The sequence below is a fragment of the Marinobacterium zhoushanense genome (assembly GCF_014641945.1).
GTDB classification, from domain to species: Bacteria; Pseudomonadota; Gammaproteobacteria; order Pseudomonadales; family Balneatricaceae; genus Marinobacterium_D; species Marinobacterium_D zhoushanense.
Genome location: NZ_BMIJ01000002.1, coordinates 57,456 through 172,798 on the forward strand (window position 1 = coordinate 57,456; position 115,343 = coordinate 172,798).

Annotated in this window: 98 protein-coding genes, 1 tRNA gene, 1 other RNA gene and 1 pseudogene (2 of these 101 cut by a window edge); 58 read left to right on the plus strand and 43 right to left on the minus strand. The window is 58.5% G+C overall.

Translation table 11 applies throughout. The annotated features are described in order from the left end of the window. From IEX40_RS04500 to IEX40_RS04510, 3 genes are all read left to right on the plus strand, one after another. Positions 1 to 698: the 3' portion of a PAS domain-containing protein gene (locus IEX40_RS04500; protein WP_188745923.1), read on the plus strand. Its footprint begins 85 nt before the window's first position; only the last 698 of its 783 coding nucleotides appear in the window; its start codon lies off the left edge, out of view; it ends in the stop codon at positions 696 to 698. Between the two features lie 204 nt (positions 699 to 902). Continuing rightward, positions 903 to 2,270 carry a trimethylamine monooxygenase gene (locus IEX40_RS04505; protein ID WP_188745924.1) on the plus strand — a complete coding sequence of 456 codons (1,368 nt, stop codon included), beginning with the start codon at positions 903 to 905 and terminating at the stop codon, positions 2,268 to 2,270. Positions 2,271 to 2,281: 11 nt separating this feature from the next. Then, the gene (locus tag IEX40_RS04510) at positions 2,282 to 2,632 is read left to right on the plus strand and encodes a cupin domain-containing protein (RefSeq protein WP_188745925.1); all 351 of its coding nucleotides are present in this window, start codon (positions 2,282 to 2,284) and stop codon (positions 2,630 to 2,632) included. Positions 2,633 to 3,032: 400 nt separating this feature from the next. On the opposite strand, the gene IEX40_RS04515 is transcribed toward IEX40_RS04510, so the two are convergent. From IEX40_RS04515 to IEX40_RS04530, 4 genes are read right to left on the minus strand one after another with little or no spacing between them, the layout of a single operon-like run. After that, positions 3,033 to 3,371: a DMT family transporter gene (locus IEX40_RS04515; RefSeq protein ID WP_188745926.1), complete on the minus strand. Its 339-nt coding sequence runs from the start codon at positions 3,369 to 3,371 to the stop codon at positions 3,033 to 3,035. A 13-nt stretch (positions 3,372 to 3,384) separates the two neighbouring features. Beyond that, entirely contained in the window at positions 3,385 to 4,404 is a 1,020-nt protein-coding gene (locus tag IEX40_RS04520; RefSeq protein WP_188745927.1) for a heme-dependent oxidative N-demethylase family protein, read from the minus strand. Between the two features lie 11 nt (positions 4,405 to 4,415). After that, complete coding sequence (locus IEX40_RS04525) at positions 4,416 to 5,366, minus strand: PDR/VanB family oxidoreductase (RefSeq protein WP_188745928.1); 951 nt, start codon at positions 5,364 to 5,366, stop codon at positions 4,416 to 4,418. Continuing rightward, a complete protein-coding gene (locus IEX40_RS04530; RefSeq protein ID WP_188745929.1) occupies positions 5,366 to 5,923 on the minus strand; it encodes a dimethylamine monooxygenase subunit DmmA family protein in 558 nt (185 codons plus the stop codon). The genes IEX40_RS04525 and IEX40_RS04530 overlap by 1 nt, the downstream gene beginning before the upstream one ends. 461 nt (positions 5,924 to 6,384) lie before the next feature. Here IEX40_RS04530 and IEX40_RS04535 point away from each other — a divergent pair, with 461 nt between their 5' ends. Continuing rightward, the gene (locus tag IEX40_RS04535; protein WP_188745930.1) at positions 6,385 to 7,029 is read left to right on the plus strand and encodes a helix-turn-helix domain-containing protein; all 645 of its coding nucleotides are present in this window, start codon (positions 6,385 to 6,387) and stop codon (positions 7,027 to 7,029) included. A gap of 47 nt (positions 7,030 to 7,076) precedes the next feature. Here the strand turns inward: IEX40_RS04535 and IEX40_RS04540 are convergent, their stop codons facing one another. Further along, positions 7,077 to 7,961 (minus strand): LysR family transcriptional regulator, encoded by an 885-nt coding sequence (locus tag IEX40_RS04540; protein ID WP_188745931.1) that lies wholly within the window; start codon positions 7,959 to 7,961, stop codon positions 7,077 to 7,079. A gap of 127 nt (positions 7,962 to 8,088) precedes the next feature. On the opposite strand from IEX40_RS04540, the gene IEX40_RS04545 reads away from it, so the two are divergent. After that, positions 8,089 to 8,790, plus strand: coding sequence for a CoA transferase subunit A (locus IEX40_RS04545; RefSeq protein WP_188745932.1), 702 nt, complete (start codon positions 8,089 to 8,091; stop codon positions 8,788 to 8,790). Positions 8,791 to 8,856: 66 nt separating this feature from the next. Further along, positions 8,857 to 9,513 (plus strand): CoA transferase subunit B, encoded by a 657-nt coding sequence (locus IEX40_RS04550; protein ID WP_188745933.1) that lies wholly within the window; start codon positions 8,857 to 8,859, stop codon positions 9,511 to 9,513. Between the two features lie 201 nt (positions 9,514 to 9,714). On the opposite strand, the gene IEX40_RS04555 is transcribed toward IEX40_RS04550, so the two are convergent. Continuing rightward, entirely contained in the window at positions 9,715 to 10,626 is a 912-nt protein-coding gene (locus IEX40_RS04555; RefSeq protein ID WP_188745934.1) for a LysR family transcriptional regulator, read from the minus strand. A 107-nt stretch (positions 10,627 to 10,733) separates the two neighbouring features. Here IEX40_RS04555 and mdlC point away from each other — a divergent pair, with 107 nt between their 5' ends. The 4 genes from mdlC (at position 10,734) to IEX40_RS04575 (ending at position 15,993) form a co-directional block, all read left to right on the plus strand. Next, the gene (gene mdlC / locus IEX40_RS04560; protein WP_188745935.1) at positions 10,734 to 12,323 is read left to right on the plus strand and encodes a benzoylformate decarboxylase; all 1,590 of its coding nucleotides are present in this window, start codon (positions 10,734 to 10,736) and stop codon (positions 12,321 to 12,323) included. 43 nt (positions 12,324 to 12,366) lie between these two features. After that, positions 12,367 to 13,386, plus strand: a complete 1,020-nt coding sequence (locus tag IEX40_RS04565) for a TRAP transporter substrate-binding protein (RefSeq protein ID WP_188745936.1) — start codon at positions 12,367 to 12,369, stop codon at positions 13,384 to 13,386. Between the two features lie 20 nt (positions 13,387 to 13,406). After that, the gene (locus IEX40_RS04570; protein WP_188745937.1) at positions 13,407 to 14,858 is read left to right on the plus strand and encodes an aldehyde dehydrogenase; all 1,452 of its coding nucleotides are present in this window, start codon (positions 13,407 to 13,409) and stop codon (positions 14,856 to 14,858) included. 157 nt (positions 14,859 to 15,015) lie between these two features. Further along, positions 15,016 to 15,993, plus strand: a complete 978-nt coding sequence (locus IEX40_RS04575) for a ketopantoate reductase family protein (RefSeq protein WP_188745938.1) — start codon at positions 15,016 to 15,018, stop codon at positions 15,991 to 15,993. 68 nt (positions 15,994 to 16,061) lie between these two features. Here IEX40_RS04575 and IEX40_RS22250 read toward each other — a convergent pair. After that, positions 16,062 to 16,259: pseudogene (locus IEX40_RS22250) on the minus strand (hypothetical protein); the annotation flags it as partial. Between the two features lie 200 nt (positions 16,260 to 16,459). Further along, positions 16,460 to 16,942: an HPP family protein gene (locus tag IEX40_RS04585; protein ID WP_229680583.1), complete on the minus strand. Its 483-nt coding sequence runs from the start codon at positions 16,940 to 16,942 to the stop codon at positions 16,460 to 16,462. Positions 16,943 to 17,037: 95 nt separating this feature from the next. On the opposite strand from IEX40_RS04585, the gene IEX40_RS04590 reads away from it, so the two are divergent. After that, complete coding sequence (locus tag IEX40_RS04590; protein ID WP_188745939.1) at positions 17,038 to 17,628, plus strand: TetR/AcrR family transcriptional regulator; 591 nt, start codon at positions 17,038 to 17,040, stop codon at positions 17,626 to 17,628. Positions 17,629 to 17,666: 38 nt separating this feature from the next. Here the strand turns inward: IEX40_RS04590 and IEX40_RS04595 are convergent, their stop codons facing one another. The 4 genes from IEX40_RS04595 to IEX40_RS04610 form a co-directional block, all read right to left on the minus strand. Next, a complete protein-coding gene (locus tag IEX40_RS04595) occupies positions 17,667 to 19,196 on the minus strand; it encodes an MFS transporter (protein ID WP_188745940.1) in 1,530 nt (509 codons plus the stop codon). 19 nt (positions 19,197 to 19,215) lie between these two features. Beyond that, positions 19,216 to 19,728 (minus strand): DUF934 domain-containing protein, encoded by a 513-nt coding sequence (locus IEX40_RS04600; RefSeq protein WP_188745941.1) that lies wholly within the window; start codon positions 19,726 to 19,728, stop codon positions 19,216 to 19,218. Next, positions 19,725 to 21,407 (minus strand): nitrite reductase NirA, encoded by a 1,683-nt coding sequence (gene nirA / locus IEX40_RS04605; protein ID WP_188745942.1) that lies wholly within the window; start codon positions 21,405 to 21,407, stop codon positions 19,725 to 19,727. Before nirA ends, IEX40_RS04600 begins: the two co-directional genes overlap by 4 nt. A gap of 94 nt (positions 21,408 to 21,501) precedes the next feature. Continuing rightward, the gene (locus tag IEX40_RS04610) at positions 21,502 to 22,908 is read right to left on the minus strand and encodes an aminotransferase-like domain-containing protein (protein WP_188745943.1); all 1,407 of its coding nucleotides are present in this window, start codon (positions 22,906 to 22,908) and stop codon (positions 21,502 to 21,504) included. Positions 22,909 to 23,017: 109 nt separating this feature from the next. On the opposite strand from IEX40_RS04610, the gene ccoG reads away from it, so the two are divergent. From ccoG to iaaH, 6 genes are all read left to right on the plus strand, one after another. Further along, positions 23,018 to 24,376, plus strand: a complete 1,359-nt coding sequence (gene ccoG, locus IEX40_RS04615; protein ID WP_188745944.1) for a cytochrome c oxidase accessory protein CcoG — start codon at positions 23,018 to 23,020, stop codon at positions 24,374 to 24,376. A gap of 17 nt (positions 24,377 to 24,393) precedes the next feature. Then, a complete protein-coding gene (locus tag IEX40_RS04620; protein ID WP_188745945.1) occupies positions 24,394 to 25,776 on the plus strand; it encodes a cytochrome ubiquinol oxidase subunit I in 1,383 nt (460 codons plus the stop codon). Position 25,777: 1 nt separating this feature from the next. After that, complete coding sequence (gene cydB / locus IEX40_RS04625; RefSeq protein ID WP_188745946.1) at positions 25,778 to 26,782, plus strand: cytochrome d ubiquinol oxidase subunit II; 1,005 nt, start codon at positions 25,778 to 25,780, stop codon at positions 26,780 to 26,782. 4 nt (positions 26,783 to 26,786) lie between these two features. Then, complete coding sequence (locus IEX40_RS22255) at positions 26,787 to 26,894, plus strand: DUF2474 family protein (RefSeq protein WP_373286476.1); 108 nt, start codon at positions 26,787 to 26,789, stop codon at positions 26,892 to 26,894. 471 nt (positions 26,895 to 27,365) lie between these two features. After that, complete coding sequence (locus IEX40_RS04635; RefSeq protein ID WP_229680584.1) at positions 27,366 to 28,049, plus strand: helix-turn-helix transcriptional regulator; 684 nt, start codon at positions 27,366 to 27,368, stop codon at positions 28,047 to 28,049. A 97-nt stretch (positions 28,050 to 28,146) separates the two neighbouring features. Then, positions 28,147 to 29,658 (plus strand): indoleacetamide hydrolase, encoded by a 1,512-nt coding sequence (gene iaaH / locus IEX40_RS04640; RefSeq protein ID WP_188745949.1) that lies wholly within the window; start codon positions 28,147 to 28,149, stop codon positions 29,656 to 29,658. Between the two features lie 210 nt (positions 29,659 to 29,868). Here the strand turns inward: iaaH and IEX40_RS04645 are convergent, their stop codons facing one another. Beyond that, positions 29,869 to 30,720 carry a thymidylate synthase gene (locus IEX40_RS04645; RefSeq protein WP_188745950.1) on the minus strand — a complete coding sequence of 284 codons (852 nt, stop codon included), beginning with the start codon at positions 30,718 to 30,720 and terminating at the stop codon, positions 29,869 to 29,871. An 11-nt stretch (positions 30,721 to 30,731) separates the two neighbouring features. Further along, the gene (locus tag IEX40_RS04650) at positions 30,732 to 32,132 is read right to left on the minus strand and encodes an aminotransferase-like domain-containing protein (RefSeq protein WP_188745951.1); all 1,401 of its coding nucleotides are present in this window, start codon (positions 32,130 to 32,132) and stop codon (positions 30,732 to 30,734) included. Positions 32,133 to 32,499: 367 nt separating this feature from the next. Here IEX40_RS04650 and IEX40_RS04655 point away from each other — a divergent pair, with 367 nt between their 5' ends. The 9 genes from IEX40_RS04655 to scpA are packed head-to-tail and all read left to right on the plus strand — an operon-like array spanning position 32,500 to position 41,317. Next, positions 32,500 to 32,982 carry an MSMEG_0572/Sll0783 family nitrogen starvation response protein gene (locus IEX40_RS04655; RefSeq protein ID WP_188745952.1) on the plus strand — a complete coding sequence of 161 codons (483 nt, stop codon included), beginning with the start codon at positions 32,500 to 32,502 and terminating at the stop codon, positions 32,980 to 32,982. A gap of 14 nt (positions 32,983 to 32,996) precedes the next feature. Further along, on the plus strand, positions 32,997 to 34,010 hold the full coding sequence (locus IEX40_RS04660) for a Nit6803 family nitrilase (RefSeq protein WP_188745953.1): 1,014 nt from the start codon (positions 32,997 to 32,999) through the stop codon (positions 34,008 to 34,010). Then, positions 33,967 to 35,067 (plus strand): MSMEG_0568 family radical SAM protein, encoded by a 1,101-nt coding sequence (locus IEX40_RS04665; protein WP_188745954.1) that lies wholly within the window; start codon positions 33,967 to 33,969, stop codon positions 35,065 to 35,067. Before IEX40_RS04660 ends, IEX40_RS04665 begins: the two co-directional genes overlap by 44 nt. Positions 35,068 to 35,082: 15 nt before the next feature. Continuing rightward, positions 35,083 to 35,724, plus strand: coding sequence for an MSMEG_0567/Sll0786 family nitrogen starvation N-acetyltransferase (locus IEX40_RS04670; protein WP_188745955.1), 642 nt, complete (start codon positions 35,083 to 35,085; stop codon positions 35,722 to 35,724). A 2-nt stretch (positions 35,725 to 35,726) separates the two neighbouring features. After that, the gene (locus tag IEX40_RS04675; protein ID WP_188745956.1) at positions 35,727 to 36,725 is read left to right on the plus strand and encodes a sll0787 family AIR synthase-like protein; all 999 of its coding nucleotides are present in this window, start codon (positions 35,727 to 35,729) and stop codon (positions 36,723 to 36,725) included. 2 nt (positions 36,726 to 36,727) lie between these two features. Next, positions 36,728 to 37,012, plus strand: a complete 285-nt coding sequence (locus IEX40_RS04680; protein WP_188745957.1) for an MSMEG_0570 family nitrogen starvation response protein — start codon at positions 36,728 to 36,730, stop codon at positions 37,010 to 37,012. A 37-nt stretch (positions 37,013 to 37,049) separates the two neighbouring features. Continuing rightward, entirely contained in the window at positions 37,050 to 38,336 is a 1,287-nt protein-coding gene (locus tag IEX40_RS04685; protein WP_188745958.1) for an MSMEG_0569 family flavin-dependent oxidoreductase, read from the plus strand. An 18-nt stretch (positions 38,337 to 38,354) separates the two neighbouring features. Next, positions 38,355 to 39,233: a Pnap_2097 family protein gene (locus IEX40_RS04690; protein ID WP_188745959.1), complete on the plus strand. Its 879-nt coding sequence runs from the start codon at positions 38,355 to 38,357 to the stop codon at positions 39,231 to 39,233. Between the two features lie 2 nt (positions 39,234 to 39,235). Continuing rightward, entirely contained in the window at positions 39,236 to 41,317 is a 2,082-nt protein-coding gene (gene scpA, locus IEX40_RS04695; protein WP_188745960.1) for a methylmalonyl-CoA mutase, read from the plus strand. 76 nt (positions 41,318 to 41,393) lie between these two features. Here scpA and IEX40_RS04700 read toward each other — a convergent pair whose 3' ends face one another. From IEX40_RS04700 to IEX40_RS04715, 4 genes are read right to left on the minus strand one after another with little or no spacing between them, the layout of a single operon-like run. Continuing rightward, positions 41,394 to 42,653, minus strand: coding sequence for a TRAP transporter large permease (locus tag IEX40_RS04700; protein WP_188745961.1), 1,260 nt, complete (start codon positions 42,651 to 42,653; stop codon positions 41,394 to 41,396). Further along, positions 42,653 to 43,183 (minus strand): TRAP transporter small permease, encoded by a 531-nt coding sequence (locus IEX40_RS04705; protein WP_188745962.1) that lies wholly within the window; start codon positions 43,181 to 43,183, stop codon positions 42,653 to 42,655. Before IEX40_RS04705 ends, IEX40_RS04700 begins: the two co-directional genes overlap by 1 nt. A 15-nt stretch (positions 43,184 to 43,198) precedes the next feature. Further along, positions 43,199 to 44,164, minus strand: coding sequence for a TRAP transporter substrate-binding protein (locus IEX40_RS04710; RefSeq protein WP_188745963.1), 966 nt, complete (start codon positions 44,162 to 44,164; stop codon positions 43,199 to 43,201). Positions 44,165 to 44,202: 38 nt separating this feature from the next. Then, positions 44,203 to 44,931 (minus strand): GntR family transcriptional regulator, encoded by a 729-nt coding sequence (locus IEX40_RS04715; protein WP_188745964.1) that lies wholly within the window; start codon positions 44,929 to 44,931, stop codon positions 44,203 to 44,205. A 115-nt stretch (positions 44,932 to 45,046) separates the two neighbouring features. Between IEX40_RS04715 and IEX40_RS04720 the strand changes: the two genes are divergently transcribed. After that, positions 45,047 to 45,820 carry an amidohydrolase family protein gene (locus IEX40_RS04720; RefSeq protein ID WP_188745965.1) on the plus strand — a complete coding sequence of 258 codons (774 nt, stop codon included), beginning with the start codon at positions 45,047 to 45,049 and terminating at the stop codon, positions 45,818 to 45,820. Positions 45,821 to 45,837: 17 nt separating this feature from the next. Here the strand turns inward: IEX40_RS04720 and IEX40_RS04725 are convergent, their stop codons facing one another. From IEX40_RS04725 to IEX40_RS04740, 4 genes are all read right to left on the minus strand, one after another. Then, entirely contained in the window at positions 45,838 to 46,854 is a 1,017-nt protein-coding gene (locus tag IEX40_RS04725) for an AbrB family transcriptional regulator (RefSeq protein WP_188745966.1), read from the minus strand. 74 nt (positions 46,855 to 46,928) lie between these two features. Then, complete coding sequence (locus IEX40_RS04730) at positions 46,929 to 48,455, minus strand: tripartite tricarboxylate transporter permease (RefSeq protein WP_188745967.1); 1,527 nt, start codon at positions 48,453 to 48,455, stop codon at positions 46,929 to 46,931. Positions 48,456 to 48,458: 3 nt separating this feature from the next. Further along, entirely contained in the window at positions 48,459 to 48,893 is a 435-nt protein-coding gene (locus IEX40_RS04735; RefSeq protein WP_188745968.1) for a tripartite tricarboxylate transporter TctB family protein, read from the minus strand. An 8-nt stretch (positions 48,894 to 48,901) separates the two neighbouring features. Then, positions 48,902 to 49,879: a Bug family tripartite tricarboxylate transporter substrate binding protein gene (locus IEX40_RS04740; RefSeq protein ID WP_188745969.1), complete on the minus strand. Its 978-nt coding sequence runs from the start codon at positions 49,877 to 49,879 to the stop codon at positions 48,902 to 48,904. 199 nt (positions 49,880 to 50,078) lie between these two features. On the opposite strand from IEX40_RS04740, the gene IEX40_RS04745 reads away from it, so the two are divergent. The 3 genes from IEX40_RS04745 to IEX40_RS04755 are packed head-to-tail and all read left to right on the plus strand — an operon-like array spanning position 50,079 to position 53,207. Further along, positions 50,079 to 50,747 (plus strand): response regulator transcription factor, encoded by a 669-nt coding sequence (locus IEX40_RS04745; RefSeq protein ID WP_188745970.1) that lies wholly within the window; start codon positions 50,079 to 50,081, stop codon positions 50,745 to 50,747. A 49-nt stretch (positions 50,748 to 50,796) separates the two neighbouring features. Beyond that, a complete protein-coding gene (locus tag IEX40_RS04750) occupies positions 50,797 to 52,125 on the plus strand; it encodes a sensor histidine kinase (protein ID WP_229680586.1) in 1,329 nt (442 codons plus the stop codon). Next, positions 52,122 to 53,207, plus strand: a complete 1,086-nt coding sequence (locus IEX40_RS04755) for an ABC transporter substrate-binding protein (RefSeq protein WP_188745972.1) — start codon at positions 52,122 to 52,124, stop codon at positions 53,205 to 53,207. The genes IEX40_RS04750 and IEX40_RS04755 overlap by 4 nt, the downstream gene beginning before the upstream one ends. 205 nt (positions 53,208 to 53,412) lie before the next feature. On the opposite strand, the gene IEX40_RS04760 is transcribed toward IEX40_RS04755, so the two are convergent. Beyond that, positions 53,413 to 53,532: non-coding RNA, RtT sRNA (locus tag IEX40_RS04760), on the minus strand. A 54-nt stretch (positions 53,533 to 53,586) separates the two neighbouring features. Then, positions 53,587 to 53,674: transfer RNA gene (locus tag IEX40_RS04765), tRNA-Ser, on the minus strand. Between the two features lie 292 nt (positions 53,675 to 53,966). Between IEX40_RS04765 and IEX40_RS04770 the strand changes: the two genes are divergently transcribed. Together IEX40_RS04770 and corA are read left to right on the plus strand one after the other, a co-directional pair. Continuing rightward, on the plus strand, positions 53,967 to 54,947 hold the full coding sequence (locus IEX40_RS04770; protein ID WP_188745973.1) for a calcium/sodium antiporter: 981 nt from the start codon (positions 53,967 to 53,969) through the stop codon (positions 54,945 to 54,947). 13 nt (positions 54,948 to 54,960) lie between these two features. Continuing rightward, positions 54,961 to 55,917 (plus strand): magnesium/cobalt transporter CorA, encoded by a 957-nt coding sequence (gene corA, locus IEX40_RS04775; protein ID WP_188745974.1) that lies wholly within the window; start codon positions 54,961 to 54,963, stop codon positions 55,915 to 55,917. Between the two features lie 37 nt (positions 55,918 to 55,954). Here corA and IEX40_RS04780 read toward each other — a convergent pair whose 3' ends face one another. Next, a complete protein-coding gene (locus IEX40_RS04780) occupies positions 55,955 to 57,190 on the minus strand; it encodes a DUF3422 domain-containing protein (RefSeq protein WP_188745975.1) in 1,236 nt (411 codons plus the stop codon). A gap of 24 nt (positions 57,191 to 57,214) precedes the next feature. Next, a complete protein-coding gene (locus IEX40_RS04785; RefSeq protein WP_188745976.1) occupies positions 57,215 to 60,091 on the minus strand; it encodes a bifunctional diguanylate cyclase/phosphodiesterase in 2,877 nt (958 codons plus the stop codon). Positions 60,092 to 60,472: 381 nt separating this feature from the next. Between IEX40_RS04785 and IEX40_RS04790 the strand changes: the two genes are divergently transcribed. Then, positions 60,473 to 61,033 carry a hypothetical protein gene (locus IEX40_RS04790; protein WP_188745977.1) on the plus strand — a complete coding sequence of 187 codons (561 nt, stop codon included), beginning with the start codon at positions 60,473 to 60,475 and terminating at the stop codon, positions 61,031 to 61,033. A gap of 123 nt (positions 61,034 to 61,156) precedes the next feature. On the opposite strand, the gene IEX40_RS04795 is transcribed toward IEX40_RS04790, so the two are convergent. Together IEX40_RS04795 and IEX40_RS04800 are read right to left on the minus strand one after the other, a co-directional pair. Continuing rightward, positions 61,157 to 61,498, minus strand: a complete 342-nt coding sequence (locus tag IEX40_RS04795) for a hypothetical protein (RefSeq protein ID WP_188745978.1) — start codon at positions 61,496 to 61,498, stop codon at positions 61,157 to 61,159. Next, positions 61,491 to 62,465 carry a GTP-binding protein gene (locus IEX40_RS04800; RefSeq protein ID WP_188745979.1) on the minus strand — a complete coding sequence of 325 codons (975 nt, stop codon included), beginning with the start codon at positions 62,463 to 62,465 and terminating at the stop codon, positions 61,491 to 61,493. The genes IEX40_RS04795 and IEX40_RS04800 overlap by 8 nt, the downstream gene beginning before the upstream one ends. Before the next feature lie 360 nt (positions 62,466 to 62,825). Between IEX40_RS04800 and IEX40_RS04805 the strand changes: the two genes are divergently transcribed. Together IEX40_RS04805 and IEX40_RS04810 are read left to right on the plus strand one after the other, a co-directional pair. Then, a complete protein-coding gene (locus IEX40_RS04805; RefSeq protein WP_188745980.1) occupies positions 62,826 to 63,278 on the plus strand; it encodes an NfeD family protein in 453 nt (150 codons plus the stop codon). Positions 63,279 to 63,328: 50 nt separating this feature from the next. Beyond that, positions 63,329 to 64,189 carry an SPFH domain-containing protein gene (locus IEX40_RS04810; RefSeq protein WP_188745981.1) on the plus strand — a complete coding sequence of 287 codons (861 nt, stop codon included), beginning with the start codon at positions 63,329 to 63,331 and terminating at the stop codon, positions 64,187 to 64,189. Between the two features lie 87 nt (positions 64,190 to 64,276). Here the strand turns inward: IEX40_RS04810 and folD are convergent, their stop codons facing one another. Together folD and IEX40_RS04820 are read right to left on the minus strand one after the other, a co-directional pair. Beyond that, positions 64,277 to 65,182, minus strand: a complete 906-nt coding sequence (gene folD, locus IEX40_RS04815) for a bifunctional methylenetetrahydrofolate dehydrogenase/methenyltetrahydrofolate cyclohydrolase FolD (RefSeq protein WP_188745982.1) — start codon at positions 65,180 to 65,182, stop codon at positions 64,277 to 64,279. 183 nt (positions 65,183 to 65,365) lie between these two features. Further along, positions 65,366 to 67,042 carry a diguanylate cyclase domain-containing protein gene (locus tag IEX40_RS04820; RefSeq protein ID WP_188745983.1) on the minus strand — a complete coding sequence of 559 codons (1,677 nt, stop codon included), beginning with the start codon at positions 67,040 to 67,042 and terminating at the stop codon, positions 65,366 to 65,368. A 192-nt stretch (positions 67,043 to 67,234) separates the two neighbouring features. Here IEX40_RS04820 and IEX40_RS04825 point away from each other — a divergent pair, with 192 nt between their 5' ends. From IEX40_RS04825 to IEX40_RS04835, 3 genes are read left to right on the plus strand one after another with little or no spacing between them, the layout of a single operon-like run. Beyond that, positions 67,235 to 67,477, plus strand: a complete 243-nt coding sequence (locus IEX40_RS04825; protein WP_188745984.1) for a Trp family transcriptional regulator — start codon at positions 67,235 to 67,237, stop codon at positions 67,475 to 67,477. Positions 67,478 to 67,497: 20 nt separating this feature from the next. After that, complete coding sequence (locus tag IEX40_RS04830; RefSeq protein ID WP_188745985.1) at positions 67,498 to 68,886, plus strand: anthranilate synthase component I family protein; 1,389 nt, start codon at positions 67,498 to 67,500, stop codon at positions 68,884 to 68,886. Positions 68,887 to 68,899: 13 nt separating this feature from the next. Next, the gene (locus IEX40_RS04835) at positions 68,900 to 69,559 is read left to right on the plus strand and encodes an anthranilate synthase component II (RefSeq protein ID WP_188745986.1); all 660 of its coding nucleotides are present in this window, start codon (positions 68,900 to 68,902) and stop codon (positions 69,557 to 69,559) included. A 15-nt stretch (positions 69,560 to 69,574) separates the two neighbouring features. On the opposite strand, the gene IEX40_RS04840 is transcribed toward IEX40_RS04835, so the two are convergent. Then, entirely contained in the window at positions 69,575 to 72,208 is a 2,634-nt protein-coding gene (locus tag IEX40_RS04840; RefSeq protein ID WP_229680588.1) for an EAL domain-containing protein, read from the minus strand. 94 nt (positions 72,209 to 72,302) lie between these two features. On the opposite strand from IEX40_RS04840, the gene IEX40_RS04845 reads away from it, so the two are divergent. The 6 genes from IEX40_RS04845 (at position 72,303) to IEX40_RS04870 (ending at position 77,986) form a co-directional block, all read left to right on the plus strand. Next, the gene (locus IEX40_RS04845) at positions 72,303 to 72,710 is read left to right on the plus strand and encodes a NifB/NifX family molybdenum-iron cluster-binding protein (RefSeq protein ID WP_188745987.1); all 408 of its coding nucleotides are present in this window, start codon (positions 72,303 to 72,305) and stop codon (positions 72,708 to 72,710) included. Positions 72,711 to 73,003: 293 nt separating this feature from the next. Further along, entirely contained in the window at positions 73,004 to 74,944 is a 1,941-nt protein-coding gene (locus IEX40_RS04850; RefSeq protein ID WP_188745988.1) for a methyl-accepting chemotaxis protein, read from the plus strand. 104 nt (positions 74,945 to 75,048) lie between these two features. Then, on the plus strand, positions 75,049 to 75,612 hold the full coding sequence (locus tag IEX40_RS04855; RefSeq protein ID WP_188745989.1) for a hypothetical protein: 564 nt from the start codon (positions 75,049 to 75,051) through the stop codon (positions 75,610 to 75,612). Between the two features lie 136 nt (positions 75,613 to 75,748). Continuing rightward, positions 75,749 to 76,684: an ABC transporter ATP-binding protein gene (locus tag IEX40_RS04860; RefSeq protein ID WP_188745990.1), complete on the plus strand. Its 936-nt coding sequence runs from the start codon at positions 75,749 to 75,751 to the stop codon at positions 76,682 to 76,684. A gap of 3 nt (positions 76,685 to 76,687) precedes the next feature. After that, on the plus strand, positions 76,688 to 77,449 hold the full coding sequence (locus IEX40_RS04865; protein WP_188745991.1) for an ABC transporter permease: 762 nt from the start codon (positions 76,688 to 76,690) through the stop codon (positions 77,447 to 77,449). A 111-nt stretch (positions 77,450 to 77,560) separates the two neighbouring features. Beyond that, positions 77,561 to 77,986, plus strand: a complete 426-nt coding sequence (locus IEX40_RS04870) for a GlcG/HbpS family heme-binding protein (protein ID WP_188745992.1) — start codon at positions 77,561 to 77,563, stop codon at positions 77,984 to 77,986. A 29-nt stretch (positions 77,987 to 78,015) separates the two neighbouring features. Here IEX40_RS04870 and IEX40_RS04875 read toward each other — a convergent pair whose 3' ends face one another. Both IEX40_RS04875 and IEX40_RS04880 read right to left on the minus strand, forming a co-directional pair. Continuing rightward, positions 78,016 to 78,813 carry a slipin family protein gene (locus IEX40_RS04875; protein WP_188745993.1) on the minus strand — a complete coding sequence of 266 codons (798 nt, stop codon included), beginning with the start codon at positions 78,811 to 78,813 and terminating at the stop codon, positions 78,016 to 78,018. 1 nt (position 78,814) lies between these two features. Further along, a complete protein-coding gene (locus tag IEX40_RS04880; protein WP_188745994.1) occupies positions 78,815 to 80,185 on the minus strand; it encodes an NfeD family protein in 1,371 nt (456 codons plus the stop codon). Positions 80,186 to 80,314: 129 nt separating this feature from the next. Here IEX40_RS04880 and IEX40_RS04885 point away from each other — a divergent pair, with 129 nt between their 5' ends. The 8 genes from IEX40_RS04885 (at position 80,315) to IEX40_RS04920 (ending at position 91,689) form a co-directional block, all read left to right on the plus strand. Next, positions 80,315 to 80,773 carry a COG4315 family predicted lipoprotein gene (locus IEX40_RS04885; protein WP_188745995.1) on the plus strand — a complete coding sequence of 153 codons (459 nt, stop codon included), beginning with the start codon at positions 80,315 to 80,317 and terminating at the stop codon, positions 80,771 to 80,773. A gap of 55 nt (positions 80,774 to 80,828) precedes the next feature. Next, the gene (locus tag IEX40_RS04890; RefSeq protein WP_188745996.1) at positions 80,829 to 81,383 is read left to right on the plus strand and encodes a sigma-70 family RNA polymerase sigma factor; all 555 of its coding nucleotides are present in this window, start codon (positions 80,829 to 80,831) and stop codon (positions 81,381 to 81,383) included. Beyond that, positions 81,371 to 82,081: a hypothetical protein gene (locus IEX40_RS04895; RefSeq protein WP_188745997.1), complete on the plus strand. Its 711-nt coding sequence runs from the start codon at positions 81,371 to 81,373 to the stop codon at positions 82,079 to 82,081. The genes IEX40_RS04890 and IEX40_RS04895 overlap by 13 nt, the downstream gene beginning before the upstream one ends. A gap of 320 nt (positions 82,082 to 82,401) precedes the next feature. Beyond that, the gene (locus IEX40_RS04900) at positions 82,402 to 83,856 is read left to right on the plus strand and encodes a circularly permuted type 2 ATP-grasp protein (RefSeq protein WP_188745998.1); all 1,455 of its coding nucleotides are present in this window, start codon (positions 82,402 to 82,404) and stop codon (positions 83,854 to 83,856) included. 2 nt (positions 83,857 to 83,858) lie between these two features. Beyond that, entirely contained in the window at positions 83,859 to 84,788 is a 930-nt protein-coding gene (locus IEX40_RS04905) for an alpha-E domain-containing protein (RefSeq protein WP_188745999.1), read from the plus strand. A 13-nt stretch (positions 84,789 to 84,801) separates the two neighbouring features. Beyond that, a complete protein-coding gene (locus IEX40_RS04910; RefSeq protein WP_188746000.1) occupies positions 84,802 to 88,185 on the plus strand; it encodes a transglutaminase family protein in 3,384 nt (1,127 codons plus the stop codon). 73 nt (positions 88,186 to 88,258) lie between these two features. Further along, complete coding sequence (locus tag IEX40_RS04915) at positions 88,259 to 90,805, plus strand: circularly permuted type 2 ATP-grasp protein (protein ID WP_229680590.1); 2,547 nt, start codon at positions 88,259 to 88,261, stop codon at positions 90,803 to 90,805. Then, positions 90,802 to 91,689: a transglutaminase family protein gene (locus tag IEX40_RS04920; RefSeq protein ID WP_188746001.1), complete on the plus strand. Its 888-nt coding sequence runs from the start codon at positions 90,802 to 90,804 to the stop codon at positions 91,687 to 91,689. The genes IEX40_RS04915 and IEX40_RS04920 overlap by 4 nt, the downstream gene beginning before the upstream one ends. Before the next feature lie 125 nt (positions 91,690 to 91,814). On the opposite strand, the gene IEX40_RS04925 is transcribed toward IEX40_RS04920, so the two are convergent. Both IEX40_RS04925 and IEX40_RS04930 read right to left on the minus strand, forming a co-directional pair. Beyond that, entirely contained in the window at positions 91,815 to 92,660 is an 846-nt protein-coding gene (locus tag IEX40_RS04925) for a class III extradiol dioxygenase family protein (RefSeq protein WP_188746002.1), read from the minus strand. After that, positions 92,653 to 93,054, minus strand: a complete 402-nt coding sequence (locus tag IEX40_RS04930; protein WP_188746003.1) for a protocatechuate 3,4-dioxygenase — start codon at positions 93,052 to 93,054, stop codon at positions 92,653 to 92,655. Before IEX40_RS04930 ends, IEX40_RS04925 begins: the two co-directional genes overlap by 8 nt. Before the next feature lie 152 nt (positions 93,055 to 93,206). Between IEX40_RS04930 and IEX40_RS04935 the strand changes: the two genes are divergently transcribed. Next, on the plus strand, positions 93,207 to 94,118 hold the full coding sequence (locus IEX40_RS04935; RefSeq protein ID WP_188746004.1) for a helix-turn-helix domain-containing protein: 912 nt from the start codon (positions 93,207 to 93,209) through the stop codon (positions 94,116 to 94,118). Here IEX40_RS04935 and IEX40_RS04940 read toward each other — a convergent pair. After that, a complete protein-coding gene (locus IEX40_RS04940) occupies positions 94,067 to 96,901 on the minus strand; it encodes a bifunctional diguanylate cyclase/phosphodiesterase (RefSeq protein WP_188746005.1) in 2,835 nt (944 codons plus the stop codon). The genes IEX40_RS04935 and IEX40_RS04940 overlap by 52 nt on opposite strands. Before the next feature lie 203 nt (positions 96,902 to 97,104). On the opposite strand from IEX40_RS04940, the gene IEX40_RS04945 reads away from it, so the two are divergent. Beyond that, positions 97,105 to 98,121 (plus strand): adenosine deaminase, encoded by a 1,017-nt coding sequence (locus IEX40_RS04945; protein WP_188746006.1) that lies wholly within the window; start codon positions 97,105 to 97,107, stop codon positions 98,119 to 98,121. Between the two features lie 7 nt (positions 98,122 to 98,128). Here IEX40_RS04945 and IEX40_RS04950 read toward each other — a convergent pair whose 3' ends face one another. Beyond that, positions 98,129 to 101,170: an EAL domain-containing protein gene (locus IEX40_RS04950; RefSeq protein WP_188746007.1), complete on the minus strand. Its 3,042-nt coding sequence runs from the start codon at positions 101,168 to 101,170 to the stop codon at positions 98,129 to 98,131. A gap of 303 nt (positions 101,171 to 101,473) precedes the next feature. Here IEX40_RS04950 and IEX40_RS04955 point away from each other — a divergent pair, with 303 nt between their 5' ends. Next, on the plus strand, positions 101,474 to 101,794 hold the full coding sequence (locus tag IEX40_RS04955) for a hypothetical protein (protein WP_188746008.1): 321 nt from the start codon (positions 101,474 to 101,476) through the stop codon (positions 101,792 to 101,794). Between the two features lie 117 nt (positions 101,795 to 101,911). Next, complete coding sequence (gene dinB, locus IEX40_RS04960; RefSeq protein ID WP_188746009.1) at positions 101,912 to 102,955, plus strand: DNA polymerase IV; 1,044 nt, start codon at positions 101,912 to 101,914, stop codon at positions 102,953 to 102,955. 50 nt (positions 102,956 to 103,005) lie between these two features. Here the strand turns inward: dinB and IEX40_RS04965 are convergent, their stop codons facing one another. The 3 genes from IEX40_RS04965 to IEX40_RS04975 all read right to left on the minus strand — a co-directional run bounded on the left by IEX40_RS04965 (position 103,006) and on the right by IEX40_RS04975 (position 107,675). Then, positions 103,006 to 104,277: an NAD(P)/FAD-dependent oxidoreductase gene (locus IEX40_RS04965; RefSeq protein ID WP_188746010.1), complete on the minus strand. Its 1,272-nt coding sequence runs from the start codon at positions 104,275 to 104,277 to the stop codon at positions 103,006 to 103,008. 161 nt (positions 104,278 to 104,438) lie between these two features. Continuing rightward, the gene (gene oadA, locus IEX40_RS04970) at positions 104,439 to 106,235 is read right to left on the minus strand and encodes a sodium-extruding oxaloacetate decarboxylase subunit alpha (protein ID WP_188746011.1); all 1,797 of its coding nucleotides are present in this window, start codon (positions 106,233 to 106,235) and stop codon (positions 104,439 to 104,441) included. Between the two features lie 24 nt (positions 106,236 to 106,259). Next, positions 106,260 to 107,675 (minus strand): acetyl-CoA carboxylase biotin carboxylase subunit, encoded by a 1,416-nt coding sequence (locus IEX40_RS04975; RefSeq protein ID WP_188746012.1) that lies wholly within the window; start codon positions 107,673 to 107,675, stop codon positions 106,260 to 106,262. Positions 107,676 to 107,819: 144 nt separating this feature from the next. Here IEX40_RS04975 and IEX40_RS04980 point away from each other — a divergent pair, with 144 nt between their 5' ends. Together IEX40_RS04980 and IEX40_RS04985 are read left to right on the plus strand one after the other, a co-directional pair. After that, the gene (locus IEX40_RS04980; protein WP_188746013.1) at positions 107,820 to 108,773 is read left to right on the plus strand and encodes a LysR family transcriptional regulator; all 954 of its coding nucleotides are present in this window, start codon (positions 107,820 to 107,822) and stop codon (positions 108,771 to 108,773) included. 161 nt (positions 108,774 to 108,934) lie between these two features. Then, a complete protein-coding gene (locus IEX40_RS04985; protein ID WP_188746014.1) occupies positions 108,935 to 109,438 on the plus strand; it encodes a hypothetical protein in 504 nt (167 codons plus the stop codon). Between the two features lie 20 nt (positions 109,439 to 109,458). On the opposite strand, the gene IEX40_RS04990 is transcribed toward IEX40_RS04985, so the two are convergent. From IEX40_RS04990 to IEX40_RS05000, 3 genes are all read right to left on the minus strand, one after another. Continuing rightward, on the minus strand, positions 109,459 to 113,295 hold the full coding sequence (locus tag IEX40_RS04990; RefSeq protein ID WP_188746015.1) for a translocation/assembly module TamB domain-containing protein: 3,837 nt from the start codon (positions 113,293 to 113,295) through the stop codon (positions 109,459 to 109,461). Positions 113,296 to 113,297: 2 nt separating this feature from the next. After that, positions 113,298 to 115,094: an autotransporter assembly complex protein TamA gene (locus IEX40_RS04995; protein ID WP_188746016.1), complete on the minus strand. Its 1,797-nt coding sequence runs from the start codon at positions 115,092 to 115,094 to the stop codon at positions 113,298 to 113,300. A 133-nt stretch (positions 115,095 to 115,227) separates the two neighbouring features. Further along, positions 115,228 to 115,343, minus strand: the 3' end of a protein-coding gene (locus IEX40_RS05000; RefSeq protein WP_229680593.1) for a sensor domain-containing diguanylate cyclase. Its footprint extends 1,879 nt past the window's final position; only the last 116 of its 1,995 coding nucleotides appear in the window; its start codon lies off the right edge, out of view; its stop codon occupies positions 115,228 to 115,230.

A 115,343-nucleotide genomic window follows, 5' to 3' on the forward strand; every position in this document is an offset into this window, starting at 1 on the left:
CGGTACTGGCGATCGATGCCGACGAGCGCATCCTATGCTGCAACGCACGCTGGCGTACGTTAACCGGTGGCGATGGGGCCATTGGCGACCGACTCAAGGATCATCTTCACCCTGCCGACCTGGCATTGTGGCGAGAAGCGCTGGAACAGCTGCACGCAGGTCGAAAGCCGGCGCCTATCTGGATGCGCCTGCCTGTGGGGCAGGAGCTGCACTGGTGCGAACTGCGCGCACAGCCGCTCTACCCGGACCGCGACTGGCCGGTGAGCCTGACCCTGTGTGACATCACCCCACAGGTTCGCAAGGAACAGGTCCGCGATGCCCACCACCGCAGCCTGAGCCAGCTGGTATCCAACCTGCCGGTGATGCTTTACCGCGCCCGCAACAACCGCAACTGGAGCATGGAATTCGTCAGCGTGGGCTGCCTGGAGCTGACCGGCTACAGCGCCGATGCACTGGTGAACCAGCCGCGCCTGAGCTATGGCGCGCTGATCCATCCCGAGGATGCAGGCCCGGTATGGGATCAGGTTCAGGATGCGCTGCATCGCCATGCTCCGTTCGAGCTGCACTACCGTATCCTGCACGCCGACGGGTCGGTTCGCTGGGTCAGTGAGAAGGGCCAGGGACTATACTCCTCAGCTGGCGCCGTGCTGGGGGTTGAGGGTGTGATCTTTACCCTCGGTTCACCGCTATCTGCCTAGTTTTTTCTCTCGGTTCTGGCAAAACGGTCCTTTATTTTCCCTATGTTTTCACCAGATTTTGCCGCTGGTTTACCTCTCCGACTACCCCCTTTTACCTACCCTTTATGAGGAATTATCTCCCGGCGTCCAAGCCGGTAATTTAGGTCTCGATCACCCGAACCCGTTGACCCAGCTACAGGTAATAACGAGCACAGGAGAGACCTGATGAACAAACGCGTAGCCATTATCGGCGCCGGTCCCAGCGGTCTGGCGCAGCTTAGAGCCTTCCAGTCTGCCCAGGCCAAGGGAGCCGAGATACCGGAGCTGGTCTGTTTTGAAAAACAGAGCGACTGGGGTGGTATGTGGAACTACACCTGGCGCACTGGACTGGATGAGAACGGCGAGCCGGTGCACGGCAGCATGTACCGCTACCTCTGGTCCAACGGACCCAAGGAGTGCCTGGAGTTCGCCGACTACACCTTTGACGAGCACTTCGACAAGCCGATCGCCTCCTACCCGCCTCGTGAAGTACTCTGGGACTACATCAAGGGCCGAGTGGAAAAGGCCGACGTGCGCAAGTATGTCCGCTTCAACACCCCGGTACGCAACGTCAGCTACGATGCCGACAGTGGCCTGTTCACCGTGACCGTACATGACCACAACACCGACACCGTCTACAGCGAGACCTTCGACTATGTCGTCTGCGCCAGCGGTCACTTCTCCACCCCGAAAGTACCCGAGTTCCCCGGTTTCAAAACCTTTGGGGGCCGCATTCTGCACGCCCACGACTTCCGCGATGCACTTGAATTCAAGGGCAAGGATATCCTGATCGTCGGCGCCAGCTACTCCGCCGAGGATATCGGCTCCCAGTGCTACAAGTACGGCGCGCGCTCAATCACCAGCTGCTACCGCACCGCGCCGATGGGCTTCAAGTGGCCCGATAACTGGGAGGAGAAGCCGAACCTGACGCACGTGGACGTGGAGCACGCCTACTTTGCCGACGGCAGCAGCAAGAAGATCGACGCGATCATTCTCTGCACCGGCTACCTGCACTACTTCCCGTTCCTCTCCGATGATCTGCGCCTGGTGACCGATAACCGACTCTGGCCGCTGAACCTGTACAAGGGCGTAGTCTGGGAAGACAACCCGAAATTTTTCTATGTCGGCATGCAGGACCAGTGGTACTCGTTCAACATGTTCGATGCCCAGGCCTGGTATGTACGCGACGTCATCATGGACCTGATCCCGCTGCCCTCGAAGGAGGAGATGGCCGCCGACAGCATGGCCTGGCGCGAGCGTGAGCTGAAGCTGGAAACCGCTCAGGAGATGTACGAGTACCAGGGTGCCTACATCCTGCACCTGATCGAGGCCACCGATTACCCGACCTTCGATATCGACGGCGTCAACCGTACCTTCCTGGAGTGGAAGAAGCACAAGAAGGAGAACATCATGACCTTCCGCGACCACTCGTACACCTCGTTGATGACCGGAACGGTAGCACCACCGCACCACACCCCCTGGCTGGAGGCGTTGGACGACTCTCTGGAGGCCTATCTGGGCGACGGCAACAAAGAAGTTAAGCAGGCCAGCTGAGGAGTGGATCCATGAGCAGCATTACTAAACTGCCGCCACGCAAGGTCCAGCCGATCACGGATGACCTGCCCGGCTGGACTAAGGTCGAAGGTGATCCGAGCATGACCACCTGGGTCGAGTATACGGCCAAGGATGAGTCGATGATCGCTGGTTGGTGGACCGCCACACCTGGCACCTACCATGCCAAATATGCGAGCTGGGAGTTCGTACATATGATCGAAGGCAAGGTCGTCATCACCGCCAAGGGGGAGGATGCGGTCGAGGTAGGCCCAGGCGATGCCTTTGTCATTGAGGCCGGTTTTGACGGCACCTGGGAGATCAAAGAACCGGTCCTGAAGCACTTCACGATCAGGTTGAAGTAAGCAGTAAAGCCCCTCACAACACCCGGCAGGCGCCGGGTGTTTTCGTTACGGTCATATCAGCACAGCCCCTCCGCCCTAATGGCTGAACTAGCCCAGCGGCCGGCTGAGCGGCAACAGCCAGTCCCCTCCCCGGTAAAGATCCAGATCCTGGCATACAGATGCGCGGCCGATCGGTCCTGGCCTGGAAGCGCCTGTGATTGCTCCCGACGAGGTCGCAAAGGCGAACACAGGGATTCGCTAGCTCTCTAATAAGGAACAGCGGGTACAACAGCGCCAGCGCGAAAAAATCGGGGTATAGGTAGTGGGTGGCTAAGCGTATCATTGAATAAAAAACGGGTGGGCTTTGGCTAACCACGCCATCCCCCACCCGCCTCTCTGCTCCGTGACGCTGCTAACTGAATCAGCTCAGTGAATCAGATGCGCCCTCGCCAAACAGCTTCAGACCCACCACACCGGCGATGATCATGCCGATACAGAGCATGCGCATCAGTCCACCCGGCTCCTGCATGAACAGTATGCCGACCACCGCCAGCGCCGCGGCACCGATACCGGACCAGACAGCATAGGCGGTACCGACCGGTATGGTGCGCATTGCGAGGGAGAGCAGCGTCAGGCTCAGCAGGATCAACACTGCGGTGAACAGCGACGGCCAGAGCCGGGTAAAGCCGTCACTGTATTTCAGACCGATCGCCCAGAGGCACTCCAGCACCCCGGCGACCAACAGATAGATCCACCCCACCGACGCCCCCTCTTCAGTTGGCTGGATCGAACTGGGACAACCACTCCACCACCATCGGGTGGTAACGGGTCAGTCCCTTGTACTCGATCAGCTCCGGCTTCAGGTCCTTCATCACCCGGTGCATCCGCTTGGCCCATTCGGGATTGGTGGACAGATCACGCAGGCTGATCAGGTAGGTGCGGATGCTGAACATCAGCGCATTGCTGCGCGACATGCGGTCCAACACCTGCAGTTCGACACGCAGATGCACCTTGTCAGCCACGTTTTCCGGCGTCACACTGAGACGGTCCGCGCCCCACTCGGAATAGGTCTCCGGCGAGGTATCCATGCGCGCATTGATGGTGAGGGTCCAGTTCAGACGACGCACCGGGCGCCCCTGAGGGATGGCACAGAGGTATTTCAGTGCCCGGTCAAAGATTCCCATACCGTGCGCCATCGGCACCGGTCCATGCCACTCTTTGAAGCTCATACCGGCATCAAACGCCAGTGACCAGTCCGCAGGACAGGTGACAATTCCAGCATCGAGGAACAGGTCGCCATCACGCTGATCCAGCAGCGCGATATCGCCCTGCAACTGACGACCGATATACTCCATCGGCGGCAGCGGCAGCGTGCTGCTGTCACCGAAGGTAAAACTGTCCTTAAGGTTGAGCAGCTTGTTCTCCCAGGTCCAGCTATCGCCCTCCCGCTGCAGCGTGAAATGCTGCGGATAGTCGGTGGAGAGACTGGTCATCGCCCGCTCGATCAGGTCCCAGCAGGCCTGATCCATATGCGGCATCGCCAGGCAGCGCTTGGGATTCTCTTTCAACACCAGATCACGCTCATGCATCTCAGACAGATAATGCTCATCGATATCGAACAGGAACTCGAACACCGAGCCCTCAGGCCCCGGTGTCACATGGGGTTCGATATTGACCGAGTACATGTACTCATCTTCGGGAAACGGAAAAGGAAAGCGCGCGATCGCGCCCGGGCTGTTGCTATAAGTGAAATCGCCGCGAAAACTTTGAATCGGCTTGGGTGACATACGCATGTTCTGTGCTCCTAGAGATCCAGTACCAATCGTTTACCTGCCGCGCGCGATACACAGGGCATGATGCAGTTGCCCTCGGCGCGCTCGTCGGCGGTAAGGAATTGATCGCGGTGGTCAGGTTCGCCCGCCACTACTCGCGTTTTGCATTGTCCGCAAACGCCCCCACGACAGAGGCTGGGTACTGCAATGCCGGCATCCTCCAACGCTTCCAGTAGCGAGGTATCGCCATCAACAGCGAGCGTCCGCCCGCTGCTGTTAAGCTCCACCTCAAACGGGTATCCTGGCTGCGGCGCGGCAAAGGCTTCGAAATGGATATGGCTGGTGGGCCAGCCCAGTGCCTGTGCCACCTCCTGTACACCGGCGATCAGGGTTTGAGGACCGCAGATATAGATGTGGGTGCCACGCGGCTGATCTCCGAGCAGTTCGCCCAGATCGCAACGGATGCCCTCATCGGCGTCGTACAGATAGCAGCGCTCGCCCAGCTCACTGGCCAACTGCTGCCGATAGGCGCCGGTCTGCTTGCTGCGGAACAGGTAGTGCAGCTCGAAGCCGGCACCCACACGCTGCAGCGCTGGGAGATAGGACATAAACGGCGTAATGCCGACACCTCCGGCAATGAGTAGATGCTTACGCGCCCCCCAGTTGGGCGCGAACAGGTTGGCTGGTGGCGTGATGGCCAGCTCGTCGCCAACCTTGACCTGCTCATGCATAAAGCGCGAACCACCGCGGGAGTGCTCCTGCAGTCGCACCGCAATGCGATAGCAAGCGGCATCGCGCGGCTCGCTCAGCAGTGAATAGGCGTTGCGATGCGAACGTGGCTGGTCCGGCATCTCCACGATCACATGACTGCCGGGGGAAAACGGCATCAGCTCCCCATCTACCGGCACGAGCTGAAATTCCCGGATCAGCGGCGCCACCTGCTCGATAGCGTCGACCCGGACACGAATCTTGTCGATAGTCATCAGCTCAGCGCCTCCGGTTCGGGGATTTCAGCAGGATCTTCCGCATTGATCTGTACGCCGACGTACGCGGCGTGCAGTTTGGAGTAGTGATCACGCACCAGCAGCAGCCGGCCACAGCCGGAGCATGTCTGCGGCGAATGGCTCACCTCCTCTGTTATGGCGTAGCAATGGGTACAGAACAGCCGACGGGCGTTACCGACCGGTTCACACATCTGAATCTGCTCGTCGGCAAACCCGACGCTACGCGCCAGATTGCGCAGGTCCCACATAAATGCCTCGGGACCGGACAGATAGATAGCGGTAGCCAAAGGGGCGTCGCAAAGCGCCGCACCGACCTGTTCAGCCAGCAGCGAATGCCCCTTTTCGTCAACGGCGCCCCTGGCATCCGTTGCAGAAAAGACCAGCAACTGACGTTGCGTCTGCGGTATCGCATCGATCAGCGTTTGCAGTGCCGACTGCCCTTCGGCAGTGCAGATAAACAGATGCAACTTCGCGTTAATTTGGACAGTCACCGGGCCGTAACTCGGACGACTTTTGATAAGCGGCTCGATCGTCATAACCTCACCTATGATCCTCGTGAATGTAGTAAATCCGGAACTCCAGACGTTGATCACCTTCACCCGGAAGACGCCAGCCCACGACTTTACTTAAAGGATACTTAATTTCCTACAAGGAAAAGCAACTTCCACACCAAAAACCGCAACCGACTGATCTTAAAGGCATTAATAAAAATAGGGGTTTGATTGATTGCTGATGAGCTAACCAAAAGTGTGCACCCATGGCCTATTAAGCCTCGTGTTGATGCACGCTCAGTCAAACGCCCTTAAGGGATGCCCCAAAGCAGGACAAGCGCACCGGTCACAGACACATTTCACTGTGGAGAAAAACCCTACACTTACGCGCGCTCGACGAAGCTGAAAAGCGTAGTCAAAAAAACACATTAGCTATAAAAAGTTTCTTTACAGGAATTACCGAGATACACTGTTTGACAGAACTTGTTCCGTAATCGGGTAGCTGCATGACCACATCTCGACATATAGACGCTCTGGAGAAGGGCGAAATCAGTTTCAGTCGCGAGAGTCGCGACCCGAGAATGAAGCTTGAGCAGTACATCGCCATGCAGGTCAAAGCGAAACGTACCCAACAGGGGCTGAAGATAACCGACGTGGCCCGCATCGCCGGACTCAGCCAGGGGATGGTCAGCAAGATTGAAAATGCCCAGGTCTCGACCAGTCTGGAGACCCTCAGCCGTTTGTGCGATGCGATCGGATTGCCGATATCCCAGCTATTCAGCAGCTACGACCACCCTACCGGTAACGCTCAACTGACCAAAGCCGGCGAAGGCAAAGAGGTGGTGCGACGAGGCACCGACAAGGGCCATACCTACCAGTTGCTCAATACCCAGCGCGGCAAGAAATCCAGCTATGAGCCCTTCCTGATCACCATGGACGATGCCAGCGAGGTGTTTCCTACCTTCTCTCACCCGGGGCAAGAGTTCATTTACATCCTCAAGGGGCAGATCCTCTATCGCCACGGCAACCAGCTGTTTGAGATGGGCCCCGGCGATTCTCTGGCGTTCGACGCCGAGGTGCCGCACGGTCCCGAGGAGCTGCGTGAAGTGCCGCTACAACTGCTGTCATTCATACTCTACGATGATAAGTGACTCAGGACGCAGCTGGTCCTGATTGTTATAGATGTTTATCTAGCGGCCTACTCCGCAAAGGTTTCCAGCAGTACTCCCTGCAACGCCTCGGCGGCCACGGACAGGCTGTGCCGCGTCTTGGTCAGAATCCCGACCTGGCGCGAAATAGTTGGCTCCACCAGTCGGGAGCAATGCGCACCCAGCTCCTCCATCTGCTGGCGGCAAAGGGCGGGCACTGCACCGACACCCAGCCCTGTTGCAACCATGCGACCAACGGTGGCCAGCTGGTGAGCGTCAAACGCAACGCGAAGCGACATTCCCCGTTGCGCCAGCTGAGTTTCGATCAGTTGACGCACCGTCGAAGGGCGCTGGAGTGTGATGAAATCGTAGCTGAGCAGTTGCGTCCAGCTAATCTCGGACGCTCCTGCATCGGGATGATCGGCAGGCAATACCGCGATAAACTCGTCATTGAACAGCGGCTGAAACCTCAGCTCCTCATGCGGGCCCGGGTCGAAGGTGATGCCGATCTCGATCCGGCCATCGCGCACCATATCCACCACCCGCTCTGCGATCACGTCGTGTACCTCGACACGAATATTGGGGTACTGGGCGCGATAGGCAAGTAGCGCGCTGGGCAGCAGGCTGCCCGCAAACGAGGGCATAGCGGCTAACGCCACCTTGCCCCGCTGCAGCGAAAAACGCTGTTGTAGCTCCTCCTCTGCATTGTCCCAGTCCGCGAGCAAACGCTGCCCAATCTCATAAAGGGCTTGCCCCTCCGGCGTCAGCGCTACCGTTCGGGTGGTTCGTGTCAGCAGCGGCCCGCCGAGGGATTCCTCCAGCTTCTTGATCGCCAGGCTCAACGCCGGTTGCGACAGGAACACCTGCTGCCCCGCTTCGGCGAAACTCTTGGTGCGGGCCACCGCCAGGAAGGCACGAAGCTGCTTGACCGTCATATTTATTTTCCAAATCAATACGAACAAAAAACAAATTTAATAAATACAACGAGATCCTGCAAACTCGTTCGCCAGTCACAAAGACTTTCACCTCGCTGATAACGCTAACTAAAAGCAGGAGTGTTGTATGGCCGGATTTGACAAGGTCGTAGGCAGTTATGAAGAAGCCATGGCAGGACTGGACAACGGCATGACCGTCATCGCCGGAGGCTTCGGTCTGTGCGGCATCCCTGAGAACCTGATCGCCCAGATCAAGCGCATGCGGGTCCGCGACCTGACCATCGTATCCAACAACTGTGGCATCGACGGCTTCGGCCTCGGCATTCTGCTTGAGGACAAGCAGATCCGCAAAATGATCTCCTCCTATGTCGGCGAGAACGCGCTGTTCGAAAAGCAGTTGCTGGAGGGCGAGCTTGAAGTCGAGCTCACCCCGCAGGGCACCCTGGCCGAGAAGATGCGCGCCGGCGGCGCCGGTATCCCCGCCTTCTACACCGCCACCGGCTACGGCACCCCGGTCGCCGAAGGCAAAGAGGTACGCGAGTTCAACGGCCGTCCGCACATCCTGGAACAATCCATTCGTGGCGACTTTGCCATCGTGAAGGGCTGGAAAGCCGACCGCTACGGCAACGTGGTCTACCGCCACACCGCACAGAACTTCAACCCGATGGCCGCGACCGCCGGCAAGATCACCGTGGTCGAGGTCGAGGAGATCGTCGAACCGGGAGAGCTGGATCCGACCCAGATCCACACCCCCGGCATCTATGTCGATCGCCTGATACAGGGCAGCTTCGAGAAACGTATCGAACAGCGCACCGTCCGTAGCGCCTGAGCCCAACGACCTTAACACTCAACGCCGGAGCCGAGGCGACGGCGGAACGATGATGGAGAGACCACAATGGCCCTTTCTCGTGAACAGATTGCAAAGCGCGTGGCGCGCGAACTGAAAGACGGTTACTACGTCAACCTGGGGATCGGCATCCCCACGCTGGTAGCGAACTACGTCCCGGAGGGTATGGAGGTGATGCTGCAGTCGGAAAACGGTCTGCTCGGCATGGGCCCCTTCCCCACCGAAGCGGAACTGGATGCCGACATGATCAACGCCGGCAAGCAGACGGTAACGACCCTGCCCGGCGCATCGATCTTCTCCTCGGCCGAGTCCTTCGCCATGATCCGTGGCGGCCATGTGGATCTGACCGTACTCGGTGCATTCGAGGTCGACGTTCAGGGCAATATCGCCTCCTGGATGATCCCAGGGAAGCTGGTCAAAGGGATGGGCGGCGCCATGGACCTGGTTGCGGGCGCCGACAACATCATCGTCACCATGACCCACGCCTCCAAGAACGGCGAATCCAAGCTGCTGGAGCAGTGCACCCTGCCGCTGACCGGTGCCGGTTGCATCAAGAAAGTCCTGACCGATCTGGCTTGGCTGGAGATTGAAAACGGTACCTTCGTGCTGAAAGAGCGCGCCCCCGGCGTATCGGTAGAAGAGATCGTGGCCAAAACCGCCGGCCGTCTGGTGGTACCCGATCACGTCCCCGAAATGACTTTCTGAGCTTCAAACACCTAGTCTTGCACCTCCGTTGTTGTAACCTTGCTCAGACCCAATCCGTTCTCCTGCGGGTTGGGTATTTTTTTGTCCGAATGCAGCAGGACCTGAAACGACGAAGCCCGGCTGATTGCTCAGCAGGGCTTCTGTATAGAATGGCGGCCATTTGGCGATCTGCTCCCTGAAGGGCAGGGTACGAGAAGATCGTTACCCCGTTATCGAATCAGGCTGGGCAACCGCAGCAATAACCCGTTCTCTAAACCAACGCTGAGAGTGTGAATGCTCATTGCGTGCCAACCAATAGAGTGCCACCTCAACCCCCGGTACCTGAAACGGAAGAGGACAAATCTTGAGCGGCGCCATCGCCGAAAACGCCTGGGCTATTTTGCCCGGCACGATCGCCAGCAGGTCCGTCTCACGCAAAACCGACGGCAGGACCGAGAAATGCGGCAGCACCAAGCTCACCTTTCGCCGCACACCCAGTTCCGCCATGACCTCCTCGGCTAGTCCATGGCCCAGAGAGCGGCTGACAACTGCATGCTTGCGCTCGAGGAACTGTTGCATTGTCAGTTCGTCCCCCTGAGGGGCGCTCTGCGCATTCATCACACAGACGTAGCGTTCCTCAAGAATCACACGCCGCTCAATGTCAGAGCCCGCTATGGGCCTGCTGCAGATCACGGCGTCTACCTTTCCGGTCACCATCCATTCGTACGCCTTATCGATCTCCAGGGGAACAACTTCCAGTTCCACATTGGGCGCCTGGAGTTGCAACTCTCTGAAGATATGGGGCAACAACGCCATCTCTCCCAAATCGGTCATCGCGACCGTAAAGCGCTTCTCCGAAATCAACGCCTCAAAACTCCTGGCACTATCAATGGTGTTCTCTATCTGGGTAAGAGACTGCCGCAGTACCTGATAAAGCTGGGTAGCGACGGCCGTGGGCTCCATCCCCTCCTTGGTCCTCACGAACAGGCGGTCATTCAACAGATCCCGCAATCGGGATAGGGCGTAACTCACCGAAGGTTGGGTGACGAATAGCTGCTCGGCAGCGAGGGTCACGCTTCGTGCCTCATACAACACCACAAATGTGCGGACCAGATTCAGATCAATACCAGACAAAAATAAATACCCTCTATTTTTGTTAGAAATACTATCAATTTGATCAATTAAATCAGGCGCAATAAGGTGTGTTCAAGCATTAATCGATCTAATAAGAGACACCTTCTATGGCAACCGTACATTCAGCGACCTATGAGCTGTTGCGCAATCAGGGCATCACCAAGGTTTTCGGTAATCCCGGCTCGAACGAGCTGCCTTTTCTAAAAGGCTTTCCGGAAGATTTTCAGTATATCCTGGGATTGCACGAAGGGGTTGTCATGGGTATCGCCGACGGATACGCCCTGGCGGGATCCAGACCGGCGTTCGTCAACCTCCACGCCGCTGCCGGCACCGGCAACGCGATGGGCGCGCTGACCAACTCCTGGTATTCACACTCGCCTCTGGTTGTCACTGCCGGTCAGCAGGCTCGCTCGCTGGTGGGCGTCGAAGCGATGCTGTCCAATGTCGATGCCACCCAACTGCCGCGTCCGTTGGTTAAGTGGAGCTATGAACCCACTTGGCCCGGCGATGTTCCGCGCGCCCTGAGTCAGGCCATTCATATGGCAACCCAACCGGCGCCTGGACCGGTTTACGTCTCCATCCCCCATGACGACTGGGAGAGGGAGATCGACGATGATGCGCTACTACTGGCCGACCGCCAGGTAGCCACCGCCGGACGTCCCTCCACAGCCCAGCTTAGCAACCTGGCGGACCGGCTAAACAATGCAAGCAACCCGGTACTGGTGCTCGGTCCGGACGTGGATGCATACCAGGCCAACGCGATGGCTGTCGAACTGGCGGAGAAGCTGGCCGCTCCGGTATGGGTAGCCCCTTCCGCTCCGCGCTGCCCCTTCCCGACTCGACACCGCTGCTTCCGCGGCGTTCTGCCGGCGGCCGTTGCCGGAATAACGGCAAGGCTCGAAGGGCACGACCTGATCGTTGTGATCGGAGCGCCGGTATTTCGCTATCACCAGCATGCCCCGGGCAACTACCTGCCTAAAGGTGCCAAGCTCATTCACCTCACCTGCGACCTTCAGGAAGCGTCTCGCGCGCCAATGGGAGACGCACTGATCGGCGACATCAGCGAAATGCTCAATCTGCTTTTGCTGAACATCCAGCAGACCGATCGAGCGATGCCCGAACCGCTCCCCCTGCCGATTCCGCATGCAGACTCTCAAGAGGGGCCGCTGGCACCGGAGGTGGTCTTTGATGAACTGAATGCCCTGGCGCCGGAGGATGCGATCTATGTAAAGGAGTCCACCTCCACCGTCACCGCCTTCTGGCAGCGGGTCGAGATGCGACATCAGGGTAGCTATTACTTCCCTGCCGCAGGCGGTCTTGGCTTTGGTCTGCCTGCGGCCGTCGGTGCTCAGCTTGCACAGCCGGATCGCCAGGTGATCGGCATCATCGGCGATGGGTCTGCCAACTACTCCATCACGGCGCTGTGGACTGCCGTTCAGTATCAGATCCCGGTGATCTTCATCATTTTGAAGAACGGCACCTACGGCGCATTACGCTGGTTCTCACGCATTCTGGATGCAGAGGATTCTCCCGGTCTGGACGTACCCGGACTGGATTTCTGTGCCATCGCCAAGGGCTACGGCGTCGATGCCGTCACAGTGAATACACGAGAAGAGTTCAGAACCGAGTTCAACAAGGCGCTTAAAGCGCAGGGTCCCGTACTTCTGGAAGTACCAACCACGACAATTGAACCCTGAGTTTACAACCAAAAATAGAACAAAAATAAAGCGGGAGAAAAGCATGAACAACACACTCAAATCAGGCATTTTGGCTGCATCATTGGCTCTAATTGCAAGCCAGGTATCTGCCGAAACCACACTACGCCTGGCGCATATCTGGCCTGCGACCTCGGCCGTGCACACGGATATTTTCGACGTGTGGGCTAAAAGTGTCGAGGAAGCCTCCAACGGTGGGCTGAAGGTAAACCTATACCCCTCACAAACGCTGGTTAAAGCGGCCAAAGCTTATGACGGGGCCGTCAGCGGTTTGACCGATATCAGTGCTGTAGTGCAAGGCTACTCCGCAGGCCGTTTTCCGTTGTCTGAGATTGCTCAGCTACCGGGTGTAACCGAGTCAGCCCCGCAAGGGGCCTGCATTCTGCAGTCGCTGTACGATTCGGGAATGATTGCGCAAGAGTACGCCGACAGCCATGTCCTGTTCATGTTCTCAACCGGCCCGGCCTACCTTCATACCCGTGAAAAAGAGGTCAAAACCCCCTCTGATCTAGAGGGCTTGAGAATGCGCCGCCCCAACGCAGTAGCCGGCGAACTGCTGGCACAGATGGGTGCATCGCCGGTGGGTATTCCGGCACCTGAAATTTACCAGGCGATGGAGCGTGGCGTCGTTGACGGCCTAAGCTTTCCTGCGGAGGCGATGAAAGTATTCCGTATCAACGAGTTAACCAAGTACCACGTTCAAATCCCCTATACCAGCAGTATCTTCGTCGCGACCATGAACAAACAGAGCTATGACAGTCTGTCTCCTGAGATGAAGGCGATCATCGATGACCACAGCGGCATGAAGTGGGCGAAGATAGCCGGACAGGTATTTAACAAGTTGGATATGGAAGGGATGGCGGAAGCCAAAGCTCAGGGCGATAGCATCCATGTGGTCAACGATCCGCTGAACGATCCTGACTGGTCGGCCCCTCTCAAGCAAGGTACTGCAAAATATCTTAACGATATTACAAACAACGGTGCTAAAGGAGCCAAGGACGTCTACCTACGCGCACTTGAGCTCGGCCAGGAATGTGCCTCATAACGAATAAAAAAGGTAAAGATATGAACAAAATAGCACTGTTACTCGGCGGCCAGAAACGCGATGCCGAACAGAACGCGCTGTTTCAACGGTACAACCCACTAAGCGGAGAGGTCGTAACGGAAGCCGCTGCCGCTTCAGTTGCCGATGCCAAAGAGACGGCAACAGCAGCCGCGCAGGCGTTCAAGCGCTGGTCCACATCGAGCGTTGGTGAGCGCAGGGCAAAGCTTCTCAAGGCCGCTGATCTGATGGAGTCCTATCAGGGCGAGTTCATCGCCCGCATGGTCGCCGAGACCGGCGCCACGCCCGCCTGGGCCGGGTTCAACGTGATGGTTGCCGCCGGCATTCTGCGCGAAGCAGCGGCGCTGACCACACAAGTTGGCGGGGAGATCATACCGTCCAACGTGCCCGACAATATGGCGATGGGTATTCGTGTACCTTGTGGCGTGGTGGTCGGTATCGCACCGTGGAATGCACCGATTATTCTGGGTACCCGCGCTATCGCCACCCCACTCGCCTGCGGTAACACGGTCATTCTGAAAGCCTCCGAGCAGTGTCCGGCAACGCACCACCTGATTGGGCAGGTGCTGATGGAAGCAGGCTTTGGCGAGGGTGTCGTCAATGTCATCACCAACGCGCCGGAACAGGCGGCCGAGGTTGTAGAGGCTCTGATCGAGCATGAAGGAGTCCGTCGTATCAACTTTACCGGCTCAACCGGTATCGGCCGTATCATCGCCGAGAAGGCCGCGCGTAAGCTGAAACCGGTGCTGCTGGAGCTGGGCGGCAAAGCCCCCTTCGTGGTGCTTGAAGATGCCGATCTGGATGCAGCCGTTGAAGCCGCTGCCTTTGGCGCCTTCTTCAACCAGGGTCAGATCTGCATGTCGACCGAACGTCTGATCGTAGTGGATGCGGTAGCCGACGAGTTTGCCCGTAAACTGGCGGAGAAGGCGAAGAGCCTGAAAGCCGGCGATCCGTTAGCGGAAGGCAATGCACTCGGTACGCTGATCAGCGCACAGGCCGGCATCAAGCTGAACGCGCTGCTTGAAGACGCACAAAGCAAAGGGGCCTCTGTACTTTCGGGCGGCCCGGCAGAGGGTGTCATCATGCAAGCCACTTTGGTGGACAATGTGACCGCCGACATGCGCCTGTACAGCGAAGAGTCTTTCGGCCCAATGGTGGCGATGATCCGGGCCAAGGACGAAACAGACGCGGTCCGGTTGGCCAACGATACCGAATACGGGCTCTCCGCGGCAGTCTTCAGCCGCGATATCGCCCGTGCCATGGCCGTCGCCAAGCAGATCGAATCCGGTATCTGTCATATCAATGCCCCCACCGTGCATGACGAGCCGCAGATGCCGTTCGGCGGCGTCAAGGCGAGCGGCTACGGCCGCTTCGGTGGCAAGGCAGGGATCGAGGAGTTTACCGATCTACGCTGGATGACCATCCAGATGGGGCCGCGACACTATCCTATCTAAACGCTCGACAAGACCCTGCTCACACACGCCGGCCGAATGCTCAAGTTCGCCGGCGTGTAGTTTCACTTAGGCTCGGGAACGCCCTTTCCATGGTGCTGAGCAATCGATAGCAGGCTATTAAACCCGACCGATTAGTTCGTTTCTTTGGAGCTTACCTATGTCAGATCAATCATCCGATCAAGCCAACAGCCAGTTGGCAGATCTTTCAGCCCAACCCCACATAGCCGTCGTTGGCGCCGGCGCCATGGGGTGCTATTTCGGCGGCATGCTGATTCGGGCCGGACATCGGGTTACGCTGATCGACGTCAATCCTGCGCAGATCGAAACGATCAACACCCGCGGATTGATCCTGGACACCGATGAGGGCCGTAGTGAGCTCAAGGCGACTGCAGCACTGGCAAAGGATGTGGACGAGGTAGCCGATCTGGTTGTGCTGTTCACCAAAACGCTGCACACCGAAGCGGCCATGGCCTCAATCAAGCATCTGCTGACGCCCTCTACCGTCGTGCTGTCGTTGCAAAACGGACTGGGCAATGCCGAGCGGATCGCGAAATACCATGACAGCGCGCGTATAGCGGTCGGCACCACGCTGGTACCCGCCGACCTTCAGGGCCCCGGACACGTCGTCTCTCACGGCCCCTCCAGCTCACGCATGATGGATGCGAATACCCAACATCCAAAGTGGGTGACTACATTGGCAGAGCTCTTTAACAATGCCGGGCTGACCAGCGAACCGGACCCCGATATCCACTCGGTCATCTGGTCCAAGGTGGCGTTCAATGCCGCGATGAATGCAATCTGCGCGGTCACCGGCGCGACACCCGGCCGCATCGGCCAGGTAGACGCTTCGGTCGACCTGGCTCGCACCGTAGTGCATGAAACCCTTCAGGCTGGCGAAGCAAAGGGGATCGCACTGGACGAAACCCATATCTGGCAGAACGTGGAGATGGCGCTGCGAGAACACGCCAATCACAAACCCTCGATGCTGCAGGATATCGAACACGGCCGTGCGACCGAAATCGATGCCATCAACGGCGCCATCGTTGACGCCGCCTTGCAGGCGGGCCTGGATGCCCCCGCCAACAGAACGCTGTTCCAGCTGGTGAAACTGAAGGAATCGCTCGCCCGGCACTGAACGCCCGAGTACTCCCGAATACCGCATTCAGGATATTCAGATCATGGCCAGAGGCGCACGCAAACCGATCAAAATCGAAGACTACAGGCAGCTGGCCCAAGGGCGATCTGGTACTTGAAGTCGATCGCACCCTGGCCCACCTGGGGTGCGCATGCTCGTACCGTCCGAGGGCTGATACCAAAGTCCTGGGCCACACTGCGGACAGACTGATTCTCTTGCGTCACGCGTTCAACGATAAGGACCCGATTGTAGAGCGTCGTTTGGGCATTCTTGTGGGCGGTTGCTCATGTCGGTTGTTCTGTGCTGTTTGTTTGGCGATAACCAGCATCTCGAACTTAACCGGCGTGAACAACCTCCTCAGAACCTACACTTAGCCCGGATGTTGCAGCACAAACAAGAAGAGCGGCCAGCTTTTATGTTGTAATTCAAGTAATTAAGTCGAATACAACAACCCGCGACTCGGATCTTAGAACCACCGCTGCGGATACGGCGAGTGCGATACCAGGCGGTGGTACAACACACCGAACACCACGATGAGCAGCGTACCCGCCATTACCGGGGTAAGCAGAAAATCCCAGTGTTCACCGGCCAGCATAACAACCAGTGGGTTGGCGCCCGCCGGCGGATGCGTAGTCCGGGTCAGCATCATCAACGCGACCGCCAGGCCTACTGCCAGCCCCAGTGACCAGGACTCCACCCCGACAAGCGATAGAACACACAGACCTATGGTCGTCGTGAGCATGTGTCCCAGCACAATGTTGCGGGGCTGAGCCAGGGGGCTTTCGGGCAAAGCAAACAGGATAACCATGGTTGCGCCAAACGGGGCCATCAGCCAGATAAAGGACGAACTGAGCATCGTCAGACTGCTGAGCGCGGTTATGCAGAGCATGGCGCCAAGTCCGGCGATCGCAGGAGCGAAGTAAGGTGTTTCCGATAGACGGTGGTACATTTTGAAATCCCTAAAGTAGACAGATCGGTCTACATGATAGACAGGTCTGTCTACTTGTGTCAAGATGAGACCGTGCACTTCAAACGGAGGATGTAATGGATAAACGTGAGCTGCTGATCCGCACCGCGTTCAGGCTGTTCTACAGCCACGGAATTCATGCGGTCGGAATCAATTCAGTCTTGAAAGAGTCAGGAGTGGCGAAGAGGACCCTCTATCACCACTTCGAAAGCAAGGAGCAATTGGTCGAAGCTGTCATCCAATATCGAGATGCGGTGTTCCTCGAGTGGATGCAAAAGCGACTGGCCTCAGTCGAAGCGGGCGAAGCCGGCATCCGGGAGTTGTTCGCCGCCTTGCATGACTGGTTCAACGACCAGGTTATCGAGCTGCAGGCTTTCAACGGCTGTTTCTTTATCAATAGCAGCGCGGAATATGGCGACCACGACAGTCCCATACACAAGGCCTGTGCACTCCACAAGGAAAAGGTGGTCCAGCTCATTCATCGACAGGTCGAAGCGTCAGGGGTTCTGGCTAAAAAGGTTGATGAAGTGACTGGTTTCATTGCCATGATCAAGGAGGGTGCCATCGTTACCGCCCACGTTCAGGGTGACAGAGATTCCGCCCTTAGAGGAGAGCGGTTGGCGCTGGCGATGCTGCAACTCAATCGGGGACACGAGCCCACTGCATAACTTGAGACAGTTAGCATGGAACGCATGCCCCAAACTGATCATTGGGTATCGTGATGGGAGCACTCTTGAGCTCTCGAGAGCGTGTCCCGTCCAATAATTGACAACCCGACCGTTAACACAGCAGATAACAAGGCCACTGTAGCAGCAGCCAAAAACAGATCAGCGAAGCCACCCCGATAGCTGGCCAGTGCCGTTGCCGCCTCCAGCTCCCCCATAGACAAGTGGCCGGTCATGAAGCGCCCCGTTACCACCCACTCCAAGGCGTCGGGCAAGACTGCGCAACGACCGCCACCAGAAGCGCACAACTCGTCCTGCAGCCTGCTCTTTACTCCAAACGCCAATACCGACGAAAGACCTGCATACCCCACCAGCATGGCGAAAAACCGCGCCGTGGTGCTGATACCTGAGGCCATGCCCGTGCGCTCTTTCGGCACGGTGCCAAGAATCGCTTTCTGGGTTTCGCCGTTGATCAACCCACCACCGGCGCCCAGAATCGACATACCGATAAAGAACCAGATCGGGTTGCTGCTTGACACGGCCAATGCCAACCAGATATTCCCGACCGAGATGATCGCCAATCCGACCCCGAGCAGCTGATAAGACTGAAGCCGGTTCGAAAGTCGTCGCCCTATGGTCGGGAACATAAACATCGTGATGGCAAATGGCAGCAACGCACAGCCTGTCCAAAGAAAGGAGATGCCCATACCGCGCTGGAGGTAGAGCGGCAATAGCGCCGCCATCACCTGGGCGGCACCGGCGTACCCCAGCATGGCGATCACGGCCCCTACAAAGCGGCCGGACTTGAAAAGCCTCAGATGCAACATGGGGTTGGCCTGACGCAGCTCTATGGCCACGAATGCCGCCAACGTGACCATCCCGAGCGTAAACACGATCACCGACTGATGGCTCGTCCAGCCGGTTTGAGGCCCATTGATAAGCCCCCAGACCCAAAGCAGCATTGAGAGACTGAAGCAGATGGCGCCCGCCCAGTCGAACGCATGTGCGCCACTGGGCCTGTCTTCGTCGATAGTGCGCGGCACTGAAAGAATCAACGTTACGCAGATCGGTACAAAGACAAAGAATGCCCAGCGCCAACCCAATAGGTAGCCGGCCAGGCTGCTTAACAAGGGGGCAATCACCATGGTCAGTCCCATGATGCTGCCCCAGGTACTCCAGGCCTTGATCGCCTCATCCTGCAGACGAAATCGATGCCCGATAGTGGATAACGCGGGCGCCAGCAGCAGTGCCGCCCCTACGCCCTGTACCGCGCGTGCCCCAATCAACAGCGAGATATTGGGCGCGACGCAGCAGGCCAGTGCCGCACAGCCGAACAACCACAAACCCACACACAGCACCCTGCGGCGTCCATAGCGATCGGCCATCGCGCCGGCAAACAGCAGCAGAGAGGCAAATGTGAGCAAGAAGCTGCTTTGCACCCAGGCCATCTGCGAAAAATCAGCGCCAAGGTCCGACACCAGACTGGGCAGTATCACCCCAACCAGATTGGTATCAAAAATGGTCAGGGCACAACTGGCCGAGGCAGTGAGTAGCAAGCCTTGCCCTTTCATGGCAAAGCCCTCTCTCGACTCATGACTTCGCGCTTCGACGTCTGAACAGCGGTTCGGGGTTTGTTACCGATCGAGCGTAAATCATATCGAAGCCAAACAGCCCCTTGAGTGCCTCAGACACCGATCTGTCTTCACGTACGGCAAACGAGCTAAAACCGCAGTGACGCATCAGCCCCAGTTGGTCGCGCAGTACATCACCGGTTGCACGCAGGTCACCCTTATAGCCGTAACGGGTTCTGAGCAGATTGGCCTGAGTGTACGCTCGACCATCTCTGAAGCTTGGAAACTCCAAGGCGATCAGCGGCAACGTATCAAGCCAGGGCGCAATCGCTTCCGGGTCGTCATCCGGCCCCAACAGGACACCGTATGACAACTGCCCCTCCTCCCCCGTTTCACGCAGGGCCTGCCAACGCGCAAAGGAGATAATCGGTGAGGAGATGCCGTCCAGCGGCTGGTCGTCGTCCACCAGACACCAGGGGTCCTCTTGCAGTACAACCGCCACTCCATTTTTCAGGCCGATTGTATTGTTCATGCGCTTGCCTCCACCCTGGCGGTTTCACGTTGATAGACCCCCTCCTTGAAAGGAGCGATACCGATGCGACGCACCGTGTCGACGAATCGTTCCTCTACTTCACGATAGCTCAGGTAGACGGATAGTAATCGGCCGATCGCCTCGGGTACCTCTTCGGCCCTGAGTGCAGGCCCGATCACCTTACCGATCGAGCTGTCCTTGCCCTGGGCACCGCCAATCGTGATCTGAAAGAACTCTTCGCCGTTCTTATCGACCCCCAGAATACCGATATTACCGATATGGTGGTGACCACACGCATTCACACAACCCGAAATATTGAGGCTCAGTTCGCCCAGATCGTGCAGGAAATCGAGATCGTCGAAACGCTCCTGTATCGCCTTCGCCACCGGCAGCGAGCGGGTGCTGGCCAACGAGCAGTAGTCGCCGCCGGGGCAGGAGATAACGTCGGTCAATAGGCCGATATTGGGCGTGGCCAGGTTCTGCGCCCGTAGCGCTTTCCACAACGCATAAAGATCACGTTTGCGGACATCCGGCAGTACCAGATTTTGCTCGTGGGCCACGCGGATTTCGCCGAAGCCAAACTTCTCGGCAAGATCAGCCACCACGCGCATCTGCTCGGCGGTTACATCACCCGGAGGCGCCGACGCGCCTGGCTTGGTGGAGAGGATGACTGAGCTGTACCCCGACACCTTGTGTGGGCGCGTGTTGTTCTGCACCCAAACGGAAAACGCGGGATCACGGGCTAACCAGGCACCGAAGTCAGGATCGATCGCATCTATCCGCTCGTAATCCGGCGCCTGAAAATTCTGGGCAACGCGTGTGTACTCTTCGGAGGTCAGCTCAGCGACGCCATCACGAATCTGCTCCCACTCACGCTCCACTTCCTGTGCGAACGCCTCAATTCCGAGTGCTTTAACGAGGATCTTGATCCTCGCCTTGTACTTGTTGTCACGTCGACCGTAGCGGTTATACACGCGCAACACGGCTTCGACATAGGTCAGCAGATGCTGCCAGGGCAGCGCCTCACGTATCATTTCGTTAAGGATAGGGGTGCGTCCCAGGCCGCCTCCGACCATCACGCGTAACAGCATCTCGCCGTTTTCGCCCTTGTACAGGTAAAGCCCCACATCATGTGCACGGATCGCAGCACGATCCATCTCCGAGGAGGAGATCGCGATCTTGAACTTGCGCGGCAAAAACAGGAACTCCGGGTTAACCGTCGACCACTGGCGCAGAATCTCGGCCAGCGGCCGGGGGTCGATCAGTTCGTCCCCCGCGACCCCGGCAAAGGCTTCGGTGGTGATATTGCGCACGCAGTTGCCGGAGGTCTGGATCGCATGCATCTCGTGATCGGCGAGCAGTTGCAGAATATCCGGCACCTGCTCCAGCTCGATCCAGTTGAACTGGATATTCTGCCGCGTGGTGAAGTGTCCGTAGTCCCGGTCGTAGTCTTCGGCGATCCGGGCAAGGGCACGCAGCTGATTCGATGACAAGGTGCCATAGGGAATCGCAACACGCAGCATATACGCGTGGCGCTGCAGGTAGACGCCGTTCTGCAGCCTGAGCGGTAGAAACTCCTCTTCACTCAGTTCACCCGACAGCCTGCGAGCGACCTGATCGCGAAACTGAGCAACCCGCGCCTGCACCAGCGCATGGTCATATTGATCGTATCTATACACGCTTTGTCCCCGGTTCTGCCAAGTGAATGCACAAGGCTAGCGGGAGCGACGGATACGGGGCAGGCTCAATTTTTTTAATTTTAATCGGGACAGATCACAGCTGTACAAACAGCTCCGGCAAACGATTCAGTGCCGCCGTTCGACGGGCATCCCACGGATGGGCGTAACTGATACGCAGGCAGTTTCTGAACTGACCCGACACGGAAAACAGTGGGCCGGGGGTGATAACCACGCCCCCCTCCAGCGCTTTCGGGTAGCTTGCCAGGGTATCGAAACTCGGCGGCAGCTCAACCCAGACCGCCAGACCGCCCAGCGGCACACTGACACGCAGCCCGGTGGACCACGCCTGGAGCGACGCAATCAGCCGATCCCGACGCTCTCTAAGTTCGTTGCGTTGACGGCGAAGATGCGCAGTAAAACTGCCATCGGCCATATAGTCCGCAACGCCCTGTTGCAGATATCGACTGCTGGCCAGCTGGGTCACCAGCTTCAGACGCAGAATACGGTCATGCCAGCGAGCCCCGGAGATCCAGCCCAGACGCAGGTCACGCGACAGTGATTTGGAGAAGGAGCTGCACAGGATCACCCGGTCATCTCTGTCCATCGCCTTCAGTGGATCAGGCGCACTGCCGAGCGCGGTATCGGCGTAGATATCGTCCTCGATCACCGCCAGATCGTGCCGCTCCGCTAACGCCAGCAACCGCGACTTGGATTCGCTTGGCATCAACGCACCGCCTGGCGTCGCAAACGCGGGCGATACGATACAGGCCTTCACCTTCCAGCGCTCGAGCACCTCCTCCAGCGCCTCGATATCCATCCCGGTTTCCACTGAGGTCGGCACCTCAACAACCCGCAGATCCAGCTGCTCCAGCAACTGCAGCACGCCATAAAACCCCGGCGACTCCACCGCAACCACATCGCCCCGTTCGCAACAGGCCATCAAAGCCAGAAACAGCGCATGCTGGCAGCCCGAGGTCACGCACAGCTGATCGGGCTGTACTGCCCAACCACGACGTGCGCTATGTAGTGATAGCTGCTCACGCAGGCCCATGTCGCCTGCAGGCGCATCGTAGTACTGGTAATCGTCACCCTTCTGGCGGCGTAGTGCGCGTCCAATGGAGCGATTCAGCGCCACAATACTGGGGGGCAGATCACCGGCGTGCAGGTCCGGTAGCAGATCGAATGCCGCGCTGCGGCCCATGATATCCAACAGCAACTCGTTAACGCTTACCGGCCTTGGCGCTTCGATCCTTGACCGACTGACCGGTTTCTTAACAGCATTGGGCTGAAGGGCTACAAAGTAACCGGACTTGGGGCGCGCCTCCAGCAGTCCCTGCGCCTCGAGGCGCTGCAGCGCATGCTGCACGGTGGCCTTGGACAGGCTATGCTCCTGGCACAGGGTGCGGATCGACGGCAGCCGCTCACCCAAACGCCAGCGTTGCTCCTCGATACCCTGCAGCAACCAGCTTTCAAGCTGTCGGTAACGATAATCGGCTCCCATCTCAGGCCCTCGCCCATCTGTACCCATTGTTATTATTTTTTTTATACCTGATCCTATCTTAATCACAAGCGTAGTCTGCCCCCAATCAGAAATCAGGGGGAAACCTGCCATGGAACAGATACCCGTTGTGCAAGACTACACACCACCTTTTGCCCGCGACGGCAAATTCCACGTCCGCCTTACCGAAGGGCGCTTTCAAAACCTGCGACGCCTGAGCAGTTGGCCGATGATCGCACTGTTTTTCGGCCTGGTCTGGATCCAGGTGGACGGCCAACCCTGGCTGCTGTTCTCCTTCGCCCAACGCAAGATCATCCTGTTCGGCAATGCACTCTCCTGGCACGACCTGCCGCTGCTGGCCGGATTGATGATTGCCGGCGCCTGCCTGCTGTTCTTTATGGCGGTGGCCTGGGGACGGGTCTGGTGCGGCTTCGCCTGCCCCCAAAGTATCTGGACCTGGTTGTTTATCCGCATCGAGGATTTCACCGAAGGACGCGCCGGCATCCGGGCGCGTCAGGAGGGGGAACCGCTGAGCGCCGAACGCCTGTTACGCCGGATCGCCAAGCACCTGCTGTGGATCGCGCTGGCCACGCTGACGGCAGCGACGTTTACCGGGTACTTCATTCCTATTCGTGAGATGGTCTCGGAGGCAGCGCAGCTGGAGCTGTCGACGGCGATCACCGGCTGGCTGGTGATAATGGCCGGACTGACCTATGCCAACGCAGGGCTGGTGCGGGAAAAGATCTGTCTGCACGCCTGCCCCTACTCCCGCTTTCAGGGGGTGATGTTCGACCGCGACACCCGCACCGTCACCTATGATGCGGGGCGCGGCGAGCCTCGCGCCAACAAGCGCAATGCCGATACCAATAGCGGCGACTGTGTCGATTGCGGCCTATGCGTACAGGTGTGCCCCACCGGCATCGATATCCGTGACGGTCTTCAGGCGGCCTGCATCGACTGTGCGGCCTGTATCGACGCCTGCGATAGCGTCATGGAAAAAATCAACCGTCCGACAGGTCTGATCCGTTTTGCCTCCGAGTCACAGCTTGAGAACAAACCCTCACCGCTGCTGCGCCCCCGCCTTGCCGGTTACGGCGCTGTTATGGTTATTGCGTTTAGCGCCGTACTCTACGGCTTCACCGGTACTACCGACTTGCTGGTGGAGGTTCGCCGAGATCGCGGAGCGCTCTTTACCCAACTGGACGAGCAGTGGATCTGCAACAACTACCGCGTCAAAGTCGAGGCTTTCGATCCTGCCGAAGCATCGGTACGCATCTCCGTCGTAGGCGAGGGCGTGTACGAGCTATTTGGACCAGCCGATATCGACCTGAGTGAAAACAACTCCACCTGGCTGCCCTACCGGGTCTGCGCTCAGGACATAACCTCACCGAATACGAAGCTGACGTTCAACTTCCAGGGCAATGAGGTCAGGACATCGAAGGAAACAACCTTCCTTGCCAAATCGATCTGATCGATTAAGGAGTTTGTATGCAAGACATGGCGCTCATGCTGGCACGCATCCAGTTTGGATTCACCGTGTCGTTCCACATCATCTTTCCCGCCATCACGATCGGGCTGGCCAGCTACCTGGCTGTGCTGGAAGGATGCTGGTTGAAAACTCGCAACCCCGTCTTCAAACAGCTGTACACGTTCTGGAGCCGAATATTCGCGCTCAACTTCGGTATGGGCGTGGTGTCCGGGCTGGTAATGGCTTACGAGTTCGGCACCAACTGGAGCGAGTTCTCCACCTTCGCCGGCAGCATCACAGGTCCTCTGCTGACCTACGAGGTACTGACCGCCTTCTTTCTTGAAGCGGGCTTTCTGGGCGTCATGCTGTTTGGCTGGAAGCGGGTTGGCGAGCAGCTGCACTTCTTTGCCACACTGATGGTCGCCATCGGCACCCTCATATCGGCAACCTGGATACTTGCCTCGAACTCCTGGATGCAAACACCGGCCGGCTATGAGATCGTCGACGGCCGTGTAGTGCCCACCGACTGGCTGGAAATCATTTTCAACCCATCCTTCCCCTACCGGCTGGTCCATATGGGGCTGGCCGCTTTTCTAAGTACTGCGCTGATGGTCGGTGCCAGCGCCGCCTGGCACCTGCTCAAAGGTCGGGACTCCAAGGCCATACGCACCATGCTGGCCATGGCCATGGGCATGCTGTTAATCACCGCGCCACTGCAGATGCTGGCCGGTGATATGCACGGCTTGAATACGCTGGAGCACCAACCGGCCAAAGTGGCTGCGATGGAGGGACACTGGCGCAACGAAGGTGAAGGCGAGGGTGTACCGCTTCTGCTGTTCGGATGGCCCGATAACGACGCCGAAGTCACACGATATGCAGTGGGCATTCCACGCCTGGGCAGCCTTATCCTGACCCATAGCTGGAGTGGAACCTTCAAGGGGCTTTCGGAGTTCCCCGCCGATGAACGCCCTAACGCAGCCGCCGTGTTCTGGTCGTTCCGTGTCATGATCGCCCTCGGCCTATTGATGTTTGTGCTCGGAGCCTGGGGGATATGGGCCTGGCGCCGCGGTACGCTCTACACCAACCGCTCACTCTTGCGCTTTGCCTTACTGATGGGCCCATCTGGATTGGTGGCCCTGCTCGCGGGTTGGTTTACAACAGAGCTCGGGCGTCAGCCCTGGGTTGTCTACGGCCTAATGAAAACAGCTGATGCGGCCAGCCCGCACAAGGTAACTGAGTTGACCATTTCACTCGTGCTCTTCGTGCTGGTTTACCTGGTGATCTTCGGTACCGGAATCCGCTATCTGCTGCGACTGATAAACCGCGGTCCTGATCGGGACGGCGAGACCATTCAATCCACCGTGCGCCCCGTTCTGCCGCCAAATACCGATCAAGGAGTCTGACATGGGTGTCGATACCGCACTGATTTGGGCTGTCATCATTCTGATTGGCGTCATGCTCTACGTCATCGCCGACGGCTTCGATCTTGGCGTTGGCCTGCTGTTTCCATTTGTACCATCAGAAGGACATCGCAACCGCATGATGGCCAGCGTGGCACCTATCTGGGACGGTAACGAAACCTGGCTGGTACTCGGCGGTGCCGGCCTGATGGCGGCCTTTCCCCTGGCATACGCTGTTGTACTCAGCGCGCTCTATCTACCCATCGTATTGATGCTGATAGGCCTCATCCTGCGCGGTGTCGCATTCGAAGCGCGAGCGAAATCCAGTGATCACAGTCGCCATCTCTGGGATAAGGCCTTCTTTGGCGGCTCCCTCATGGCAAGCTTCTTCCAGGGCGTTATTCTGGGCGCGTATATCAGTGGCATCGATGTTCAGGATGGCCGCTTCGCCGGAGGCCCCTTGGACTGGGTCAGCAGTTTTTCACTGTTCTGCGGTGCAGCTCTGACGGCCGCCTACGCCCTGCTGGGCAGTACCTGGCTGATATTGAAAACCGATGGCTACCTGCAATATCGAATGCGCGACCTGACCAAGCCTCTTGTTTGGCTGTTGTCTGTATTTATTTTTGCGGTGTCCATCTGGACACCCTTGGCTCACGAAGCAATAGCCGAGCGCTGGTTCAGCCTGCCCAACCTGTATTGGCTCACGCCCCTGCCCGTTTTGACCGCACTGACCTGCCTACTGCTGCTGCGGTCGGTCGAGTACGGAGAAGCGATGCCCTTTGTGATGACGCTGGTGGTGATGACACTCGGTTTCCTTGGGCTCGGCATCAGCCTGTGGCCTAACGTAATACCGCCGTCCATCAGTATTTGGCAGGCCTCGTCACCGGCGTCCAGCCAAGGCTTTGCCTTGGTTGGTGCACTGTTGATCATGCCGATCATCCTGACCTATTCCGCCTGGTCCTACTATGTGTTCCGCGGCAAGGTCAAAGCCGAAGATGGGTATCACTGAGATGATGCGAGACAGGTGCAAACGCCTTGCCTGGCTACTCTTGATCTGGCTCCTGAGCGTTGCAACAACCTATGCCCTAACACTGATTCTACGGCAGTTCATACCAACCTGACCGGCCGCAACCGGTTGTGAAGGCATCGATACGCCGGTTCGTATCGGTGTGCCGGGACCGGCAGATATCGGGCGACTGCCGAGATATGCGAATCAGTTTGGCGTGGAGACATCTATGGCAATCGTCCGGAGATATGGCCTGTCGTTGACCAACCTTCTGCGCACGTCTGTCTCTGATTGCTATTGGAAATCTCTCTCCAGCAGCCTGGCAGGACAAGGCCTTGTAGATATCCGATATCACCTCTACCCATTTGGGAGAATTTTAGAAGGGACAGCAAGAATGCCGCTTCTGTGGCAAGGTTATCACCTGTCTGGGCATCCGGAGTTATGTCACCGCGACTAAGATGACCTATTTTTTGCATGATGAATTAGGCTATCTTGGAGTATCGGGTCTCCCTGACCTGCTCTCCCCTAACATCGGGAACACGAACAGCAGATGTACAGCGCCAAACTAAACCTCGACGTTCGAGACATGGACCTTTTTGCAAAGATCGTCTGGACGCTCGGACGCAATCTGCCCGCCGATAGGGTGCGAGGGGACACCCTCACCGATATCGGACAGCTGCTCAAGGCAGACTATGTGGCGTCTTATATCTGGGACGACGCCCGGTCAACGTCCACACGCTGTCTCGCCCACAATATTGATACCTCATTGCTGGACCGGTATGACTGTCAGCTGGAAAGTATCGACTTCATCACGCCAACCATGCGCAAGCAGCAAGGGGCCGCTGCCGTCGATGAGGTGATAGAGCGCAGAACGCTTGAGACCAGCGAGTTCTACAACACCTTTCTCGCACCAGCCGGAATGCACCACGGCATCAATATCTATTTCTTCGATAACCACCGGGATGTGGGCGATCTTCGGATATGGCGGGATAAAAGCGCGCCCCCATTCGGTATCCGCGAGTTGAGCCTACTGAACGCGTTAAAGATCTATTTTGAAACAGCGCTGACACAGGATGCAGCGCTACAGGACATACTGACGCGGCGTGAGCAGGAGGTTGTAAGCCACTTGAGGCACGGTTTGAGCGACAAGCAGATTGCACGTGAGCTCGGCGTTGGCTTCACCACGATCCGCAGCCATCTGAACAGCGCAATGCACAAACTCGACTGTGCCAACAGAACCGAACTCGCCCTCAAACTCACGCACGGATAGACACCCCTGACTCCTCAATTTTGAGGATGTGATCGAACCCGGCACTGTGCCTAAATCCCGGTATGCACAGAAACGTTCGATCCGTTCAGGAGTTAACATGCGCAACATCACCACGTTAGTATCGATTCCCCTGCTGACCCTCAGCTCGATGAGTCACTCCGCCGAGCCCCCCATCAATTTGACCCAGTTAAGTGCGCTGGAAACGGCGAAACTAATCTGCGAACGCAAGGTAACGAGCGGAACAGTGGTCAAACACTGGCTGGCTCGTGCACAAAATATGGACGCGTTCAATGCGTTCTCGTCGCTGATCGATGAGGATAAGGCGCTGGTTCTGGCCAAAGCCGAAGACGAACGTTTGGAGAGTGGCGGACACTGTCTACCATTGGGCGGCGTGCCCTTGGCGGTGAAAGACAACATCGAAGTCAAAGGGCAGCCAAACTCAGGCGGTACACCGGCGCTCACGGACTTCATCCCCAGCGTCAACGCGCCGGTGATCGACAAGCTCGAAGCGGCAGGTGCGATTATTATCGGTAAAACCGGCATGCACGAATTGGCATTCGGCACATCCGGCTATAACACCAGTTACCAAGGCCCCCATGGGTTAGGGGTACGTAACTCATTCGATCCCGATCGAATTCCCGGCGGATCCTCCTCGGGAAGTGCTGCTGCGCTGGGCGCGCGACTGATCACTGCCGCGCTGGGCACCGATACCGGCGGCTCTACGCGACAGCCCTGCGCACTTAATAGCTGTGTCGGCTTCCGCCCTACCGTTGGGCGGTACAGTGGCGAGGGGGTGATTCCGATCTCATATAGCCGCGATACGGTAGGGCCGATGGCGAACAGTGTCGATGACATCATCCTGCTCGATAGCGTGATCACCGGTGGCAAGGCGGTAATGCCCCCCCAGGCGGACACCATTCGGCTTGGCGTTCCGGCGTTCTTCTGGTCCGACCTTCATCCTGATGTTAAGAGCTCAGCCGAGAGTGCCTTGGACAGGCTGCGCGCGGCAGGCGTCACGCTGATACCGGTGGAGATGGACGGAATCGAAGCGCTGACCGGCGCTGTGGCGACGGCTGTTGCAATCTATGAAGCCAAGCCTGCGCTGACCGACTACCTGGCCTCGCGCGGCACAGGCAAGACTCTGGATGAGGTTGTATCTCAGATCTCCAGCCCGGACGTACGTGGCACATTCTCGGCGATGGTAGTACCGGGCATGGTGCCCAGTGCCGACGGAATGGTGCCGGTTGCTCCTCTTTATGAAAAAGCGCAGTCGGAGGGGCTCGCGGCCCTGTCGGCGCTTTACGAAAAAACCTTTGCCGACCATAAGCTCGACGCATTGGTGTTCCCGACAACTCCAGAGGTTGCACGGCTCTCCAACGAAGAGGCCAGCGCAGGGCCTACTTTCCTGCGCACAATTCGCAATACCGATCCAGGTAGCAATGTGCGGATGCCGGGTCTGTCACTGCCGGTTGGACTGGGTCCGCAAACTAACCTCCCGGTTGGCGTCGAGATCGACGGGCTGCCGGGGAGCGACGCCAAACTGCTGGCGATCGGCAAGACCCTTGAGTCGATCTGGGGACCGGGTCCTCAACCCAAGAACCTGAAGTAAATCGGTGCCGCCGCGGCTAGCCTCCGCGGCGGCTTTTTGTCAACCTGCTTTAGCATCTACCCTGCCCCTGAACGCTCATAACAACAGGAGCGTTCAGGGCCTCCAGCTTTCCGGTTTTTCCGCACGCCCAGTAACCCGCGTCGGGAAATTAGGCGTCAGCGAATAGGGGCGGCGCCCATTACCGGCCTTTGGATAAGGCGGCTCGACCCGTTATACCGAGAACGGATAGGCGATGGCCGGGTGGTGCCGGTAGCCCTCGACCTTGAAATCGTCCAACGTCACCCAGGTCTCAAGATCCTTCAATGTACGGATATCCGGGTTGATCTCGAGTCTGGGCAGTGGATAAGGCTCACGCTTGAGCTGCACATCGCGCATCAGCTGCAGCTGATCTTCGTAGATATGGGCATTAACGATCTTGTGATAGGCGCCCCCCGGCTTGAGGCCGGTAATCTGCGCAATCAGCCGCAACAGGGTAAACACCTGCACCTGATTGAAGTTGAGCCCCAGCGGCACATCGCAGGAGCGTTGGTAGGAGGTCAGGTAGAGCGTATCGCCCAGCAGCGAGAAGGTATGGGTGTGCATGCAGGGGCGCAAGCAGCCCAGATGGAACTCGCCCGGGTTGTAGAAACTGAGGAGCTCGCCGCGATCGTCAATGCCGCGACTGAGGTTATCCACCAGTTTTGCCAGCTGATCGACCTCGCCCCCCTCCGGGGTGCGCCAATGGCGCCCCTGAACACCGTAAACACGCCCCATATCGTCCACACCCCGGCGACAGGGATTGGCCAGCCAGGCATCGTTGTCATTGGCGTTGGCGTCCCAGCTTTTGGTCCCGAGCTTGCGAAAATCCTCGGCACTGTCGTAGCCGCGTATATAGCCCAACAGTTCGGCAATGGCCGCCTTCCAATAGCTTTGGCGAGTGGTGATCAGCGGCAGTTCGTTGGCCGCCACGTTGTAGGTAAGATCGGCGTTGATCACCGTCAGGCAACGCTTGCCGGTTCGCTGATTGGTGACCCACTCGCCCTCGTCGATAATGCGTCGGCAGAGATCCAGATACTGTTGCATACGCTTTTACCTCAGGTGGTTAACGACGAAAGATAAGCGGGCTGATCGATCAGATCGGCCACATGCTGCAGCCCCTCTTCCCAACTGTCGCGGCTGATCGGCCCGCCGAAGCAGAGCCGCAGCGCGTCCGGCGGATTGTTGTCGGTGCTAAACGCGGCGCTGGCTACGGCGCTGACGCCATGACCACGCAGCTGCACCGCCAGTTCGGAGGGGTTCCAGTTGGAGGCTTTCGGCAGTTTCAACCAGAGATGGAAGGCGCCCTTGGCCGAGGCGATCCGCTGGCGGCCCAGGTAGTGCTCAGCCAGTTTGAGCCGTGCAATCGCCTCGTTACGAATCGCCTTGCGCATCGCCTCGGCCGTGCCGTCAAGAATCCAGTTACTGACCAGCGCATCGACCAGCGGGCTCGACATCACGTAGAGTGCGCGCATGGCGCCAGAGAAGCGCTGTGCCTGCCGTCTGGCGGGGGCATGGACGAAAGCGGAACGCAATCCGGGGCCAAAGCATTTGGCCGTGCCCATGATGTAGTAGGTCAGCTCTGGGGCCAAATCGGCTATCGGCGTGACCGGCTCTTCACTGAGCAGGGTATAGGCATCGTCCTCAATGATGGGGATGCTGTAGCGCAGTGCCACATCCGCCAGCGCCTCCCGCCGCCCCTGCGGTATGGTGGTCGTGGTGGGATTGTGAATCGTCGGGTTCAGATAGAGCACCGCCACATTACCCTGTTTGCAGATCTCCTCGAACGGACGCACCAGCGGACCATCCGCGTCGCGCTCCAGCGAGTGCAGTGTAAGACCCAGCTGCGCAGCGATCGCCTTGATGCCGGGATAGGCCAGACTCTCCACACACACCAACTGCCCAGGTGCCGCCAGTTGGGTCAGCAACCCCACCAGCGCGCTGTGTATACCGGAGCACACCAGCACCTGCTCGGGCACCGCACGGTCAAGGCGCTGATCCAGCCACTGCAGCGCCGCTTCCTTGGCGCGGGGGCTGCCGCCGAAGGCCTGATAACGCAACATGCCATACAGATCCTGCTGCGCCAGCACCGAGATAGCGCTGTCGCGGATCTGCTCGACCAGCGTCGGGATCGCCGGCTCGATCATCAGATTCATCGTCATCTCGTAACCGCCGCGACTGGGCTGCACGGTCACGGTTTTGCCTTTGACGAAGGTACCTGAACCGGGATGGGAGTCGATCAGTCCGCGTGTACGCGCCTCATTATAGGCACGCGCAGCAGTGGTGTAGTTGATACCGACAGCCGCCGCCAGATCACGCAGCGGTGGCAGCCGATCGCGTGCCTGCAAACGCCCACTGTCGACATCTTCGGCGATCAGATCCGCAATCAACCGGTAGGCTGGTATACCCGTTTCCGCCTGCAATCGGTTACGCCAGCGCTGAAGCTCCTGTGTACTCATCTATGCAATCAATCCCCAGCTATCGGATACGTTCAACGGAACAGATTTTACTCTAATTCTTATAGCGAAAAAATCAGCCACTTATAACCATTTGATTGCACCTATGCACCAACACTGAACAGATTTTAGAAATAGTGCACAACTATAGCTCAATCAAATAGTTATATTAGTTTTTGCGCATAAAACGATCAACGCCGAAAATAATTTTTTTGCTCTTCCATCAATTTAGACCCCAATCATTGATCGCATATTGATTGCAATCAATCGAAAATCAATTGGCATATCGATTGCTCTGTCTTGATTGCACCACACAAAGACAGCTTTGAGTTGTGACCTAATTCAAGACAAAAAAGATGGAGTAACAACAATGCCTACAGTAACCCAACCGCAACATAAGGCCGGTGACTTCTTTGTCGATTACGAAGAGAAGGTATTCGAGGATGTGAAAGCCAACCCGGGCGAGAAGGCCCTGGTCACTTTCCACACCGTTGCATTCGAAGGTTCCATCGGTCTGGTCAACATGCTGCAGGCCACCCGCCTGCTGCGCAAGGGCTATGAGACATCCATTCTGCTCTACGGCCCCGGTGTCACCCTGGGTATCCAGCGCGGCTTCCCGACCATCGGTGACGAAGCTTTCCCCGGCCACCAGAACTACACCAATCAGTTGAAAAAGTTCATGGCCGAGGGTGGCAAGGTCTACGCCTGCCGCTTTGCGCTGCAGGCGCTCTATGGCCACGGTGAACCGTCACTGATCGAGGGCATCCGTCCGATCAATCCGCTGGATGTGATGGACCTCAAGTTGCTTCACATGCGTGACAACGCCGTGATCCTCGACACCTGGACTCTGTAAGGGGAGCAGCGGCCATGACCGATAACCGAGTGGTGCGGGCCGCTGCCGTTCAGATCGCTCCGGATCTCCGGAGCGCCAACGGCACGCTGGCAAATGTACTCAACGCAATGGATGAAGCGGCTTCCAAGGGCGTCGAGCTGATCGTCTTTCCGGAAACCTTTGTGCCCTACTATCCATACTTCTCCTTCGTGTATCCGGCGGTAGCCTGCGGCGCCGAGCATCTGCGGTTATATGAAGAAGCCGTGGTTGTCCCCGGTCCGATCACCGATGCGGTTGCCGAGCGGGCACGCAAGCACGGCATGGTCGTCGTGCTCGGCGTCAATGAGCGCGATCACGGCAGCCTCTATAACACCCAGTTGATCTTCAACGGCGACGGCCAACTGCTGCTCAAGCGCCGCAAGATCACCCCGACCTACCACGAGCGGATGATCTGGGGTCAGGGCGATGCGTCCGGCCTGAAAGTGGCCGACACAAGCGTGGGCCGCGTCGGCGCCCTGGCCTGCTGGGAGCACTACAACCCGCTGGCCCGCTACGCGCTGATGACCCAGCACGAACAGATCCACTGCAGCCAGTTCCCCGGCTCGCTGGTCGGCCCCGTATTCGCCGATCAGATCGAAGTCACCATCCGCCACCACGCGCTGGAATCCGGCTGCTTCGTGGTGAACTCCACCGGCTGGCTGCACGACGAGCAGATCGAATCGATCACCACCGATGAAAAACTGCAGAAAGCGCTGCGCGATGGCTGCAACACCGCAATCATTTCGCCCGAAGGCAAGCATCTGGCCACGCCGCTGAAAGAGGGTGAAGGCCTGGTGATTGCCGATCTGGACTTCAGCCTGATCACCAAACGCAAGCGAATGATGGATTCGGTCGGCCACTACGCCCGCCCGGAGCTTTTGAGCCTGGCGATCAATGATCGTCCTGCCCGCTACAGCCATGCACTTGCCCCCACACCGGAGGTTGAACGCCTCCAAGGAGCCGATGATGAGCCTAAGCAAGTCAACACCGCGCCAGCATTTGATTACTGAGCTGCAGACACGCGGACTGCGCCTGCACAGCGTCGAGCAGGACCACGTCAGCCGCCGCGGCGGCGCCGGCCCCTCAGATCATCAGGCGGTGACCATCGACGGTACCACGGTGATGGTCCCGATCTACACTCAGTCGGCCTGGCGCTCGCCGTTCAGCGTCGAGTCGAGTGAGCAGGGCCACACTCTGATCGAAAACGCGATTCCACTGGCGGATATCACCTTTGCCGGCACACCGCGCTTCTACGAACTGAGCACCGCCGAGGGCGTGCCCTACTCGCACATCGCCACCTTGCACAGCAAGGATGTGCTGGCCACCACGGTGCTGCAGACCTGCATCCGTTACGAGAGCCGCCGCAAGGCCTGCAAGTTCTGCTCCATCGGCCAGTCGCTGCAGGCCGGGCGCACCATCGCCCGCAAGACGCCGGAACAGCTGGCGGAGGTCGCCAAGGCAGCGGTCGAGTTGGACGGTGTGCAGCACATGGTGATGACCACCGGCACACCGGCCACACCCGATCGCGGCGCCGCCATTCTGTGCGAGAGCGCCAAGGCGATTCGTGCCGCAGTGGATATCCCGATCCAGGCCCAGTGCGAGCCGCCGGATGACCCCGCCTGGTATGCGCGCATGAAAGACGCCGGCATCGACACCCTCGGCATGCACCTGGAGGTGGTGACACCTTCGCTGCGCAAGGAGCTGATGCCCGGCAAGGCGGAGATCTCCATCGAGGCGTACATGGTCGCGTTTCGCGAGGCGGTCGCGGTATTCGGTCGCGGCCAGGTCAGTACCTACATCCTGGCAGGCCTTGGCGACAGCCGCGATGCCATTCTGGATATCTGCGCCCAGCTGATCGAGATCGGCGTCTACCCCTTCGTGGTGCCGTTCGTACCGATCACCGGTACCCCGCTGGAAGATCTGACACCGCCGGGCAGCGAATTCATGGAGTCGATTCTGGCACCGCTGGGCAAACAGCTGCGGCTGGCGGGCATGCGCTCTGGCGACATCAAGGCGGGCTGCGGCCGTTGCGGCGCCTGCTCCACCCTGTCCGAGTACGAGCACTGAGTTCAGGAGGCACCAATGAGTTCAGCACGCCGCCATCCGGCCTATTCCGAGTACACCATCAAGTGGGCCAGCCTGCCCTGGGAGGCTGACGAAGCCTACGCTCTGCGTCGCCGGGTGTTCTGTGACGAGCAGTCACTGTTCGAGCAGGACGATCGCGACCTTACCGATCAGACGGCCCAGCTGCTGGTGGCATTGGGCGGCCATGGCGGCTGGCACGAACAGGTGGTCGGCACCGTCCGTATTCATGAAGAGGAGCCCGGCATCTGGTACGGCTCCCGTCTGGCGGTAGACCCGGCGTTTCGTACCCAGGGCTACCTAGGCGCCACGCTGATCAAGCTGGCGGTCTCCAGCGCCCACGCGCTGGGCTGCCACTGTTTTCTGGCCCGTGTGCAGGAGCAGAACGAAACCCTGTTCCGCCGCCTGCACTGGCAGCGCATTGGCGAACAGATTGTGCGCGAGCGGCCCCATGTGATCATGCAGGCCGACCTGGACCACTACCCGCCCTGCCACACCCCCTACGGCGGTTTTGTCCTGCGCGGTCGCAACCGCCGCATCGAGACCGAGATCGCGCCCCAGCTGTCTGGCCTGCCAGTAGCCACTATGTCAAACCCGACCGTCGCAGCAGCGTCTGCGGCGGCTCTCGTAGAGAGGGCCTGATCATGGAACTCGCCAGGATACTCAGCCAGGTCAGTCAATATGCCGGTATCGCCCACAAGGAGGATATCGCCCTGCTGGCCCCCAACCTTCCGGCTCTGCCCGAAGGCTGGCACCCCAACGGAGATGACGCCGCGGCGATCCCGCAAGCCGATGGCTACTCGCTGTTGGCGATGGAGGGATTCCTCAACGCGTTTGTCGAGCAGGACCCCTGGTTTGCCGGCTGGTGCGGGGTGATGGTCAATATCAGCGACATCGCCGCCATGGGCGGCCGGCCACGTGCCGTGGTCAACGCGCTGTGGAATCACGATCCGGACAACGCCCGACAGATATTCGAAGGGATGAGCGCGGCGGCCGACACCTTCGGCGTACCCATTATCGGCGGTCATACCAACCTGCGCGCCAATCAGCCGCAGCTGGCGGTCTCGATTCTCGGCCACGCCAGGCGGCTGCTCAGCGCCTTCGCCGCCCGCCCCGGACAGGTTCTGGTGGCGGCGGTCGACCACCGGGGCGCGTTTCGCAAGCCCTACCTGAACTGGAACGCCGCCACCACGGCCCCCGCCGAACGCCTGCGCGGCGATATCGCCCTGCTGCCGGAGGTGGCCGAGCGTGAGCTGGCATTCGCCGCCAAGGATATCAGTCAGGCGGGACTGCTCGGCACCGCTCTGATGCTGCTGGAAAGCTCCGGTGTCGGCGCCCGGATCGATCTCGATGCACTGCCCAAACCGGACGGTGTTAGCTGGAGCGACTGGCTCTGCGCCTTTCCGAGCTTCGGCTATCTGCTTACCACGGATAGCGAGCGCCTGCCTGAACTGCTGGCGCTGTTTCACAACCGGGATATCAGCGCAGCGGCGATCGGCACTATCACCGCCGAGCAGCAGCTGTGGGTGAGCAAGGCGCAGGAGCAACGGATGTTCCGCGACCTGAACACCACCCCGTTAACCGGGTTTCGCCCTCAACCTGCGGCGCTCAACCCGGCCCCTCAATACGCGATGGAGAACTAACCTTGCCTGCAATCAACTTCAACATCCGCTGGCCCGATGGCAGCGAAGACAACTGCTACTCCCCCTCCACCGTGGTGCGCGAGCACTTCACCGCGGGCGACACCCTGCCATTGAGCGAGTTCGTCGCCAAGGCAGAGGTCGCACTGGATGCCGCCAGTAACCGCGTGGAGCAGAAGTTCGGCTACTTCTGTTCCAGCGCGATGGATCAGCTCACAACGATAAAAGCCAAGGCCGCACGCTACAGCGATGTGGAGAACCCGACGATCGAGATCCTTAGCGTCTCTTAATCCTTGATACAAAAAGACTACTATGTGGGATACCAACATGAGCAACCTTAAACAAGCACGCACCCATTACCCCGTTATCGTTGTTGGCGGCGGCCAGGCCGGTCTTTCCGTCAGCTACTACCTCAAGCAGCTCAAGCTGGATCATCTGGTGTTCGAGAAGAACAGCCTGATGCACGGCTGGAAAACCGAGCGCTGGGACTCATTCACCCTGGTCACCCCGAACTGGCAGTGCAACCTGCCCGGCCACCCCTATGACGGCGATGATCCGAAGGGCTTCATGACCCGCGATGAAACCCTCGACTACCTGAATACCTTCGCCTCCAAGCTCAATGCACCGGTACGTGAAGGCGTGGCCGTCAACAAAGTGGAAACCGACGCCAACGGCCTCTACCACCTTTCAACCTCAGAAGGCGATTTCACCGCCGATCAGGTGGTTGTCGCCTCCGGTGGTTACCACATTCCGGTGATCCCGCGCATGGCTGAGCGTCTGCCGGAATCGGTGTTCCAGATGCACTCCGCACAGTACAAGAATGCCGCTCAGTTGCCGGAAGGCGCCGTGCTGGTGGTTGGCTCGGGTCAGTCCGGCGCACAAATCGCCGAAGACCTGCACCTGGCCGGTCGCAAAGTATTCCTCGCCACCGGCGATGCGCCGCGTGTCTCCCGCTTCTACCGCGGCAAGGATGTGGTCGAATGGCTCGACGACATGGGCTACTACCGGATCTCCGTCAACGAGCACCCGCTGGGCAAGAACGTGCGCAACAACACCAACCACTATGTCACCGGCCGTGACGGTGGTCGCGACATCGACCTGCGCAAGTTCGCCCAGGAAGGTATGGAACTCTACGGTCTGATGACCGACTACGACGGCGAAAACCTTGTATTCCTGCCCAACCTGACGGAGAACCTGGACAAGGCTGACGCCACATTGAACAACATTAACGCGCGCATCGACGCCTGGATCGAACAGCAGGGCATCAAAACCGAGGAGGGTCCGTCCGTCTACACACCAAGCTGGGCACCGGAGAAGGAACGCACCCAGCTCAACCTGGCCGAGTCCGGCATCACCAGCATCCTCTGGTGTATCGGCTTCCGCCCCGATTTCGGCTGGCTGGACGCCGCAGTATTCAACGGCCAGGGCCACCCGAAACACGACCGCGGTGTCACCAACCAGCCGGGTCTGTACTTCATTGGTCTGCCCTGGTTGCACACCTGGGGCTCCGGTCGTTTCACCAGTGTCGGCCAGGACGCCGAGTACCTGTCCGAACACATCGCGGCCTACCAGCGCAGGGTGAAAACCACCGCTGTCGAAGCCGTACCGGCCTAAGCCGGCAGGAGCGATTGTATGATCACACGCGAGGCAGCGTTTCTGGCCGGCATGCCCAATCTGTCACTGTGCGGACTGAGCGAGAACTGGTTATTGAAAGAGTGCGGTAACCAGCACTGGCTGGCCCTGGCCGACCTGTTTGGACTGGCGCTGCCCGCGTTCAAGGCCCAGGATGGCTCGCCGGTGTACGCCGCCTTCGTGGCGGTCAAACTGGCTGACGCCCACCTTCAGTTGATCGATGAAAACGATCGCTTCACTATTGAAACGCACCTGGCCCCGGCGGGCCGGGCGCGCTTTTTCAGCACCCACAGGGTGCTATGCAACGGCCGGGAGTGCGCCCGGGTGGAGATGCTGTCCACGCAGGTCAGCCGCCGGGAGGCCGGTAACAACCAAAGCGTTACCCGCACCGAGCTGCCTGCTGCTCTCAGCGCCAACAGCTACCGCGACGATCTGCTGCGCCTTAAGGCGAAAGCGATCACCCTGTCGGAATCGACCAAGCAGTTTCGCGCCGAACAGTGGCAGGAGTGGCACGAGCTGAAGCCGGACAGATCCTCGACGTTGCCGGGTATCGTCCATCACCCCTGCCCCCATAACGATTTCAATGGCGCAGACTTTCTCTACTTCGCCAACTTCCAGGCTGCCGCCGATCGCGCCGAGTGGGCCTGGAACCGCAACCGTCAGCTGTGGCAAACCTGCGACCGCCAACTGAACTACTACGGCAACATCAACATCGGCGACGCTTTGCACCTGGAGTTCAGCACGCTGAAAAGCGATGCACGCCATTTGATCCACTGGCTGACGGTGCGTCGTGACTCCGACGGCAGCAAGATTGCCGACATTCTGACCCGCAAACAGCGTTTGAGCAGTACCGAGTATCGCTGGGCCAACAGGGGGTAAGCATGCACAAGCCATACTACACACAGGATGATATCGACGGGCTCGCTCACCTTGGAAGCTGTCCCGGCGAGTCCCCCTTTGTGCGCGGCCCGTTCGAGTCGATGTACCGGCAGAAACCCTGGACGATTCGCCAATACACCGGCTTTGCCGGCGCAGACGCCTCCAATGCTGCCTTTAAGCGCACCCTGGCCGAAGGCGGACAGGGGCTGTCCGTCGCCTTCGATCTGGCCACTCATCTGGGCTTCGATTCCGACCACCCCACCGCGCAGGCGGATGTGGGCCGCACCGGGGTCGCCATCGACAGCGTGGAGGATATGAAGCGGCTGTTCGATGGCATCGACCTGAGCCAGGTCTCGGTCTCCATGACCATGAACGGCGCGGTACTGCCGATCATGGCCGCCTTCATCGTCGCCGCCGAGGAGCGTGGTGTCGCGCGCCATCAACTGCGCGGCACGATTCAGAACGACATCCTCAAGGAGTTCATGGTCCGTAACACCTATATCTTCGAGCCGGAGCCGTCGATGCGGATCTGCACCGATGTGGTGGAGTACTTAAGCCATGAGCTGCCCAACTTCAACAGCATGTCGATCTCCGGCTACCACTTTCAGGAAGCCGGCGCCGACCCGGCTCTTGAACTGGCCCTGACGCTGGCCAACGCGCGGGCCTATCTGGACCGGATCGCCGCGCGCGGGCTCGACCTCGATCATTTCTGCCACCGTCTCAGCTTCTTCTTCGGTGTCGGCATGAACTTCTTCAACGAGATCGCCAAGCTGCGTGCGGCACGCCTGCTGTGGAGCGAAGAGGTGGAGCGCCGCGGCGCCAGATCCGAGCGCGCCAAGCGGATGAAGATGCACTGCCAAACCTCCGGCTGGTCGCTGACCGCCCAGGAGCCGCAGAACAATCTGATCCGCACCACCATCGAAGCGATGGCTGGCGTGTTCGGCGGCACCCAGTCGCTGCACACCAACGCCTATGACGAAGCGTTGTCGCTGCCCAGCGAGCACTCCGCCCGTCTGGCGCGTAACACGCAGCTAATCCTGCAACAGGAAACCGGCATCTGCGAGGTGGCCGATCCTTGGGGCGGCTCCTACATGATGGAGTCGATGACCAAGGCGATGGCCGATAGGGTGCGTGCCTACCTGGCACAGATCGATGCGCAGGGTGGCATCTTGCAAGCCCTGCAGTCAGGCTGGGTCAGCGAACAGATCCAGACTGGCTCCCTGCACACCCAGAGCCGCATCGACACTGGCCAGCAAGCGATCATCGGCGTCAACCGGTTCGTCAGTGACGAGCCGACACCCTCGGCCGCGCTGCTCAAGGTTGAAGGCAGTGCAGTGCTGAACGAACAACGCACACGCATCGCACACCTCAAGCAGAGCCGCGATGGTGCGGCGGTCGAGCAGGCTCTGGCACGGTTGGCTGCCGGCGCGGCGCAACCGGGTACCAATCTGCTGGCGCTGACCATTGACGCAATTCGCGTCCGCGCGACCGTAGGCGAGTGCACCCAGGCGTTGCTCGGCCATATGCGCCGCTACCATGCCGATAGCCGATTTCTTCGGGGGCTCTATGCCGCCGACCGGCGACAGGATACGGCATGGCGCAGGCTTGAGCGCCAGGTCAAAACCTTCGGCGAAGGTGAAGGGCACGCACCCGCGATACTGCTGGTCAAATTAGGGCTCGACGGTCATGACCGTGGCATCCAGGTTGTGGCGTCAGGGCTGAAGGACGCCGGATTCGAGGTCGATATGGGCCCGCTGTTCAGCACGCCCGAGCAGGTCTGCAAGATGCTCAAGTTCCGGCACTACGATGCCCTGGGGGTGTCGATCCTTTCCGGTGCTCACCTGCCCCTCATCGAACAGCTGGTCGGGGCTTTACGTGAAAACAGGCTGGACGCAATCCCCCTCTTTGTCGGCGGCATCATTCCGGAAACGGATACGGCCGCATTGCAGGATCTGGGCGTAAGCTTGATCTTCTCGCCGGGTACGCGCATGGAGGTGATCGGCGAGTCGATCCTGAACGCTTTAGCGGCTGTCAGATGCCACTGTGCAGAGGTCAGAGCCCCCTATATATCGTCGGACCGGTAGCCAATAGGCTCACTCCCTTACCGCAAAAAAAGCCGGCTCAAGAGCCGGCAATAGAGGTGAGGCAAGGACCAAGCCTCTATCGGAACCACAGCGCCGTTGCAGGCACGTATGTCACCACGATCAGCGTGACAAACATCGCCAGAATGAACCACTTGCAGTAACGCATGACGTGATCGATACGCACATTTGCGGTCGAACACACGGTCAACAGAACCGATGCAACCGGCGGTGTCTGCTGACCAATACCCAGGTTAAGGCAGACAATGACACCAAAATGGATCGGATCGATGCCGATCTGCTGCGCCAGCGGCAGCAACATGGGCACGACGATCAGAATCGCTGCCGAAGCATGCAGTACCATCCCCAGCACCAGCAGGAACAGATTGATCAGCAGGATCAACAGCCAGGCCTGATCGGTGATGCCACCGATGGCACCGGCAATCTGCTGCGGCAGCTGTTCGTTGGCCAGGAACTGACCGAGCACGGCAGAGCCCGCAATGATCATCATCACCACGGAGGTCTGTTTTGTTGTAGCGGTGAGCAGCTCGCCAAGATTGCGAAGCGTCAGGTCACGGTGCAGCACCGCACCGAAGATCAAGGCGGCCAGTACGCCGACTGCTGCGGCTTCGGTCGGCGTTACGATACCGGCAATCAACCCGCCGACGACGGCTACGGGAATAAGCAGGGGTATGAAAGCGGCCATCAGCGCAGACGCCAGCACCAGCAGTCGGAAGCCACTGTTGCGCGGGTGCCCCTCTTTCAGCGCAAAGATGTACGAGGTGATCATAAACGCGCCACCGAGCAGAATCCCCGGCACGATGCCTGCCATGAACAGCTCTTTAATGGACTGGTTCGTCGTCACGCCATAAAGCACCATCGGGATTGAGGGCGGGATGATAATGCCAAGGGTCGCGCTGGTTGCGGTCACAGCAGCGGCGAACTCTCGCGGGTAGCCCTGCTTTTCCATCTGCGGCACGAATACCTTGCTCATAACGGCGGCATCCGCCACCGCCGAGCCGCTCATCTCAGCCATGAACATGGAGGTCAGGACGTTGACGTGCGCCAAGCCGCCCCGAATCCAGCCCACCATGGAGTTTGCGAGATGGATAATGCGCTCGGAAATGGAGGTAGCCCCCATCAGTTCACCCATGAAGATGAACAGAGGAATGGCGAGCAGTACCACACTCTTGGTGCCGGCAAACATCTGGATCGGCACCATAATAAGGTCGATGCCGGAAATCAGCATCGCCACCGCAGCGGTGAGCATCAGCGAGAAACCAATCGGCACGCCCACCACGATCAAACCGCAGAGCAGCGCGAGTACCAGCCAAGCCATCAAAGGTTCCTCCCACGGATAATCTTGTCGACGATGGCGATCATCATCAGCACGGAAAAGATCGGCAGTACGGCCATGAACCAGCCCTGTGCGACCTCTGCAGTCTCAATCTCGGTTTCGCCGTCCACCATGATCATGCGGACCGATTGGTAGAGCAGCACACCAAGGAACGCGACAATCATTCCGGCATTGATGCGGGTTACCCAGCGAGCCAGAGACTCTGGCAACTTCTCCACCAGCATCTCGAAGTTGATATGCCCTTTATCACGCATGGCCAGATAGGCGCCAAGATAGGCTATCCACACCAGCAGCAATCCAGGTACTTCATCAGCCATGGCGCTCAGGGGGCTGATATAACCGCTCAGGAATTGATAGACGCCTGTCATCACACCGTCCTGAGCCCACTCACGCAGCCAACCCTGAATGATGTAGCGGTTGGCCACGTTCAACAGCAGCATCGTCGTGGAGATGGCCAGCGCGGAGCCAGCCACCGTCGCGACAATGCGGTCAAGTAACGTTAGTAGACGCATCGTCTTCTCCGGCGATCAACGCGCAGCGTTGATCATGTCCATCCACTCAGTACCGAACTCCTCCAGGTACTCGTCGTGAGTGGCACGGGTGGCATCCTGGAACGGCTTCAGATCAACGTCGTTCACTTCGATCTGCTTGCTCATCTCCGCCAGGTAGCCCTTCTCAAGGTCGGCAGCTGCATCATAGGTCGCACCGGTGATCTCCTGTCCGACTTCGGTGAAGACCTTCTTCTGTTCATCGTTCAGGCTGTCCCAGAAGCTGTTTGATGCCAGCAGGAAGCTCGGGGTGTACACATGGCTGGTCAGGCTCAGATAACCGCCGACTTCATGCTGTTTCTGCTCGTAGAAGCCGTAGGTGGCCGCTTCCGCACCATCAACAACACCGGTCTGCAGTGCAGTAAAGGTCTCTTTCCAGGCGACTTTCTGCGGCAGAACACCCAGATCGCTGAATACCTTGCTTCTGAACTTGCCGCCCGACACACGGATTTTCATACCGGCGAGGTCGTCGATGGTGTTTACCGGACGAACCTTGTTCAGGATGTGGCGGGAGCCGTTTTCATAGATGCCGACGACTTTGACGTTGGCCTTGTCTTCGACACGCTGTTTGACGGCATCACCAAATGGGCCGGACATTGCCTTGCGCACATGCTCACGGCTATCGAACAGCCAGGGCAGGTCAAAGATGCCCAGTTTTTTATCCAACTTCATCACCCCGGAAGCCACCGCAATCATTTCGATGGAACCGGCTTTGACGTTGGTGATAAGCGCTGACTCGTTACCGATCTGACCGGACGGATAGAAACGGAAGTCAAACTGACCCGGAAGACGCTTTTCAACCTCGGCAGTGAACAGGTCGTATTGCTGCTTGAGGGGTGAGTATTCTGATACGTGGCTCGCAACACGCACCTTGATCGGTTCGGCATAGGCACCGACCGAAATCAGCGTTGCCAGGGATGCGGCCAATACAGTTCTTATTTTCATGGGAAACCTCGCGTTATTGCTTTTGGAGAGCGTGGGGGTTAACGGATATCGATGTGATATCGGAAGCGCTCAGCCGCACCTCGGCTGCGACGCCATTCGATGGGACGTCCGGCGATGTCATGAGCAAGACGCTCGATCAGGATCACCGGGTCGCCTGTCTCTATGCCCAGCAGATGAGCATGTTCGACGGACACTTTTTCGACGGAGAGCTCTTCATGTGCAGACGCAACGACTTGATCGCAGCACTCTTCGTACCAGGGATACAGCAGTGCGGGCAGGCTCTCGGCAGGCGTCTCCAGTAGCGGTTCGAAAAGTGTTTTCGGCAGGTAGATCTCTTCGAATTGCACAGGCTTGTGCTCGAGCAGACGCAGACGCTTGATCGCAATCAGCTCATCGCCAGTCGAAAGCTCAAGATGCCGCGCGCACTCTTCATTGGCAGGCACCACTCGCAGATCAAGAATCTGACTTTCCGGTACGACACGCTCACCGCTGGCTGAGGTGAAACGAAAGAAGCGAAACAAAGAACTCTCGAAGTTCGCCCGTCGCACGAAGGTACCGACACCGTGACGGCGCTCTAGAAACCCTTCACTGACCAGCTGCGCGATCGCCTTACGCATTGTCCCCAGCGCTACGCCATAGCGATCTGCAAGCGCGGACTCGGCGTCGATCAGTTCTCCGGGCTTCCACTCTCCGTTGAGAATTCTCTTATGGAGTTCGTCGCGGATCAGGTAATAGCGCGGTAAACGCGCATCGGTCATCGTACTCATCGCCTTTTGTCTCTGTTTTGTTATGCGAAAGCGTTGCGTTGCTGACTTATATACTTATACTCCTATATAGGACTGTCAACCTGAATCGCAATTATTTTTTCGGAGCCCCACTCCAATGACCTACATCGATACCCACACCCACGTCTGGTCTGCCTTTAGTCCGTTCGTTCAAAACCCACGCTACACACCGGCCTACACCAAGACGATGGCGATGCTGTTCAGCGAAATGGAAAGTGCTCAGGTCGACAAAGCGGTATTGGTGCAACCCAGTTATCTCGGCACCGATAACCAGTATCTGCTTTCGATGCTTGAGCTTTGGCCAGAGCGTCTTCGAGGAGTGGCGGTCGTTGAACCGACGATAGAGGAAGATGCGTTTCGAAAGATGGTTGAGGCGGGCGTCAAAGGAGTTAGGTTCAATCTGGTGGGGCATCCAAATCCCGCGGACATTCTAAATGGGGCGAACGATCACCTCTTCTCATTGCTCAAGCGATACGATTGTCATCTGGAAATTCAGATGCCAGGGCAGTCTTGGGTCAAGCTGCTGGAGCCTTTGTTAGCACGCGGTCTGACCGTCGTTGCCGACCATTTTGGATTACCGGAAAAAAATGGTTGTGCCACAATCGACGTGCTGGATGCAGGCCTCAAGTCCGATCAACTGTGGATAAAGCTCTCAGGCCCCTACCGATTCAAAGCAGACCCGGCTCCGGTGGCTGCTCGTTTTGCAGCCACCGCTCTGGATCGACTCCTCTGGGGCAGCGACTTTCCTTGGACGCAGCACGAAGCGGGCCGCACCTACACCGGAAGCGTCACCTTACTGCGCGATTGGCTTGGCGATGGCGCCGACCAAGTGCTGGGCGAAAACGCTACGAAATGCTTCAACTTCGACTGACACGCAGTGTGTGTGAATTAGCCGCGCTCGCCGGCCCCCACCGCCTTGAAGAGCAACGGCAGCGCGAAGCACATGAGCAGAACTCGTATTAGCTGATGGGTGGCCACGAACACGGGGTCAACGTCGGTGCTGAAGGCGATTGCCACCATCACTTCAATTCCGCCCGGCATGTATGCCAACAGCGCTTGGAGCAGCGGCACCCCTCCCCCCCAATACAGTGCAAATGAGAATAGACCGCTCACGGCCAACCCCAACGCCAGACCGCCAAAAGCCCCCTTCAACGTTTCTTTCAACAGGCCTAGATCCAGATCCGCCATACGCACAGCCGTTGCCGTCCCCAGGATGACCAGCACCACTCGGAACCACTCCGGAGGAATGTGAAACCCCATACCGAAGACAAACTTAACGACCAGCGACCACAGCATCGCCCCGACCAGCATGCCTGCTGGCACACGCAGTTTGGCAGCCCCCCACCCGGTGAGGCCGGCGCCCCAAAATACCAGCAACAGCTCCCAGCCCGGTATGTCATCTACCGCGTTAGCCGACACCTGACGATCCACAATCGGGAATAGCAGAGGTAGCGCAGAAACAAGAAAGAACAGCCGGACACTGTGGACAAGCGCAATGCGCTTTACACTGAGATTCGCTTGGGCCGCGAATATAAGGACTACCGCCAAGTTACCGGGTATCGAACACAAAAGCGCGTCGCTTGGACTCCACTGGCAGCGATAGCGATAAAACCCGAAGAGTATAGCCAGCAGCACGCCAAGCATCATCACCATCAACCCGATGGAGAGGCTCCAGTCCTTTAGGTGAATAAAGAAATCCGCCTCAACACTTGAGGCAATGGAAACCCCCATAAACAGGGAGATGAACGTGGTCGTTAGTGAAGGCATCGAAACGGGCACTTTCGCCCATATCGCCAAAAGCACACCAATCATTGCGCCCACCAACCAGGGAGAAGGCAGCCCCGTCAGGTTAGCAACCCATGCTCCTGCCACGCCAATGGCAAGCGTCCACATCACTTTCAGCATACCGTGCCCTAAAAAAGTAAGGGCGGCCCCACACTGGTGAGACAGCCCTTAGCGGTGCCCGTATGTAATCAGGTTTAGTCGTCTAACTCAGCCTGCAACTGAGCCGTACGCCCCTTCCCTTTGATTCGCTTGAGCAGGAAAGGCAATACAAGCGCCAACACAGAAGCAATGGCAAGGCCAATGGTAATGTTGCCGTTTAGCAGTATCGACCAATCCCCGCCACTCATGGACAGACTACGACGCAGGTTCTCCTCCAGCACCTCACCCAACACGAGGCCCAGAATCACCGGCGCGAGCGAGAAATGGAGTTTGCGCAGAATGAATCCGAATATGCCCAGAATCACCATGAAAAACAGGTCGAAGCTGTCCCCGTGAATGGAATATATACCGACGAATGTCAGCATCACAATCACAGGAATCAGATAGGACTGACGAATCGACAACAACCGGACAAACACACCAATCAACGGCAGGTTCAAAACCAGCAGCGCAATATTGCCCAAGAACATGGACGCAATCAGGCCCCAGGCAATCTCGGGCTTCTGCTCAAACAGAAGGGGGCCCGGCGTGATGTTAAACATCAACAGAGCACCCAGAAGAATAGCGGTCGTGCCACTGCCCGGAATACCCAGCGTCAACATCGGCACCATCGCACCCGCGGCGGATGCATTATTGGCAGCCTCGGGGGCAGCCAAACCCCGTATATCCCCCTTACCGAACTCGTCGCTATCACCCTCGGCCATCCGTTTCTCTGTGCCGTAGGCGACAGCACTCGCGATAGAGGCACCAGTACCGGGCAACACGCCGATGAAGAACCCGATCACGGTGGCACGCAGAATAACCCAGCGAACCTTCACAATATCGGCGAACGTTACAAAGCTCTTGCCGACCGGGGTCACCTTCAGGTCGTTGTTGACCCACTGCTCCAGCAACACCAGCACTTCGCTGATGGCAAATACACCAATGACCACCACAAGGAAATCCACGCCGTCAAAGAAGTTCGGTATGTCCATCGTGAAACGCAGAACACCGGTGCCTGAATCAACACCGACAGTCGCGAGAACCAAACCGATCAACGTCCCAATCAGCGTTTTAATCGGCCGACTACCGACCATTGTGGCCAGACAGGTGAATGCAAACACCATCAACATCACGTATTCGGTGGGTCCGAAACGTATCGCAAGTTCACTCAGCAACGGCGCCATGATGACCATCATCAGCAAAGCACCCATGCTGCCTGCAAAGGATGAGACCGCCGAGATTGCAAGCGCTCGCCCTCCCTCTCCGCGCTTTGACATGGGATAGCCGTCGAGTGTCGTCATGATCGCACCGGCATCACCCGGCACGTTCAACAAGATGCTGGAGATTCGGCCACCGTATTCAGCCCCGTAGTAAACGCCGGCCAACAAAATCAGGGCCGACTCCGGGGGAAGGCCTATTGAATAAGCCAGTGGCAAGAGAATCGCCACGCCGTTGATCGGGCCGATACCCGGCAGCGACCCAATTAGCGTACCGGTAAAGCAGCCGAACAATACAAGAAACAGGTTCAGGGGGGTAAAAGCCACCGAGAAACCGGTCGCTAAAGCAGATAAAACTTCCATCGGTCAGCCTCCGAAAACGGTCCCTACCGGCACGTTCAATTGCAACAAATCGGTCAGTAGGAAGAAGGACACCACACTCATGACCAAGGCATAGACTCCGGCCTTAATCGGCTTTTCACCAAACAGCCATGAGAAGACGCCACCGACAACCGCTGTTGCGATAATGAAACCCAACGGCTCGTAGATGAAGGCGTAGCCATACATCAACACCAACGCGCCCCCAAGTCTCAAGACCACCTCTTTGGTCGGTTTCCAGCCATCGGCACTTGGCCTGATCATCAACCAAACGGCTGCAACAGCTAACAAAGCAGACAGAATGTAGGGAAAAGCCTTTGGGCCCAAAGGCTCATACTGGAAAGGCACATCGAACTGGGCTGCTGCCCAGGCGATAAGCCCGGACAGCAACAACAGCGCACCTGCAAAAATGCGATCGTACACGGCGGGCCTCACTTGATAAGACCAGCTTCTTTGGCAAGTTCACGCATTAGATTGACGCGCTTCTTCACATCGGCATCAAAGGCTTCACCAGCCGACTTGTAGGGCACCAGGCCCTTGTCTTCGACAGTTTTCAGGAAGATCGGGTTTTCGTAAGCCTTATTAAAGGTATCGGTCCAATACGCATAGGCTTCGTCGCTGACATCCGGCCCCAGATAATAACCGCGCAGTATCGCCCACTCGGCATCGAAGCCTTGCTCGGCTGCTGTCGGGATATCCTTGAACTCACCCTCGAGTCGTTCATCGGACATGACCGCCAGCACCTTCATTCGCCCGGCTTCCAACTGCCCTTTCATCTCGCCCATATCACCGGGATAGACTTTAATGTGACCGCCCATCAGCGCTGCAATGGCTTCACCACCGCCTTCATAGGCTACGTAGCGCATCTTCTTGGGATCCACACCGGCCGACTTCATCAGAATGGCGGCTTTCATCCAGTCCTGGCTACCAACACCGCCGCCGGCACCAAGTACGAATCCGCTCGGGTCCGCTTTAATGGCTTCAACCAGTTCGCCGAGGGTATTCCAGGGCGCGTCGGACTTGACGATAACGGCACCGTAGTCAACACCGGCCGCACCGACCCAACGTGCGTCATTCTCGTCTAGCTGCTTGCCCCACTTGCCTTGAGCAAGGTTCAACAGTGAGCCCGAGCTGAATGCGACCAATGCATCGCCATCATCACGACGATTCGAGTTGATATGGTTGTACGCAACAGCACCGACACCACCCGGCATAAATGTTACCGCCATTGGCGAAGGCAGCAGGCCCGCATCACCAAAGCCGTTAGAGGCAATCCGGCAAGTAAGGTCAAAGCCGCCGCCAGGCTTGGCGGGCGCAATACACTCAGGCTTATCGGGATCGAAGGCAAAAGCAGACAGAGAGGAGGCAAGGCCAAGGGCCACCAGTAGGGTACGCGTCGTATGCTTCATACGATTAAACTCCACATCTTGTTGTTGTAATTTTCACCCATTGGAATTGGGCGTCAGTGGAGATTAAATGCTGAAACTGACCTGAAGCTGACACAGAGGCGATTCGAAACGCTTTCCCCTACTTTTTTGTAATGATCTAGACATCCTTGGGGAGTTCGCATTAACTGAATAGGTTTGATCCCGGACCTACACCCACGATATGCGCATTCTGCTAATTGAAGACAACACCGAGTTGGCCAATGCTATAAGTGAATACTTCGGTCATATTGGACACCCACTGGACTGGTGTGAATCGGCTGAGTCTGCAGAGAAACTCCTTGCCTATCAAAGTTTCGATATGTTGATTCTCGACATTAACCTGCCGGGCAAGAGCGGCTTTCAGCTACTGAAACAGCTTCGCGCTCAAAGCGAAGAGATTCCTGTTCTTATTCTGACAGCCAGAGCTGAAGTCGATGATCGGGTCAGCGCGCTGGATATTGGCGCGGACGACTACATGGTTAAGCCTTTCGATTTCAGGGAACTGGCTGCCCGCTGTCGCGCGTTACTGCGTCGTGAACGTGGGAACGCCAGCAACCAGATCGTCTGCGGTAACCTGACCTACGATGCGTCAACCGCGTCTGTCACGCTGCATGAAATACAAATCGATCTTCGCCACCGCGAGATACAGCTTTTAGAGCTGCTGCTGAACAACCTCGACCATGTGCTAACCAAAGAACAGATCGCGGACCGCTTGTACCGTTTCGATGAGGCGTATACGCCGAATGCAATCGAACAGGTACTGACCCGCCTGCGCAAGAAACTAGCGGGATCGTCATTGCATATAAAAACCATTCGTGGACTCGGCTATCTTGCCCATGTGGATGATTAGCGGGCGTTATTCGCTACGAAAGCGGCTGCTTTCGGGGACTGCCGGTCTTATGCTGGTGGTTTTCCTGGTGCTCAGTGCCGGTGTGTGGCAATACGCTAACAGAACCGCCGACCTGTCGTATGATCGCCTGCTGACTGGCTCTGCACTGGCCATTATCGAGCGTATTCGGTCTCGCAACGGACAGGTTGAGGTGGACCTGCCCTACGCCGCGCTCGATATTCTCTCGCTAGCCCCCGATGACAAAGTCTACTATGCCGTCAGCGGTCCAGATAAAAGCTACCTGACCGGGTACAAGGACTTCCCGCCGCCGGAACACTACACGCCGAGCGCTTCACCCGTCTTCTATAACACCAATTATCTCAATGAGCCGATCCGAGCCGTTGTTGTGTCTAAAAGGCTGGACGACCCAGGCGTATCTGGATGGGTAGAGGTGCGTATCGGGCAGAGCCGTAACGCCAGAAATGCCCTGTCCAACGAGATTCTCTTGGGTGAGATGGCTGTTCTCGTGCTCGTGATTACACTGGCCTTGACGAGCCTTGCATTCGGCATAAACCGGACTTTGTCCCCTCTCAACCAGTTATCACGCAGTCTGCGCGAGCGCAGAGCCGACGAAATGGGGCCTCTACCCGATACCGATATAAAAGAGGTCAAACCGCTTATTGCCTCCATCGACCAATACCGCACACGTCTGCAGTCCAATCTGGATATGATGCAGGTATTCATTGCGGATGCCTCTCATCAAATTCGAACGGCACTCAGCAGCGTTCAAGCTCAACTCGATATGGCGGAAATGGAGCATGACCAGGATAAGCTTCAGAATCGATTGGCACTCATACGAAACCAGCACCGCAAACTGACCCGACTGACCAATCAGCTCCTCACCCACGCCCTGGTCGCACACCGGCGCGATACCAATCAATTCCAACAGGTAAAGCTGGATGCCCTACTCAGCGCTATCCTGACGTCCGAAGTACGCGATCATGCCGACTCCAATATCGAGTTCAACTACTCCAATACACACAGGGATCTGACGATCGATGCCGACCCGGTGAGCCTTAGAGAGTGCCTACGCAACCTGATTGATAATGCGATCAAATATGGGCCTGAAAATAACTCGATAACATTGGGCATCGACGTTGAAGCGGAACAGGTAAAAATTTTTGTCGACGACCAAGGCCCCGGCATCCCGGACGAGATGCTTCAACGTGCGGTCTTGCGGTTTGAACGAATAGAAACCGGAAAAAACACCCTGGGCTCCGGACTTGGGCTCGGTATCGCCAATACCGTAACCGAAGCGCACGGGGGACAACTGCACCTTATAAACCGGCAGCCCCAGGGATTAAGGGTCGAACTGGTGTTACCTCGGAGACGGATATGAAGATCGCTATTCGAGCCGCCATCGTCTGCCTGTTATCGATAACTGCCCTCCAAGCTGCCGAACGCCGGACGCCGTCCGATCAAGGCTTCGAGCAGTTCACTACACCGAACTCGGTCAAACGCCTTGATATTTACAGCGCGACCGATACGCGAGCCATTAAACCGATTATCGAGGCCTTTGAACGCCGGCACCCCTATATAGACGTTCGCTATAACGAATACGAGTCGACGACACTCTATAACGCTTTGACTAGCGGGAAGATCAAAGGTGCCGATGTGGTGCTCAGCTCGGCCATGGACCTACAGGTCAAACTCGTAAACGACGGACACGCCAGAACACTCGATATTCCCGAGTCGATCGATTTGCCGGAATGGTCCCATTGGCGAAATGAGGCATTTGGCTTCACGTTCGAGCCCGTGGTCATTGCCTATAACAAGGCGTCGTTCGAGAATGCCCCTGTACCCTCCAGCCACGAATCACTCGTCGATGCTCTGCGTAATGACCCTGAACGGTACTACGAAAAGGTTGGCAGCTATGACATTCGTCTTTCAGGAGCCGGTTACTTCTTCGCCACCCACGATACCGTCGTATCCAGCATCTCCGGCCGAATTCTTGAAAGCCTCGCGCGTGCAGCGTCGCACACTTACTGCTGCACAAGTGACATGCTTGACGACCTTGGCGAAGGGAAGCTAGCGCTCGCTTACAATGTACTCGGCTCTTATGCACTGGCCCGTGCACGCAAAGACAGCCGCATCGGTGTCATCATGCCGGAGGACTACACTCTCGTAATGTCGCGAATCGCGCTGGTACCCAAACAGACTGATAACTTCGCCACGGCACAAGCCTTTATACGATTTTTGCTGTCCAAGGAGGGCCAACAGATCATCGCCAGCAAGAGCAACCTGATCGCACTGCGCCCCGAGGCCACAGGCCCCTCATCTATCGCGGCAATAAGTGAAAAGAGACAACTACGATTTCACCCCATCAAGATTGGTCTTCCGGTGATGACGTTTCAAGACGAGATGAAGCGCGAGCGTTTTATCCGTGAGTGGTCGCAACTATTTGATGCCAGAACACCCTAACTCAGTTATCACTCCGGCAAGTACGTTTATGAGTTGTCGGAACTGCGTCCTTCTCATTTATCCGAGACATACGTCGCAAGCTCCGGCGTTGTTTCGCTACGCTCTACTCGAACCCTGTCGAGGGTTCTCACCCTCCCTGGGCGAGTTTGTCAGAACCTAAAACGACGAAGCCCCGCCGATTGCTCAGCAGGGCTTCTGAATAGGATGGCGGTCAGGGAGGGATTACTTCGCCCCTTCGGGGCCGCCGTCGCAAGCTCCGGCGTTGTTTCGCTTCGCTCTACTCGAACCCTGTCGAGGGTTCTCACCCTCCCTGGGCGAGTTTGTCAGAACCTAAAACGACGAAGCCCCGCCGATTGCTCAGCAGGGCTTCTGAATAGGATGGCGGTCAGGGAGGGATTCGAACCCTCGATGCCTTTCGACATACACACTTTCCAGGCGTGCTCCTTCGGCCACTCGGACACCTGACCACTCTATACTTGAATTCGGCAATACAGGTCGCCGTCTCAAGTGGGTGCGCATTCTATCAGACTGATTTGAAAGAACAAGCCCGGACTGACAACTTTCGCGCGCGTTACGGATACACTGCGTCTACACCCAGCTTAAGCCTCCAGAGATATCGGGCCTGCGGTTCGATTTAAGCTGATTACAGGATCGAAAAAATCTTACATCAAGCGCTGCTTTCCCCCTGAGCTACAGCAGCTGAGCTGGTATAGTAGCGCGCTGAGTTTCTTGTCTTTGTCATATTCCGGGAGTGGATAGATGTTACTGGCAATTCTTGCCGTGATCGCGGGTTTGGCGCTACTGGTCTGGAGCGCCGATCGTTTTGTCGATGGTGCTGCGGCAACCGCTCGCCATTTGGGTATGCCAACGCTGTTGATCGGCATGGTGATCATCGGCTTCGGCACCTCGGCGCCGGAGATGGTGGTATCTGCTCTGGCATCGTTACAGGGTAACCCCGGCCTGGCATTGGGTAACGGCTACGGCTCCAACATCACCAATATCGCTTTGATCCTGGGTATCACAGCACTCCTCTGCCCGATCGCCGTTCACTCACAGATTTTGCGCAAGGAGCTGCCGATTCTCGCCGGCGTCACCCTGCTGTCAGGGTATCAACTGCTCGACGGTCATATATCCAGGCTCGATGCTGTGGTTCTGCTGCTGGTTTTCGCCGCCACCATGGGCTGGTCGATCTGGCAGGGCATGAAGCAGCGTGGCGATGCGCTGGGCGATGACTTCGCCCACGAACTGGAAGATGGCCTTATGCCGCTGAAGACCGCCCTGCTCTGGCTGTTCTTCGGCCTGTTACTGCTGGTGGTCAGTTCGCGCATACTGGTCTGGGGGGCGGTGGAGATCGCCACAGCTCTGGGCGTAAGCGACCTGATCATCGGCCTCACCGTGGTCGCGATCGGTACCTCACTGCCGGAACTGGCCTCCTCCATTGTTGCCGTGCGCAAGAACGAGCACGACCTGGCACTGGGTAACGTGATCGGCTCCAACCTCTTCAATACCCTGGCCGTGGTCGGTATCGCAGGCGCCATTCAGCCATTGGTGGTTGATCCCGAGGTCCTCTATCGCGACTGGATGGTGATGGCTGCACTGACCTTCTCGCTGTTCATTCTCGGCTACGGTATCCGCAAGGCGGGCCATATCAATCGACTTGAGGGCGGATTGCTGACCCTGGTCTACGTGGGCTACGCCGGTTATCTTGTGTATACCGTCGTCAGCACCGTAACCGGCTGAAGAGGCTAGCGCCATGATGAGAGCATTTTCGATCGCCGACGGGCATCTGAGCGAGTGCGAGCTGGAGCACCACAATGCGGCGGAAACGCTGCGTGAGGTGGGCTGGATCGACCTGCAGGAGCCCAGCAGCGAAGAGCGCTGGCTGATCGAATCGCTCTACCCTGAAAGCCTGCCGGATGCCCATGAGGTCGAAGAGATCGAGTCCAGTGCGCGCTACTTCATCGAAGGCCAGGATATCCATGTCCACTCACTGTTCCTCTATCAATCGGAAGGTCGCCACCAAACCTCGACTGTCGCCTTTACCCTGAAGCCGGACCGGTTGCTCAGCATACGTGACGTGGAACTGGCGGACTTTCGTCTGATGCGCCTGCGTGCCCGTCGAGGCTGGGTCGAGGCCGCCACGCCGCTGCAGGTGCTAACGACCTTGTTCGATCAGAAGGTGGATAACCTGGCCGACCAGCTCGAGGACCTGCATCGTAACCTGGAAAACGTCAGCTCCCTGGTGCTGGAGAATCGCATCAGTGGCGAGATGGAGGAGTCACTGGATAAGCTTGCCCGGCTGGAGGACAGCAACGGCAAGATGCGTCTGGTGTTGATGGATACTCAGCGCTCGATCTCGTTTTTGCTGCGCCATATCCGCCAGAACCCGGAGGAGCAGGAGAGTTGTCGCGAAATCCTGCGCGACCTGGACACGCTGATGTCCCATGCCACCTTTATGTTCGAAAAGATCAACTTCCTGATGGACGCGGCGCTGGGCTTTATCAACATCCAGCAGAACCAGATCATCAAGACCTTCTCCATCGCTGCCGTGGTGTTCCTGCCGCCGACACTGGTGGCCAGCATCTACGGCATGAACTTCGAACAGATGCCAGAGCTTCAATGGCTGCTGGGCTACCCCTGGGCGCTAGGGTTGATGGTGATCTCAGGGATCGCGCCCTACTGGTATTTCAAACGCAAAGGCTGGCTCTGAGCCAGCCTTCACATCGACCTATATCGCAAGACTCTGGCTACTCATCATCGATTCCACGCAGCATGCGCCGAATATAGAGCCACAGCAACAGTGCGATCATAGGTACCGCACCGCTGAGGATATACAGCGCCACATCGAGCATATGCTCAACCTGAATGGTGTTGCGCAACGAGCGCTCGATCAGGTCGAATGCGTAGTAGGTCACCACGATAACGGTAAAACTTTCCAGTTTTGCCTGCAGGCGCAGCTGGGACCGTGCCCGCCCGCTCAGAGTCCGCAGCAGATCGCGCATCTGCTGTTCGGTCGACAGATCGACCTGGGAGCGGATCATCTGGCTGGTCCGCGCTATGCGTTTGGACAGTTTTTCAATTCTCAGTCCTGCTGATTGACAGGTCAGGCGTGCAGGATCCGCTCGACGCTCCATGAACTGTTCGATGGTCTGCAACCCTTCGATACGCTCTTCGCGCAGCTCCTCGATCCGCTTGTCCAGCAGGGTGAAATACGCCTCGGTGGCAGAGAAGCGGTTGGCGGTGGCCGCCGCCAGCGCCTCCACACTGGAGGCCAGGCTGGTGAGCTCATCGAGCAGATCCGCCGGCTCCTCGGTCGATAGCCGGGCACTGACCTGCGCCAGCGTCTGGTCCAGATGGGTGATCCTCGGCATCGCCCGCAACGCTTCTGGCAGCGCCAGCAACGCCATGTGACGATACACTTCGATTTCACACAGGCGCTGCAGCAGACGGCCACGCTGATACGAGGCCAACGAGATATCCTGCACCAGGATTCGGGTCAGACCGCTGTCCCGACGGTGGTGGAAATCGGTCCACACCTTGGCATAGCCGCCCATCAGCTCGGAGCCAACGATCTGGTGATCGAACTGGCTGCGTACCCAGTTATCCACATCCTCCACCTCGGAGGCACAGATCAACTCGCAACCGCAGAGAAACGCCCCCTGCAGATTCGCGATACGCGACTGGAAGCCCGTGGGTAACTCGGTGCTGCCGAAGCGGTAGGCGGTCAGCGTATAAAACTCATTATGCGCTTCAAAGCGGAGTCCGCAGACGTCGTTACGACAGAAAAAGAAGGAGGCGAGCGGCGCATCGAACAGGCCCATCTCATGAGCGAGGTTAACCACCTCTCGTTGTATGACGCTCAGCTTGGTCTGCTCATCGATGACCACGCCGATATGGATCATCGACAGTGGCGAATAAAGCTTCTGAAATGGTCTGGCATGAACCTCACTGATCACTTGCTGGCGTAGCGGGTGAGTCCTCATGGACGGTGTATCCTTCTGCGGTCATTAGACTTTCGTCGTATGATGCCCCAGACACAGCAGCTCTGTCTCTACCTCATGCGCGGGAATCGGCCGGGAAAAGAGGTACCCCTGCCCAATATCACAGCCAGCCTCCAGCATGAACCGGCGTTGGGCTTCGTTCTCTATCCCCTCGGCCACGGTGCGCAGGCCGAGATATCCGGCCAGGTCGATGATTGCTCTTACGATCGCTTCGTCATGGGCCTTGCCGGGTACACCATCGGTAAACACCTTATCGATCTTAAGCTTATCAAGCGGAAAATCCTTGAGATAGGCAAGTGACGCGTACCCTGTACCAAAGTCATCCAGTGCGATGCGGATGCCAAGCGCGCGTATCTGAGCCAGGCGAAGAGCGGCACCAGTAGGATCCTCCATTAGAATACTCTCGGTCAGCTCCAGCACCAGGTTCCCGGATTGCAAACCGGAACGGGCCAGCGTCTGCTCTATGGTATCGATCAGCTCGTCGGTGAACTGCTTTGCCGACAGGTTCACGGCCATATTCAGGTTCAACTCGAAATTTTCATTCCACTCTCTGACCTGACGGCAGGCCTGCTCCAGCACCCAATTACCGATCGGCACAATCAGGCCGGTCTCCTCGGCCAACGGAATGAACTGGTCGGGCCCGACGAAACCGTAATCGGGACTATTCCAGCGCAGAAGCGCCTCAAACCCGGTTAACTCCTGCGACTGGAAGGACAATTGCGGCTGGTAATAGACCTCCATTTCGCCACGGCACAAAGCTTGGCGCAGCGCATTTTCCATCCCCAGCCGCCGCTTGGCCCGAACATTCATATCCGCGGTATAGAATTGATAGTTGTCCCTTCCACAATCCTTGGCGTGATAGAGCGCAGCATCGGCATTTCGACTCAGGTGCATGAAGTCCCGTCCATCCTCGGGAAACACCGCGATGCCGATACTCGACGTGACGGTAAGATCGCGCCCAGAGATATGCATAGGTTGCCTGATCAGATCAATGAACCTTTTCGCCAGCAGCGTCAGATCCTCGACCTGCCCGCAATCCGGCAGGAGCACAACGAACTCGTCACCACCGACGCGACTGACGGTATCGGATTCCCGAATCGCCCCCAGCAATCGCTCTCCGACCACCTTCAACAGGGCGTCACCGGCCTCATGGCCAAGGGAGTCGTTGATGTTCTTGAACCGGTCCAGATCGATAAACATCAAGCCCAAGGACTTTTGCTGGCGCGCACAGGTGGCCAGTGCCTGGTCCGCACGATCGCCGAGCAGGCGGCGGTTTGGCAGCTCGGTTAGTGGATCATACTCGGCCAGGTGCCGCAGGCGCTCTTCGCTCTGCTTGCGGTAGGTGATATCGGTCAGCGTCAGGATCCGGTTGATCAACTCACCCCGCTCATCATGCAACGCCGTTATCGACAGCCAGGCGGGATAGAGGGTACCGTCGCGTTTACGACTCCAGATCTCGCCCTCCCAACAACCCAATCGCGTCAGATCGGCATAGCCCAACGCATTGAGCGGCTCGGGATTGCGGATGTTGAACAAAATCGATGGATCACGCCCCTTCAATTCATACAGCAGGTAGCCGGTAATGCGCGAGAATGCAGTGTTGATCGCCAGTATCCGGTCGTTGCAATCGGTCACCACCATACCTTCCGATGCGGTTTCAAACACCTTGGCCGCGATACTGAGCTCGGCTGCACTGTCACGCAGTGCCATTTTTTGTGCCTCAATATCGTTCTGATAGAGGTTGAACAGGCGAATCAACCAGCGCGACAGGCCGAACGCGAACAAAAATCCGATCAACGCCAGCAGGATAACAGCTGGAAACATACTCAATAGACTGGCACGCAAAAACTGCACAGTGGTCCGCCGCTGCTCATCTATAGCTTCAGACAAATCCGAGTTATAGACACCGGCCACCAGAATCCATCCATACTCGGGAATACGTTGAACGAGCGAGAGCTTGGGCTCCATTCGATCCGACCCGATTTGGTACCACTCATACTCGACGAAGCGCCCCTCGACGCTTGCACTCTCCACCAACACGCGTCCAACATCGGCATAAGGCTCAGGCAGATCGCGGTAGTGTTTACCCTCAGCCTCGGAAAACACCGGCGAGTTCAACACATAGCCCTCTTCCGACATCACCGTGAAGTAGCCACTATTTCCAAAACGGTGCAGTGCGAGCCGCTGCAGCGCTTTCTGTTTCAGGTCATTTTCAAAGCGGTAAACATAATCGCCTGCACCGATAATCCAACCCAAAGGCTCAAAAAGTTTTACGTAAGCGATCTTGTCACGCATCTCGGTTTGGTTATCTGGTGCGTACCAACGGTAGCGCGAGAAGCCGGCTTGATCCGGATTATCAACAGCTTGTATCAGTCCACGCATAATGTAGTGACCGGTGTCGTCGCGGTTATCGATCAATGATCCGCCTTCAAGATGCGGCGCGGTTGGCAGCAATACACAACGCCCCTCCAGATCGTCGATGAAGTAGTAGCCACGACCATGGAAAAAGCGGATATCGCGAAGCGTCTCACGAATCAACGCCGCCGCACTCTCCGCACCGTGCAGAGCTGACTCCTTCCGATAGAGGGTACTCGCGATCGACCAAGCTTGGTCAACCTGGTTCTTGGCCTCTTCACTGAGCAGCCTCTCGGCCTGCGCATAGATAAACCGTAACTCCTTCGCAACCGTATCCATTTCATTGCGCAGCAGCTGTTTACTATTCTCGATTATCTCCGAGTCTATCGCAGCAAGATGACGCTCCGTTTCGAAATAGCTGCGCCCCAAATACAACGCGATGACCAGCACCGCCATCAGGGTAACGATGGACGTCAGCCCCCACGTCTGAATCCGGATAAATTTGCGTGCGTTGATCTGTTGCGACATAGCCACCTGCGCCAACCGGCCATAACATAACCGGCAGTAATACTCACCAATGGCGCTCCGTGCCCCACCCCAACAATTGGGCAAGCTCATCAAACGATGACAGCTGACCAATTTATCAACTTTTCAAACCAAAGAACATTGTACGTTTGTCACAAATGTCCGTTAACTCACGACCACTACTTCAGTCGACTCTCCAACATTCGCCCAACCACGACAAATGCTCTACTGGCGCTGTAGCAATGACGACAATACGACAAAAACCAACAGCTGTAGGCTTTAGTACAAATATTTAATCGTTTGATTTTAAAAGCTTTGATACGCATCTCTAACTCGGTCACATTCTTGCTAGCACTTAACAGAATTGAAACGAGGATTATGACGATGCTGTTGAAGAACTACGAAGAGCAGAGCTTGCTGTTCAACACGAACTTTACCGAAACCACGAGTAACGGCGGTGTCGCATACCGTGGCGAACTGGTAATTCAAGAGGGTGAGGTTGCCGACGCTCAAGGCCGTCGCAAGCCGCCGATCTCACTGCTGCTGGGTGCAGTGGTGCTGGAAGAGAGCGACAAGATCAAGCTGCTGGTGGGCCTGCTGACCGACCTGGCTCAACTCGAGTTGTTGCTGGAGAAATATGGCGCGGATCTGGCTGACGATCTCTGTTCAATGATTTTCGTGCGCAATATCGGCAATCCGATAGTTCTGGAAGCGCTGGGCAAGAAGTTCTTCCTGATTCCGCTGGACGAAGGGATCCCCTGGAACGAGGCGATCGACGAACTGGCGTTGGAAAAGGGCGACTTCAAAGGACAGTCCGCCGGCGACAAACTGGTTACCCTGTACACCGAAATGAAAGGCTACCGCGCCAAAGGTGAAACCCTGAACCTTGAAGCGGCCTTAGGCCAGACCATCGAAGTCAAACGCACCGCACGCGGCCCGGTTTAATCCGGTTACAGCGGCAAGAGCACCGGGCGGGCACCCCTATCTGTGATGCGGGTGTCTGCCCTTTTTTATCTGCTATTCACCCCGAACGGGAGTAGGAAGAGAACCGCTGACGCCCAAGGGACGTCAGGCCATCTGCGCCTGCTGCTGCAATCCGTTGTACAGTTCGCGGACGTTGTTACGCACGTTGACCACGTTGGTCTGCTTTGACGACAAGCAGATCAGTATCTGGCTACCCTCCAGCTTAAAACCACTGACCCGCTTCTCACCGATCTCCAGATGCGCCTCATCGTGAGTCGAGCGCAGCTTCGACGCGTTGGTAAATACGTAGGTGAACGCCTTTTTGGCGATCGTTTCATGGTGGCGACGAGAGGCCGGGAAGGTCGATGACAGGACCTGATCCGCCTGCATCAGACAGCACCCCTCGATAAAATCCAGCTCATCAACCGCTTCAAGTAGTTCAATCATTATCGTTTCGACTCCATTGCAGCAAATCGGACGCCTGTTGCTTGACGACCGTCAGACTCAACCCCTTGTCCGAGCTCAAGCCAAGTGCCTGCTCCTCCTCGACAAACACCGACAGGGTTTCCTGCTCTTCGCCGCAGAGCATGAAGTTATCGATCTTGCCAAGAAAAGCGGCTTTCTGTTCCAGTGCGGAAACCAGATTCACCATTGCCTTCAGCAGCGCCTGACTCTGCATACTGCCCACATTGGAGCTGATCACCTTGCGATCGGCTCCCAGATGCATCGCGCCGCTAATCCCACGTGTATTCACCGCCGCATCGATCAGCGAAACCGGCTTGGCGGCGTCGTTGTTCACGATCTGATCCGGAATGGCGACCGCTTCCGGCACCGTACTGTTATCGGCCAGCTTCGCGGCCAACGCTGCCCAGTCAACCTCTCGCTCACGTCGGCCGACCACCTCTTTGACCAGCTTCAATACATCCGCAGGATCACGTGCGTCGATAAACATCACGGTGGTAAACAGGCCCATCCGCTTGAGCTGGTTCATATAGTAGTTGTAATCGGGGTTGGCCCGCACATCCGCGTGCGTGACCGCGATTACCAGGCGCCGCTTGACGAGATAGTCACGAAACTCATCGACATAGAAGCGGATATCCTTGAATGGGTCGGTGCGGGTATTGTCCACCAGCAGTATCAACGCCTCGGCATCGGCCACCAGATCGCTCATCATCAGCTGCCACATGAAGCGGAAACGCTCCTGCCCCGGCGTACCGTACAGATGTAGTTTGGCGTTCTCGTTCAGCTCCAAGACACCGTAGTCCATGGCGATCGTGGTTCTCTGTTTCCGACGAATCACCGAATCGCTGACCTTGGCATCGGTGTCCACCGTTTCGATCTCGCTGAGAGAGCGGATCGCGGTGGTCTTCCCCGAACAAACCGAGCCTGTGAACAAAATCTTGTAATCAGCCATGGTAATCCTCATTCGCGTCCGGTCCGGCACTGCACTACCGGTCGATCGATCATCAAGCTGCATCAAACTCCCGTTTGATGCAGCGTCGATTCTTAGCGTAAACGTTTCAACTTGCAAGCCGAACGGCGAAGCTATCGGCCTGCAAACGATATTTGTAGAGCGAGATCAAAACTCAGGCTGTCGCCGGTCATAGAGCCTGCGTCTTGCCATAGACGCGGCTATCCGGCCACCAGCGGTGCTGAGCGTGCAAAACTCCATCCTAGTTCAGCCCCTCCTCTTCATAAAGGAGTAATTTGACCTTTATCGACCGGTAGCCGATGATTCCCGACATCCCCCCGCGTGGCGCCCAAAGGAGAAGAGATGGAATTCGCAATTCAATATTGGCACTGGATCGTCTTTGGCATGCTACTGATCCTGGCCGAGCTGGTCGTTCCCAGCTTCACTATCTTCTGGTTCGGCCTGGGCGCCTTCATCATCGCAGGACTGCTTGCCCTGTCGGTGGATATCTCATTGAGTTGGCAACTGCTGATCTGGGCACTGTCATCCACCGCCTTTACCCTGATCTGGTTCCGGTTCTTCCGTCCATGGATGCAGGACCATACCAAGGCCGGTATCGCCCGCGAAGCTATCCGTGGCGAATCCGGACAGGTAATCCGTGCTCCCGAAGAGGGACAGCGCGGCATAGTGCGCTTTTCCACCCCGCTGCTCGGTGACGATGAATGGGAGTTTATCTGCTCTGAGCCGGTCAGCCTGGGCGACCGGGTGTTCGTGCTGGAGCTGTCCGGCAACACACTGATCGTAGAGAAACGCTGAATCTCAACTGACCGCTCTCAACTTACTGCTAACTGCAAGGAGTCCTGCTCATGTTTATCGATGGATTGGTAATGGCATCCGTATTTCTGGTGCTGGTAATCGTCACCCTCGCCCTGGGAGTCAAGACGGTCCCCCAGGGGAGCAAGTTCGTGGTGCAGCGCCTGGGCAAGTACCACCGCACGCTCGGCCCCGGCCTCAACTTCATCTTCCCCTATATCGATGCCGTGGCCTACAAGGTGACGACCAAGGATATCGTGCTCGATATCCCCTCTCAGGAGGTGATCACCCGGGATAACGCGGTGATCATTGCCAACGCCGTGGCCTATATCAACATCGTGTCGCCGGAGAAAGCGGTCTACGGCGTCGAGGATTACCGCATCGCGATCCAGAATCTGGTGCAGACCTCACTGCGCTCCATCATCGGCGAGATGGATCTGGACGACGCCCTCTCCAACCGCGACGCGATCAAGGCGAAGCTGAAAACCGCCATCTCCGACGACATCTCAGACTGGGGCATCACGCTGAAAACGGTGGAGATACAGGATATCAATCCGTCTGACACCATGCAGAAGGCGATGGAGGAGCAGGCTGCAGCCGAGCGTGGCCGTCGCGCCACCGTGACCCGTGCCGACGGTGAAAAAGCGGCCGCGATTCTTGAAGCTGAAGGCCGCCTGGAGGCGTCCCGCCGCGATGCCGAGGCCAAGATCGTGCTGGCCGAAGCCAGCCAGGCCGCGATCGAGAAGGTCACCTCAGCGATCCAGCAGAACGAGCTCCCGGTCATGTTCCTGCTCGGCGAGCGCTATATCGATGCGATGAAGGAACTCTCCGGCTCTGAGAACAGCAAGATGGTGGTACTGCCTGGGGATATTCCGGCCACCGTCCGAGCCATCATGGGCGGCTTCGGTCGTTGAACTCGGTCCGACGCGACAATTAACGCCGGCTTTGGTCGACTGAACAGATAGCCCTGGGATTCATCGAGTCCCAGGGGGTATTCTGCTTTACGCCTGATGCCGCTCGATCGCTTCGCAGGCTTCCAGCGTGTTCTGCAGCAGGCAGGCGATGGTCATCGGACCGACACCGCCCGGCACTGGCGTGATCGCTGCAACGCGATCATAGGCGGAGTCGAACTCCACATCGCCGACCAGCTTGCCGGTTTCCAGACGGTTGATGCCCACATCGATAACGACCGCGCCGGGCTTGAGCCACTCGCCTTTAACGAAATTGGGGATACCGACAGCAGCGATGACGATATCGGCACGCGCCAATTCACCCGGCAGATCCTTGGTTTTGGAGTGACACACGGTGACTGTCGCACGGGCCATCAGCAGTTCCAGCGCAACCGGACGGCCGACGATATTGGATGCACCGATCACCACAGCGTTCTTGCCCATCGGGTCGATGCCGTAGGCATCCAGCAGGCGCATGCAACCGTAAGGGGTGCACGGGCGCAAAGTCGGTGCCTTGCCCGCGAGACGGCCCAGATTGTAGGGGTGGAAGCCATCCACATCTTTCTTCGGGTCAATGCGTTCGATCACCGACTGCACATCGATCTGCTTGGGCAACGGCAGTTGCACGAGGATACCGTGGATTTCCGGGTCTGCATTGAGCTTGTCGATCAGTGCCAGCAGCTCAGATTCGGGAGTGGAAGCATCAAGACGAAAACTGCGCGACAGGTAGCCTACCTCTTCACAGGCACGCACCTTGCTTCCGACGTAAACCTGCGACGCCGGATCCACGCCGACCAGCACTACCGCCAGCCCCGGTGCCGGCAGGCCTTTTTCACGACGCTGCCTGACCTTTTCGGCAATCTCTTTACGCAGCTCTGCAGCCACCGCCTTACCATCGATACGTTTGTCGACTGTTTCGCTCACACTTTTCTCCTCGAAGCCGCCGCTTCGCACCATAAATAGAGTCCGCCGGTATACCGGTAGATTTATGGCGCGCAATTTTACAGTGTCCGGCGCCAGCTCGCACCCTTGACGGTGCAGTCAGTAATGAACGCACGCCGCCAACGAGGCCATGGCGGTCGAAATCGGATAGTTTCAGTGGTAAATACGCTCGTACCAGATACCCGATCGATCATTCGGCTAGGCACGGGCGTTATCCAACGCGACGCCCTCATCGTCGTAGAAGCAGTAGTTTCGCCGTCCTGCATGTTTGACCTGGTACATGGCACTGTCGGCCCTTTTGAGCAGATCCTCGGCACTGCTGGCGTCACGGGGATAGCGCGCAATACCGATAGACGCCGCCACATGCCCCTGAGAATCGTCCAGTTGGAACGGCTGCATCAACCGGTGCAGAATCTTCTCCGCTATCAGCGAGATCGCATGGGAGCAACCGGTGTGCTGCAGGATCAGCACGAACTCATCGCCCCCCAGGCGGGCAACAATATCACTTTTGCGCACGCACTCCGTGATCCGCCTTGCCGACTCCTGCAACAGCAGATCCCCGGCATCATGACCGAAGGTATCGTTGATGTTCTTGAAACCGTCCAGATCGATGAACATCAACGCAAAGGCGTTGCTGCCCTGAGTCGCATGGCGAACCTGCTGATACAACAGTTCACGAAAATACTTGCGGTTAGGCAGGCCGGTCAGATCGTCGTAGTTAGCCTGGTAGTGAATCCTGGCGACACGCGCCTTGTCGTCAGTGACATCCTCTTTCAATGCCACGAAGTGGCTGACACTGCCCTCGGCATCGCGGATCGGCGAGATTGAGATATGCTCCCAGTATGGTTCGCCGTTCTTCTTTCGATTGAGCAGCTCACCTTTCCAGATGTCGCCGCCGGTAATGGTCGCCCACATCTCCTCATAGACCTCAACCGGGGTCTCGCCCGATTGCAGCAGACGCGGGTTACAGCCCACGACCTCATCCGGCGCATAGCCGGTCACTTCGCTGAACCTGGGGTTCGCATACTCGATGCAACCGCTCTTATCAGTGATAACGGTCGATATCGGGCTGTATTCAACCGCCTTGGTCAGCGTGTGCAGTTCAGCGGTGCGCTGCCTCACCAAACTGTCCAACTGCTGCTTGGCTTCTGCCAGAGAGAGCATATGCCGGCGAATCTGTGACAGACCCACAAGGAGCAACGCCGATACCAGCAGCCAGGTGCCGGCATGTGCCCAGATCAGATGTCGCAGACCGACCGCTTCATTCTGCAGCAGCGGGCTGGCCGAATAGCTGACACTGAGCCCGCCGCGGATATCGCCGACCTGGTACCCCTGGTGTTCATGACACTGCATGCACTCCTGTTCGACAAACAGTGGTGCCATAAAACGCACCATCCGCTCTTCACCCTGATCGACCAACTCAAGTCGCGTTTTCTCTCCCTGCTCAAATGCCTGCAGCGCCCGGGTTTCCCAAGGATCAGCCAGATTTCCGGGATTCAGCGGCTTCAGGCTGGTCAGGTGCAGGCGTACATCGCTGATCTCCTTGACCACGTCGGCCAGTTGACGCGTCATATAGGCCGGGTTGAGCAGCGTGAGCGCAAGACCGTCAGTCGAGGTCAGGTCACGCTCGGGGATCTTCAGGTAGGGGTTGGGCTGCGTAGTTTCATCGATCAGTGCATACACCCCGCCATGACGCGCATTCCACATACGCACGGACTCCACCACCTTAAACACAAAGTGCGCCCGGTTAGCCGCCAGATCCAGGGTATGGCGATCCAGCCGCTCCCAGTTCCAGCTGAAGGAGGCCAGCACCAGAGCGCTCCAGATAATCAGTGGCAGCGGCCAGTATTTGGTTTGCAGGACAAGCTGTCTCATGTGCGCATAGTTGCCTTACTGTCGATACGCCGGACAGGCGACCCAATATGTTGCAATTGTCATACATATTAATTGGCACTTACCTTAATTTGGATCAACGCAGTACCAGCAATTTGGAGCGTCGTTGAAAAACTGAAACACCGGATACGAATTCGATTGACTACAGGAGGTTTTGTGATAGCGTACTAGTACATGAGTACACCCTATCTCGACGAACTGCTTGATCACCTGCTCGGCATGCCCGACCGCGCCTCCCTGGAAAAGGCGCTGAGCGAGCTGCTGACCCCTTCGGAGTTGACCGAGGTGTGCAAGCGCCTGCAGATCCTGCGACTGCTCGAGGAGGGAGTACCGCAACGCGAGATTGCACGCCGGCTCGGCGTCGGCATCGCCACCGTCACCCGTGGCTCACGCGCCCTGAAATCGGAAACACCCTGAACCGGGAACGACCAGATACCATGACCAGACCCGCCAAAATAGAACTGCCGCGCAAGCCGCACTACGTCACGCTGACCGCGGATACCGACTTTTTCGGCCTGTTCAAGAAGATCGAGAAGCGCTTCGATAACTGCTTCATGCTCGAGTCGCTCGGCGAGGAGAGCTTCATCTCCCGCTACTCGATTATCGGCTTCGACCCGGAGCAGATCCTGTACGCCACCGAGGGCGCCCTGCACATCGAGCAGCGCGACGGCAGCAAGGAAACTTATCCCAGCGATAACCCCTACTACCTTCTGCGCGAAATCGTGCCGCAGAACATCATCTCGCGGAAATACGCCGGCGGCCTGACCGGCTATATCGGCTACGACTGCATGAACTACTTCGAGCCGACGCTGAACCTTCAGCACAGTGAACTGTTCGACGTGTTCCGCTTCGGTGTGTTCAAGGACGGTCTGATCCTCGACAAGATGACCGGCGAGGTGATCTATTTCTACTACACCGATAGCCGCATGGAGCTGATCGAATCGATCCTCGCGGAACCGGCGGCGGAAAACGGCCCACTCGTTATCACCCCGATGGGCGAAACCATGTCTCAGGAAGAGCATGCGGCGGCGGTGATGAAGGTGAAACAGGACATCATCGACGGCAAGATCTTCCAATGCGAGGTGGGCTTCAAGAAGCGTTTCAAACTGGAGGGCGACAGCATCGCCATCTACGAGCAGTTGCGTGAAGTAAACCCCTCCCCGCAGATGTATTACGTCAAGTTCAGCGAACAGAAGCTGATCGGCGCCAGCCCGGAGCTGCTGTTCCGCCTGCGCCAGGGCGAGATGGAGACCTTCCCGCTGGCCGGTACTACCAAGCGCGGCAAGGATGAGGTGGAGGACACCCAGCTGGCCCGCGCCCTGCTCAACGACCCGAAGGAGATCGCTGAGCACAACATGATCGTCGATCTGCACCGCAACGATATCGGCCGCGTGGCACGCTTCGGCACGGTCAAGGTGCGCAGCCTGATGGACATCAAGCGTTTCAGCCATGTGCAGCATATCTCCAGCGAGATTGTCGGCATCATCGCCGAAACCGAGGATATGTTCTCGGCGCTGGCCAGCAACTTCCCGGCCGGCACGCTGACTGGCGCGCCGAAGATCGAGGCGATGAAGATCATCGACGACCTGGAATCGGACGGTCGCGGTCCCTATGGCGGCGCTGTGGGTCACTTCTCCTTCAACGGCGACTGCACCTTCGCCATCCCGATCCGCACCGTGTTCGCCAATGGCGAGAACGCCTATGTGCAGACCTGCGGCGGTAATGTCTACGACTCCAACCCGGAGGACGAATACGAGGAGATTCGCCGTAAGTTCGCCGGTACCAAGAAGGTGCTGGACACGTTTATACAGCCAGAGCAGGCATGAGGGAGAGAGCAGCATGAAGGTCTATATCATCGATAACTACGACTCCTTCACCTATAACCTGTATCAGTACATCGGCGAGATCCTGTCCAGCGCGCAGCTGAAGGGGGAGATCGACTCTTTCGACATCGTCGTCAAACGCAATAACCAGGTCACCTTGGATCAGGTACGCGCCGCCAACCCGGACCGCCTGATCATCTCACCGGGACCGGGCTCACCGGATGATCCGGCCTACTTCGGCGTCTGCGCCGAGGTGATTCGCGAACTGGGACCGACCACACCCCTGCTGGGTGTGTGTTTGGGTATGCAGGGTATCGTGCATGTGTTTGGCGGCAAGGTGGTCAAAGCGCCGCTGCCCATGCACGGCAAGATCAGCCCGATCACCCATAACGCCGAGGGCGTGTTCAAGAATACGCCCGACCAGTTGGAGATCATGCGCTACCACTCGCTGATCGCCGAGGCGGAATCGCTGCCGGAGTGTCTGCAGGTGACTGCCGCCGTCGGCGACCTGCCGCGGGCGAACTTCGACGATATCGACCATATCCACCAGGGCGGCCGTTTCGAAATCATGGGGGTCAGGCACCGCGACTATCCCATTCACGGCATCCAGTTCCATCCCGAATCCTTCGCCACCGAGGGCGGCAAGGAGCTGATCAGCAACTTCCTGTTCGCCTGATCACTCTTTGCCTGATCAAACCTGCTCATGCGCCAGGGCTTCGAACGCTTCAGCCGGCAGCGGCCGGCTGAACAGGTAGCCCTGGAAGTAACGACAACCAAAATCCGTCAACACGCTGCGCTGCTCATCGGTTTCCACCCCCTCCGCAATGACCGATAGCTCAAGGCTCTGGCCGAGGGCAATCACGGTACGTACGATCGCGGTATCGTTGGCATCATGCAACAGGTCATGGACAAACCCCTGGTCGATCTTCAACTGATCCAGGGGCAGACGTTTTAGATAGATGAGGGAGGAGTAACCGGTACCGAAATCATCCAGCGAGAAGCCGACCCCACGCCGACGCAACGCAGCCATTTTGTCGATGGTCTGTTCAACATTGCGTACCAACATCGACTCGGTGAGTTCCAGCTTCAATCGCCGTGCATTCGCACCGCTATGCTCGAGCACGTTGAGCAGCTCATTGACGAAATTCTCATGATGCATCTGCACGGCACTGATATTGACCGATATGGCAATGCTGCCCAGCACGGGATCGGTGTCCCAACGCACCAGCTGACGACACGCCTCCTCGAGTACCCAGTGCCCAAGCGGGCGGATCAAGCCACTGGCCTCGGCGACCGGAATAAACTCCGCCGGTGATACCATCCCCCGCTCCGGATGCTGCCAGCGCAGCAGCGCTTCAGCGCCCACAAGCTCACCATCGTCACTGTATTGCGGCTGGTAATGAAGCTCGAATTCGCCGTTGTCCAGCCCCCTGCGAATACCGGCTTCGAGTTCCGCACGGGAACGCACCTGAGCCTGCATTGAGGGATCGAAAAAGCGTACGCTGTTACGTCCCGCCGCCTTTGCCTCATACATCGCCAACTCAGCCCACTTGATCATGTCGTCGGCGCTGTGGCGCTGGCGCTCGAACAGCACGATACCGATACTCGCCGTTGGCGTGTAGATATTGCCTTCAAACTCAAACGCCTGGTTGATCAAATTCAACAGGACTTCTGCCAGATGCTCGGCCTGGAAGAGTGCCTCCTCCACCGCATCATCCAACCCTTCGATCACCAGTACGAACTCGTCACCTCCGAAGCGGGCAATGGTATCCCCCTCTCTGACTCTGAGCTGCAACCGCTCGCCCACCAGACGCAGGATCAGGTCACCCGCTCGATGACCCAGGGTATCGTTCAGATCGCGAAAGTTATCCAGATCGATGAACAGTACCGCACCAACCACCCCGGTGCGCGACGTGGTTGCCAGCGCGTGATCCAGGCGTTCAATCAGCAGATTACGGTTGGGTAACCCGGTCAGACTGTCGTAAAACGCGAGCTGATGAATCTGCTCCTCGCTGCGTTTGCGCTCGGTGATATCGGTGGAAACCCCAACCAGGCCGACTATATCGCCACGTTCGTTGCGTAGCGGCTGCTTGACGGTCAAATGAGTACGCGCCTCCGCATTGTCGATACGTTGTTGCGTGACCTCGTCAACCACCCGCTCACCAAGCAGCAAAACCCGCTGGTCCTGAGCCCGAATCGATGTCACCGTGTCCGGTGCGAAGAACTGCTCATCCGTACAGCCCAATATCGCCTCCTCCGGCAGATTGAACAGCTGCGCAACACGGGAGTTAACATACTGGTAGCGGTAATCCGAACCCTTGATATAGATATAGGCATCTACGTTGGAGAGGATGGTGTTGAGACGACGGTCGTTTTCAGCCAGATCCCGCGACTTCTGCTTCACCTTGCGTTTAAGGCTGGCCAACAAGACAGCGGCCAGCACCAACAGGGTCGCCAATAGGCCCATCCCCCAGAGTATCTTTTGCGGTAGCGGCGACGTGGGCAATCTGGGGCCCCAGTGCTGCAAGATCTCGTAGTAAGGGGAATCCGCGTCCTGCTTCCACTCGGTCAAACGGGCATCGATACGCTGCAATATCGCCTCACCCTGCCCCAGTGGTGCTGCGTAGAATAGTTGAACGGGCTGGAACATCAGCGGCGTCGGAACCAGATCGAATGCAGCCGCGTTAAATTCGCCATACTGCTGGTTGACCACGGCCCCATCCGCACTACCCGCTGCGACAAGAGAGAACGCCTCATCGAATGAGCGCACCCCCAGCAACTCGATTGCGATACCAAAACTCTGGCTGAGGTTGCGTAGGTAGTCCTGTTGAATCGAGTCCTGCAACACGGCGATGCGTCGTCCGGCAAGATCAAGCGGAGACGCCAGGCGCTCGCTCTCCCGGGCAAAGAGCTGCGACCAACTGCGCAGCGCCGGCACCTGATGAAATGCCATTAGGCTGCGCCTTTCGGCACTTTCCGCCACATCAGGCAGAATATCGATTCGGCCCGTCTTCAGGCCCGCCAGGCACTCCTTCCATTCGCAGGGTACGGCTTGCAGTGTCCAGCGTTCATGCCGTGCAATCTCCACCAGCAGATCACCCAATAATCCATTAGGCGCACTCTGTTCTGGGTCGAGAAACAGTTTGGGCGGGTTCTCATATACACCGACACGTATCGGCTGCTCCGCGACACTCAACCGGGAAATGCTCGCCAGCAGTATGACAACCAACACAAAAGAACGCGGCCCTCGCATTCTGGCGTACATCAGTCCGGCACCTCTGCATCCCTGGTTCATCCTGAACTTGAAGAATAGCAGCACGTACATGACCACAGCCACCTTAGCTTGAGCTTGGTCATTCCCCTGAGCAGGGGATGGGATAAACTGCCCGACATACTCTTAAATAATGAATGCATTAATCATGAAATCACGTCTGATAGCGATAGCGACCAATGAGCAAGGGCTCGTCGCTCCACACGCCGGCCGCGCCAAGCGTTGGCATGTCTATGCCCTGGAACCCAATGACGACCAACCAGAGCTGGTTTGGGAGATAAACCTGACGGAGACTGGCTCTCTACATGAATGGCATGTCCGGGACGATGGCCGTCGCCATCCACTGCACGCTGTGGATATCGCGATTGCCGGCTCCGCCGGCGATGGTGTGACCCGCCGACTTGCCGAACGAGGCACGGAGCTGGTCACCACCGCCGAGCCCGCACCGCTGAAGGCGCTTACCGATTACCTGAATAACAGGCTGTCAGCTGGTGTCCCGCATGAGGAGCCACACTGCTTGCACCCGGAAAAGCGTGAGGAGAGGGCCGGCCTCTGAGGTCGCCCACTCCGCTGTCGGCTCGTCCCCCAACTCCACACATCCCGCCACATTCGACACAAAAATAGCCCGAATTCAACGCGCAACGCATTGATACTGCAAGGCCTTTACCTACCCTCACCTACCTTGGCAACTGCCAGAGCTGTCCCATCACAGATCAATACCTCGTTCACGATATGAAAACAGCCGCGTTTATAGAGACTTTGAGCGCTTAAGATTTCACATGACAAAATGGCAAAATTTTGACCAAATGGTCAGAAATAATAATATGCGATCAAAAAGCGAGGCTCGTCATGAAACTCCGGCTGAAACATCTGTCGATCCGCCAAGCGCTGATTGCCATCATCACCCTGTCACTGCTCACTCTGTCGCTCGCCACGGTACTCCTGAACAACACTCTATTCACCGGCGTGTTTGAAGACAGCATCGAAAAAGACCTGCTACCTAACCAGCTCGGCAAGGTGAAAGAGCGAGTTTTGCACCAACTCAGTACGCCACTGATCCTGTCGCAGGCGCTGGCCCAGAACGTGGACCTTCTGGACTGGAGCGCTTCGGGTGAGGATCCGCAGCAATTGCCGCAGGTGCTGAGGCTGCTCAAGCATATTCAGCAGGAGAACGGAGCCCGCACTGTTTATTGGGTGTCCAATGTCAGCAAGGATTACATCACGCAAGGCGGCGTGACCCGGAAGATTACCGCTGACGATAACTGGTTCAGCGGCTTCCTCGCGTCCGGCAAGGCGTTCGAGATCAGCTTCGACTATGAGGGTGGCTCCAACAAGCTCACCGCTTTCGTCAATTACCGCGCCCGCAGTCAGGGCCGGGACCTGGCCGTAACGGGGCTCGGCTACGGTGTCGACGAGATCAGCGCCGATATACTGAGCAACAAAATCGGCGAGACCGGCTACGTATTCGTGACTGATATGGACGGCAAGGTACTGATCCATCCGAAGCTGTCATCCCTCGCGCAAGACAGGCTGAGAAAACTCGACGGTTTCGCAAACGCCGCCGGCAACCTGCTGCAGCCTGGCTCCGGCTATGCCTTCGATCGAGTCACCCACGACGCTGAAGACTACTATGTCGCCAGTGTCGGCATCCCGGAGCTCAACTGGAAGATCGTCGCCATGCTGCCAACCCGGGAGCCCTCCGCCAAGATCGATCGGGTGCTGCTGATGAGCAGCGCCATGAGTCTGCTGGTGGCCGTGTCATTTATCCTCTTGATGGTACTGATCGCCAACCGCACCACCCGTCCGATACTCAGCATCGGCGCCCGGCTGCTGACCATGGCTAAACAAGGCGGCGATCTGACCCAGAAGCTGGATGACGAGCGCAAGGATGAAGTCGGCGTGCTGGCCAGTGGATTCAACGCCATTTTAAACAAGATCAGGGAGTTGATCGTCGATATACAGCAGACGGAAGGCATCATGCGCGACTCCTTTATCCGCCTGCACGAGATGACCCGTCAGGTCGACGAATGCGTCAAGCGTCAGCAACTGGAGGCGGATTCCGTCGCCACCGCAACCAACGAAATGAGCCACAGCATCCGCGAGGTCAGCCAGCTGGCCGGCACCACCGCAGAACGAACCGAAACCGCCTGCCAGCAGATCAGCGCGACCAACGCCCGGGTCGATGAAACTGGCAAGGTGATGATCGCCCTGCATGACAGCAATCTCGCCACCCGGGAGAAGATCGAGCAGCTGGCCAGCCAGACTCAAACCATCAGTTCGGTAGTGGATACCATCAGTGGGATATCCGAGCAAACCAACCTGCTGGCACTCAACGCCGCGATCGAAGCGGCCCGGGCCGGTGAACGGGGACGCGGCTTTGCCGTCGTCGCCGACGAAGTTCGCTCGCTTGCAGCGCGAACCCAGAGCTCGACCGCCGAGATTCAGGGCGTTATCGAGAAGCTGCAGCTGCAGGCCCGGGAAACCGTCTCGGCGATGGCGCAGAATTCACAGTTGGTGGACCAGGGTCTGGAGCAGACCCATGTCGCCCGCGAGGCACTGGCAGCCGCCGTCGATGAGATTGCCCAGATCACCGCGATGAACACCCAGGTCGCCACCGCAACCCAGGAGCAGAGTTCGGTGATCAACGAACTGAATGTCAATGCCACCCACATTGCCGATACGTCAGCCCTGGTGTTTGAGCTGCTATGTCAAAGCAATTCGCTGCTAAGCGAACTGGACGGCAAGCGAGAGCACCTCGAGACTCTGGTGTCCCAGTTCAGGACTAGCTAACCGGCCGGCTGGGCACGCTCCAGCGAAAAAGGTACGCAAGTAGCATTGCTGCACCCAACTGCCGCTCTACACTGACAGAAACCACCAAGTCAGGGAGTCGGGTTATGTTGCTGTCGCTACGTACTGCGGTTCTGATTGCATCGTTGCAGGTCTTGTGCACGTCGCTGCCGGCTCAAGCTGAGCTGACCGGCGAACGGCAGATCTACCTGCTCGACGGTCAAGGCGTGGAACAGGCGATAGGCTCACTGACCATTGCGGCAGATGGAGATCGGTACGGCTACAGCATCGATCTGGATCTCAGCCAGTTCCACGACCATTTCCTGTCGATGAAGGAGATGAAGTGTCTGCAGGGGCCCGAGCTTTGGTGCTATGTACCCTACCCTTACGCCAATCCCCGCAGTTTCACTACCGAGGATCTCAGGTGGCTGGAGCACGACCTGTTATTCCTGTTCAAGGAATCGGACACCTTCGGTGCCAGGTTATGGAACGGCATCTACTACCCTCTGCATCTGGACGAGGACGGCGTGATACGTGGCGAGGCCCGCGCATTGGATCTGAACCTACTTGCCTCACCGCCGGATGACCCGAGCACGCCGCCTGTGGGCAAATTCGATATCGGCGATTTCAAGCTGGAATCCCGCTGGCTCCCCGATATCGAGATCCGTTAACGCCAGCACCGGTTATACGCCGCACTCGACAAAACGCTCCGCTCTCTTCTCACGATGGATCGCTCTGCCTGGCCAAGTCGCGCTACACTCAGGCGGTAAATAACCCAACACCGCGCAATTGCGACAAGGAAAGCCCGTGCAACCGATCATCAAGATAGAGGAGGTCGGCAAGACCTACGCCTCCGGCTTTACCGCTCTCAAAGCGATCGATCTGGAGATTCACCGGGGCGAGATCTTCGCCCTGCTCGGCCCCAATGGAGCCGGCAAGACCACGCTGATCAGCATCATCTGCGGTATCGTCAACGCCACCAGCGGCAGAATCACCGCTGACGGCGTGGATATCGTCGATAACTACCGCAAGGCACGTAGCCTGATCGGCCTGGTGCCACAAGAGCTGACCACCGATGCCTTCGAGAGCGTGCTGAACACCGTATCCTTCAGCCGCGGACTGTTCGGCAAGCCCGCCGACCCCGCCTATATCGAGAAGATCCTGCGCCAGCTCTCGCTCTGGGATAAACGCAACTCGAAAATGCTGGCACTCTCCGGCGGCATGAAACGACGCGTGATGATCGCCAAGGCGCTATCGCACGAGCCGAGCATCCTGTTTCTCGACGAGCCCACCGCCGGTGTCGACGTGGAGCTGCGCCGCGACATGTGGGAGATGGTGCGCGGCCTGCGCGAGAATGGCGTCACCATCATCCTGACCACCCACTACATCGAAGAGGCGGAGGAGATGGCCGACCGCATCGGCGTCATCAACCGCGGCGAACTCGTGCTGGTGGAGGATAAACACAGGCTGATGCAGCAGTTGGGGCAGAAGCAGCTGCACCTGCACCTGCAGACACCGCTGAACGAGGTTCCGGCAGCGCTCGCCCCCTATAACCTGACCCTCAGCGAGGATGGCGAACAGCTCACCTACCACTTCGATACCCACCAGGAAACCAGCGGCATCGCCAAGCTGCTGAGGGCGCTCAGTGATCTGGGCATCGATCTGAAGGATCTGCAATCGAAGCAGAGCTCCCTCGAAGAGATCTTCGTCAGTCTGGTTCAGGGCCGAAGCGAACAAGGATAAGCAATGAATATCAACGGCATACTCGCAATCTACAAGTTCGAGATGAACCGTACCCGGCGCACGCTGATGCAGAGCATCGCCTCGCCAGTACTCTCCACCTCGCTCTACTTCATCGTCTTCGGTACCGCCATCGGCTCACGCATGGGCGAGATCGACGGCGTCGGCTACGGCGCCTTTATCATCCCTGGCCTGCTGATGCTGTCACTGCTCAGCGAGAGCATCTCCAACGCCTCGTTCGGTATCTTCTTCCCCAAGTTCTCCGGCACCATCTACGAGGTGTTGTCGGCACCGGTATCGCCGTTCGAGATTGTGGCCGGCTACGTCGGCGCCGCCGCGACCAAGTCTTTAATCATCGGCGTTCTAATCCTGCTCACCGCCCGGCTGTTTGTCGATTACAGCATCGCCCACCCGTTCTGGATGCTCGGTTTCCTGCTCCTCACTGCGCTCACCTTCAGCATGTTCGGGTTTATCATCGGCATCTGGGCCAACGATTTCCAGCAGTTGCAGGTGATCCCGTTGATGGTGATCACGCCGCTGACCTTCCTCGGCGGCGCCTTCTACTCGATCAATATGCTGCCGGAGCCCTGGCAGTCGCTGACCCTGTTCAACCCGGTGGTCTACCTGATCAGCGGTTTTCGCTGGGCGTTCTACGGCATCTCCGATGTGGCCGTGGGACTCAGCCTGGGCATGACGCTACTGTTCCTGCTGACCTGCCTGGGGCTGATCTGGTGGATCTTCCGCAGCGGCTACCGCATCAAGCAGTGAGCCTCTTCTGACGTCCGCAAAATCGAATGGCGCGATTCCGCTTCGAACTGGACTCGCGCCCTTGGTCCATTTCTAATAACCGGCTGATTTTAATACGCTAGGCAGAGAACCATGATCAAAACCGAAACCCTCCCCAGCCTGACACTGGCAGCCGCCCAACTGCTCGCCAATGCTGCGCTAGCGCGTGCGACCGAGTTGGACGTAAAGATGAACATCGCTGTCGTTGACCGGGCCGGCAACCCTCTGGTCGCACTGCGCATGCCGGGTGCGCCGCTGCCGGCGTTCGATTTCGCGCAGAAGAAAGCCTACACCGCCGCGAATTTCAAAGCGCCGACCCTCGGTTGGAAAGAGAAACTGGAGAACCGTCCGGTGGTGATGACCGGACTGGCACAGCATCCACGCGTGGCGCTATTCGGTGGTGGCGAGCCGGTCATTGTTGACGGTCAGGTGGTCGGTGGCATCGGTGTCGCCGGCGGACGGGAGGATGAGGATATCCTCTGCGCCCTAGCGGCGCTCGAGGCTCTTACCAATGCCTGAAGCGGTGTCCCGGTTACCGGCCGACCGAATCAGCCCTGCTCTTCAGGAGGGGGCTTTTTGTCGGCCGGCTCACCAAGTCCTACCCAGCGGTTGATCAGATCGACCGGCAGCGGAAACACGATAGTGTGGCTGTTCTGACCCGAACCGGTAATCTCGGTCAACGTCTGCATATAGCGTAGCTGCAGCGCCTGCGGCTGAGCCGACAACGTCTTCGCCGCACTCAGCAGTTTCTCCGCCGCCTCCGACTCACCCAGGGCGTGGATCACCTTGGCCCGCCTAGCGCGTTCCGCCTCCGCCTGTTTGGCGATTGCACGGATCATGCTCTCGTCCAGATCCACATGCTTGATCTCCACGTTGGCGACCTTGATACCCCAGGCGTCGGTCTGCTTGTCCAGGATCTGCTGGATATCAGCATTGAGCCTGTCTCGCCCAGCCAGCATGTCGTCCAGTTCATGCTGTCCCAGCACCGATCGCAAGGTGGTCTGCGACAGTTGGCTGGTCGCTTCCAGATAGTTCTCCACATGGATGATCGCCCGTTCCGGATCAACCACGCGGAAGTAGATCACCGCGTTGACCTTGACCGACACGTTATCGCGCGAGATCACGTCCTGAGTCGGCACATCCATCACCAGAGTACGCAGATCCACCCTGACGATCTGCTGGATCACCGGGATCACGATGATCAGCCCCGGTCCCTTGACCTTGTAGAAACGTCCCAGCAGAAAGATCACCCCACGTTCATACTCGCGCAGAATACGGAACATGGAGATCAACAGCAGCAGCACCAGGACAACGACGGTGACGACGAAATAGGGAAATCCGATCATCTCAAGCCTCCAACTTATCGACGACAAGGGTCAATCCATCGATCTCTTGGACCCGAACCCGGTCTCCAACCTGCAACGGATCGCCACAGCGAACCGTCCAGAGTTCTCCCTCGAAACGCGCCAGCACCTGGCCGTCACGCACCTGTTCGATGGTGACGTTGTCTTGTGCGGCACCGACGCGGTAGGTACGGGGCCGCCTGTGCGCGCGCCAGGCCATGCCCAGGATCAGGAACATCAAAGCCCCGGTGGTGGCCGTCAGAGCCACGATCACCGGCAACGCGATCTGATAGGCCGGCAGCTCGGTATCCATCAGGATGATCGAGCCAACGACAAACGCCACTAGCCCTCCGATACCGAGAACGCCGAAACTGGGCATCATCGCTTCCGCCGCGATCAAGCCGACGCCGAGCAACATCAGCCCCAACCCGGCGTAGCTGACCGGCAGGATCTGAAACGCATACAGCGCCACCAGCAAACAGATGGCACCCAGCACGCCCGGCACCCCAAACCCGGGATTGGAGAACTCGAAGATCAGCCCATACAGGCCGATCAGCATCAGTACATAAGCGACATTGGGGTTGGTGATGACGGCAAGGAACTCACTGCGCCAGTCTGGATCCAGCACAAAAACAGGTGCCGAGGTCAGATCCAGGCTGACCTGCCGGCCCTGAATGTTCACCGTCCTATCGGCGATCTCGTTTAACAACGCCTGGGTATCGACTGCGATCAGATCAATGACGTTCAGCTTCAGCGCATCGTTCGCAGTCAAGCTGACCCCTGCCCGCACCGCCTGTTCGGCCCAGTCTGCATTGCGCCCACGCAATTCGGCCAGTCCACGGATATAGGCAACTGCATCGTTGGTGACCTTGCGCTCCATGGCACTGCCCGGCTGCGAGGCTTGGCCGTTACCGTTCTGCCCACCGGAGTCGTCCGGCGATGGACTCATCGGTGTACCGATCGACACCGGCGTCGCCGCACCGAGATTGGTCGCCGGCGCCATCGCCGCCACATGGCAGGAGTAGAGTAGAAAGGTACCGGCGCTGGCGGCCCGTGCGCCACCCGGGGCGACATAACAGATCACCGGGATCGGTGAGGCCAGTACCGCGGAGATCATCTGCCGCATCGACTGGTCCAGACCGCCGGGTGTGTTGATCTTAAGCAGCACCGCACGTGCACCACCAGCAGCGGCTGCATTCAGTCCCCGGCTGACATAATCTGCCGTCGCCGGCCCTACCACGCCATCCAGTGACAGCTCCCAGAGCGCATCGGGCGGTGCCTGATCGACTTCGACTGCCGAGGCGCGCTCCGATACCGGGACGCAAAGCAGGATCAGCAGTGTGCAGAATACCCGCAAGCGCGTGCGTAAATTCATATAGGCCTCGCTCTTGAATGACTTCAGTATAGAAGAGGCCCGCAAAAAGATTTTCCGCGCGCTGCATCCAAAAACCGGTTAAACCCGTCTTCCATTTTAGATACCCCAATAAACGAGAGGAGACAGACGATGAGCAGACTTATTCTTGCGCTGGCCATCTCTACATTGGTGGGGTGTGGTTCCGGCTATTCCGCGGATTACGCCAACCTGCCGGTGATGAGCCGGTCCACCAGCGCCGGCGAAATCCTGACCACAGATGACGGTATGACCCTGTACACCTTCGATCGTGATGCCCAGGGAATGTCAGCCTGCTATGACACTTGCGCGAAAAATTGGCCGCCGTTCATGGCTGGGCCGGATGCACGCGAAAAGGGAGACTTCACGCTGATGGAGCGCAACGATGGCGGCATACAGTGGGCTTATGAAGGCAAACCGCTCTATCGCTATATCGGCGATCGGAAACCCGGTGACGTTAGCGGAAATGGATTCAAGGGCGTCTGGCATGTCCAACCTGCCAAAGAGGCGCGCCATCAATACAGGGGCTACGGCTCTTCCTATAACGGCAATGGCAACGGCGGCGGATACTGACATCCCCACTATACTTCGTCGCATAACCCGAGGATGGGATGAAGACGAGGCGAGGATGGGGGCCAACCGCGAGAGTCCTGCATGGCAACAAGAATTGGCGCCGCTGTTGAAGCGGATCGCGTACCAACGCGATTCGCAGGCGCTTGAACGCCTCTACGCCTTGACCAGTGCCCGGCTGATGGGGCTGATGATGCGCATCCTGCATGACGAAGCCACCAGTGCCGAGCAGCTTCAAGAGCTTTATCTGAAGGTCTGGTATCGCGCCGATCAGTATTACCAACGGGGATCACCCTGGGGCTGGCTCTGCGCTGCCGCTCGTAACCTGGCAATCGATCGCCTGCGTGCCGACCCGGCCCGCCATTTAAACAGCCGATCGATAGCACCTCTGGAGCAGATATTCGAGACACAACACCAGGGGGTACCTTGGCTTGAGCAGAGTGTCGTGCGTTGCCTCAACGGCTTGCAGCCCAAGGTTCGACAGCTGATTTTGCTGAGTTATATCGGGGGTTACAGCCACGCCGAGTTGCAAACGCTGACCCGGGCGCCGCTGGGCAGTATCAAATCGAGGATCCGCCGCGGCCTCAGGGAGTTGAAACGATGCCTGGAATAGCGCGATATCGCGACCCTGGGCTGTGCGATGCACTGGCGGCCGACTACGTCACCGGGCGGATGAGTCATTTGTGCCGGGCACGAATGGAAGAGCTATGTCGAACGGAGCTCCTGCTTTCGGCAGCGGTGGAGCGCTGGAGCCAGCACCTGCTGCCGTTACAGGAGCAGCTTCCCCCCCGACCACCACCGCCTCAAGTCTGGCAGTCGATCGATGTCTTGATCAACACCGACCGGACACCCAGCCCCTCGCCCCTTTGGCAGCGACTCTGGCCTTGGCGGCTGGCCACATTGGTCAGTAGCTTGCTGCTGCTTGCACTGGCATACAACACCTGGATGCCCAGCGAGTCGCACCCGAGCCCCGCATACCTCGCACCACTCTCCGCCAACGGCGAAATCCGCCTGGTAATCAGCGCCTATCAGGACGAAAAGCCTGGGCACTCCCGCCTCTATGCGCAATGGACGGAGTCCTTCCTGCCCCACGCACCAGCCCAGTCGTACCTGTGGACGGACGGCAGCGAGCGGGAGCCACCGGTGCTGCTCGGCGAACTGGGAGCGGCCGAAACGGAATGGCGAGTATCGCCGGAGCGTTGGCAGGCCCTCAAACGCAGTCGTTACCTGCTCGTGAGTCTTGACGCGGACACCCCAGCACGACCTGTTTTGCAAGGCCCCTGCCTGGAGTTGCATTACGATGAAATCTAGCTGACCTGACAAAGACGACTTCCGCCCGGGCCGAGTCACTGCTATACATAAAGGGGTTCGATGGGTGGCGCGACAGGGATATTAAGTCGCACCGTGAACCAACTTGACCTAAAGGCCAAAAATCCGCACCGATACACCACAACTGGCTTGCATATTGCACAGTCGAACTGTTTATTTCAGACGACGTCAGGAGTATCAGCATTCATCACCAGGCTTGGGATAACCGCCCCCTGGCCGCTTCCAAAACGCAACACAGAACAGGGCTTCGGACAGCCAGGTTCGAAGCCTAACAACAGCTACTGTCGATGATGGGCTCATGCATGAGTATGGATTGGAAGAGATACGAACCTCAGGATTTTTTTGACGAACTGATCACCGCCAACGGCAATCCTCGCGCGCCCGCCCGACGGCTTATTTCATACCTGGGATCGCTAAGCGACGAGGAGCTGGAAACACGCCGCCAGATGGCAGAGGCGACGATCCAGGAGATGGGAATCAGTTTCACGGTATACACAGAAGAGGGCAACATCGACCGCGCCTGGCCCTTTGATATCATCCCGCGCACCATTTCAGCACGACAGTGGTCCACGACGGCCGCTGGTTTGAAGCAGCGCTTGAAGGCGCTGAACATGTTCATCGACGACCTTTATCACGACCAGAACGTGATCAAAGATGGCATCATCCCCAAACACATCATTACCGAATCGAAAAACTTCCGCCCCGAGTGCGTTGGCATCTCCCCCCCTTTCGGTGCATGGGCACATATCTGCGGCACCGATCTGGTGCGTGCCGAGGATGGCGAATTCTACGTACTGGAGGACAACCTGCGCGTGCCCTCCGGCGTCTCCTACATGCTGGAAAACCGCGGTATCACCAAGCGAGTATTGCCGGAGCTGTTCGAGAAGGATCGCATCCTGCCGGTAGATGATTACTGCGCCAACCTGTTCGACACACTGGTGTCACTGTCGCCACGTAAGGTTAAGAAACCGGTCGTCGTAGTGCTGACCCCCGGCATCTTCAACTCCGCCTATTTCGAGCACGCCTTTCTGGCTCAGCAGATGGGGGTGGAGCTGGTTGAGGGCTCGGATCTGTGTGTCGGCGAGGATGAGTGCGTCTATATGCGCACAATCAGTGGACTGGAGCGGGTCGACGTGATCTACCGCCGTATCGACGACCTGTTCCTCGATCCGGAAGTGTTCCGCAAGGACTCGGTTCTGGGCGTGCCCGGACTGATGCGCTCGTGGCAGAAAGGCAACGTGGCATTGGCCAATGCGCCTGGCGCCGGCGTTGCCGACGACAAGGTGGTCTATGCCTATGTGCCGGAGATCATCCGCTACTATCTCAACGAGGAACCGATTATCAAGAACGTGGAAACCTTCCTCTGCGAGGATCCAGAGCAGCGTGAATACGTACTGGCCAACCTGGACAAACTGGTGGTCAAACCGGCCAACGAGTCCGGCGGCTATGGCATGCTGGTCGGCCCCCACTCGACCAAGAAGGATCAGGCCACCTTCGCCAAACTGATCAAGGAAAACCCCCGCAACTATATTGCTCAGCCGACGCTGAAACTCTCCACGGCGCCCACTATCGTCGAAAAGGGTGCGCTGGAGCCGCGTCATCTGGACCTGCGCCCCTTCATTCTGCAGGGCAAGGAGATGTATGTCACCACCGGCGGGTTGACCCGCGTGGCGATGCGCAAGGGATCACTGGTGGTCAACTCGTCGCAGGGCGGCGGTAGTAAAGACACCTGGATAGTCGAAACTGGGGAGGCCTGATCATGTTGTCTACCGTGGCTGAACGCCTCTACTGGATGGCGCGCTATCTGGAGCGTGTCGAAAATACCGCCCGTCTGGTCAGTGTCTACGACAAACTGCTGTTCGACGTGCCCAACGAAATCAACATCGGCTGGTATAACCTGGTCATTCTCAATAGCGCCACCGAGCTGTTCGAGGATCGCTACAAGAACCAGGATGAACGTAACGTGGTCAAGTTCATGCTGGCCGACGATACCAATCCGAGCTCCATGCTGACAGCGATCAAAATGGTGCGGGAAAACATCCGCACCTCGCGTGACGTCGTGCCGGCCGAAACCTGGGAGCAGATCAACGAACTCTACCTGTTCGCCCGCGATAACATTCAGCAAGGTATCAACCGCAGCCGTCGTCACGAGTTCCTGTCCGATATCATCAAGAGCTGTCAAACTCTGTCCGGTCTGCTCTACGGCACCATGAGCCATGACGCCGGCTGGCAGTTTATGAAGTTGGGCCGCGATCTGGAGCGCGCCGACATGACCACCCGGTTGATCGACGCCGGCGCGTTCGCGCTGATCGAGGTCAACGGTGACGCCAGCGTGAACCTGCGTCAGATCGTCTGGGGTAACGTCCTGCGCTCCGCCAGCGCCTACATGAGCTATCGCCGTACGGTAAAGGCCGCAGTCTCGGGTCCCGAGGTCGCCGACTTCATGCTCAACGACCCCCACTTCCCGCGTGCCGTGCATTTCTGCCTACTGCAGATCGACGTGGCGGCCGGAAAACTGCCGAAAAATGACAACGTGCGCAAAGTGGTGAAAGAGATCGACGCCAGTGCCTTCCTGATCGAAACGGACCAGGATCTTGGCCAGGATTTCCGCGATTTTCTCAACGATCTACAGGTGCAGTTGGGCAAGCTGCATGAGGCTATTTACCAGACCTGGTTCCCCGTACCCTGAAGGACTTTAAGCCGTGACTATCCGCATTGCGATTCGACACTCGACCGAATACAACTTCGATCGGGCGGTATCCCTCTCGCCGCACGTGCTACGGCTGAGACCCGCCGCCCATTCGCGCACCCATATCCACAGCTACAGTCTGAAGATCGAGCCGGAACAGCACTTTATCAACTGGCAGCAGGATCCGTTCGGCAACTATATGGCACGGCTGGTGTTCCCGGAGAAGACGCGCAAGTTCAAGTTCGAAGTGGAGGTGATCGCCGATATGACGGTGATCAACCCGTTCGACTTCTTCGTCGAGGATTACGCCGAGGACTACCCCTTCAGTTACGACGAGGGGTTGAAAAAGGAGCTGCAGCCCTACCTGGAGGTAACCGAGCAGGGCACAAAGCTAGACGCCTGGGTCGCCAGCGTACCGCGGGATAAAAAACGGATCATCGATTTCCTGGTCGAGCTGAACCAGCGCCTCGAGAAAGAGATCGAATATGGCATCCGCCTGGAACCCGGTGTGCAGACCTGTGAGCAGACGCTCGACCTGGCCAAGGGTTCCTGCCGCGACACCGGCTGGCTGCTGGTGCAGATCCTGCGCAAGTTGGGACTGGCGGCACGCTTTGTCTCCGGTTATCTGGTGCAGCTGAAACAGGATCAGGAGGCGCTGGACGGTCCCTCCGGTGCGGCCGAAGACTTTACCGATCTGCACGCCTGGTGCGAGGTCTACATCCCCGGCGCCGGCTGGGTCGGCCTTGACCCCACCTCCGGTCTGTTTGCCGGTGAAGGCCATATCCCGCTGGCCTGCACCCCGTCACCCGCTTCGGCAGCACCGATCTCCGGCTACACCGACAAGTGCGAAGTGGAGTTCGCCTACGCCAACGAGGTGTTCCGCATCCACGAAGACCCGCGCGTCACCAAGCCCTACAGCGAGGAGCAGTGGGCCTGCATCGATGCACTGGGTAAAGCGATCGACGCCGAACTGACCGAGGGCGATGTACGTCTGACCATGGGCGGCGAGCCGACGTTTGTCTCCATCGACGATATGGACTCGGCGCAGTGGAATATCGAAGCCCTGGGTGACGACAAGCTGAAACTGGCCAAGGACCTGTTGCTGCGCCTGCGCCAGCGCTTCGCGCCCAGCGGGCTGCTGCACTACGGTCAGGGCAAGTGGTACCCGGGCGAGGAGGTGCCACGCTGGGCGCTCGGTTGCTACTGGCGTACCGATGGCGAACCGCTCTGGCACGAGCCGAAACTCCTGGCCCGGGTCGACAAGGACTATGGCCACGGTTTGGCCGAAGCACAGTGGTTCATGAAAACCCTGTGTCAACGCCTGGAGATCAGCCACAAATACCTGATCGACGCCTTCGAGGACACCCTCTACTACCTGTGGCAGGAGCAACAGCTGCCGGTCAACATCGATCCGCGCAAGTTCAACATCAAGGACGATCTGGAACGCAAACGTCTGGCCAAACTGCTTGATCGCGGACTGGATACCCCGACCGGTTATGTCCTGCCGCTGGGCTGGGACTATAGTAAACAGGGCTGGCGCTCCACCCCCTGGGAACTCAGACGCGACCAGTTGACACTGATTCCTGGCGACTCGCCGCTGGGTTTCCGCCTGCCGCTGAATACCCTGCCCTGGGTGGCCCGCGACAAGCAGGAGATCGAGCCGGAAGCGGACCCCTTCGCCGACAAGGAACCACTGCCCGGATACCTGCCGTTCGCCAACATGGTGCCGCCGGTCGAGCATCCGAGTAGTGCAGACCTGCGCCAGCTGATGGCCGAAGCGGCCGATCTGGAGTTTCAGGAGGGTGATAAGCGCTGGACGGAGGTGGTTAAAACCGCGCTCTGTATCGAGCCGCGCAACGGACGCCTCTACCTGTTCCTGCCGCCGCTGAACTATCTGGAACACTACGTCCACCTGATCAATGCCATCGAACATACCGCCGCCGAGCTGAACCTGCCGGTGGTGATCGAGGGTTACGAACCGCCCAAGGATCCGCGACTGCAGAAACTGCTGGTGACCCCGGATCCTGGCGTGATCGAGGTTAATATCCACCCGGCGGGCAGCTGGCAGGAGCTGGTCGACAACACCACGGCGCTGTACGAGGATGCTCGCCTGTCGCGTCTGGGCACCGAGAAGTTCATGATCGACGGCCGCCATGGCGGTACCGGCGGCGGCAACCACGTCACCCTGGGTGGTGTTACGCCGGCCGATAGCCCGCTGCTACGCCGCCCGGATCTGCTGCGCTCGCTGGTCACCTACTGGCAGCACCATCCGGGTCTGTCCTACCTGTTCTCCGGTATGTTCATCGGCCCGACCAGCCAGGCACCGCGTGTCGACGAGGGCCGTCACGAGGCGCTATATGAACTGGAGATCGCCTTCCAGCAGATGCCGCAGGGGCTGATCGATCAGCCCTGGCTGGTGGACCGCCTGATGCGTAACCTGCTGGTGGATATCACCGGCAACACCCACCGCTCGGAGTTCTGTATCGACAAGCTCTACGCACCGGGTACCGCGTCCGGACGCCAGGGGATCCTGGAGTTCCGCGGTTTCGAGATGCCACCCCATGCCCAGATGTCGCTGGTGCAGGTGCTGCTGCTGAGAGCACTGGTAGCTCGGTTCTGGAAAGAGCCTTACAAAAAGCCGCTGGTACGCTGGGGCACCGAACTGCATGACCGTTTCATGCTGCCGCACTATGTCTGGTCCGATCTGAATGACGTGGTCAAGGATCTGCAGGCGCACGGCCTGCCGTTCCAGCTGGAGTGGCTGGCGCCGTTCGAGGAGTTCCGCTTCCCGCACTACGGCCGGGTACAGATCGACGATATCCAGATCGAGCTGCGCTGGGCGGTGGAGCCCTGGCATGTGCTCGGCGAGGAGATCTCCAGCTTCGGCACCGCGCGCTACGTGGACTCCTCGGTGGAGCGGCTGCAGGTGCGGCTCACCGGCCTCACCGACAGCCGCTACGTACTGGCCTGCAACGGCCGCCGCGTACCGATGAACAACACCGGCCGTCACGGCGAGTATGTCGGTGGCGTGCGCTACCGTGCCTGGAACCCGCCCTCGGCACTGCACCCGACCATCGGCGTGCACGCACCGCTGGTGTTTGATCTGATCGACACCTGGAACGGTCACTCCATCGGCGGCTGCACCTATCATGTCAGCCACCCGGGTGGACGCAGTTATGACACCCAGCCGATCAATGCGTTTGAGGCGGAGTCCCGTCGCGTCAACCGGTTCTGGGATTATGGTCATACGCCGGGCGCCGTAACGCCACCGCCCTTCCACCAGGCACTGCGCGAGTTTTTCCCGCACGAAGGCGGACCGAAACCGATGGCGCCACCGCCGGAGGAGCCGACCAATGAGTATCCCTATACCCTGGATCTACGCAGGGGGTTAGCCTGATCGGGGCAAATCCCCTATGATTGACGCCCGCGAAAGCGGGTCCTTCATAGCGCAAGAGAGTTGAGTAGATCACGTGGCAACGCAACTGAGTGCCGATACGCCGGAAATGGTGCTGAACTACCCGCGCCCCGACACCTTTTATGACGAGGTGTACGGGGCCAACGGTGATACACGGCAGCACTGGCGCTACCTGCTGGATGGTCTAGGCAGCCTGGGAGCGGACGGTCTAAGGGAGCGCCAACGTAAAGCCCAGCGCATTCTGCGTGATGACGGTGCGACCTACAACATCGCCACAGCTGGCCTCGGCAGCCGTACCTGGGGACTGGACCCGGTACCGTTGCTGATCGACAGCGAGGAGTGGAGTCGGATCGAGGCGGGCTTGATCGAGCGCGCCGAACTGCTCGACCTGGTACTCAAGGACCTGTACGGTCCCCGCGAACTGATTCGTCATCGCGTCCTGCCACCGGAGCTGATCTACTCCAATCAAGGGTTCCTGCGCGCCTGTCAGGGGGTGCAGATTCCCGGCGAAAAACAGTTGGTGCTGCACGCCGTCGACATGGTGCGCGGCACCGACGGCAACATGGTTGTGATTGGCGACCGGACCCAGGCACCCAGCGGCGCCGGCTACGCGCTGGAAAACCGCAGCGTCATGTCGCGCGTGCTACCCAGCCTGTTCCGCGACAGCCAGGTACACCGCCTGTCCCTGTTCTTCCAGGCGCTGCGCCGCAAGATGGCGTCGCTGTCACCCAACGGCGACTCGCCGCGGGTGGTGATCCTGACCCCCGGCGCCTATAGCGAAACCTATTTTGAACACACCTACCTGGCCAACTATCTGGGCTACTCCCTGGTCCAGGGCGGAGACCTGACCGTTCGCAACGGCTACGTGTGGATGAAGTCGCTCGACGGTCTGCACCGGGTCGATATCATCCTGCGCCGTGTGGATGACACCTGGTGCGATCCGGTGGAACTGCGCTCCGACTCCCACCTGGGCGTGCCCGGCCTGCTCGAGGTCGCCCGTGCCGGTAATGTGGTGATCGCCAACCCGCTCGGTTCCGGTGTGCTGGAAAACCCGGCACTGCTTAAGTTTCTGCCCCAGATCGCCGAATTTTTCCTCGGCCACGATCTCGCCCTGCAGTCAACCCAGACCTGGTGGCTCGGTGACCCGGATGACCGTGATTACGTGTTGGCCAACCTGAATAAACTGATCGTCAAGCCCACTACCCGGCGCAGCGGCGAGCACAGCGTGTACTGTGCCGACCTCACACCCGAGGAGCTGGACGAGGTGAAACGCAGGATCTGTGACGACCCTATCCACTACGTAGCGCAACAGACCAACCTGCCGGGGAGCTCGCCCTCCTGGCAGCAGCAGGAGTTGCTGCCGCGAGCCACGGTGCTGCGCAGCTTCGCCGTTGCCGACCAGAGCGCCTACAGCGTCATGCCCGGAGGGCTTACCCGGGTCGCCAGCAGCACCGAGCAGGCGATCGTCAGCAACCAGCTCGGCGCCACCAGCAAAGATACCTGGGTACTGGCGTCCGAACCCCAGCGCCGGGTCAGCTTCTTCGACGAGCGTCAGCCCAGTTACCGTGAAGACCAGACCAGCGACCTGCCCAGCCGCGTAGTAGAGAACCTGTTCTGGCTCGGCCGCTACAGCGAGCGCGCCGAAGCGGCCATGCGGCTGATGCGTACCGTATTCATTCAGCTCAACAGCCCCGCTCCGCTGCCCGAAGCGGTGCGCGACCTGCTGCTGAAGGCGGTGACCCAGGTGACCACCACCTATCCCGGCTTCACTGCCGAGGATGCGCCGCTGGATCAGCCGGAAAACGAGCTGCTGTCGGTGATCCTGGAGCCCAGCCGTGCCGGGGGTATCACCTCCAACCTGCAGGCGATGCTGAACTGCAGCGAAGAGACCAAGGAGATGCTCTCCGCCGACACCCATCGGGTGATCAATGACCTGCGCGATGAGCTGGAGTCACTGCCGCAGTTTCTCGGCAGCGGTCTGGCGGCCGCCCCCGAAGAGGCTCTCGACCCCCTGGTTACCACCCTGCTCGCCCTGTCGGGTTTGACGCAGGAGAGTATGATTCGCGGATTTGGCTGGCGTTTCCTGGAGATGGGGCGACGCCTGGAGCGCACGCTGCAAAGTACCGCACTGTTGCGCTCACTGCTGGTACCGGTGCTTGATGACTCCGACCAGGAGCAGGTGGTGGAGACCGTACTGCTCACCACAGAGGTGTTGATCACCTATCGCCGCCGCTACCGAACCCGACCGATGCTCAATCACGGTCTGACCCTGATTATGCTGGACAAAACCAACCCCCGTTCCCTGCACTACCAGATCGATCTGTTACGCCAGCATATCGAGCAGTTGCAGAGCCGGGAACGCTCGCCGGTACTGTCCGACGAGCATCGTAGCGTTCTCGAGGCGCTGACCCTGGTACAGCTGAGCCGTCCGGATGAGTTGGCGAACAGCGATGACGAGGGGGTACGCGAGGCGCTGGATGAACGCCTGGCACGCATTCAGACCCTGCTCTGCACCGCCGCCAACGCGATCTCCGATCGCTACTTCGATCATCGCAGCGGCCCGCAACAGTTGGTACAGACCGGGTGGAGCGAGGAGCCATGATCTACCGTATACGCCACGTCACCCGCTACGAGTACGAAACGCCGGTCAGTCTGTGTTACAACCGTGCCCACCTGCTGCCGCGTGATACCAACCGCCAGCAATGCCTGAGTACACAGATCCGGATCACCCCTACGCCGGTGTACAGCGTGCGCCGCGAGGACTTCTACTCGAATCTGTTCTACTACTTCTCGATTCAGGAGCCCCATCGCCGGCTGGAGATCGATGTCACCAGCCAGATCCGCGTACTTCAGCCAACGCTGAATTTCGACCTGGATATCGGCAACAGCTGCGCCCGCGCCAGAGAGTTGATGCAGGCAGCCGTGGATGAGGAGACGCTGCTGGCCCGTGAGTTCTGTCTCGACTCGCCGATGATTCGCCGCAACCAGGCGATATATGATTACGCACTGCCCTCGTTTGACGACGAGCGACCACTGTTGTCTGCCGTACGCGAGCTGACCAGCCGCATCTACCAGGAGTTCAAGTACGACCCTGGCTTCAGCACGGTGGCCACGCCACTGAACGAGGTACTCGAACATCGTCGCGGCGTCTGTCAGGATTTTGCCCATCTGGCGATCGCCTGCCTGCGCTCGCTCGGCTTCGCAGCCCGCTATGTCAGCGGCTATCTGGAAACCCTGCCACCTCCGGGACAACAGAAGCTGGTAGGCTCCGATGCTTCGCACGCCTGGTTCGCGGTTTACTCCCCAGGCGAGGGCTGGTTCGAGTTCGACCCCACCAATGACAATATCCCGGCCGAGCAGCACATCACCACAGCGCTGGGACGGGACTATGGCGACGTTACACCGCTGCGCGGGGTGATCTTCGATGGCGGCAGCGCGCAGACGCTCGAGGTATCGGTCGACGTTACCTCAGTGGCCGAGAGTTGATCCCGGAGTCGTCTACGGGACGAGGAAGTCAGCCTTAGCGGCCTAGAGTGCGCACGACGGACTGCCCGAGAAAGCGGTCCCGGCGCCCGAAGGCGCCGGGTAGTTCCCCCTAGGGGTAGGTCCGCTCAGGACTGAGCGTCTGTCAGCAGCAATACACCGGCACCGGTATTGGAGATCGGTGCGTGATAGTGCTTGTGCAGCACATCCACCTTGTCGGCCAGCGCGCCGCGCATCACCATCCACATGATCACCTCTATCCCTTCGGTGCCCGCCTTCTCCATGATGTAGTCGTTGGACAGCTCGGCCATCCACTGCGGATCATTGATGATCTTGTCGATGCATTTGAGGTCGAAATCCACATCGATGATGCCGGCCCGCTCCCCCTGCAACTGGTGCGACAGGCCGCCGGTGCCGATCACCACCACTTTCATATCTTCCGGGTAGGATTCCACCGCCTTACGCAGCGCCTTGCCCAGCTTGTAGCAGCGCGCAGCACTGGTCAGCGGGTGTTGTACCGTATTCACCGCCAGCGGTATCGCCTTCAAAGGCCAGTGTTCATGCTGACGCCAGAACAGGTTCATCGGCACCATGAAGCCGTGGTCAACCAGCATCTCCTGGCAGGTAGTCATATCGAACTCCTGACGGATCAGCGACTCAGCCAGGTGCCAGGAGAACTGCGCATCGCCCGGTACATCAGCGCTGGCTGGAATCCCCCAACCCTCATCGGCGTTCTGGTAGCTGTCGGCACAACCGAGGGCAAAGGTCGGCACCTTGTCGAGGAAGAAATTCAAGCCGTGGTCGTTGTAGACGATGATCGCCAGGTCCGGTTTGACCTCGTCCAGCCACTGCTTGACCGGCTCGTAACCATCAAAAAAGCGCTTCCAGTACGGGTCCTGCTCCAGCTTGCTCGCCATCGCATTACCCACAGCCGGAATATGTGATGTCGTCAGTCCACCAATGATCTTAGCCATGCCAGTATCCCCCCTCCTGCTGCAGACGATCCTGGAACCCAGTCGACTGGTCGAGCAGCTTCTGCCTGAATTGATCCGCTGTAATACCCTGGAAAGCGGCACCGGCGTCTTGCACATTTAAACCGTGAAAAACGGCAATCTTCGCCAGGTAATAGACATTGCAGCCAAGGTGTAACAGCTTGAGAAATTCACCATTGAGCACTGCTTCACGCTGTTCGTCGCTGAGCCCATACTTACGGCAATAAGCATCCATATCAGCCGCGAACTCTTTGCGATTCGCCTCGGAATTGAAAGAAAACGCCATGCGATTCAAAGCGTAACCTGAATTTGCCCGTTTTCCGTCAAATACATAGGTGCCGGGAATGTCATCGTATTCATGCCGGTTCCAGACCATGATGCACTTACCTCCTGCTTGTTATCGTTATCCACACCGGACGATACCGGTGCTTGCGTAAGTGCCATTCTGTAAACAAACCCCTTTTTGATGAAGGGACATTAGGATTAAAAAACTGTACATTTCGAAGATAAATGCAACAGGACAGGATGATGCGGAAAGAGCAGTCGATACCGACGGTGCAACTTTATGGCGAGCAGAGCTGGCAACAGACGCCTGACTATCTGCATTGCGAAGCGCTGATCACCCGCTCGCGCGAGCACCATTTCAAGATCCGGCCCCACCGCCATCCCGGTATAACGCAGGTGTTCTATCTGCGCGCCGGCTCGGGTGAGGCGAATATTGATGGCCAGACTCTGCAAGTAAAGGCACCGATGCTGATTCTTATCTCGCAGATGAGTGTGCACGACTTTCGCTGGTCTCCGGATGTGGCGGGCACCGTGTTGTCGGTGGCAACAACCCGTCTCGAGCGCTCTGGGCAACCGGGCGGCGCGCTGGTGCAAACCGCGCTGGTCAGGCTCCTGTCCGAGGAGCCTCTGATTGAGCAGCTGATGGATATGCTGTTGCAGGAGTACCGACGCACGCCGGACAAGGATCGGGATCAGGCACTGCAGTCATTGATCGATCTGCTGGCGATCAACATCGCCCGATTGCAGCCAGGCCAGGTCGGCGAGCAACCGCACAGGCACCGCGGACAGGAGCATCTGCAGCAGTTCCTGGATCTGGTCAATCAGGACTATGTGATGCAGCGTACGGTGGAGAGTTATGCCAGGGAGTTGGGTATCACCGCCCCCTACCTGAACCAGTTGTGCCGCGAGCTGACCGGGCGTCATGCATTGCAGATCATGCATGAGCGTATCGTTCTGGAAGCCCGCCGCTACCTGATCTACACCGCACTGAGGGTCAGCGAGATCGCCTATCAGCTGGGCTTCGCCGATCCGGCCTATTTCACCCGCTTCTTCCGCCGCCTCAGCGGCCAGTCACCACGCGAATTCCGCCAGCAACAACGGGATCAGACGCCGATGCAAAGCTCCTCGGCCGGAATGGGCCGACCCAGCAGGTAACCCTGTACGCTGTTGCAGGCATGATCACTGAGGAAGCGCAGCTGGCTCTCGGTTTCCACCCCTTCGGCCAGCACCTCGATGCCCAGGCTACGGCCCAGCGCGATGATGGTCAGAATCACCGCTTCGTCTTTCGGATTCTTGCCGATATCGCGGGTGAACGCCTGATCGATCTTGAGTCGGTCCAGCGGCAGGTACTTCAGTCGATCAAGGGACGAGTAGCCGGTGCCGAAGTCATCCAGCGCGATACGGTAGCCGGACTCTCTCAACCGATGCAGCTGCATCATCGCCAGATCGGGATCCTGCATGATCATCAGCTCGGTGATCTCCAGCTCGATACTGGTTCTCGCCACGCCACGGCCATCGACCAGTTTATTGAGCTTCTCGACAAAGTCGATCTGCAGCAGTTGCTGGGGCGAAATGTTGATCGCCACCTGCGGCGGTGTAATCCCCCGCTGCTCCCAGAGCTTCATTTGATCGCACACCAGCTCGATCACCTGCCAGCCCAGCGGAATGATCAGCTGCGTCTCCTCGGCCATCTCGATGAAGTGCCCGGGGGCCAGTAAACCCCGTGTCGGATGGTTCCAGCGCACCAGCGCCTCGGTGCCCACCAGGCTCATCGTTTCCAGGTCGAACTGCGGTTGATAGTGCAACACCAACTGGCGCTCATCCAGCGCGACACGCAGGTCCTGCTCCAGCGAGAAGGAGTGGAACGCCTGGTCGGAAAACTCTTCGCTGTAGACTACATAGCGATTTTTGCCCTGCGCCTTGGCTCGGTACATCGCGGTATCAGCATGCTTGATCAACATACCGAGATCCTCGCCATGATCGGGGTAGTGGCTGATACCGATACTGGCGGTGATCTGTACCCGCACGTCGTCGATATCCAGTGGCAGCGTCGTCGCGATCAACACCCGGTCCGCCTCGATACTGGCTCGCTGCACATCCCCTTCGACCAGCAGGATGAACTCATCGCCGCCCATGCGGAACAGCAGGCTGTCCTTGGGCAGGCGCGCCACCAGCAACTGCGCCAACTTCTGCAACATACGGTCCCCCGCCTGGTGGCCGAGGCTGTCGTTGATCAGCTTGAACCGGTCGAGGTCGATGAACAGGACCGAGAACGGCCTGACCTCAGGATCTTCCACCCGCTTGCGGATCGTTTCAATCAGGTGGCTGCGATTGGGCAAGCCGGTCAGGTCGTCATGCCTGGCCTGGTAGGCCAGCGAGCGGGTTTGCCGATCCACTTCATCCATCAGGATCCGCTCCCGATCGTGCATCGACAGCACCAACAACGTACTGATCGCGGCGCTCAATACCAGCAACAGCTGCATATCGGTGGCATTGCCCGAGGGGTTACCCGCCATGTAGTCGGGACCCGGCATCGCTTCCACCTGCCAGTTTCGCTGACCGACCCGAAGCTCGAAGCGACCGATCAGAGCATCCAAGCCCTCTTTGGGAAAATCGGAGAAGAACGGCATAGTCGCGTCCTGCTCGGTCAGCCGGAGACGAATATCGTTGATCTCCGCTCCTTCCAGCGATCCGCTGAGCAGCTGCGATACGGTGAACACACCGACCATGAACCCCGCCAGCTCCCGCTGTCGATGCAGAGGGCCGTACTCTCCGATCAAACGATACACCGGATGCAGGATCAGAAAGCCCGGCTGATCCGGCGCCTGAGTCAGGTTCAGCACCTCTGTGACCACCGGCTGCCCGCTACTCTGCGCCAGAATAACGGAGCGACGCCGGTCACCGAGCGAGAGCAGATTGAACCCCAGCGCTTTGCGGTTCAGTGCGCGAGGCTCCACCATCTGCACCGGAATTAACGGATCCTCGGCCAATAACGACTCGCCATAGATCGCGTAACCCGGCTCGCCCAACATCTCTGCCGTGGCGCGTTCGAACGCCGCACGCTGTTCAACCTGAATCACCGGATCCCAGGAGTAGGCCCTGACACTGGGATTTTCGGCGGTGAGTTGCGCCACGCGGTCACGGAACTGCTCCGGCGTCATTCCGCCAGGCTCGGAAAAGCGTTGTCCCAGGTAAGCAAGATCAGCGAAGTTCTTCTGTATTGCGGAGAACAGGTGGGCTTCAACCAACCGGGTATCGCGCTGGAAGTCACGTCTCAACTGGCTGTCCAGGCGCAGCATCAGCAGATGGTTCAGCAGCAGTACCAGGCCGACAATGCCGACCAGCCTGATCACCATAGGCCAGCGCCGCATCTTATCGACCTTACGCTCGGGCAGCAGCGCCAACACGACTGGCGCCAATACGATGGCGCCGAAACTGTCGCCTCCCCACCAGAGCAGCCAGTCTTTGAAGAAGCCGGCACTGCCCCCGGCATCATTGACGAAATAGACGACTGAGGTTCCAAGGGTGGAGTTGATAAGGCAGCTTATCGGCCCGGCGATCAGCGCATAGGTCAGCAGTGATCGCCCGCTTTCCGGCGTCAGCGGATAGGCTTTGAAACGGTGGATAAGGGCACCGGCGACACCGGCCTGAACCATCGCCCCGGAACCGATAGCGAGAGCGGTGAGCACATTGGACAGGGTCAGAGATTCGTTCCAGGTCAGGGGGATCCACAGGTTGAAACCGAGGCTCCCAAGCAGGACGCCGGGCAGAACGGCTGGCCCGAAACGCAATACTGCCCCCAACGCAATCCCGGCAGGTGCCCAGAATGGCATGATCTGTTGGTGCATCCCTTGCCCGGTAATCAGAAAGGCCGCGAGCAGGTAAGCCAGCGCCAGTGCGAAGATCGATCCAATTGTGCGCAACTTGCCGGAGTACACGACGCTCCTTAGGGTGGGCCTATGCTCCCGCTCACCATTCACATAAGTTATTGTTTAAACGTTTGTATTGAAGTCATCTTACATAATGTAAGCTAAGAAAAACACGGCCTTTAGGACAGGTCCGATACCGCATTCAAGCCACACTGCTATAAACTGAAAATAATCACAAGCAAGTGCCTTGCTGTATCGGCGGAGAGATGACGATGGACAATATCGATACTGAATTGTTGCGCACCCTGCCCAAAGCAGAGCTGCATCTGCACCTGGAAGGTACCCTGGAGCCGGAACTGATGTTTGCGCTTGCACAGCGCAACGGCATGCCCCTGCCCTATGACAGCGTCGACGCACTGCGTAGCGCCTATGAGTTCGGTAATCTCCAGGATTTCCTCAATCTCTACTATCAGGGTGCCGCAGTTTTACAGACCGAACAGGACTTCTACGATCTGACCCTGGCCTATCTTGAGCGCTGTGCTCGGGATGGCGTGGTGCATGTGGAGCCTTTTTTCGACCCTCAAACCCACACCGCCCGTGCCGTTACCATGGCAACCCAGTTCCGCGGCATCCTGCGGGCGCTCGCCGACGGCAAGGAGCGCTGGGGGATCACCAGTTGCCTGATCCTCAGTTTTCTACGCCACCTGAGCGAAGAGGATGCGGTGGTTACCCTGCAGCAGGCTCTACCCTGGCGCGAGCACTTCGTCGCGGTAGGCCTGGACAGTTCGGAAAAAGGCAATCCGCCGGAGAAGTTTCAACGGGTATTCGACCAGGCCAGGGCCCTGGGCTTGAAAGCAGTGGCTCATGCCGGTGAGGAGGGACCTGCCGACTATATTGCGCAGGCGCTCGATCTGTTGAAGGTGGTGCGGATCGATCACGGGGTGCGCTGCAGTGACGATCCGGTACTGGTGCAGCGACTTATCGATCAGCAGACCCCGCTGACCGTCTGCCCCCTGTCCAACACCCGGTTGAAGGTGTTTTCCGACATGTCGGAGCACAACATCATGCAGCTGCTCGAGCGGGGCATGCGCGTCACCATCAACTCGGACGACCCGGCCTACTTTGGCGGCTATCTGTTGGACAACTACCTGGCCGTGCGCGATGCACTGGGGATGACCAGAGAGCAAGCTGTTCAACTGGCCCGCAACAGCCTGACCTCCAGTTTCCTGGACGGCGACAGTCTGAATAACCACTTGGCCCGCTTAGAGCAGTTGGCGCAATCGTCCTGATTCAATTTCAACGCTTGTCATTCGGCGACAGCAGTTCAACGAACTGCTTCGCCGGCACAGCTGGACTGCACAGATATCCCTGATAGACATCGCAGCCCAGGTCACGCAGATACTCCAACTGTTCCTGGGTTTCCACCCCCTCGGCCAGGACCGTCATACCGAGCGCATGACCCATCGCCACCACGGTACGGGAGATCGCGCAATCCTCCAGATCCTGCGGCAGCCCACGGGTAAAGGATTTGTCGATCTTCAGCACCGACAGTGGGAAGCGTTTAAGATAGGCCAGCGAGGAGTAGCCGGTACCGAAATCATCCAACGAGATCGAGATACCCAACTTGCGCAACTGATTCAATCGCTCAGCAGCCTGCTCGGGATCATGCATCAATGTCCCTTCCGTAAGTTCCAGCTCCAGCTGTTCTGCGGGAAAGCCCGTCGCTTGGAGGGTGGTATCGATATGCTGAATCAGCTCGGCATTGCGCAGTTGATTGGGCGACAGGTTTACCGCGAGGCGCAAGGGGGCGTAGCCCTGATCCAACCAAAGCCGCCCCTGCCGGGACACCTGCTCTAGCACCCAGTTCGACAGTTTGACGATCAACTCTGACTGTTCGGCCAAGGGAATGAACTGATCCGGCGGAATATATCCCCGCTCGTCGTCGCGCCAGCGCAGCAGGGCCTCTGCACCGATAATCCGCCCGCTCGCGATCTCCACCTGGGGTTGATAGAAGACCTCCAATTGTCCCATTTCAATCGCCCGGCGCAGGCGCATCTCCATCTCGACGCGGTGAGTCGCCCGGTCGGAGAGCTCTTTCACGTAGAAGCTGAAGGAGCCTCTTCCCAGAGACTTGGCGCGATAGAGTGCCGCATCCGCCTGTTTGAGCATCTCCAGCGTATCGACGATGTCCCCATCTGCGGTAACGCTGATGCCGATGCTGACGCCCGACTGTATCTCCATACCGTTACTGAGCCGGAAAGGCTCCGAAATCAGTGCGATCAGCTCGCGGGCTATATCGGCGGCATCAAGCGGTCGTGCCAGCTCCGTCAGCAATACCGCAAACTCATCGCCCCCCAGCCTCGCCAATGAGTCGCTGGCGCGCAGGTGTGCACGCAAACGGGTCGCAACCTGTTTGAGCAACTCGTCACCGATGCCATGGCCATAGCTGTCGTTGATATCCTTGAAGTGATCCAGATCCAGTATGAGCAGCGCAACCGCGCTCGAGTGGCGTCGGCTGATCTTCAACGCCTGATCCAGCATGGTCAGCAGCTCGGTGCGATTCGGCAGCTCCGTTACGGCATCGGTATGCGCCAGGTAGTCGATCCGCTCACTGGAGCGTTTCAACTCACTTATGTCAGCGAAAACACCCACATAACGGCGCTCACCGCCGTCAGGATCATCGACCCGCGTGATACTGAGCAGCTCGGGAATCAACTGCCCGTCACGGCGGCGATTCCAGATCTCGCCCTGCCAGTACCCTTGCTGGTCCAACGCCTGCCACATCGCCTTGTAGAACTCGGGATCGTGACGCCCGGAGCTGAACAGTTGCGGTGTTTTCCCAACCACCTCCACCGGGTCGTATCCCAGCAGCGCAGTGAACGCCGGATTGACCTCGAGTATACGCTGCTGCCCGTCGGTGATTACCACCCCTTCCCTTGTGCTGCGAAACACCGCAGCAGCAAGATTCAGTCGATCCTCATGCTGCTTGCGCGCGTGAACATCTCGCACCACCGCTTCCATACCGGCGGCCTGGTCAGACGGGCCATGCCAGACAATCTGCGCCTCGACCCAACGCGTCTCCCCCTCTCCGGTCAGGATGCGAAAACGATTTTGACTGAGATGCCTACCACCGGACACCATCCTCTCGATCAAAGCCTCGACGCGCTGCCGGTCCTCCTTGGCCACCAGTTGCATCACCGAGGTATCGTGCAAGTCCACAGCGCTGTATCCCCAGCGCTGAATATTTTCACTGGCAAAGAGCAGGTGATGGGGTGTCTGCGCCGACCAACGTAGTATCACAACCGGACTTGATTCGATGATCTGGCGCCCCGTTTCCATCCTCTGCTGGCGCTTGATATTGCCGAGCGCGTAGCCGATATCACCGGCGATCTCGGCCAGTGTGCGCAATACCAGCGAGTCGAAGAAACCCGGCTCGTTCGAATAGAGCGTCAGATTACCGACCAGAACTCCATCCCGGCGCAGCGGAAACGCGGCGATAGAGGCTATCTTCGCAGAACCCGCCAGCTCTCGGGTAAACGGGTTCCAGGTGTTTTCACCGGCATCATTGCATACGCTGACACGCCCCTCGCGCAGCGTTGAACGCGTTGGTGAGGATTCATCGAGATGGTCGATTCCGTCGAACACCTTCTGCAGTAGCGGAAGGTCATCGCTGGAACAGGCGACGGGTCTGAGTTTCCCATCGACGATACGCCCTATCCAGGCGTGATTCAGTTGCGCATGCTTCACTGCGACGGCACAGATCTCATCAAGCATCGTCTGAGAATCACGGGAGCGAACGATGATCTTGTTGGTCTGGGAAAGGGTTTCGTAGAGGTCGCGCTGGCGCTGCAGCGAGATGATCGCTTGCCGCTGCTCGGTAATGTCATGTGTCATCGCCAACAGGTAACACTGGCCATCCAGATCGGTCACCCGATGCAGGTCGATCTCCAGCCATCGATTGGCACCGTCGTTTAACCGCGTAATAGGGTGCTCGGTATGAACATGCCCCCCATCGCCACTCTTGAAACGGCGATAGATCTCCTCAGCCCTCTCACGCTCCTGTGCGCAGAGGGTCGTCATGAAAACGTCCCATGACAGTGACTGCGGATCGGTGCCCAGGAACTGACCCAGTGTTTCGTTGTTCCAGTACCAGCGGTCATCCTGCAGATCGATCAGCGATACACCGATATAGGGCAGGTCTCGACAGCCTCGCGTCAACCTGTCCTGACGGGCGTCGATGACAAGCTGACGCTGGTGTCTTAACTGGAAACAGCCGATCAACGTTAACAGCAGCATGGAGAGTGTGCTCATGAGATTGACGACCAATTCGTCACTCATGATCCAGACCATCGATATGCTCACAACAACGGCTATTGCAAACAGGCCACAGAGCCTTCCGCTACTTTTGCTTACCCGATGGTCCACCGATACAACCCCTTCCATTAGAGCCGTCCATACTAGAGTAGCAGTAGATCCATCAACATACGGCGAGTTGACTCAAGTCAATACTAGTCGATTTCGTCACTATAAAACGACATTTTAACTGCATATAGCTGCTCGCGGGATACTGGCCTGCTTGGGCGCCGAGGTTCTGCCGCTGGAGGCGTGCACGCCTGGGGTCAGTTCATGCATAATTAATCGATGAACAAGCGCCAGACCAAAGCCGATATCCGCCGCGAACTCGAGAAGCAGGTACAGGAGTACGTGCAGGATGGCGGCGAGATAAAACGTGTCCGCCCCGGGGCCAGTGGACTTGGCGACGGCGCAGTATTGCGTCCGCCATTCAGCGATGGACGTCCGGTACAGCCGCGGACACCGGCCATGGACGTGCTGGCTGCGATCGACGCCCGACGTAAGCAGGCGAAACCGGAGCGCAAGAGTAGCTACAAAACCAAGCCACGTAAAAAAATTATCTACGACGATTTCGGCGAGCCCCTGCGTGAGGTTTGGGAGGACAGTTAAGCGAGTTTGACCCGCTCCTCAGAGGGACGCACGTGCGGCCTATCCACCCTTGGCGACAATTTATACCTGCGAGAAATGATCGGGCCGAGTCCAAATCCGGGTGTGCAGGAAACTCGAATGCAGCGCAAAATCATCCATATCGACATGGATGCCTTCTATGCATCGGTGGAGATCCGCGATAACCCGGAGCTTCGCGGCAAGGCAATCGCCGTTGGCGGCAAGGCGGACTCGCGCGGCGTTATCTCCACCTGCAGCTATGAAGCGCGCAAGTATGGCGTGCACTCAGCGATGCCCAGTGCCGAAGCGGTACGACGCTGCCCACACCTGATCCTGTTGCCGGGGCGGATGTCAGTGTACAAGGAGGTGTCGGCACAGATCCGCGCAATCTTCGCCCGCTACAGCGACCTGGTGGAGCCGCTGTCGCTGGATGAAGCCTATCTGGATGTCACTGAATGTCAGGCCTGCCACGGGAGTGCCACGCTGATCGCGGAGCAGATTCGCGCCGAGATCCTGGCGGAAACCGGGCTCACTGCCTCGGCTGGGGTGGCGCCGAATAAATTCCTCGCCAAAATCGCATCGGAAGAGAACAAGCCCAACGGCCAGTATGTCGTTACACCGGACAAAGCGGCGGAGTTTGTTTCCGCCCTCCCCCTGCGCAAGCTGCCCGGGGTGGGTCCCAGAACGGCGGAAAAGCTGGAGCAGATGGGGCTGCAGTATGGGCGTGACATTCTGTCCTGGTCACTCGCCGAACTGTCGGAGAAGTTCGGCAAATTCGGCCACAGCCTCTATCAGCGGGCACGGGGTATCGACGAGCGACCGGTACAACCCTCCCGCGTCCGCAAATCGGTCGGGGTGGAAACCACGCTGGCGCAAGATCTGCGCACCGAGGCCCAGTGCAGCGCCGTATTGAACGGGCTGCTGCCCGAGCTGATACAGCGCCTGCGTGGCCGGCCATTCAAAGGACTGACGATCAAACTCAAGTTCCACGACTTCCAGCAAACCACCGCGGCAGGACAGGCCGACCGGATCAGCGCCGATATTCTCGACTCCATCCTGCACACGGCCTGGCAACGCGCTGCAGGCCGACGCGTTCGCCTGGTCGGCATCAGCGTCAGCCTGAGCGAAGAGACACAGATAAAACAGCTGAGCCTCGACCTTTAATTTGGACGTCGAGCTTCAACTGCCGCCTGGCGCTTTCGGCACGGCGGGCACTAGCTCTTCAGCTTTTCGATGCCCAGGGATTTCAGCACCATCTTTTCGTAGATCGGATCACAGTTGCCGTGACTGATCTTACGCATGAAGTATTTCTCGAACCCGACCTTGGCCAGGTGCACCCACTTGCCCTTTTTCATCCAGTTCACGTTGCGTGGCGGGATCTGCGGCATCGCCACGAACGCGATACCTGTATCGCCCATATCGGCCAGGCAGACCGCGTTCCAGGTCGCTTCCGCTGCTGCCTCTTTTCCGTCCAGACGCGCGCGGATGTTGTGCGCCGTGGCGGTGACCATACTTTCGATCATAAAGCCGGTCTTCGGCACTCCGGTGGGGACCGGCGTCGGTTTCTTCGGCGCGATAGCAACGGCCACGCCTATTCCCCAGATATTGCGATGGGTCGGGTTGCACTGATGCTCGTCGATCAGGATAAAGCCCCTGGGATTGACCAATCCCTCGACGTTGCGCACTGCATCGATGCCGGTAAAAGCGGGTAACATCATCGAGTAGTGGAACGGCAGTTCGTGACGCTTCTTCTCCTGCCCCTGATCATCACACTCGATGACATGCATCACGCCATCCTCGATACGCTCCACCTTGGCATTGCAGATCCAATCGATGTGGTGCTGACGCAGCTCCGACTCCAACATGGATTTGCTGTCACCAACACCGTCGAGGCCAAGGTGGCCGATATAAGGTTCTGGGGTCACAAAGGTGATCGGCACCCTGTCGCGTATCTTACGATTGCGCAGGTCCTTGTCCATGATGAAGGCAAATTCGTAGGCAGGTCCAAAACAGGATGCGCCCTGCACCGCACCGACCACGATAGGACCGGGATTGGCGGTAAACTCCATCCATTTGTCGCGCGCCGATTCGGCATGATCAACATGGCAGATCGACTGGGTGTAGCCTTGCGGCCCCAACCCCTCGATCTCATCAAATGCCAGACGTGGACCTGTGGCGATAATAAGATGGTCATAGCCAAGCGTCCGGCCATCGGCCAGCTCGAGCTGGTTGGCCTCGGGCAGAACCCGAGTAACACGACCGACAACGAGTTCGATTCCTTTCTTTGACAGGGGTTTGTCGATGGGGAGCACGATATCCTCGCGCTGACGCCAATCTACTGCGACCCAGGGATTGGACGGTACGAAGTGAAAATAATCCTTGTCGCTGACGACGATGACCCTGTCCTCCGCTCGCGCCAACGCTTTCATCTCATATGCCATCGGCATACCGCCGACACCGGCACCGACTATCACGATATCCGCCATCTCGTTCTCCCGCCCAGTTGTTATTCTTTATTTTAGTTATTACTAATTTAGTAAATACTAACAAAATAAACAACAGTATTTCGGCCATAAAAAAGACCCCTACCGATGCCTCGGCAGGGGCCAATCTCCATTGCAACTGGGAAAACTCGTTGGGGAAGTAACTAGGCTTCGATCTCGATCAGGACCTCGCCCGGTGTCACGCGATCGCCCTTGGCCACATGCACACCGATGATCGTGCCGGCGATCGGTGCCTGAATCTCGGTTTCCATCTTCATCGCTTCGGTAATCAACACCGGCTGACCGGCACTGACCTTGTCACCGACAGCCACCAGGACGTCAACGATGTTGCCCGGCATACCAGTGGTAACATGACCCGGCGCGCTGGCCTGACGACGGCCGCTCGCACCGCCGCTGACATAGGAGTTCAGCGGCTCGAACAGGATCTCTTCCGGCATGCCATCCAGGGTCAGGTAGATGTGGCGCTTGCCGCTCCCGTGACCACCGACACCAGTGATGGCAACCTCGTAGGTTTCGCCATGCACATCGATCTTGAACTCGGTAGCGACACCTTCATCAACGCTGCGGCCCGCCTTCTGGATCGGCAACAGCAGTTCCGGCTCCAACGTACCGGCGGCGCGCTGTTCGAGGAACTGACGACCGATATCCTGGAACATGGCAAAGGTCAGCACATCCTCATCGCTAAGCGCCAGCTCGCCGATCTCTTTACGCAGACGCGCCATCTCCGGCTTGAGCAGATCCGCGGGTCGACCCTCGATCAGCTCCTCCTTGCCCACCGCCTTGGTACGCAAGCTCAGATCCACTTCCGCCGGCGGATGACCGTAGCCGCCCTGCAGGTAGCGCTTCACCTCATTGGTGATCGACTTGTAGCGCTCGCCGGTCAGCACGTTCAATACCGCCTGGGTACCGACGATCTGTGAGGTCGGGGTGACCAGCGGCGGATAACCCAGGTCCTTGCGCACTGCGGGAATCTCGGCGAACACTTCGCGGATACGGCCCAACGCATTCTGCTCTTTCAGCTGATTGGCCAGGTTGGACATCATGCCGCCCGGCACCTGATTGATCTGCACCGAGACATCCTCGCGGGTGAACTCGGATTCGAACTGGTGGTACTTCTTGCGCACTTCACGGAAGTAGTCGGCAATCTCGCCGAGCAGTTCCAGATCCAGACCGGTATCCCATTGGGTACCGCGCAGGGCGGCAACCTGGGACTCGGTGGCCGGATGGCTGGTACCCCAGGCAAAGGAGGAGATCGCGGTGTCGATATGCTCGGCGCCCGCCTCGATCGCCTTGAGCTGACACTGGGCGGCCAGGCCCGCAGTCGAGTGGCTGTGGATAAACAGCGGCAGATCCACCGCGCCTTTGATCGCCTTGACCAGATCATAGGTGGCGTAGGGTGTCAGCAGACCGGCCATATCCTTGATTGCGATTGAGTCGGCGCCCATATCCTTGAGCGCTTGGGCCTGCTTCACGAACAGCGCTTCGGTATGTACCGGGCTGGTGGTATAGCAGATGGTACCCTGGGCATGCTTGCCGGCTTTCTTCACCGCCTTGATGGCGACTTCGAGGTTACGCAGGTCGTTCAGGGCATCAAATACGCGGAACACGTCGATACCGTTCTCCGCGGCTTTGGCGACGAACGCTTCGACCACGTCATCGGCGTAATGACGGTAGCCGAGCAGGTTCTGGCCGCGCAGCAACATCTGCAGACGGGTATTCGGCAGTGCCTTGCGCAGTTCGCGCAGGCGCTCCCAGGGATCCTCTTTCAGGAAACGCACGCAGGCGTCGAACGTCGCGCCGCCCCAGACCTCCAGCGACCAGAACCCGACCTTGTCCAGCTTATCGCAGATAGGCAGCATATCCTCGGTACGCATGCGGGTCGCGATCAGGGACTGGTGGGCATCGCGCAGAATCACATCGGTAACGTTAATCTTGCTCATCAAATCTCTCCTTATCGCGACGGCTTATACGCCGGCATGGGCAGCAATGGCTGCAGCGATCGCCAGGGCGATTTCGCTGGGATCTCGTTTCTCGGAATAGTTCAGCAACTGCGGGTGGTTGGGCACGAAACTGGTATTGAACTCACCGCTACGGAAATCCGGATCCTGCAGGATCTCCTGATAGTAACGGGCCGTGGTTTTCACCCCCTGCACACGCATATCGGACAGGGCCCGCGCTCCTCGATCCATCGTTTCCTCCCAACTCAGCGCCCAAACGATCAGCTTCAGGCACATGGAGTCGAAATAGGGCGGAATGGTATAGCCGGTATAGATCGCCGTATCGGTGCGCACGCCCGGACCGCCTGGTGCATAGTATCGGGTGATGCGGCCGAAGCTGGGCAGGAAGTTGTTCTTCGGATCCTCGGCGTTGATACGAAACTGCATTGCGAAACCGCGGTAACTGATATCCTCCTGCCGATAGCTCAGTGGCAGGCCCGAGGCCACGCGGATCTGTTCTCGTACGATATCGACCCCGGTGATCTGCTCGGAGATGGTGTGCTCCACCTGAACGCGGGTATTCATCTCCATGAAGTAGATCTCGTTACCGGTGACCAGGAACTCGACGGTACCGGCGTTCTCGTACCCGACAGCCTTGGCGGCACGTACCGCCAGTTCGCCGACATAGTTACGCTGCTCCGGCGTCAACGAGGGGCTGGGTGCAATCTCGATCAATTTCTGGTTGCGGCGCTGGATCGAGCAATCACGTTCGTACAGGTGTATCGCGTTGCCCTGGCTGTCCGCCAGCACCTGCACCTCTATATGCTTGGGATCAACGATGCACTTCTCGAGGAACACCTCGGCGGAACCGAATGCCTTGGTCGCTTCCGAGATGACGCGCGGATACTGTGCCGTCAGCTCGGCCGCGCTGTCACAGCGACGAATACCGCGACCGCCACCGCCGGAGGTCGCCTTCAGCATCACCGGGTAACCGATCTCTTCCGCCACCTTCAACGCTTCGTCAAGATCGGCAAGGTTGCCTTCGGTACCGGGGGTCACCGGCACACCGGCGGCGATCATGCTGGCGCGAGCGGCGGTCTTGTCGCCCATTTTGGCTATCACATCAGCCTTGGGGCCGACAAAGGTGATGCCGCGCTCGGCACAGATACGGGCAAACTCGCTGTTCTCGGACAGGAAGCCGTAACCGGGATGGATAGCATCGCAGCCGGTTTCCACCGCCAGGTTGACGATACGGCGTGGATCCAGATAACCGGCCAGCGGATCCTCACCAACAAAGTGCGCCTCGTCCGCGCGCTTGACGTGCAGCGAGTAGCGATCAGGCTCGGTGAAGATTGCCACCGAACGGATGTTCATTTCGGCGCAGGCCCGGACGATACGGACCGCAATCTCACCGCGGTTGGCAATCAGGATCTTTTTCAACATGGATCTTCTCCCTGAAGAGTGCATCGATCAGATCAATCCACAGTAGACTAGTCGGGCAAAAAGGATAAATTGATATTTTTTCTATGTACTATAAGGTTTTACTTATACATCAGCGTTAATTCGCTTTTTTGCCGACACAACACCATGCCCTATTCGCTGTCACAACTGCTCAACCGACTCTCGTTCCGCCAGCTACAGGTGTTTCGCACTGTTTACCAGCGCCATAGCTACAGCCGAGCCGCTGAAGAGCTGGGTTTGACCCAACCTGCGGTCAGCGCACAGATTCGCCAACTGGAGCAAGCCCTGGGTCAGCCCGTCTTCGAGTATGTCGGCAAGCAACTTTATGTCACGGCAGCGGGAGAGCAGTTGATGCTGGTTGTGCGCTCGATCTTCACCGATCTGGAGCGGTTGCAGATGGAGCTGGACGAGCTGCAGGGACAAGTGCGCGGCGAGCTGCGCCTGGCTGCAGTCAGTACCGCCCAGTATGTGGTGCCCTACCTGCTGGAGGGGTTTCTAAAGGAGTACCCCCAGGTCAGCGTTCGGTTACGGGTGGTAAACCGAGCCCAGGCAACGGAGCGTCTGCAGGAAAATCGCGACGACTTGATCATCATGGGTATGGTGCCCGACTCGCGATCCCTGTCCAGCATGCCCTTCCTGGACAACGAAATGGTGGCGGTGGTACGTGCGGATGACCCCTTGCGATATCAACAGAGCCTGACGCCACAGCCATTTCTCGATTCCGGATTGCTGATTCGGGAGCCCGGCTCGGGTACCCGCCTCGCGCTGGAGGACTGGTGCGCACGCAAACGGCTGAGCCTGAACCCGAAAATGGAGCTGGGCTCCAATGCTGCGATCAAGCATGGCGTACTCGCCGGACTGGGCGTCGCCGTATTGCCCAAGCTCAGCGTCAGTGCGGAGCTAAGGCTGCGTGAGCTCGCCGTGCTACAGCTGGATGGCTTCCCGTTACGCCGATCCTGGTGCACCGTCTATCCCTCCTCGAAACACCCCACCCCGGTGATGCAGGCCTTTCTCGATTACGTTCGCAGCAATCTCAACTCTCTGCACACCCGCATATATGGCGACATCCCCGATCCTTAATCCGGTTGCCACAAAAGCTCGCCCCATCGGTGCCGAGCCCCCTCCTGTGCCAGCAGTGGTCTGAAAATCGTAGGTTGACAGCCCAGCGCATCGACATTAGCCTCTAACCAACCCCAAGCACCCTCAGGTGCTTTCCAAGGACAGGAAATAGAGGGAAAGAAATGGATATCACCGTTAAGAGCGTTATTCTCGGTACCGCTATCTGTATCGCAGGATTCAAATCGGTCAGCTCGCTTTTCGACACATTTGCGCCATCGCATGGCGAAAAGACAATCGCCTTTCAGCAGGATCAGCCAACCGAGCCCCCCTATCAGCAGCAGATCGACGCCATACTCCAGGGCGCGGACCCCAGCGAGATTTTCGAGCCGACCGCAGCCGGTGGGCCAAGGCCCAGTTCGGAGTGCGCCAGCGGCGAGCTGGAGTTGGCCGAGGGTCTAAAGCCGGAGATGAATGGCCACACCTATGTCTCGGTGCGCGTCGACCGAATGACCTATATCCGCGTTCTGCCGTTCGACCATACCTTTCTGGTACAACGCCCATATCAGAGCGTCTCCGCCACCGAGCAGGGCGAGATACCGGATGATGCAGCGCAGCTGCTCAGCCAGGCAGAAACCAACGCCAGCCGCTGCCAGCAGCGTACGCTATATCTGTCATCGGTGAATTAATCAGCGCAGTCAGGCGGGACTTAATCGCTCTCGAAGCTGTAGATCAGGTCACCGCCACTGCCCTCGGCACTGGTTTGCGTCTCCAGCGACAAGCGTTTACTGAGCTGATAGCGCATCAGGAAGGTGTTGACCGGGTTGATCAGCCCGACGCCATACTTGATGTACAGCTCCGGAGACAGGTACTTGCCGATATAGAACGAGGTGTCATCTGCCGTGTCTCCGGATGCGAAACCTATCTCATCCACGTTCAGCGATTGAGTCAGCTTCTCGGTAATGCTGGTGCCACCCTTGGCACCGAGGGACAGCGCCAGCTTCATCAGCAGCTGCTGCTCACCGGCCGAAGTGGCATCCGGCGCTCGACCCAGCACCAGGTAAGAGAGTATCCGGTTATCCGGCATCGCCGGTGACGAGCTCAGAGTCAGATCCGGCTTGCGCAGGGTACCGCCCACAAGCGCCCCCACGATCACATCATCCACCTCACGTTCGACACGCAGATCCAGGCCTGGATTGCTCAGCGGACCGCCGGTAAAGATCACGTTACCCCGGCTGATCTCCAGGTCCTGCCCATAGAGACGGTACTTACCGCTGGCAACACCGACACTGCCGGTACCCCGCGCCAGCCCGCGCCCCTGCTGCAGGTTCAAGGCGCCATTGAGCAGGCCGTTAAAGCCGAAGGCGTCGACGCGCACCGACTCCCCCAATACCACGCGCAGGTCCACATCCAGTTCAGGTCCTCTGCTGGTCTCCCCCCCCGTCTGTGACCGCACCACCAGATCGGGCGACCCGCTTACCGCGCTCTGTTCCAGCTTTGGCGCCTGAATCAGCGCCTGGGGTATCAGCAATTCACCCCGCACACGGATAGTCTGCGGCGAGAGAGCCAGCTGCAGATCCGGCGATACGAGCAGCTGCACCTCGGCGGTGTTCACCGCTTCGAAACGTTCCCCTTTGACATTCAGCTCTGCACGCTGCTGCATCGGCAGCAGCGTGCCGTTTAGTGTCAGCCGCCCCTGTCCGGAGAGCGCACTGCCCTCAAGGCGCATCTGTCCGGCCCGAACGGGATCATCCGCCAGGTTCAGAACAATCTCGGAAATACGGACACCGGCCCCCGGCAGCTCGATATCACCCTCGCTGAGGGATACGCGGCCGTTCAGCTCCGGCTGCGTGAGTGTGCCCGCCATGGCCAGTGCAGCGGTAGTCGAACCGCCATGAATCTGCAGCGCCGGTACTAGCAGGGCCAAGGGCTGCAGTTGCTCTATCCGGGCATTCATTTCACCCCTGAGACGCTGAGCCCCGCTCAGATCCTCTACGCTGACCTGTCCCTGAATGCCGCCCTGCAAGGGGTCCATCGCGATATCAACCTGCGCCCGGGCACTCTCGCTATCGCCCCGAAGCTCAATCCGGCTGCCGTCGAGCGTCAGCTTCAGATCGGAATCCGGCAGCGACAAAACCGCCTGAGGTAACCGCAACAGGGCGTTATAGCGACTCTCCGCTCCGCTCTGACTGAACTCTGCCTGGGCATCGATACGACCGTCGATCGCCGTTGGCTCAGGCATAAAGGGGGCAAACGCCGCCAGTGACAGTCCGGCGATATTCAGACTGGCCTGTGCTTTGGGCTGCGCTGTTCCCAGCTCGCCATCACCTGCAAAGCAGGCCGTACCCTCCACATCCACGGAGGCCAGGCAAAGGCGCCCGAGCCGGTAGCGTTGTGGATCCACGTCAACCGCTGCCGGCGCGACCATGGCCCAACGCCCGGCCCGGGGGTTGGACAGCTCAAGCTGGGTTAACCGACCCCGCCAGCTCCAGTACACGGGATCCCGTTGCAGATCGGTAGCCAGTTGGCCATCCGCACGTAGGCGGAGACGAGCTGTCGGATCCGCATCGGCGTCCAGCGCAATCCTCAGCTGCTGGTCCGTACCAGAGACAGTCAAATCGGCGCTGTTAATCGCCTGCCCGGCACTGACGATCTGCTGCACATGTACGCGGATATCCGCCGGCTGCTGCCAACTGGGATCGAACTTCAGCTGCGCCTCCAACTGCTCGACCCGGGTCGTGTCATAGCGCAGTGCGGAGACACTAAGCTCGGCCTCTACGGCGGGTAGCGCTGGCGCGCCGCTCAACCGTCCCGAGCCCGTGATCTGGCCACCGGCTCCTGGCACCAGCTTACCGAGATCGGGAACCCTGAGCTGCCACTGCAGTGCCAGCTGCTCGGCGATATCCCCATTGGCCTGCACACGGGCCTCACCCCAACTCAGATCCAGCTGCTCCAATCTCAGCGCAGAACCTGCGATCCGGGCCTGCCCGCTGCCGTTCAACGGCTGTCCCTGCAGCCTGCCGTCAAGCCGATCGAGCTGAAGCCGCACCTCAAGCTGCTCCCCGAGCGCACCTTGAGTTTTCAACGCCGCGTTCAGACTCCCGGTCAACTCCGGCCACTTCAGCCCGGGCTGCAGCCCTTCGGCAGCCACCTGCAGATCCCAGTCGACCTGGGGAAGCCAGTGCACCTCGCCGCCCACATCGATGCGCCCGCCCAGCGTATCGACCCTCAGCTGCCGAAGGCTCAGCCCATCCATCGATCCACGCCCCTCGAGTGCGAGCTGGGTCGGTGGCAGGTCGGTACCACTGACCCGGGTCTGCAGCGCCACCCGATAGTCGTCCAGTGTGCCGGTCAGCTTCAACTCGCCGGTGGGTGATGAAATCAGCGGCGCGAGTTGATCCAGTGGGTAGTGCAGCGACTGCCAATCAATCCGGACCTCTATCTCGCGGCTGCCGAGGGGATCATCGATCTGACCGAAAGCACTGAAGCGAGCGTCGCCCTGCTCCGGTTGCAGCGCGAGCTCACGGATATCGATACGCTGCGCCGAAGCCTCGGCAACCAGACTCAGTCGGGTTCTCTGCAACTCCGGCAGCGTGGCTGAGAGCACCAGATTCAGCTGAGCGGTATCCAGCCCTCCGTTCGCCTGCATGCTGACATGGGGCTGCAGCGCCAGCAGTTCGGGTGCGGGATCCTGCAGCAACTGTTTAAGATCGAGTTGCGTAAGCTCCAGCTGCACCTGCCATTGCGGGGTACTCAACAAGCTCTCCAGGCGGGCACTGAGCTCAACATCTGCCGCCCCCTCGATCCACTGCTGAAGATCGAGCTGGTTCAACGTGCCATGGAGCCGTCCATGTCCATCCAACCGGGCAGTTCGCTGCTCTCCGCTGTCTGGCGTTCCAGTCGGCAGACGCAGCTGCCACTTCGTCGTGAACTCGAGCGGATATTCGCCAGCCAGCGTTGCAGCGCCGGCAAGATCCAGATTCACCAGCGGCGAGCGCAGCGCCAACTGCTGCAACTCCAGCCGCCCCTCCTTTGCACTCAGGCTCAACTGCGCACTGTCGAGCTGCTGCGCCGGCACGGCCACATCGCCCACGTAGAGGCGAAGCTGTTGCAGCGACAGCAACTGGATATCGATCGCCAGCGGCAACAAGACCTGCTCCGGCAGTTGCAGCGGGCCGGCAGCCGCTGCCGACTCCTGCTCCGCGGGGGGGGCTGGAAGATACAGATCGATATTGCCCAGCGCCAGGCGTTCGACCAGCAACTCCCCTGACAACAGCTGCGAGGGCTGCCAATCCAGCGCCAGCGAGTCTCCGATCAACCGAAGCTGCTCACTGCGATATTCGATTCCACCCAGGCGCAAGTCCCGGATCAAACGCCCGGAAACCTGTGCGATACTCAACTCGCCGGGCACGAAAGCGGTCGCGCGCGCGACAAGCCAGCGGCTACCGGACTCAGTGGCCAGAATCCAGCCAACCAGGGCCGCGACCAATAGCAGCAGCAGGAGCAGCACCAACAGCAGGTTGCGCGCTGCCCGTTTGATCCTCACCCTCACAGATCCGGCCCCAAGGTGAAGTGGATGCGAAAACCGCTATCGTCGAGCGGCTTGGCCAGATCGACACGCACCGGCCCCACCGGCGACTGCCAGCGCCCACCAATACCCGCGCTGTTTTTCAGCGGTGTATCCAGCGAATCGAACGCATTCCCCATATCCCAGAACACCGCTCCGCGCCACTTTGGCGCCACCCGGTAATCGAACTCCAGGCTGCCGGCCAGCAGGTAACGTCCGCCACGCACCTCGCCATCGGTATCGGTGGGACCGAGCTCTTTGTAACCGTAACCGCGCACGGTGTTATCGCCGCCGGTGAAGAAACGTCGTGACGCCGGTATACGATTGAAGTCGGTGGTGGCGGTAACCCCTAGATCGAGTCGCGCCAACAGTCTCAGGTCCGGGATGGGGCTATATACGGCTTTACCGCTGACCTCTAGCTGCACGAAGCTGGTATCCGACAACAGGCTCTCCTCCGCCGCCGACAGGTCGGCGCTGAGGCGATAACCGCGACTCGGATTCAACCGGTTATCGGTGTCCACCATGGACCAGCCCCCTTCCGGTACCAGCAGCATGGTACTCTCCTCCTCGCTACCGAAACGAAAGGTCTCCTGCTCCAGGCCCAGCCCCCAATGCCAGCGCTGACGACCTCGCGCGCGCTGCTCCTGCGCGGCGATACGCCAGGTCTCGGAATCGGTAGTGTCGGTCTGCTCCTGCTCGTAGGCAGCGCGCCCCAGATAGGTATCGGACACCGGGTCTTGCCCGGGAATCTCGTAGTTGAACAGCAGGGTATTGGTTACCTCCGACAGGCGCAGAATGCTCTCCATACGATGCCCGCGGTCGTTCACCCAGCGTCGGCGCTGGCTGGCACTCAGCCTCGCACCGGTATCGGTACCGTAGCCGGCGCCGAATCGATAGGCAGTACGCTCATCAGGCGTCAGGTATACCTGCACCGGCACAAGCTGCTGATCATCGGCCTGGTCCCAGAGCGGTTGCACCTCAACACCACTGAAATAACCACTGTCGACCAGCCCGCGTTGCATCTCCAACAACCTGTCGGTAGCCACCGGCTCCCCATCCGCCAGGGTCCGGTAACGTTGCAACAGCGCCTCCCTGATCGGCACCTCGTTGAACTGGATCTCCGCCAGTCTGTAGAGTGGACCGGTATCGAAGCTAAGCTTGATATCCGCCGAGTTGCTCGGCAGATCCACCAGTATCAGCGCTTCGCTAAAGCCGGCTTCGTAATAGCCCAGGCCAGCCGCCTGCTCCAACAGCTCAGTCTTGATGCTCTCATAAGCTTGTTGATCCAAAGGCGTGCCTGGCTGCAATGCGGGCTCGTGCAGCCAATTGTTGAGCAATGGTTCTGAGGCACCGGCACCGGTTACATCCAGCTCGCTACGCCGAACCACTGCCCTGGGCCCGGCATCGATGGTATAGATGGCGCGCCACCCCTGCTCAGTCTGCGCCAGCTCAGCCTCTACCCGGCTATTGAAATAACCCAGCGGACGCAAGCCGGCATCCACCTCCTTTGCGGCCTGACGGTGCAGGTAGCGGATACGGCTTGCACTCGGCAGCGGCGCATCTCCATCCAGGCTCGACAGCGACAGGTGCGCACGCACATTGCTTTCCAGATCACCACCTATCCCTTCGACCACCACCTCCAGACCTTCGGCTGCATCGGCGGTTGAGGCAACAGAGCCCCCCAACAGCAGCAAAGCCAAGATCGCGCTGGCGAGGCCAAGCTTAGAGCCAGGTGCCCGAACGAGCTCGATTGTGGACAGGATGGTACGCAACAACATCAGCAGTAACTGCCCCTAGGTGAAGGTTGTGAAAACGGTGGCCGCCACGACCACCAGGCACGAGTTACCCAGCAGGGAACAACTCAAAAACAGCGTCCTAAGGGGTGATGGCTGGTTCTCGGTTGCCTTTCGATCAAACACCGATCACGGTTGGGGAGCCAGCTGCCTCGACTCTATTCCGCCCCCGAGACTTGGCCTTATACAGCGCCGAATCGGCCCGGTTATAGATGGTCTTGAAATCCTCCCCAG

What these genes read in the sequence shown, in the direction of transcription:
- IEX40_RS04505 (WP_188745924.1), top strand. Translation starts at nt 903, where the DNA reads ATGAACAAACGCGTAGCCATTATCGGCGCCGGTCCCAGCGGTCTGGCG.
- IEX40_RS04510 (WP_188745925.1), top strand. Translation starts at nt 2,282, where the DNA reads ATGAGCAGCATTACTAAACTGCCGCCACGCAAGGTCCAGCCGATCACG.
- IEX40_RS04520 (WP_188745927.1), bottom strand. Translation starts at nt 4,404, where the DNA reads ATGCGTATGTCACCCAAGCCGATTCAAAGTTTTCGCGGCGATTTCACT.
- IEX40_RS04525 (WP_188745928.1), bottom strand. Translation starts at nt 5,366, where the DNA reads ATGACTATCGACAAGATTCGTGTCCGGGTCGACGCTATCGAGCAGGTG.
- IEX40_RS04530 (WP_188745929.1), bottom strand. Translation starts at nt 5,923, where the DNA reads ATGACGATCGAGCCGCTTATCAAAAGTCGTCCGAGTTACGGCCCGGTG.
- IEX40_RS04535 (WP_188745930.1), top strand. Translation starts at nt 6,385, where the DNA reads ATGACCACATCTCGACATATAGACGCTCTGGAGAAGGGCGAAATCAGT.
- IEX40_RS04540 (WP_188745931.1), bottom strand. Translation starts at nt 7,961, where the DNA reads ATGACGGTCAAGCAGCTTCGTGCCTTCCTGGCGGTGGCCCGCACCAAG.
- IEX40_RS04545 (WP_188745932.1), top strand. Translation starts at nt 8,089, where the DNA reads ATGGCCGGATTTGACAAGGTCGTAGGCAGTTATGAAGAAGCCATGGCA.
- IEX40_RS04550 (WP_188745933.1), top strand. Translation starts at nt 8,857, where the DNA reads ATGGCCCTTTCTCGTGAACAGATTGCAAAGCGCGTGGCGCGCGAACTG.
- mdlC (WP_188745935.1), top strand. Translation starts at nt 10,734, where the DNA reads ATGGCAACCGTACATTCAGCGACCTATGAGCTGTTGCGCAATCAGGGC.
- IEX40_RS04565 (WP_188745936.1), top strand. Translation starts at nt 12,367, where the DNA reads ATGAACAACACACTCAAATCAGGCATTTTGGCTGCATCATTGGCTCTA.
- IEX40_RS04570 (WP_188745937.1), top strand. Translation starts at nt 13,407, where the DNA reads ATGAACAAAATAGCACTGTTACTCGGCGGCCAGAAACGCGATGCCGAA.
- IEX40_RS04575 (WP_188745938.1), top strand. Translation starts at nt 15,016, where the DNA reads ATGTCAGATCAATCATCCGATCAAGCCAACAGCCAGTTGGCAGATCTT.
- IEX40_RS04585 (WP_229680583.1), bottom strand. Translation starts at nt 16,942, where the DNA reads ATGTACCACCGTCTATCGGAAACACCTTACTTCGCTCCTGCGATCGCC.
- IEX40_RS04590 (WP_188745939.1), top strand. Translation starts at nt 17,038, where the DNA reads ATGGATAAACGTGAGCTGCTGATCCGCACCGCGTTCAGGCTGTTCTAC.
- IEX40_RS04595 (WP_188745940.1), bottom strand. Translation starts at nt 19,196, where the DNA reads ATGAAAGGGCAAGGCTTGCTACTCACTGCCTCGGCCAGTTGTGCCCTG.
- IEX40_RS04600 (WP_188745941.1), bottom strand. Translation starts at nt 19,728, where the DNA reads ATGAACAATACAATCGGCCTGAAAAATGGAGTGGCGGTTGTACTGCAA.
- IEX40_RS04610 (WP_188745943.1), bottom strand. Translation starts at nt 22,908, where the DNA reads ATGGGAGCCGATTATCGTTACCGACAGCTTGAAAGCTGGTTGCTGCAG.
- ccoG (WP_188745944.1), top strand. Translation starts at nt 23,018, where the DNA reads ATGGAACAGATACCCGTTGTGCAAGACTACACACCACCTTTTGCCCGC.
- IEX40_RS04620 (WP_188745945.1), top strand. Translation starts at nt 24,394, where the DNA reads ATGCAAGACATGGCGCTCATGCTGGCACGCATCCAGTTTGGATTCACC.
- cydB (WP_188745946.1), top strand. Translation starts at nt 25,778, where the DNA reads ATGGGTGTCGATACCGCACTGATTTGGGCTGTCATCATTCTGATTGGC.
- IEX40_RS22255 (WP_373286476.1), top strand. Translation starts at nt 26,787, where the DNA reads ATGCGAGACAGGTGCAAACGCCTTGCCTGGCTACTCTTGATCTGGCTC.
- IEX40_RS04635 (WP_229680584.1), top strand. Translation starts at nt 27,366, where the DNA reads ATGGACCTTTTTGCAAAGATCGTCTGGACGCTCGGACGCAATCTGCCC.
- iaaH (WP_188745949.1), top strand. Translation starts at nt 28,147, where the DNA reads ATGCGCAACATCACCACGTTAGTATCGATTCCCCTGCTGACCCTCAGC.
- IEX40_RS04645 (WP_188745950.1), bottom strand. Translation starts at nt 30,720, where the DNA reads ATGCAACAGTATCTGGATCTCTGCCGACGCATTATCGACGAGGGCGAG.
- IEX40_RS04650 (WP_188745951.1), bottom strand. Translation starts at nt 32,132, where the DNA reads ATGAGTACACAGGAGCTTCAGCGCTGGCGTAACCGATTGCAGGCGGAA.
- IEX40_RS04655 (WP_188745952.1), top strand. Translation starts at nt 32,500, where the DNA reads ATGCCTACAGTAACCCAACCGCAACATAAGGCCGGTGACTTCTTTGTC.
- IEX40_RS04660 (WP_188745953.1), top strand. Translation starts at nt 32,997, where the DNA reads ATGACCGATAACCGAGTGGTGCGGGCCGCTGCCGTTCAGATCGCTCCG.
- IEX40_RS04665 (WP_188745954.1), top strand. Translation starts at nt 33,967, where the DNA reads ATGAGCCTAAGCAAGTCAACACCGCGCCAGCATTTGATTACTGAGCTG.
- IEX40_RS04670 (WP_188745955.1), top strand. Translation starts at nt 35,083, where the DNA reads ATGAGTTCAGCACGCCGCCATCCGGCCTATTCCGAGTACACCATCAAG.
- IEX40_RS04675 (WP_188745956.1), top strand. Translation starts at nt 35,727, where the DNA reads ATGGAACTCGCCAGGATACTCAGCCAGGTCAGTCAATATGCCGGTATC.
- IEX40_RS04685 (WP_188745958.1), top strand. Translation starts at nt 37,050, where the DNA reads ATGAGCAACCTTAAACAAGCACGCACCCATTACCCCGTTATCGTTGTT.
- IEX40_RS04690 (WP_188745959.1), top strand. Translation starts at nt 38,355, where the DNA reads ATGATCACACGCGAGGCAGCGTTTCTGGCCGGCATGCCCAATCTGTCA.
- scpA (WP_188745960.1), top strand. Translation starts at nt 39,236, where the DNA reads ATGCACAAGCCATACTACACACAGGATGATATCGACGGGCTCGCTCAC.
- IEX40_RS04700 (WP_188745961.1), bottom strand. Translation starts at nt 42,653, where the DNA reads ATGGCTTGGCTGGTACTCGCGCTGCTCTGCGGTTTGATCGTGGTGGGC.
- IEX40_RS04705 (WP_188745962.1), bottom strand. Translation starts at nt 43,183, where the DNA reads ATGCGTCTACTAACGTTACTTGACCGCATTGTCGCGACGGTGGCTGGC.
- IEX40_RS04710 (WP_188745963.1), bottom strand. Translation starts at nt 44,164, where the DNA reads ATGAAAATAAGAACTGTATTGGCCGCATCCCTGGCAACGCTGATTTCG.
- IEX40_RS04715 (WP_188745964.1), bottom strand. Translation starts at nt 44,931, where the DNA reads ATGAGTACGATGACCGATGCGCGTTTACCGCGCTATTACCTGATCCGC.
- IEX40_RS04720 (WP_188745965.1), top strand. Translation starts at nt 45,047, where the DNA reads ATGACCTACATCGATACCCACACCCACGTCTGGTCTGCCTTTAGTCCG.
- IEX40_RS04725 (WP_188745966.1), bottom strand. Translation starts at nt 46,854, where the DNA reads ATGCTGAAAGTGATGTGGACGCTTGCCATTGGCGTGGCAGGAGCATGG.
- IEX40_RS04730 (WP_188745967.1), bottom strand. Translation starts at nt 48,455, where the DNA reads ATGGAAGTTTTATCTGCTTTAGCGACCGGTTTCTCGGTGGCTTTTACC.
- IEX40_RS04740 (WP_188745969.1), bottom strand. Translation starts at nt 49,879, where the DNA reads ATGAAGCATACGACGCGTACCCTACTGGTGGCCCTTGGCCTTGCCTCC.
- IEX40_RS04745 (WP_188745970.1), top strand. Translation starts at nt 50,079, where the DNA reads ATGCGCATTCTGCTAATTGAAGACAACACCGAGTTGGCCAATGCTATA.
- IEX40_RS04750 (WP_229680586.1), top strand. Translation starts at nt 50,797, where the DNA reads ATGCTGGTGGTTTTCCTGGTGCTCAGTGCCGGTGTGTGGCAATACGCT.
- IEX40_RS04755 (WP_188745972.1), top strand. Translation starts at nt 52,122, where the DNA reads ATGAAGATCGCTATTCGAGCCGCCATCGTCTGCCTGTTATCGATAACT.
- IEX40_RS04770 (WP_188745973.1), top strand. Translation starts at nt 53,967, where the DNA reads ATGTTACTGGCAATTCTTGCCGTGATCGCGGGTTTGGCGCTACTGGTC.
- corA (WP_188745974.1), top strand. Translation starts at nt 54,961, where the DNA reads ATGATGAGAGCATTTTCGATCGCCGACGGGCATCTGAGCGAGTGCGAG.
- IEX40_RS04780 (WP_188745975.1), bottom strand. Translation starts at nt 57,190, where the DNA reads ATGAGGACTCACCCGCTACGCCAGCAAGTGATCAGTGAGGTTCATGCC.
- IEX40_RS04785 (WP_188745976.1), bottom strand. Translation starts at nt 60,091, where the DNA reads ATGTCGCAACAGATCAACGCACGCAAATTTATCCGGATTCAGACGTGG.
- IEX40_RS04790 (WP_188745977.1), top strand. Translation starts at nt 60,473, where the DNA reads ATGCTGTTGAAGAACTACGAAGAGCAGAGCTTGCTGTTCAACACGAAC.
- IEX40_RS04795 (WP_188745978.1), bottom strand. Translation starts at nt 61,498, where the DNA reads ATGATTGAACTACTTGAAGCGGTTGATGAGCTGGATTTTATCGAGGGG.
- IEX40_RS04800 (WP_188745979.1), bottom strand. Translation starts at nt 62,465, where the DNA reads ATGGCTGATTACAAGATTTTGTTCACAGGCTCGGTTTGTTCGGGGAAG.
- IEX40_RS04805 (WP_188745980.1), top strand. Translation starts at nt 62,826, where the DNA reads ATGGAATTCGCAATTCAATATTGGCACTGGATCGTCTTTGGCATGCTA.
- IEX40_RS04810 (WP_188745981.1), top strand. Translation starts at nt 63,329, where the DNA reads ATGTTTATCGATGGATTGGTAATGGCATCCGTATTTCTGGTGCTGGTA.
- folD (WP_188745982.1), bottom strand. Translation starts at nt 65,182, where the DNA reads ATGGTGCGAAGCGGCGGCTTCGAGGAGAAAAGTGTGAGCGAAACAGTC.
- IEX40_RS04820 (WP_188745983.1), bottom strand. Translation starts at nt 67,042, where the DNA reads ATGAGACAGCTTGTCCTGCAAACCAAATACTGGCCGCTGCCACTGATT.
- IEX40_RS04825 (WP_188745984.1), top strand. Translation starts at nt 67,235, where the DNA reads ATGAGTACACCCTATCTCGACGAACTGCTTGATCACCTGCTCGGCATG.
- IEX40_RS04830 (WP_188745985.1), top strand. Translation starts at nt 67,498, where the DNA reads ATGACCAGACCCGCCAAAATAGAACTGCCGCGCAAGCCGCACTACGTC.
- IEX40_RS04835 (WP_188745986.1), top strand. Translation starts at nt 68,900, where the DNA reads ATGAAGGTCTATATCATCGATAACTACGACTCCTTCACCTATAACCTG.
- IEX40_RS04840 (WP_229680588.1), bottom strand. Translation starts at nt 72,208, where the DNA reads ATGTACGTGCTGCTATTCTTCAAGTTCAGGATGAACCAGGGATGCAGA.
- IEX40_RS04845 (WP_188745987.1), top strand. Translation starts at nt 72,303, where the DNA reads ATGAAATCACGTCTGATAGCGATAGCGACCAATGAGCAAGGGCTCGTC.
- IEX40_RS04850 (WP_188745988.1), top strand. Translation starts at nt 73,004, where the DNA reads ATGAAACTCCGGCTGAAACATCTGTCGATCCGCCAAGCGCTGATTGCC.
- IEX40_RS04855 (WP_188745989.1), top strand. Translation starts at nt 75,049, where the DNA reads ATGTTGCTGTCGCTACGTACTGCGGTTCTGATTGCATCGTTGCAGGTC.
- IEX40_RS04865 (WP_188745991.1), top strand. Translation starts at nt 76,688, where the DNA reads ATGAATATCAACGGCATACTCGCAATCTACAAGTTCGAGATGAACCGT.
- IEX40_RS04870 (WP_188745992.1), top strand. Translation starts at nt 77,561, where the DNA reads ATGATCAAAACCGAAACCCTCCCCAGCCTGACACTGGCAGCCGCCCAA.
- IEX40_RS04875 (WP_188745993.1), bottom strand. Translation starts at nt 78,813, where the DNA reads ATGATCGGATTTCCCTATTTCGTCGTCACCGTCGTTGTCCTGGTGCTG.
- IEX40_RS04880 (WP_188745994.1), bottom strand. Translation starts at nt 80,185, where the DNA reads ATGAATTTACGCACGCGCTTGCGGGTATTCTGCACACTGCTGATCCTG.
- IEX40_RS04885 (WP_188745995.1), top strand. Translation starts at nt 80,315, where the DNA reads ATGAGCAGACTTATTCTTGCGCTGGCCATCTCTACATTGGTGGGGTGT.
- IEX40_RS04890 (WP_188745996.1), top strand. Translation starts at nt 80,829, where the DNA reads ATGGGGGCCAACCGCGAGAGTCCTGCATGGCAACAAGAATTGGCGCCG.
- IEX40_RS04895 (WP_188745997.1), top strand. Translation starts at nt 81,371, where the DNA reads ATGCCTGGAATAGCGCGATATCGCGACCCTGGGCTGTGCGATGCACTG.
- IEX40_RS04900 (WP_188745998.1), top strand. Translation starts at nt 82,402, where the DNA reads ATGAGTATGGATTGGAAGAGATACGAACCTCAGGATTTTTTTGACGAA.
- IEX40_RS04905 (WP_188745999.1), top strand. Translation starts at nt 83,859, where the DNA reads ATGTTGTCTACCGTGGCTGAACGCCTCTACTGGATGGCGCGCTATCTG.
- IEX40_RS04920 (WP_188746001.1), top strand. Translation starts at nt 90,802, where the DNA reads ATGATCTACCGTATACGCCACGTCACCCGCTACGAGTACGAAACGCCG.
- IEX40_RS04925 (WP_188746002.1), bottom strand. Translation starts at nt 92,660, where the DNA reads ATGGCTAAGATCATTGGTGGACTGACGACATCACATATTCCGGCTGTG.
- IEX40_RS04930 (WP_188746003.1), bottom strand. Translation starts at nt 93,054, where the DNA reads ATGGTCTGGAACCGGCATGAATACGATGACATTCCCGGCACCTATGTA.
- IEX40_RS04935 (WP_188746004.1), top strand. Translation starts at nt 93,207, where the DNA reads ATGCGGAAAGAGCAGTCGATACCGACGGTGCAACTTTATGGCGAGCAG.
- IEX40_RS04945 (WP_188746006.1), top strand. Translation starts at nt 97,105, where the DNA reads ATGGACAATATCGATACTGAATTGTTGCGCACCCTGCCCAAAGCAGAG.
- IEX40_RS04950 (WP_188746007.1), bottom strand. Translation starts at nt 101,170, where the DNA reads ATGAGTGACGAATTGGTCGTCAATCTCATGAGCACACTCTCCATGCTG.
- IEX40_RS04955 (WP_188746008.1), top strand. Translation starts at nt 101,474, where the DNA reads ATGAACAAGCGCCAGACCAAAGCCGATATCCGCCGCGAACTCGAGAAG.
- dinB (WP_188746009.1), top strand. Translation starts at nt 101,912, where the DNA reads ATGCAGCGCAAAATCATCCATATCGACATGGATGCCTTCTATGCATCG.
- IEX40_RS04965 (WP_188746010.1), bottom strand. Translation starts at nt 104,277, where the DNA reads ATGGCGGATATCGTGATAGTCGGTGCCGGTGTCGGCGGTATGCCGATG.
- oadA (WP_188746011.1), bottom strand. Translation starts at nt 106,235, where the DNA reads ATGAGCAAGATTAACGTTACCGATGTGATTCTGCGCGATGCCCACCAG.
- IEX40_RS04975 (WP_188746012.1), bottom strand. Translation starts at nt 107,675, where the DNA reads ATGTTGAAAAAGATCCTGATTGCCAACCGCGGTGAGATTGCGGTCCGT.
- IEX40_RS04980 (WP_188746013.1), top strand. Translation starts at nt 107,820, where the DNA reads ATGCCCTATTCGCTGTCACAACTGCTCAACCGACTCTCGTTCCGCCAG.
- IEX40_RS04985 (WP_188746014.1), top strand. Translation starts at nt 108,935, where the DNA reads ATGGATATCACCGTTAAGAGCGTTATTCTCGGTACCGCTATCTGTATC.
- IEX40_RS04995 (WP_188746016.1), bottom strand. Translation starts at nt 115,094, where the DNA reads ATGTTGTTGCGTACCATCCTGTCCACAATCGAGCTCGTTCGGGCACCT.